107 protein-coding genes, 1 tRNA gene and 1 other RNA gene (1 of these 109 running past the window's edge) are annotated in these 111,685 nt (G+C 68.6%); 71 read left to right on the plus strand and 38 right to left on the minus strand.

Annotated elements, in window-relative coordinates; genetic code table 11:
* Positions 1–77: 77 nt before the first annotated feature.
* The 4 genes from infA to I6I07_RS14035 all read right to left on the minus strand — a co-directional run bounded on the left by infA (position 78) and on the right by I6I07_RS14035 (position 2,342).
* Positions 78–344, minus strand: a complete 267-nt coding sequence (gene infA, locus I6I07_RS14020) for a translation initiation factor IF-1 (RefSeq protein ID WP_006390837.1) — start codon at positions 342–344, stop codon at positions 78–80.
* 614 nt (positions 345–958) lie between these two features.
* Entirely contained in the window at positions 959–1,498 is a 540-nt protein-coding gene (locus tag I6I07_RS14025) for an SRPBCC family protein (RefSeq protein WP_198487095.1), read from the minus strand.
* Positions 1,495–1,857 carry an ArsR/SmtB family transcription factor gene (locus I6I07_RS14030; protein WP_198487096.1) on the minus strand — a complete coding sequence of 121 codons (363 nt, stop codon included), beginning with the start codon at positions 1,855–1,857 and terminating at the stop codon, positions 1,495–1,497. Before I6I07_RS14030 ends, I6I07_RS14025 begins: the two co-directional genes overlap by 4 nt.
* 53 nt (positions 1,858–1,910) lie before the next feature.
* Positions 1,911–2,342, minus strand: coding sequence for a GFA family protein (locus I6I07_RS14035; protein ID WP_198487097.1), 432 nt, complete (start codon positions 2,340–2,342; stop codon positions 1,911–1,913).
* Positions 2,343–2,538: 196 nt separating this feature from the next.
* Here I6I07_RS14035 and phnC point away from each other — a divergent pair, with 196 nt between their 5' ends.
* The 3 genes from phnC (at position 2,539) to phnE (ending at position 5,262) form a co-directional block, all read left to right on the plus strand.
* Complete coding sequence (gene phnC / locus I6I07_RS14040; RefSeq protein ID WP_054476058.1) at positions 2,539–3,381, plus strand: phosphonate ABC transporter ATP-binding protein; 843 nt, start codon at positions 2,539–2,541, stop codon at positions 3,379–3,381.
* A 29-nt stretch (positions 3,382–3,410) separates the two neighbouring features.
* Positions 3,411–4,391 (plus strand): phosphonate ABC transporter substrate-binding protein, encoded by a 981-nt coding sequence (gene phnD, locus I6I07_RS14045; RefSeq protein WP_198487098.1) that lies wholly within the window; start codon positions 3,411–3,413, stop codon positions 4,389–4,391.
* A gap of 76 nt (positions 4,392–4,467) precedes the next feature.
* Complete coding sequence (gene phnE, locus I6I07_RS14050; RefSeq protein WP_198487099.1) at positions 4,468–5,262, plus strand: phosphonate ABC transporter, permease protein PhnE; 795 nt, start codon at positions 4,468–4,470, stop codon at positions 5,260–5,262.
* A 32-nt stretch (positions 5,263–5,294) separates the two neighbouring features.
* Here the strand turns inward: phnE and I6I07_RS14055 are convergent, their stop codons facing one another.
* Genes I6I07_RS14055 through I6I07_RS14065 form a run of 3 tightly spaced genes read right to left on the minus strand, consistent with a single transcriptional unit; the run spans position 5,295 to position 8,643 of the window.
* Positions 5,295–5,786, minus strand: coding sequence for a GAF domain-containing protein (locus I6I07_RS14055; RefSeq protein WP_198487100.1), 492 nt, complete (start codon positions 5,784–5,786; stop codon positions 5,295–5,297).
* Positions 5,783–6,754 carry a Bug family tripartite tricarboxylate transporter substrate binding protein gene (locus tag I6I07_RS14060; RefSeq protein ID WP_198487101.1) on the minus strand — a complete coding sequence of 324 codons (972 nt, stop codon included), beginning with the start codon at positions 6,752–6,754 and terminating at the stop codon, positions 5,783–5,785. Before I6I07_RS14060 ends, I6I07_RS14055 begins: the two co-directional genes overlap by 4 nt.
* 56 nt (positions 6,755–6,810) lie before the next feature.
* On the minus strand, positions 6,811–8,643 hold the full coding sequence (locus I6I07_RS14065; protein ID WP_198487102.1) for a gamma-glutamyltransferase family protein: 1,833 nt from the start codon (positions 8,641–8,643) through the stop codon (positions 6,811–6,813).
* 113 nt (positions 8,644–8,756) lie between these two features.
* On the opposite strand from I6I07_RS14065, the gene I6I07_RS14070 reads away from it, so the two are divergent.
* Positions 8,757–9,716 carry a LysR family transcriptional regulator gene (locus I6I07_RS14070; RefSeq protein ID WP_198487103.1) on the plus strand — a complete coding sequence of 320 codons (960 nt, stop codon included), beginning with the start codon at positions 8,757–8,759 and terminating at the stop codon, positions 9,714–9,716.
* A 24-nt stretch (positions 9,717–9,740) separates the two neighbouring features.
* Here I6I07_RS14070 and phnN read toward each other — a convergent pair whose 3' ends face one another.
* The 4 genes from phnN to phnF all read right to left on the minus strand — a co-directional run bounded on the left by phnN (position 9,741) and on the right by phnF (position 13,079).
* Complete coding sequence (phnN, locus tag I6I07_RS14075) at positions 9,741–10,319, minus strand: phosphonate metabolism protein/1,5-bisphosphokinase (PRPP-forming) PhnN (RefSeq protein WP_198487104.1); 579 nt, start codon at positions 10,317–10,319, stop codon at positions 9,741–9,743.
* Entirely contained in the window at positions 10,316–11,059 is a 744-nt protein-coding gene (locus I6I07_RS14080) for a DUF1045 domain-containing protein (protein ID WP_198487105.1), read from the minus strand. Before I6I07_RS14080 ends, phnN begins: the two co-directional genes overlap by 4 nt.
* A gap of 2 nt (positions 11,060–11,061) precedes the next feature.
* Entirely contained in the window at positions 11,062–12,258 is a 1,197-nt protein-coding gene (locus I6I07_RS14085; protein ID WP_198487106.1) for an alpha-D-ribose 1-methylphosphonate 5-triphosphate diphosphatase, read from the minus strand.
* Between the two features lie 98 nt (positions 12,259–12,356).
* Positions 12,357–13,079, minus strand: a complete 723-nt coding sequence (gene phnF / locus I6I07_RS14090; RefSeq protein WP_198487107.1) for a phosphonate metabolism transcriptional regulator PhnF — start codon at positions 13,077–13,079, stop codon at positions 12,357–12,359.
* 184 nt (positions 13,080–13,263) lie between these two features.
* On the opposite strand from phnF, the gene phnG reads away from it, so the two are divergent.
* From phnG to I6I07_RS14130, 8 genes are all read left to right on the plus strand, one after another.
* Positions 13,264–13,734, plus strand: a complete 471-nt coding sequence (gene phnG, locus I6I07_RS14095) for a phosphonate C-P lyase system protein PhnG (RefSeq protein ID WP_198487108.1) — start codon at positions 13,264–13,266, stop codon at positions 13,732–13,734.
* A 1-nt stretch (position 13,735) separates the two neighbouring features.
* Entirely contained in the window at positions 13,736–14,353 is a 618-nt protein-coding gene (gene phnH / locus I6I07_RS14100; protein ID WP_198487109.1) for a phosphonate C-P lyase system protein PhnH, read from the plus strand.
* Between the two features lies 1 nt (position 14,354).
* The gene (locus I6I07_RS14105) at positions 14,355–15,470 is read left to right on the plus strand and encodes a carbon-phosphorus lyase complex subunit PhnI (RefSeq protein WP_198487110.1); all 1,116 of its coding nucleotides are present in this window, start codon (positions 14,355–14,357) and stop codon (positions 15,468–15,470) included.
* Positions 15,467–16,357, plus strand: a complete 891-nt coding sequence (locus I6I07_RS14110; protein WP_198487111.1) for an alpha-D-ribose 1-methylphosphonate 5-phosphate C-P-lyase PhnJ — start codon at positions 15,467–15,469, stop codon at positions 16,355–16,357. Before I6I07_RS14105 ends, I6I07_RS14110 begins: the two co-directional genes overlap by 4 nt.
* Positions 16,354–17,130: a phosphonate C-P lyase system protein PhnK gene (gene phnK / locus I6I07_RS14115; RefSeq protein WP_006390818.1), complete on the plus strand. Its 777-nt coding sequence runs from the start codon at positions 16,354–16,356 to the stop codon at positions 17,128–17,130. The genes I6I07_RS14110 and phnK overlap by 4 nt, the downstream gene beginning before the upstream one ends.
* Positions 17,131–17,132: 2 nt before the next feature.
* A complete protein-coding gene (phnL, locus tag I6I07_RS14120; protein ID WP_198487112.1) occupies positions 17,133–17,849 on the plus strand; it encodes a phosphonate C-P lyase system protein PhnL in 717 nt (238 codons plus the stop codon).
* A gap of 2 nt (positions 17,850–17,851) precedes the next feature.
* Positions 17,852–19,051, plus strand: coding sequence for an alpha-D-ribose 1-methylphosphonate 5-triphosphate diphosphatase (locus I6I07_RS14125; protein WP_198487113.1), 1,200 nt, complete (start codon positions 17,852–17,854; stop codon positions 19,049–19,051).
* A gap of 125 nt (positions 19,052–19,176) precedes the next feature.
* The gene (locus I6I07_RS14130; protein ID WP_198487114.1) at positions 19,177–19,611 is read left to right on the plus strand and encodes a hypothetical protein; all 435 of its coding nucleotides are present in this window, start codon (positions 19,177–19,179) and stop codon (positions 19,609–19,611) included.
* A gap of 40 nt (positions 19,612–19,651) precedes the next feature.
* On the opposite strand, the gene I6I07_RS14135 is transcribed toward I6I07_RS14130, so the two are convergent.
* On the minus strand, positions 19,652–20,029 hold the full coding sequence (locus I6I07_RS14135; RefSeq protein ID WP_198487115.1) for a hypothetical protein: 378 nt from the start codon (positions 20,027–20,029) through the stop codon (positions 19,652–19,654).
* Positions 20,030–20,208: 179 nt separating this feature from the next.
* Entirely contained in the window at positions 20,209–21,486 is a 1,278-nt protein-coding gene (locus tag I6I07_RS14140; protein ID WP_198487116.1) for a dicarboxylate/amino acid:cation symporter, read from the minus strand.
* A gap of 304 nt (positions 21,487–21,790) precedes the next feature.
* Between I6I07_RS14140 and I6I07_RS14145 the strand changes: the two genes are divergently transcribed.
* Complete coding sequence (locus I6I07_RS14145; RefSeq protein ID WP_198487117.1) at positions 21,791–22,690, plus strand: SMP-30/gluconolactonase/LRE family protein; 900 nt, start codon at positions 21,791–21,793, stop codon at positions 22,688–22,690.
* Positions 22,691–22,708: 18 nt separating this feature from the next.
* Here I6I07_RS14145 and I6I07_RS14150 read toward each other — a convergent pair whose 3' ends face one another.
* Positions 22,709–23,482 (minus strand): IclR family transcriptional regulator, encoded by a 774-nt coding sequence (locus I6I07_RS14150; RefSeq protein ID WP_054488502.1) that lies wholly within the window; start codon positions 23,480–23,482, stop codon positions 22,709–22,711.
* Between the two features lie 230 nt (positions 23,483–23,712).
* On the opposite strand from I6I07_RS14150, the gene I6I07_RS14155 reads away from it, so the two are divergent.
* The 7 genes from I6I07_RS14155 (at position 23,713) to fba (ending at position 32,843) form a co-directional block, all read left to right on the plus strand.
* Positions 23,713–25,035, plus strand: coding sequence for an ArgE/DapE family deacylase (locus I6I07_RS14155; protein WP_180187880.1), 1,323 nt, complete (start codon positions 23,713–23,715; stop codon positions 25,033–25,035).
* A 39-nt stretch (positions 25,036–25,074) separates the two neighbouring features.
* Complete coding sequence (locus I6I07_RS14160; RefSeq protein WP_054428493.1) at positions 25,075–26,679, plus strand: ABC transporter substrate-binding protein; 1,605 nt, start codon at positions 25,075–25,077, stop codon at positions 26,677–26,679.
* On the plus strand, positions 26,676–27,653 hold the full coding sequence (locus I6I07_RS14165) for an ABC transporter permease (protein ID WP_156333405.1): 978 nt from the start codon (positions 26,676–26,678) through the stop codon (positions 27,651–27,653). The genes I6I07_RS14160 and I6I07_RS14165 overlap by 4 nt, the downstream gene beginning before the upstream one ends.
* Positions 27,650–28,489: an ABC transporter permease gene (locus I6I07_RS14170; RefSeq protein WP_054428492.1), complete on the plus strand. Its 840-nt coding sequence runs from the start codon at positions 27,650–27,652 to the stop codon at positions 28,487–28,489. Before I6I07_RS14165 ends, I6I07_RS14170 begins: the two co-directional genes overlap by 4 nt.
* Positions 28,489–30,120 carry an ABC transporter ATP-binding protein gene (locus I6I07_RS14175; RefSeq protein ID WP_198487118.1) on the plus strand — a complete coding sequence of 544 codons (1,632 nt, stop codon included), beginning with the start codon at positions 28,489–28,491 and terminating at the stop codon, positions 30,118–30,120. Before I6I07_RS14170 ends, I6I07_RS14175 begins: the two co-directional genes overlap by 1 nt.
* Positions 30,113–31,552, plus strand: a complete 1,440-nt coding sequence (locus I6I07_RS14180) for an amidase (protein ID WP_198487119.1) — start codon at positions 30,113–30,115, stop codon at positions 31,550–31,552. The genes I6I07_RS14175 and I6I07_RS14180 overlap by 8 nt, the downstream gene beginning before the upstream one ends.
* Positions 31,553–31,778: 226 nt before the next feature.
* On the plus strand, positions 31,779–32,843 hold the full coding sequence (gene fba / locus I6I07_RS14185; protein WP_198487120.1) for a class II fructose-bisphosphate aldolase: 1,065 nt from the start codon (positions 31,779–31,781) through the stop codon (positions 32,841–32,843).
* A gap of 90 nt (positions 32,844–32,933) precedes the next feature.
* Here fba and I6I07_RS14190 read toward each other — a convergent pair whose 3' ends face one another.
* Positions 32,934–33,389 carry a GFA family protein gene (locus tag I6I07_RS14190; protein WP_006390810.1) on the minus strand — a complete coding sequence of 152 codons (456 nt, stop codon included), beginning with the start codon at positions 33,387–33,389 and terminating at the stop codon, positions 32,934–32,936.
* A gap of 173 nt (positions 33,390–33,562) precedes the next feature.
* On the opposite strand from I6I07_RS14190, the gene I6I07_RS14195 reads away from it, so the two are divergent.
* From I6I07_RS14195 to I6I07_RS14220, 6 genes are all read left to right on the plus strand, one after another.
* Positions 33,563–34,444: a phosphoribosylaminoimidazolesuccinocarboxamide synthase gene (locus I6I07_RS14195; protein WP_198487121.1), complete on the plus strand. Its 882-nt coding sequence runs from the start codon at positions 33,563–33,565 to the stop codon at positions 34,442–34,444.
* A 246-nt stretch (positions 34,445–34,690) separates the two neighbouring features.
* Entirely contained in the window at positions 34,691–34,849 is a 159-nt protein-coding gene (locus I6I07_RS14200) for a DUF5993 family protein (protein ID WP_197286495.1), read from the plus strand.
* 10 nt (positions 34,850–34,859) lie between these two features.
* Positions 34,860–35,432, plus strand: coding sequence for a disulfide bond formation protein B (locus I6I07_RS14205; protein ID WP_198487122.1), 573 nt, complete (start codon positions 34,860–34,862; stop codon positions 35,430–35,432).
* 74 nt (positions 35,433–35,506) lie between these two features.
* A complete protein-coding gene (gene purE / locus I6I07_RS14210; protein WP_198487123.1) occupies positions 35,507–36,028 on the plus strand; it encodes a 5-(carboxyamino)imidazole ribonucleotide mutase in 522 nt (173 codons plus the stop codon).
* 5 nt (positions 36,029–36,033) lie between these two features.
* Complete coding sequence (locus I6I07_RS14215) at positions 36,034–37,224, plus strand: 5-(carboxyamino)imidazole ribonucleotide synthase (protein ID WP_198487124.1); 1,191 nt, start codon at positions 36,034–36,036, stop codon at positions 37,222–37,224.
* Positions 37,225–37,228: 4 nt separating this feature from the next.
* Positions 37,229–38,275, plus strand: a complete 1,047-nt coding sequence (locus I6I07_RS14220; RefSeq protein ID WP_198487125.1) for an L-threonylcarbamoyladenylate synthase — start codon at positions 37,229–37,231, stop codon at positions 38,273–38,275.
* Positions 38,276–38,290: 15 nt separating this feature from the next.
* Here the strand turns inward: I6I07_RS14220 and I6I07_RS14225 are convergent, their stop codons facing one another.
* The 4 genes from I6I07_RS14225 to I6I07_RS14240 are packed head-to-tail and all read right to left on the minus strand — an operon-like array spanning position 38,291 to position 41,519.
* A complete protein-coding gene (locus tag I6I07_RS14225) occupies positions 38,291–39,118 on the minus strand; it encodes an IclR family transcriptional regulator domain-containing protein (protein ID WP_198487126.1) in 828 nt (275 codons plus the stop codon).
* Positions 39,118–39,759, minus strand: a complete 642-nt coding sequence (locus I6I07_RS14230; protein WP_198487127.1) for a 3-oxoacid CoA-transferase subunit B — start codon at positions 39,757–39,759, stop codon at positions 39,118–39,120. Before I6I07_RS14230 ends, I6I07_RS14225 begins: the two co-directional genes overlap by 1 nt.
* A 10-nt stretch (positions 39,760–39,769) precedes the next feature.
* On the minus strand, positions 39,770–40,450 hold the full coding sequence (locus I6I07_RS14235; protein ID WP_198487128.1) for a 3-oxoacid CoA-transferase subunit A: 681 nt from the start codon (positions 40,448–40,450) through the stop codon (positions 39,770–39,772).
* Positions 40,451–40,502: 52 nt separating this feature from the next.
* A complete protein-coding gene (locus I6I07_RS14240) occupies positions 40,503–41,519 on the minus strand; it encodes a Bug family tripartite tricarboxylate transporter substrate binding protein (RefSeq protein WP_198487129.1) in 1,017 nt (338 codons plus the stop codon).
* Between the two features lie 354 nt (positions 41,520–41,873).
* Between I6I07_RS14240 and I6I07_RS14245 the strand changes: the two genes are divergently transcribed.
* The 7 genes from I6I07_RS14245 (at position 41,874) to I6I07_RS14275 (ending at position 49,200) form a co-directional block, all read left to right on the plus strand.
* Positions 41,874–42,896, plus strand: coding sequence for an amino acid ABC transporter substrate-binding protein (locus I6I07_RS14245; RefSeq protein WP_198487130.1), 1,023 nt, complete (start codon positions 41,874–41,876; stop codon positions 42,894–42,896).
* 150 nt (positions 42,897–43,046) lie between these two features.
* Positions 43,047–43,907, plus strand: coding sequence for an IclR family transcriptional regulator (locus I6I07_RS14250; protein WP_198487131.1), 861 nt, complete (start codon positions 43,047–43,049; stop codon positions 43,905–43,907).
* Between the two features lie 321 nt (positions 43,908–44,228).
* Positions 44,229–45,137, plus strand: a complete 909-nt coding sequence (locus I6I07_RS14255) for an arginase family protein (RefSeq protein WP_035360848.1) — start codon at positions 44,229–44,231, stop codon at positions 45,135–45,137.
* A 41-nt stretch (positions 45,138–45,178) separates the two neighbouring features.
* Complete coding sequence (locus I6I07_RS14260) at positions 45,179–45,970, plus strand: ABC transporter substrate-binding protein (protein WP_198487132.1); 792 nt, start codon at positions 45,179–45,181, stop codon at positions 45,968–45,970.
* Between the two features lie 44 nt (positions 45,971–46,014).
* The gene (locus I6I07_RS14265; protein WP_198487133.1) at positions 46,015–46,707 is read left to right on the plus strand and encodes an amino acid ABC transporter permease; all 693 of its coding nucleotides are present in this window, start codon (positions 46,015–46,017) and stop codon (positions 46,705–46,707) included.
* A 4-nt stretch (positions 46,708–46,711) separates the two neighbouring features.
* A complete protein-coding gene (locus I6I07_RS14270) occupies positions 46,712–47,464 on the plus strand; it encodes an amino acid ABC transporter ATP-binding protein (RefSeq protein ID WP_082404276.1) in 753 nt (250 codons plus the stop codon).
* Positions 47,465–47,643: 179 nt separating this feature from the next.
* Entirely contained in the window at positions 47,644–49,200 is a 1,557-nt protein-coding gene (locus tag I6I07_RS14275) for an acetolactate synthase large subunit (RefSeq protein WP_198487134.1), read from the plus strand.
* 45 nt (positions 49,201–49,245) lie between these two features.
* Here I6I07_RS14275 and I6I07_RS14280 read toward each other — a convergent pair whose 3' ends face one another.
* From I6I07_RS14280 to I6I07_RS14315, 8 genes are all read right to left on the minus strand, one after another.
* On the minus strand, positions 49,246–49,956 hold the full coding sequence (locus I6I07_RS14280) for an ABC transporter ATP-binding protein (RefSeq protein WP_198487135.1): 711 nt from the start codon (positions 49,954–49,956) through the stop codon (positions 49,246–49,248).
* Positions 49,944–50,732 (minus strand): ABC transporter ATP-binding protein, encoded by a 789-nt coding sequence (locus I6I07_RS14285; RefSeq protein WP_198487136.1) that lies wholly within the window; start codon positions 50,730–50,732, stop codon positions 49,944–49,946. Before I6I07_RS14285 ends, I6I07_RS14280 begins: the two co-directional genes overlap by 13 nt.
* Positions 50,725–51,768 carry a branched-chain amino acid ABC transporter permease gene (locus I6I07_RS14290; RefSeq protein ID WP_198487137.1) on the minus strand — a complete coding sequence of 348 codons (1,044 nt, stop codon included), beginning with the start codon at positions 51,766–51,768 and terminating at the stop codon, positions 50,725–50,727. Before I6I07_RS14290 ends, I6I07_RS14285 begins: the two co-directional genes overlap by 8 nt.
* Positions 51,769–51,770: 2 nt before the next feature.
* Complete coding sequence (locus I6I07_RS14295) at positions 51,771–52,652, minus strand: branched-chain amino acid ABC transporter permease (protein ID WP_054476112.1); 882 nt, start codon at positions 52,650–52,652, stop codon at positions 51,771–51,773.
* A 13-nt stretch (positions 52,653–52,665) separates the two neighbouring features.
* Positions 52,666–53,826: an ABC transporter substrate-binding protein gene (locus tag I6I07_RS14300; RefSeq protein WP_198487138.1), complete on the minus strand. Its 1,161-nt coding sequence runs from the start codon at positions 53,824–53,826 to the stop codon at positions 52,666–52,668.
* Between the two features lie 19 nt (positions 53,827–53,845).
* Entirely contained in the window at positions 53,846–54,691 is an 846-nt protein-coding gene (locus I6I07_RS14305; RefSeq protein ID WP_198487139.1) for an alpha/beta fold hydrolase, read from the minus strand.
* The gene (locus I6I07_RS14310) at positions 54,688–56,247 is read right to left on the minus strand and encodes a benzoate-CoA ligase family protein (RefSeq protein WP_198487140.1); all 1,560 of its coding nucleotides are present in this window, start codon (positions 56,245–56,247) and stop codon (positions 54,688–54,690) included. Before I6I07_RS14310 ends, I6I07_RS14305 begins: the two co-directional genes overlap by 4 nt.
* A gap of 69 nt (positions 56,248–56,316) precedes the next feature.
* Complete coding sequence (locus I6I07_RS14315) at positions 56,317–56,787, minus strand: DUF4863 family protein (RefSeq protein WP_198487141.1); 471 nt, start codon at positions 56,785–56,787, stop codon at positions 56,317–56,319.
* A gap of 177 nt (positions 56,788–56,964) precedes the next feature.
* On the opposite strand from I6I07_RS14315, the gene I6I07_RS14320 reads away from it, so the two are divergent.
* From I6I07_RS14320 to I6I07_RS14350, 7 genes are all read left to right on the plus strand, one after another.
* On the plus strand, positions 56,965–57,873 hold the full coding sequence (locus tag I6I07_RS14320) for a helix-turn-helix transcriptional regulator (protein ID WP_035359379.1): 909 nt from the start codon (positions 56,965–56,967) through the stop codon (positions 57,871–57,873).
* Between the two features lie 244 nt (positions 57,874–58,117).
* Positions 58,118–59,779, plus strand: a complete 1,662-nt coding sequence (gene boxC, locus I6I07_RS14325; RefSeq protein WP_198487142.1) for a 2,3-epoxybenzoyl-CoA dihydrolase — start codon at positions 58,118–58,120, stop codon at positions 59,777–59,779.
* A gap of 120 nt (positions 59,780–59,899) precedes the next feature.
* Complete coding sequence (gene boxB, locus I6I07_RS14330; RefSeq protein ID WP_198487143.1) at positions 59,900–61,327, plus strand: benzoyl-CoA 2,3-epoxidase subunit BoxB; 1,428 nt, start codon at positions 59,900–59,902, stop codon at positions 61,325–61,327.
* A gap of 51 nt (positions 61,328–61,378) precedes the next feature.
* Positions 61,379–62,632, plus strand: a complete 1,254-nt coding sequence (boxA, locus tag I6I07_RS14335; RefSeq protein ID WP_198487144.1) for a benzoyl-CoA 2,3-epoxidase subunit BoxA — start codon at positions 61,379–61,381, stop codon at positions 62,630–62,632.
* 30 nt (positions 62,633–62,662) lie between these two features.
* Positions 62,663–63,103: a MaoC family dehydratase gene (locus tag I6I07_RS14340; protein ID WP_198487145.1), complete on the plus strand. Its 441-nt coding sequence runs from the start codon at positions 62,663–62,665 to the stop codon at positions 63,101–63,103.
* A 255-nt stretch (positions 63,104–63,358) separates the two neighbouring features.
* Complete coding sequence (locus I6I07_RS31700; protein WP_232626083.1) at positions 63,359–65,425, plus strand: hypothetical protein; 2,067 nt, start codon at positions 63,359–63,361, stop codon at positions 65,423–65,425.
* A 105-nt stretch (positions 65,426–65,530) separates the two neighbouring features.
* A complete protein-coding gene (locus I6I07_RS14350; protein ID WP_198487146.1) occupies positions 65,531–67,192 on the plus strand; it encodes a phage tail protein in 1,662 nt (553 codons plus the stop codon).
* Between the two features lie 51 nt (positions 67,193–67,243).
* Here the strand turns inward: I6I07_RS14350 and I6I07_RS14355 are convergent, their stop codons facing one another.
* From I6I07_RS14355 to I6I07_RS14365, 3 genes are all read right to left on the minus strand, one after another.
* The gene (locus I6I07_RS14355; protein WP_198487147.1) at positions 67,244–68,230 is read right to left on the minus strand and encodes a TRAP transporter substrate-binding protein; all 987 of its coding nucleotides are present in this window, start codon (positions 68,228–68,230) and stop codon (positions 67,244–67,246) included.
* 259 nt (positions 68,231–68,489) lie between these two features.
* A complete protein-coding gene (locus I6I07_RS14360; RefSeq protein WP_198487148.1) occupies positions 68,490–69,683 on the minus strand; it encodes an acyl-CoA dehydrogenase in 1,194 nt (397 codons plus the stop codon).
* 130 nt (positions 69,684–69,813) lie between these two features.
* Positions 69,814–71,496 carry a thiamine pyrophosphate-binding protein gene (locus tag I6I07_RS14365; RefSeq protein WP_198487149.1) on the minus strand — a complete coding sequence of 561 codons (1,683 nt, stop codon included), beginning with the start codon at positions 71,494–71,496 and terminating at the stop codon, positions 69,814–69,816.
* A 179-nt stretch (positions 71,497–71,675) separates the two neighbouring features.
* Between I6I07_RS14365 and I6I07_RS14370 the strand changes: the two genes are divergently transcribed.
* The 4 genes from I6I07_RS14370 (at position 71,676) to I6I07_RS14385 (ending at position 74,946) form a co-directional block, all read left to right on the plus strand.
* A complete protein-coding gene (locus I6I07_RS14370) occupies positions 71,676–72,581 on the plus strand; it encodes a LysR substrate-binding domain-containing protein (protein ID WP_061073662.1) in 906 nt (301 codons plus the stop codon).
* A gap of 104 nt (positions 72,582–72,685) precedes the next feature.
* Positions 72,686–73,669, plus strand: a complete 984-nt coding sequence (xerD, locus tag I6I07_RS14375) for a site-specific tyrosine recombinase XerD (protein ID WP_198487150.1) — start codon at positions 72,686–72,688, stop codon at positions 73,667–73,669.
* 66 nt (positions 73,670–73,735) lie between these two features.
* Positions 73,736–74,224, plus strand: a complete 489-nt coding sequence (gene ybaK, locus I6I07_RS14380) for a Cys-tRNA(Pro) deacylase (RefSeq protein WP_198487151.1) — start codon at positions 73,736–73,738, stop codon at positions 74,222–74,224.
* Positions 74,225–74,367: 143 nt separating this feature from the next.
* Positions 74,368–74,946 (plus strand): DJ-1/PfpI family protein, encoded by a 579-nt coding sequence (locus tag I6I07_RS14385; protein WP_198487152.1) that lies wholly within the window; start codon positions 74,368–74,370, stop codon positions 74,944–74,946.
* Between the two features lie 51 nt (positions 74,947–74,997).
* On the opposite strand, the gene adhP is transcribed toward I6I07_RS14385, so the two are convergent.
* Complete coding sequence (adhP, locus tag I6I07_RS14390; protein ID WP_198487153.1) at positions 74,998–76,026, minus strand: alcohol dehydrogenase AdhP; 1,029 nt, start codon at positions 76,024–76,026, stop codon at positions 74,998–75,000.
* Between the two features lie 212 nt (positions 76,027–76,238).
* Between adhP and I6I07_RS14395 the strand changes: the two genes are divergently transcribed.
* Complete coding sequence (locus I6I07_RS14395) at positions 76,239–76,628, plus strand: ribbon-helix-helix domain-containing protein (protein WP_198487154.1); 390 nt, start codon at positions 76,239–76,241, stop codon at positions 76,626–76,628.
* Positions 76,629–76,640: 12 nt separating this feature from the next.
* On the opposite strand, the gene I6I07_RS14400 is transcribed toward I6I07_RS14395, so the two are convergent.
* Positions 76,641–77,528, minus strand: coding sequence for a LysR family transcriptional regulator (locus tag I6I07_RS14400; protein WP_232626084.1), 888 nt, complete (start codon positions 77,526–77,528; stop codon positions 76,641–76,643).
* A gap of 66 nt (positions 77,529–77,594) precedes the next feature.
* Between I6I07_RS14400 and I6I07_RS14405 the strand changes: the two genes are divergently transcribed.
* From I6I07_RS14405 to I6I07_RS14425, 5 genes are read left to right on the plus strand one after another with little or no spacing between them, the layout of a single operon-like run.
* On the plus strand, positions 77,595–78,620 hold the full coding sequence (locus I6I07_RS14405) for an ABC transporter substrate-binding protein (protein WP_232626085.1): 1,026 nt from the start codon (positions 77,595–77,597) through the stop codon (positions 78,618–78,620).
* A gap of 34 nt (positions 78,621–78,654) precedes the next feature.
* Positions 78,655–79,719, plus strand: a complete 1,065-nt coding sequence (locus I6I07_RS14410; RefSeq protein WP_198487155.1) for an ABC transporter ATP-binding protein — start codon at positions 78,655–78,657, stop codon at positions 79,717–79,719.
* Complete coding sequence (locus I6I07_RS14415) at positions 79,719–81,374, plus strand: ABC transporter permease (RefSeq protein ID WP_232626086.1); 1,656 nt, start codon at positions 79,719–79,721, stop codon at positions 81,372–81,374. Before I6I07_RS14410 ends, I6I07_RS14415 begins: the two co-directional genes overlap by 1 nt.
* Positions 81,371–82,597 (plus strand): pyridoxal phosphate-dependent aminotransferase, encoded by a 1,227-nt coding sequence (locus I6I07_RS14420; RefSeq protein WP_198487157.1) that lies wholly within the window; start codon positions 81,371–81,373, stop codon positions 82,595–82,597. Before I6I07_RS14415 ends, I6I07_RS14420 begins: the two co-directional genes overlap by 4 nt.
* Before the next feature lie 47 nt (positions 82,598–82,644).
* Entirely contained in the window at positions 82,645–83,517 is an 873-nt protein-coding gene (locus I6I07_RS14425) for a phosphonopyruvate hydrolase (RefSeq protein ID WP_198487158.1), read from the plus strand.
* A gap of 75 nt (positions 83,518–83,592) precedes the next feature.
* Here the strand turns inward: I6I07_RS14425 and pbpG are convergent, their stop codons facing one another.
* Entirely contained in the window at positions 83,593–84,873 is a 1,281-nt protein-coding gene (gene pbpG, locus I6I07_RS14430; RefSeq protein WP_420094578.1) for a D-alanyl-D-alanine endopeptidase, read from the minus strand.
* Positions 84,874–85,185: 312 nt separating this feature from the next.
* Positions 85,186–85,260: transfer RNA gene (locus I6I07_RS14435), tRNA-Arg, on the minus strand.
* Positions 85,261–85,470: 210 nt separating this feature from the next.
* Between I6I07_RS14435 and I6I07_RS14440 the strand changes: the two genes are divergently transcribed.
* The 9 genes from I6I07_RS14440 to I6I07_RS14480 all read left to right on the plus strand — a co-directional run bounded on the left by I6I07_RS14440 (position 85,471) and on the right by I6I07_RS14480 (position 93,322).
* Complete coding sequence (locus I6I07_RS14440) at positions 85,471–86,235, plus strand: enoyl-CoA hydratase/isomerase family protein (protein WP_198487159.1); 765 nt, start codon at positions 85,471–85,473, stop codon at positions 86,233–86,235.
* Complete coding sequence (locus I6I07_RS14445) at positions 86,232–87,854, plus strand: AMP-binding protein (protein ID WP_198487160.1); 1,623 nt, start codon at positions 86,232–86,234, stop codon at positions 87,852–87,854. The genes I6I07_RS14440 and I6I07_RS14445 overlap by 4 nt, the downstream gene beginning before the upstream one ends.
* Complete coding sequence (locus I6I07_RS14450) at positions 87,851–88,801, plus strand: hydroxymethylglutaryl-CoA lyase (RefSeq protein WP_198487161.1); 951 nt, start codon at positions 87,851–87,853, stop codon at positions 88,799–88,801. Before I6I07_RS14445 ends, I6I07_RS14450 begins: the two co-directional genes overlap by 4 nt.
* Before the next feature lie 87 nt (positions 88,802–88,888).
* The gene (locus I6I07_RS14455) at positions 88,889–89,425 is read left to right on the plus strand and encodes a MarR family winged helix-turn-helix transcriptional regulator (protein WP_116520259.1); all 537 of its coding nucleotides are present in this window, start codon (positions 88,889–88,891) and stop codon (positions 89,423–89,425) included.
* Positions 89,426–89,514: 89 nt separating this feature from the next.
* Positions 89,515–90,249, plus strand: coding sequence for an enoyl-CoA hydratase/isomerase family protein (locus tag I6I07_RS14460; protein ID WP_198487162.1), 735 nt, complete (start codon positions 89,515–89,517; stop codon positions 90,247–90,249).
* Complete coding sequence (locus tag I6I07_RS14465; RefSeq protein WP_198487163.1) at positions 90,246–91,442, plus strand: CaiB/BaiF CoA transferase family protein; 1,197 nt, start codon at positions 90,246–90,248, stop codon at positions 91,440–91,442. Before I6I07_RS14460 ends, I6I07_RS14465 begins: the two co-directional genes overlap by 4 nt.
* Before the next feature lie 77 nt (positions 91,443–91,519).
* Positions 91,520–92,491, plus strand: a complete 972-nt coding sequence (locus I6I07_RS14470) for a Bug family tripartite tricarboxylate transporter substrate binding protein (protein WP_198487164.1) — start codon at positions 91,520–91,522, stop codon at positions 92,489–92,491.
* Between the two features lie 151 nt (positions 92,492–92,642).
* Positions 92,643–92,897 carry a type II toxin-antitoxin system prevent-host-death family antitoxin gene (locus I6I07_RS14475; RefSeq protein WP_198487165.1) on the plus strand — a complete coding sequence of 85 codons (255 nt, stop codon included), beginning with the start codon at positions 92,643–92,645 and terminating at the stop codon, positions 92,895–92,897.
* On the plus strand, positions 92,894–93,322 hold the full coding sequence (locus tag I6I07_RS14480; RefSeq protein ID WP_006390718.1) for a type II toxin-antitoxin system VapC family toxin: 429 nt from the start codon (positions 92,894–92,896) through the stop codon (positions 93,320–93,322). Before I6I07_RS14475 ends, I6I07_RS14480 begins: the two co-directional genes overlap by 4 nt.
* A 107-nt stretch (positions 93,323–93,429) precedes the next feature.
* Here I6I07_RS14480 and I6I07_RS14485 read toward each other — a convergent pair whose 3' ends face one another.
* Positions 93,430–94,383 (minus strand): NAD(P)H-dependent flavin oxidoreductase, encoded by a 954-nt coding sequence (locus I6I07_RS14485; protein WP_198487166.1) that lies wholly within the window; start codon positions 94,381–94,383, stop codon positions 93,430–93,432.
* 220 nt (positions 94,384–94,603) lie between these two features.
* On the opposite strand from I6I07_RS14485, the gene I6I07_RS14490 reads away from it, so the two are divergent.
* The 12 genes from I6I07_RS14490 (at position 94,604) to I6I07_RS14545 (ending at position 110,123) form a co-directional block, all read left to right on the plus strand.
* Entirely contained in the window at positions 94,604–95,815 is a 1,212-nt protein-coding gene (locus tag I6I07_RS14490; protein WP_198487167.1) for an MFS transporter, read from the plus strand.
* Positions 95,816–95,831: 16 nt separating this feature from the next.
* Entirely contained in the window at positions 95,832–95,993 is a 162-nt protein-coding gene (locus I6I07_RS14495; RefSeq protein WP_198487168.1) for a hypothetical protein, read from the plus strand.
* A gap of 84 nt (positions 95,994–96,077) precedes the next feature.
* A complete protein-coding gene (locus I6I07_RS14500; RefSeq protein WP_198487169.1) occupies positions 96,078–98,741 on the plus strand; it encodes a PD-(D/E)XK nuclease family protein in 2,664 nt (887 codons plus the stop codon).
* 3 nt (positions 98,742–98,744) lie between these two features.
* The gene (locus I6I07_RS14505) at positions 98,745–102,302 is read left to right on the plus strand and encodes a UvrD-helicase domain-containing protein (RefSeq protein WP_198487170.1); all 3,558 of its coding nucleotides are present in this window, start codon (positions 98,745–98,747) and stop codon (positions 102,300–102,302) included.
* Positions 102,303–102,542: 240 nt separating this feature from the next.
* An RNA gene (ffs, locus tag I6I07_RS14510) (signal recognition particle sRNA small type) lies at positions 102,543–102,640 on the plus strand.
* Positions 102,641–102,761: 121 nt separating this feature from the next.
* Positions 102,762–105,017 (plus strand): DNA polymerase III subunit gamma/tau, encoded by a 2,256-nt coding sequence (gene dnaX / locus I6I07_RS14515; protein WP_198487171.1) that lies wholly within the window; start codon positions 102,762–102,764, stop codon positions 105,015–105,017.
* A 44-nt stretch (positions 105,018–105,061) separates the two neighbouring features.
* Entirely contained in the window at positions 105,062–105,388 is a 327-nt protein-coding gene (locus I6I07_RS14520; RefSeq protein WP_006390710.1) for a YbaB/EbfC family nucleoid-associated protein, read from the plus strand.
* A 67-nt stretch (positions 105,389–105,455) separates the two neighbouring features.
* Positions 105,456–106,064, plus strand: a complete 609-nt coding sequence (recR, locus tag I6I07_RS14525; RefSeq protein ID WP_006385499.1) for a recombination mediator RecR — start codon at positions 105,456–105,458, stop codon at positions 106,062–106,064.
* A gap of 96 nt (positions 106,065–106,160) precedes the next feature.
* Positions 106,161–107,450, plus strand: coding sequence for a CaiB/BaiF CoA transferase family protein (locus tag I6I07_RS14530; protein ID WP_198487172.1), 1,290 nt, complete (start codon positions 106,161–106,163; stop codon positions 107,448–107,450).
* Entirely contained in the window at positions 107,431–108,471 is a 1,041-nt protein-coding gene (locus I6I07_RS14535; protein WP_035359350.1) for an ABC transporter substrate-binding protein, read from the plus strand. The genes I6I07_RS14530 and I6I07_RS14535 overlap by 20 nt, the downstream gene beginning before the upstream one ends.
* Positions 108,464–109,276 carry an ABC transporter ATP-binding protein gene (locus I6I07_RS14540; RefSeq protein WP_006390707.1) on the plus strand — a complete coding sequence of 271 codons (813 nt, stop codon included), beginning with the start codon at positions 108,464–108,466 and terminating at the stop codon, positions 109,274–109,276. Before I6I07_RS14535 ends, I6I07_RS14540 begins: the two co-directional genes overlap by 8 nt.
* 52 nt (positions 109,277–109,328) lie before the next feature.
* Positions 109,329–110,123 (plus strand): ABC transporter permease, encoded by a 795-nt coding sequence (locus tag I6I07_RS14545; protein ID WP_198487173.1) that lies wholly within the window; start codon positions 109,329–109,331, stop codon positions 110,121–110,123.
* Positions 110,124–110,190: 67 nt separating this feature from the next.
* Here the strand turns inward: I6I07_RS14545 and I6I07_RS14550 are convergent, their stop codons facing one another.
* The 3 genes in view from I6I07_RS14550 to I6I07_RS14560 are tightly spaced (at most 10 nt apart) and all read right to left on the minus strand, a layout consistent with a single transcriptional unit that may run on beyond the window.
* A complete protein-coding gene (locus tag I6I07_RS14550) occupies positions 110,191–110,793 on the minus strand; it encodes a biliverdin-producing heme oxygenase (RefSeq protein ID WP_198487174.1) in 603 nt (200 codons plus the stop codon).
* On the minus strand, positions 110,790–111,452 hold the full coding sequence (locus I6I07_RS14555) for a hypothetical protein (protein WP_198487175.1): 663 nt from the start codon (positions 111,450–111,452) through the stop codon (positions 110,790–110,792). The genes I6I07_RS14550 and I6I07_RS14555 overlap by 4 nt, the downstream gene beginning before the upstream one ends.
* Positions 111,453–111,462: 10 nt before the next feature.
* Positions 111,463–111,685, minus strand: partial view of a response regulator gene (locus tag I6I07_RS14560; RefSeq protein ID WP_198487176.1) — the 3' portion only. 143 nt of this gene lie beyond the right edge of the window; only the last 223 of its 366 coding nucleotides appear in the window; the start codon falls outside the window, past its right edge; the stop codon is at positions 111,463–111,465.

A 111,685-nucleotide genomic window follows, 5' to 3' on the forward strand; every position in this document is an offset into this window, starting at 1 on the left:
TTTAAGGCCATGGGGCAACCCGCGGCAGGGCGCCCGCCGTGGCGACGGCAGGCCGGCGAGGACGCCGGCCCCGCGGCTCAGCGGCGGTACTGCTGGGGACGGCTGGTCGGGGCGGGGCCGCGCTCGTCCTTGTGGCGGAAGTTGATGCGGCCCTTGGTCAGGTCGTACGGCGACATTTCCAGCGTGACGCGGTCACCGGCCAGGATGCGGATGCGGTGCTTGCGGATGCGGCCCGAGGCGTAGGCGCCGACTTCGATGCCGTTGTCCAGCGTGACGCGGTAGCGGCTATCGGGCAGCACTTCGTCAACGATGCCGTCCAGTTCGATGAGTTCTTCTTTAGCCATTCTCTACTCCTTGATCAATACGCGCCGCCATGCCGTCGGCATGGCGCGCCACCCGGGGATGGCGAGCGCGTCGGACTCTGTTAGCCAGGTCCAGCGGTTGAACGTAAAACGTCCGGGCAAGCGCGGGTATGGGCCACGGCATCCCAAGTGGATGTCTGAAATGACGGATACTCGCGCCGCGAGGGCAGTGTGCGCGTGATGCGCAGCTTGGTCGCGGGTCGGCGTTTGTGGCGCGTCGCCGGAAGAAGCGGGTTGGAGTGTCTGCTGCGATACCGGGCGGCGCGGGTCGCGCCACGGGGCAAGGGCAGGTTTCACCCAAGAAAACCGGTTGCAGCGTTGCAGGAATGCCGGGCGTAAGTCCGGCCAGACCCGACACTGCGGGTAGGTACTCAGACTGCCACCGTGGGTTGGCACTCAATGGTGTGAACGAAGCCCGGTTTTTGCGGAAAAATCACGGACTTATGTTACTGCAAAGCGCAATGATTAGCCAGTTTTTATCCGCCCTGACGGCGTGATAGTTGCTATTGAACGACTGTGCGCTGCGCGATCCGGCCGCTGGAAAAGCGGGTGGCGGTCGCCCCGCGCCGCCGGGCGCGGGGCGGGGATGGCGTCCCTCATTGCGCCGGGATGCGCGCCTGATAGTCCGTTTCCCAGCGCAGCAGCGCCGACCAGAATGGGCCCGGCTCGCGGCCTGCCAGCCGGGCCGCGAGCACGCCCAGGTGCGCGTGCCAGCCGCCGGCCACGTCGATCATGTCGACGCGCGAGGCCAGTTTGCGGTGGGTCAGCACCAGCCGGGTGCCGTCGCCTTCCGGCGACAGCTCGAACGTGACTTCCGACGGCTGGCCCTGCGAGCCGCCCCAGGTGAACGCCAGCAGCCTGGGCGGCTCGCAGCGGGTGATGACGCCGTGCGTGGTGACGCCGTTCTCATAGGGCTTGTAGGGCTCGGGCGTGGGCTCGACCACGGACGACAGGTCGGCGTGCACGAAGCGCAGCGTGACGCCGCCGCCTTCGCGCAGCTCCATGTCGCCGGTCGCCAGCCACAGCCCGCGCTTGCCGGATTCGGTCAGGAAGGCCCAGACCCGCTCCACGCTGCCGGGCAGGACGCGGGTGAAGCAAAGGGAGGTAGGGCTGGTGACGACACCGTAATCACTCATGTTGGCTCTCCGGGGGATGCGGTCGGGGGCGCATGGGCGGCCAGCGCGGCTTCGAGCGCGTCCAGCCGGCCCGACCAGAAATGTTCATAGAAGCGCAGCCATTGCATGGCTTCGGCCATCGGGGCCGGGTTCAGGCTGCATACGTGGCTGCGGCCGTTGACGGTCCGCCGCAGCAGGCCGGCCCGTTCCAGCGCCTGCACGTGCTTGGAGGCGCCGGCGAAACTCATGCGCAGGGGCGCGGCCAGTTCACCGATGGTCCGGTCTCCGCCGGCCAGGCGCTGCAGCATGTCGCGGCGCGTGGGATCGGCCAGCGCGCGAAAGACGGCATCGAGGGACGGGGGAAGCAATGATTCAACCATAGGGTTGAATATAGCCGTCCTCCCGATCAAAATTCAACTGCTTGGTTGAATTTTTATGTAACGGCGTGGGGCAGCGCCGTTTCCGCGTCCTCGTAGGCCTCGGGATACTGCGGCAGGGCGTCGGTGATGTCGAACCAGGGCGCCTTGCTGGCGACATGGCAGTGCACGCCCGGCTTGATACCGGGGTCGTCGTCCAGCGCGCCCAGCGGCAGGCCGTAGATGTCGGGCGTCTGGTCGAAGCGGCTGAGCAGCGGCGTGCCGCAGGCTTCGCAGAAGCCGCGGTAGTTGCCCGGCGACGAGCAATACCAGGTGACGTGGTTTTCCCCCTTGGTCCAGGCGAAATCCTTGGCCTGGACGGTGGCTCGGCTGCGGAACGCGGCGCCGTGCGACTTGCGGCACATGGCGCAATGGCAGTTGAGGGCGTCGGTGAGCGGACCGGTGATCTGGTAGGCAACGCGGCCGCAGAGGCAGGAACCGTTGAGCATGATGACCGCCTGTCGGAAGGGGGATGCTTCGAATATACCCGTCGCCCGCGACGATGGCGCGACCTTATATGACGGATGTCTTTCAGTCGGTTGCCATGACCCCTATTTTCAGCCAAATGATTCGATCGTCAGGTCATCGCGCTGTCATGCCGCGAAAACAGAATGCGCGAATGAACCAATCCAAGGGGTTTCAACGATGACATACGCCATCGAAGTACAGGGGCTCAGCAAGTCCTTCCATCCCGGCGCGCGGGCGCTGGACAACGTCGACCTGCGCGTGGCCGACGGCGAGATGGTGGCGCTGCTGGGCGCCTCGGGCTCGGGCAAGTCGACGCTGCTGCGCCATCTGGCGGGCTTCGTGGTCGGCGACGCCGGGCAGGGCAGCGTCACGGTCAATGGCCAACTGATCCAGCGCCATGGCCGCCTGTCGCGCAAGGTGCGCGGCGCGCGCGCCAGCATCGGTTTCGTGTTCCAGCAGTTCAACCTGGTGGGCCGCCTGCCGGTGATCACCAACGTGCTGACCGGCCTGCTGCCGCGGGTGCCGATGTGGCGCAGCCTGACGCGCGTGTTCCTGCGCGATGAAGTCCGCCAGGGCCTCGACGCTCTTGCCCAGGTTGGTATAGACGACTATGCATTTCAGCGTGCCTCGACGCTGTCCGGCGGCCAGCAGCAGCGCGCGGCCATCGCCCGTACGCTGGTGCAGAACGCCCGCGTGATCCTGGCCGACGAGCCGATCGCCTCGCTCGATCCCGAATCCTCGCGCCGCGTGATGGACACGCTGGCGCACATCAACCGCAGCCGCAAGGTGGCCGTGGTGGTGTCGCTGCACCAGGTCGACGTGGCCCTGCGCTACTGCCCTCGGGTGGTGGCATTGCGCCATGGCAAGGTGGTCTACGACGGCCCCTCGGCCGACCTGACGCCGGCCATGCTGCGCGACCTGTACGGCTCGGAACTGAGCGAGCTGCTTCCCGAATACGCGCCGCAAGCCCAGCCCCTGCCGGGCCTGGCGCCGCTTTCCCAACAGGCCTACGCGGCCTGACCTTACCCGTTCCCTACCCGGAGCTTTCCATGCTACGCAGAACCTTTGTTGCCCTGATCGCCGCTGCCGCCTTGTCCACGCAAGTCCATGCGCAAGACGCCAAGACGCTGAACTTCGGCATCATCTCGACGGAATCGTCGACCAACCTGAAGTCGGTCTGGCAGCCCGTCATCGACGACCTGAGCCGCGCCATCGGCGTGCCGGTCAAGCCGTTCTTCGCTTCCGACTACGCCGGCATCATCGAAGGCATGCGCTTCAACAAGGTGCAGATGGCCTGGTACGGCAACAAGGCCGCCATCGAGGCGGTCGACCGCGCCAGCGGCGAAGTGTTCGCCTCGGTGATCGACAAGGACGGCAACCCGGGCTACTGGTCGCTGCTGATCGTCAACAAGGACAGCGACCTCAAGACCCTGGATGACGTGCTCAAGCGCCGCGGCCAGCTGACCTACGGCGCCGGCGATCCCAACTCGACCTCGGGCACCGCGGTGCCGGGCTACTACCTGTGGGCCGCCAACAAGATCGAGCCCAAGACCTTCTTCAAGGCCGTGCGCGTCAGCAACCACGAGACCAACCTGCTGTCGGTCATCAACAAGCAGGTCGACGTGGCCGTCAACAACACCGAGGCGCTGGAGCGCTATCGCCTGAACACCGGCAAGGATGCCAACGACAGCGTGCGCATCCTGTGGAAGTCGCCGCTGATCCCGGCCGATCCGCTGGTCATGCGCACCGACCTGCCGGCCGACATGAAGGCCAAGATCCGAGACTTCTTCGTCAACTACGGCAAGGGCAAGGACGCCGCGCGCGAAATGGCCAACCTGAAGGCGCTGACCTACCAGGGCTTCCGCGCCTCGGACAACCAGCAACTGGTGCCGATCCGCCAGATCGAACTGGCGCGCGAAAAGGCCAAGATCGAAGCCGACTCCACCATCGGCCAGGCCGAGAAGCAGAAGCAGCTGGCCGACCTGGACGCCAAGCTGGCCAGCCTGGGCCAGCCCGCCGCCAAGCAGTAACGATGCCGCGCCGCGCCGGGGCTTGCCCGTCAAGCGCCGGCGCGCGTCCATCCGATTTCTCTACTCCGGAATTCCCATGACCCTGGCCGTGCCTTCTTCCCGTTCCCCCGCCGCCCCGCGCTCGTCGCTGCCGGTCCTGCTCGTATGGGCCTTCGTGCTGGCGCTGCTGGTGATGTCCTGGCGCGGCGCCGACATGCGGCCGCTGGACCTGCTGCGGGACTCGGGCAACATGGCCCAGTTCGCCGCCGATTTCTTCCCGCCCAATTTCCGCGATTGGCGCATGTACCTGGACGAGATGGTGGTGACGGTGCAGATCGCGGTGTGGGGCACGTTCCTGGCGATCGTGGTGGCGGTGCCGCTGGGGTTGCTGTGCTCGTCGAACATGGTGCCGGCCTGGGTCTACCAGCCGATGCGGCGCCTGATGGACGCCTGCCGCGCCATCAATGAAATGGTGTTCGCGATGCTGTTCATCGTGGCGGTGGGCCTGGGGCCCTTCGCCGGCGTGCTGGCGCTGTGGGTGCACACCACCGGGGTGCTGGCCAAGCTGTTCTCCGAGGCGGTCGAGGCCATCGACCCGCGCCCGGTGGAAGGCGTGCGCGCCACCGGCGCCAATGCGCTCGAAGAGATCGTCTATGGCGTGATCCCGCAGGTGCTGCCGCTGTGGATCTCGTATTCGCTGTACCGCTTCGAGTCGAACGTGCGGTCGGCCTCGGTGGTGGGCATCGTCGGCGCCGGCGGCATCGGCACCGTGCTGTGGGAAATCATCCGCAGCTTCCGCTACGCCGAGACCTGCGCGGTGATGATCATCATCGTCGGCTTCGTGGTCGTGATCGACATGACGTCGGCCCGCATCCGCCGCGCATTGATCTGAAGGCCGGGGCGCGCCGCGACGCGCCTCACGGCTCAGCCGGCCGGCGTCAGCGCCAGGAAGGCCGGCAGGGCCAGCAGGCCCGCCAGCCGGGCGGCGGCGATGTCGGCCGGCGCCAGCGCCGCGCGCGGCATCAGGAAGTTGACGGTGCCCAGGCAGGCGCCGTCGAACACCACCGGCACGTTGATCACCGATTGCAGGCCGAGCGCCTGGATGGCGTCGTGGTCGTCGAAGAACTCGCGGATCGCCTCGCCCCCCTCGCCGATGAAGACCTTGCGTTCAAGCAGGACGTGGCGGCCCCAGGCGGTGCCGCGCTTGTCCTTGCTGCCGCCCGGCGGATAGGCCGCGGGGTTCGAGCTGTACAGCCGCACCACCCGCATGCGTTCGGCGTCGTGCCGGTTGATGGTGCACAGCGTGTGCCCCAGTGTGCCGTGGGCGAGCGCGTCGAGCGCGGCGAAGGCGGCCGGGGCCGAGGCCTCGTCATAGGCCTGCGCCAGGCGCTCGACGGTGTCGGGCGGGATGCTCATTCGGCGGTGATTCCCAGTTCCTTGATGAGCTTGCCGTACTTGTCGGCATCGCGCGCCAGCACCTGGCCGAATTGCGCCGGGGTGGTGTCCAGCAGCAGCACGCCCATGTCGCCCATCTTCTTGATGACGTCGGGACGCTTGAGGATCTTGTTGATTTCCTGGTTCAGGCGCGTCGTCAGCTCGGGCGGCATGCCGGCCGGGCCGAAGGCGCCGTACCAGACCGACAGTTCGTAGCCGGGCAGCGTTTCGGCCACGGTGGGCACGTCGGGCAGCAGCGGCGAACGCTGTTCCTCGGTGACGGCCAGCAGCTTGAGCTTGCCGGTCTGCACGTGCGGCAGGGTCTGCGTGCCGGCGCTGAACAGCACCTGGGTGCGGCCGGCCACCGTGTCCAGCACCGCCGGCGCGCCGCCGCGGTAGGGGATGTGCATCATTTTCACGCCGGCGGCCTTCTCGAACAGCGCGGCGCTCAGGTGGTTGGTGGAACCCTGGCCGGCCGAGGCGTAGGCCACCTTGTCGGGGTTAGCCTTCACATAGTCGATGAATTCCTTGACGTTGCCGGCCGGCACCGAGGGATGCACCACCATCGTGTTGGTGACCAGCGCCAGCTCGGCGATGGGGGTGAAGTCCTTGACCCCGTCGAACGGCATGTTGCCGTAGAGCGCCTGGTTCATGGTGTGCGTGCTCATCGAGCCGACCAGCAGCGTGTAGCCGTCGGGCTTGGCGCGCGCCACGAAGGTGCTGCCGATGTTGCCCGAGGCGCCCGAACGGTTCTCGACGATGACGGGCTGGCCGAGCGATTGCGTCAGGCCTTCGGACAGCACGCGCGCCAGGATGTCGGTGGAGCCGCCGGCGGCCCACGGCACGATCAGCGTGATCGGCTTTTCGGGCCAGGCGGCGTGCGCCAGCGCGGGCGCGGCGCAGGCCACGGTCAGGGCGCAGGCGCGCAACAGTCGTCGGATGGTCTTCATGGTGTTTACCCCTTGCGATGAGGCCGGTCTGGTCGCCGGCTGGATGGAAAATCGGTTTATCGGCCGACCGCGTAGCCCTGCATGCCGCGCGGGTTGGCGGCGGCGCGCAGCAGCAGGCCGCCGCCGGCCGCGGGCTCGCGGGTGCAGGCGCTGATGCGGCCTTCCGACCAGTCGGGGCCGACGCGCACGTCGTGGCCGACTTCGCGCAGCGCCTGCCGCGTGGCTTCGGGCAGGCGGCCTTCGACGGTCAGGCGGTTCAGCGTCAGCGCGCGCGGCCAGAACGAGCCCGGGAAATGGTCGATGTGCCAGGACGGCGCGTCGATCGCTTGCTGCAGGTTCAGGCCCATGGCGTGGCGCAGGAAGAAGGACACGGTCCACTGGTCCTGCTGGTCGCCGCCGGGCGTGCCGAAGGCCATGTAGGGCTGGCCGTCGCGCAACGCCAGGCCGGGCGACAGCGTGGTGCCGGGCCGCTTGCCGGGTTGCAGCTGGCCGGGCACGCCGTCGTCCAGCCAGGTCATCTGCAGCCGCGTGGTCAGCGGGAACCCCAAGGCGGGAATCACCGGGCTGGATGACAGCCAGCCGCCGGACGGCGTGGCCGCGACCATGTTGCCGTCGCGGTCGATGACGTCGATCTGGCAGGTGTCGCCGACGAAGATCTCGCGCGCGGCCCACTCGGCCACCGGCGGCAGCGCCGCGAAGGTCGGCTCGCCGACGCCGAAGCGGGTATCGGAAGCGGCCAGCGTGCGGGCGGCGGCCTCCAGGTCGGGCAGGCGCGGCGCGCGGCCCGCCGGGGAGCCAGGTTGCAGCGTGGTGGCGGCGCGCGGGCCGATGCAGGCGGCGCGCGCGCGGGCGTAGTCGTCGCTCAGCAGCGCGGCCAGGGGCACGTCGACGAAATCAGGGTCGCCGTACCAGGCGGCGCGGTCGGCGAAGGCCAGCTTGGCGGCCTCGGCGATGCGATGCACGAATTGCGGCGAGGCCGGGTCCAGCCCGTCCATTTGCAGGTGGCGCAGCAGCGCCAGCTGTTGCAGGTGCACCGGGCCTTGCGACCAGACGCCGCATTTGGCCACGGTGTAGCGGCCATATTGCAGCGTGACCGGATCGTCATAGCGGGCGCGCCAGTCGGCCAGGTCGGCCTTGCGCAGCAGGCCGCGATTGCGCTGGCCGGTGGTGTCGCGCACGGCTTCATGGGTGTAGTAGGCGTCGATCTCGTCGGCGACGAAGCCGCGGTACCAGATGGCCAGCGCGGCGTCGATGCGGCCATTGCGGTCGCTTGCCGCCGCGTGCGCTTCGTCGAGGATGCGGGTGTAGGTGGCGGCGATGGCCGGCGTGCGCAGCAGCGCGCCGGGGGCGGGCACCTTGCCGTCGGGCAGCCAGACGGCGGCCGAACTGGTCCACTCGTCGCGGAACAGCGCCTGCACCGCCAGGATGGCCTGCGAGATGCGCGGCACCAGCGGAAAACCGTTGCGGGCGTAGTCGATGGCCGGGCGCAGCACGTCGGCCAGTTCCCAGGTGCCGTAGTCGCGCAGCATCGTCAGCCAGGCGCCGAAGGCGCCGGGCACGGTGGCGGGCAGCAGCCCGATGCCGGGCACCAGGTCTACGCCCAATCCACGGAAGTAGGCGGGCGTCGCCAGCGCGGGCGCCGGACCCTGGCCGCACAGCGCGCGCATGCGGCCTTCGCGTTCGCTCCACAGCAGGATCGGCACTTCGCCGCCGGGGCCGTTCAGGTGCGGCTCGACGATCTGCAGCGTGAAGCCGCCGGCCACCGCGGCGTCGAAGGCGTTGCCGCCGCGTTCCAGCACGCCCATGGCGACCTGCGAGGCCAGCCAGTGGGTGGACGAGGCGACGCCGAAGGTGCCGCGGATTTCCGGGCGGGTGGTGAAGTCGGACATGGACGGTCGGGACGGCAGGGACAAGGAGATACGCCGCAGTATAGGGTCGGGAAATAACTGATGTGCCCATTGTTGGCATAATTGAATAACCAATCAGTTATGAGAAAAATGCCGTGACCTGGGATGCCGCCCGACTCGCCAACCGCCTGCGCCACCGCCACCTGGTGCTGCTGGCCAACATCGCAAAGCACGGCACGCTGACCCGCGTGGCGGCCGCCACCGGCGTCAGCCAGCCGGCCGCCACCAAGGCGCTGGCCGAACTCGAGGACATCTTCGGCGCGCCGCTGTTCCTGCGCACCGGCCGCGGCATGCAGCCCACGGCGCTGGGCGAGCTGGCGCTGGTGCGCGCCCGCCGCATGCAGGGCGACCTGGACTTGTGGGCGCGCGAGGTCGAGGCGCTGCATGACGGCCGCGCGGCGCATCTGCATGTCGGTGTCGTGCCGTATGTGTCGAGCGCGCTGCTGACCGCCGCCATCGGCCGGCTGCACCAGCGCCACGGCGTGACCTTGACGCTGCACCGCGCCACCACCGACCACCTGGTGCCGATGCTGCGGCGGCAGGAGCTCGATTGCATCATCAGCCGGGCGACCTCGACCGTGGCGCAGGACGACCTGACTCATCGCGTGCTGTACCGCCAGCGGCCGCGGCTGATCGCGCACAGCCGGCTGGCGCAGCGCCTGGCGCGGCGCGCGCCGGACTGGGCGGCGGTGGCGCAGATGGACTGGGTGCTGCCGGCGGTCAACACGCCGACGCGCCAGCTGATCGTCGAGCACTTCATCCGCGCCGGCCTGCGTTCGCCGGCGCCGGTGCTGGAGGCCTATTCCACCGATGTGATCGAGGGCATGCTGAGCGCCAATCCGGCTTTGGTGTCGGTGGTGCCGGAGGACATCGCGCGCGAGCTGTGCCAGCGCGGCAAGCTGGGCATGGTGCCGTGGGATTTCGGCTGGGAATTGCCGCCGATCAACCTGATCCGACGCTGGCGCGAGCAGGCGCTGGCGGCGGAGGAGTGCTTTTCCGACATCCTGCTGGAGCTGTGCGCCGATCTCGGGCCGGATGCGCGGCCGCGTGATTGAGGCGCGCCGCAACGGCGGCGCGCGCTACGCGATCAGGCGGCCGCGGGCGATATCCAGCAATTCGGCGGCGGCGGCTTCCGGCGCGCCGTTGTTGCCGACGCGCAGCAGGCGGCAGCCTTCGGGCACCGGGAAGTCCTGCGCGGCGCGTTGCAGGCGCAGGGCGATCTGTTCGGGCGTCTCGCGGCCGCGCGCCGCCAGCCGCTGCGCCAGTTGCGCGGGGTCGACCGTGATCTCGACCGCGGTCAGCGCCGGATAGCGCCGGTGCGCCTCGGCCAGGTGCGCGCGCGAACCGTTGATGATGACGGCCGCGCCGCAGTCCAGCCAGGTGTCGACCTCGATGCCGATGCCGTAATGCAGGCCGTGGCTGGCCCAGCGCAGCGCGAAACAGCCGAGCGCCGCGCGGCGCGCGAATTCCTCGACGCTCAGGCGCAGCGCGTCCTCGGTGGCGCCGCTGTCGCGCGTGATGTAGCGGTGCGCCACCAGCACCGGCTCGTCGCCGCGCAGGCCGGCGCGCAGCAGCCGCAGCAGGGTGTCCTTGCCACTGCCGGAGGCGCCCATCAGGTAGATCAGGCGCGCGCCGCTGGCGGGAGCGGAAGGGTTCATGCCGCGGCCGGTCCTTCCAGATACGCCGCGCCCGCCGCGTCGGCGTGGCCGCCGTCGAAGTGGTAGTGGCGCGCCGCGATGAAGTCGGCGCCCGCTTGCGGCTGCACATAGACGCTCACGCCGGGCACCGCCATGGGCTGGCCGCGCAGCGGGTCGGCGAAGGCGGCGATGCCGGCCCGCGCCTGTTCCAGCGCGGCGCCGTCGAGCTTGCCGGTCAGGGTGATGTGGAAGGTGAAGGTGTCGAACACATAGGGGTAGCCCCAGCGCGCCAGCATGGCCTGTTGCTCGAGCGACAGCGCATGGGCCTGGCGACGGGCCAGCTCGTCTTCGCTGGGCGCGGCGCGCAGGTCGTCCAGGCCGCGCACGGCAGAGGTGGCCAGGGCGTTGATGCGGGCATGGCCCTCGGCGTCGGAGGCGACGATGCGCCAGGCCAGGAAGCCGCGCAGCGGTTCGCACTCGAGCTGGATGCCGAAGGCGTCATCGGCGCTGGCGAGTTGGCGCGCGGCGGCATCGACGTCGCCCGGCGTGGCGCCGGGGCGCAGCCGGAACGGCGGCTTCAGCGTGGCGTGCAGGCCGTAATGGCGCGGCGCCTCGGTCCAGTCGCGCGCGGCCTCGGGCTGGCCGGGCAGCGGCGGCAGGGCCGCGCCGGTGTCGGCGCAACGGCCCAGCCAGCGGCTGCCGAATTCACGCCAGGGGCCGGTGGGCGCCAGGTACAACGCGTAGCGGTGGGCCAACGGCATGGTCAGGCCGCCATGCGCTGGGTGCGGTCATCGCCGAAGGCGCGGGTGGCGTAGCGCAGCTCGCCGCCGACGATGGCGGCGCAGACGCGCGGCAGGCCGGGCACCTGGTCGTCGACCACGATGGCGTCGGCGATCAGGCCGGGCGCCAGCGCGCCGCGATCCTGCAGGCCGGCGGCGCGGGCCGGGTTCAGCGACACCAGGTTCCAGGCCTGCTCCAGCGGCAGCACGCCGTCGTTCACCAGGCGCAGCGCCGCCGCCAGCGGGGCGGGGTAGTAATAGTCGGAAGTGAGGATGTCGCACAGGCCGGCGCGCACCATCTCGGTGGCGCTGGGGGCGTTGGTGTGGCTGCCGCCGCGCACCACGTTGGGCGCGCCGAAGACCACCGAGTTGCCCAGGTCGCGGGCCACGCCGGCGGCATCGCGCGTCAGGGGGAATTCCGCCACGCTGCAGCCCAGCTGATGGTAGTAGCGGCGGGTGGCGGCGTCGGGGTCGTCGTGCGAGGCGACCTTCAGGCCGGCCGCTTGCGCGCAGGCGGTCAGCTCGCGCATGGCGTCGGCCACCGCATCGGCCGCGCCCATGGCGCGGCGGATGCGCTCCTGGAAGGTGTCCAGGTCGCATTCGGCGCGGTCGGCGTATTGCAGCAGCTTGCGGTCGTTGCCCAGGCGGCGCGCCATGCTGGGCAGGTGGTCGTTGAGGGCGACGAAGCGCACCCGGCCGTCGCGGATCCACTGCTGGGCGGTCTCGACGCCGCCGACGTGGTGGGTCTCGAAACGCAGGTGCACGTAGTGGCGCGCGCCCATGATGTGGCGCATGCGTTCGAGGGCGGCGAACATGCGCTCGGCATAGGCTTCGCCGCGCAGGCCGCCTTCCCACGACAGCGTGACGCCGTGGAATTCGGTGGTGATGCCGTTGGCCAGCAACTGGCGGTCGACGTCGAACAGCGCGCCGTCGTAGGGGAAGGTGACGCTGGGGCGCGGCATGATGGCGCGCTCGAAGGCGTCGCCATGCAGGTCGACGATGCCGGGCAGCACCAGCAGATTGCCGGCGTCGAACCAGGCCGCGCCGCGCGCGGGCGCGCCGCCGGCGTCGTCGATCAGTCCTCCGTGGAATCGCAGGCTGGCGTGTTCGATGCCGCGAGGGGTCAGGATACGTTGGCCTGTGACACCGGCCAGGGGCGAGGGGGCATTTTCTTGGTTCATGATGGGAAAGTTAGCGGCATTGCATTACAACCAGATGTCTAGATGAGTGCAATCACATGGCGGCACCGACCGCTGCCCGCGGCCGCCATGTGCCGGCCTCAACTGTCGTCGGCCACCATGAGCTGGACCAGGTCGCCGACGAAACGGGTGATGCTGTATTGCAACGGCGCGCCGGCCTGGTCGACGTTCAGGGCTTCGACCTGCAGGATCGGGCGGGTCTTGGGCTGGCCGAGGATGCGCGCCACTTCCGGCGACGGCAGCGCGGCGGTGATGCGCGACCATTTGCGGGTGTAGTCGCCGATGTCGTAGTGGGCGTAGACCTTGGACACCGAGCGCAGCGCGTTCATGCGCTCGATGAAGTCGGGGAAGCGCTTTTCATCGAAGTAGTGCTCGGAGGCGCTGATGGGGCGGTTCTCGGCCTTGCCCACCATCTGCACCCGCAGCAGCGGGGCGTTGCGCGCCAGGCCCAGGTGCTTGGCGATGTCGGCCGCGCGCAGCGTCTGGCTGCCCAGCGCCTCGAGGTGGCCCAGCATGCCCTGGCTGCGCAGATTCTCGGAAAAGCGCGTGCGCTTGCCGATGGCGTAGTCGATGGCGTGTTCCTGCACGAAAGTGCCGCGACCCTGCTCGATGCGCACCAGCCCGCTCTGTTCCAGTTCGCCCATGGCGCGCCGGATGGTGTGGCGGTTGACGGAGAACTTGGCGGCCAGCTCCGGTTCGGAGGGCAATTGTTCGCCCGCCATGTACAACTTGTTGCGAATGTCGTCCGCCAGCGACTCGCCGATCTGTCGCCACACGGCGATACCGGAACCTCTTTCGACCATAGGATGTGCTCGTGCTGTCATATCAGCTTCATCAAGAATGGCTGTGATTGTGCACCAAGCGGCGGGCGCGGGATAGGCAATGCGTCCCTGCCGCAACTGTCATCAAAAATTCACGCCAGGCTGTTGAACTTCCATTTGAACGCCATCATAATCCATGCAGTCGTCTAGACGTTTAGAGGAAACAATGGACCATCCACAAACAGCGCAGGGCGAAGTCCACGCGCAGCGGGCCGCCTGGATGCGGGTGTTGGCACTGGCCGATCCGGCCATGCTGGAAGGCGCGTTCGGCGCGCTTGGCGGCGTGCCGTCGCATCAGATGCTGCGCCCGGCGCAGACCGGCATGGCCATGGTGCGGGCCCGCAGCGGCGGCACCGGGGCGCGCTTCAACCTGGGCGAAATGACGGTGACACGCTGCGCCGTCAGCCTGGACAGCGGCGTGGTCGGCATCGCCTACGTGCAGGGCCGGTCGTTGCGCCATGCCGAGCAGGCCGCGGTGGCCGACGCGCTGCTGCAACTGCCCGACTGGCACGACACGGTGCAGGCGCAATTGATCCAGCCGCTGGCGCGCGAACGCGCCGAGCGCATCGAGCGTCAGGCGCGCGTGGCCGCGCAGACCAAGGTCGAATTCTTCACGATGGTGCGAGGCGAGGACTGACATGCATCAAGAACTTCTTGGCGCCGCGGCCGCCAGCCGCAAATTGCTGCCGGGCTTCGCGGATCCGGTGAACGACGCGCAGGCCACCTTCCGCACCGCGCTCGACGCCATGGCGCATCCGGGCCGGGTGTACGAAGTGGCCGCCGCCAGCGGCGTGCCGGCCGGCCTGTCGCCGGCGCTGACCGCGCTGCTGTTGACGCTGGTGGACGTGGACACGCCGCTGTGGCTGCCGCAGGGCCTGGATGCCGGCGTGCTGGATTTCCTGCGTTTCCATTGCGCCTGCCCGATGGTGCCGTCGGCGTCGCTGGCGCGTTTCGCGGCGGTGCCTGCGGGCGGCAACGTGCCCGCGCTGGCGTCGTGTCATCCCGGCGATCCGGCCTATCCGGACCTGTCCACCACGCTGCTGATCGAAGTCGCGTCGCTGGACGCCGGCGCCGAAGTCACGCTGACCGGCCCCGGCATCCAGAGCCGCCAGGCGCTGCGCGCCGCCGGCCTGCCGGACGGCTTCTGGCGCGACTGGCGCCTCAACCATCAACGTTTCCCGCTGGGCGTCGACGTGTTCCTGACGCACGGGCGGCAACTGTGCGCGCTGCCCCGCAGCACGCGCGTGGAGAGCTGACATGTATGTAGCCGTCAAAGGGGGCGAACGCGCCATCCTCAATTCCTACCGCATGCTGGACGACTACCGGCGCGGCGACCGGGCCCTGCCCGAACTGAGCCTGGACCAGATCCGCGAACAGATGCCGCTGGCGGTGTCGCGCGTGATGGCGGAAGGCTCGCTCTACGATCCGCAACTGGCGGCGCTGGCGCTGAAACAGGCCGCCGGCGACGTGATCGAGGCGGTGTTCCTGCTGCGCGCCTATCGCACCACGCTGTCGCGCTATGGCTACACCCAGCCGATCGACACCGGCGAGATGCGCCTGCAGCGCCGCATCTCGTCCACCTTCAAGGACGTGCCGGGCGGCCAGATCCTCGGGCCGACCTATGACTACACCCAGCGCCTGCTCGATTTCTCGCTGGAGGCCGAGCGCGAGGCCGACTCCCTGCCGGCCGGCGGCGAGCCGCTGGACAGCGCCATGCCGCGCGTCACCGACCTGCTGGCGCACGACGACCTGATCGACGCCGAGGCCGTGCCCGAAGGCGATCCCGAGCCGTTCGACCTGACGCGCCAGCCGCTGGACTTCCCCGCCTCGCGCGCCGCCCGCCTGCAGAACCTGGCGCGCGCCGACGAGGGCTTCCTGTTGTCGATGGGCTATTCCACGCAGCGCGGCTACGGCAACACGCACCCGTTCGCCGCCGAGATCCGCTACGGCTTCCTGGAAGTCGAGATGCATATCGAGGAACTGGGTTTCGCCGTCACGGTGGGCGAGATCGAGATCACCGAATGCCAGATGGTGAGCCAGTTCTCCGGCAACGCCGAGGAAGGCCCCAAGTTCACCCGCGGCTATGGCCTGACCTTCGGCTACGGCGAGCGCAAGGCCATGTCGATGGCGCTGGTGGACCGCGCCATGAAGGCGCAGGAACTGGGCGAACGCGCCGATTCGCCGGCCAACGACCACGAGTTCGTGCTGTACCACAGCGACAACGTCGAGGCCTCCGGTTTCGTGCAGCACTTGAAGCTGCCGCACTACGTGGACTTCCAGGCCAACCTGGAACTGCTGCGCCGCATGCGCGCCGAGCGCGCCGCGCCGGCCCCCGAGAACACCCGCCAGCTGGACGAGGCCATTTCCTCATGACGACTTCCCACACCCCCGGCGCCGCGGTCGAACGCGACGACCACTACAACTTCGCCTACCTCGACGAGTCGACCAAGCGCATGCTGCGCCGCGCGCTGCTCAAGGCGGTGGCGATTCCCGGCTACCAGGTGCCTTTCGGCAGCCGCGAGATGCCGTTGCCCTATGGCTGGGGCACGGGCGGCATCCAGGTGACGGCGTCGATCATCGGCCCGGGCGACGTGCTCAAGGTGATCGACCAGGGCTCGGACGACACCACCAACGCCATCAACATCCGCCGCTTCTTCGGCCGCGTGACCGGCGTGGCCACCACCGAATCGACCCGCGACGCCAGCATCGTGCAGACGCGCCACCGCATTCCGGAAACGCCGCTGCGGGCCGACCAGATCATGGTGTTCCAGGTGCCGATCCCCGAGCCGCTGCGCTGGCTCGAGCCGAGCGAGACCGAGACCCGCACCATGCACGCGCTGGCCGAGTACGGCGGCATGCACGTCAAGCTGTACGAGGACATCGCGCAGCACGGCCACATCGCCACCACCTACGACTATCCCGTGATCGTCAACGACCGCTACATGATGCGGCCGTCGCCGATCCCGAAGTTCGACAACCCCAAGCTCGACAACAGCCCGGCGCTGATGCTGTTCGGCGCCGGCCGCGAGAAGCGGGTCTATGCGGTGCCGCCGTACACCCGGGTCAAGAGCCTGGACTTCGAGGACCATCCCTTCACCGTGGAGAAGTGGTCGGAATGCTGCGACCTGTGCGGCTCGCGCGACAGCTTCCTGGACGAGATCATCCTGGACGACGCCGGCACCCGCCGCTTCGTCTGCTCCGATACCGAATACTGCAACAACCGCCAGGCCGAGATGGCCGGGAAAGAGGCCACCGCATGAACGCCCAACCTTTGCTTTCCGTGCGCGACATGACGCGCACCTGGGACGGCGTGCACGGTTGCCGCAACGTCAGTTTCGACCTGTTCCCCGGCGAAGTGCTGTGCGTGGTGGGCGAATCCGGTTCCGGCAAGAGCACGCTGCTGTCGGCCGTGTCGTACCAGACCCAGCCCGACGCCGGCAGTGTCTGGTACGACACCCGCGACCAGGGCTTCACCGACCTGGCCGCGCTGTCCGGCGCGCGCCTGCGGCTGCTGGCCCGCACCGACTGGGGCTTCGTGCGCCAGAACGCCCGCGACGGCCTGCGCATGCAGGTCAGCGCCGGCGCCAACATCGCCGAGCGCCTGATGGCGGTGGGCGACCGCCACTACGGCGAGTTGCGCCAGGCCGCGGGCAGCTGGCTGCAGAAGATGGAGATCGACGTCGGCCGCCTGGATGACGCGCCGGCCTCGTTCTCCGGCGGCATGCAGCAGCGCCTGCAGATCGCCCGCAACCTGGTGACCCATCCGCGCCTGGTGTTCATGGACGAGCCGACCGCGTCGCTGGACGTGTCGGTGCAGGCCCGCCTGCTGGACCTGCTGCGCCAGCTGGTAACCGACCTGGGCCTGGCCGCGATCGTGGTGACCCACGACCTGGCGGTGGCGCGCCTGCTGGCCCACCGCACCCTGGTGATGCGCGGCGGCGAGGTGGTCGAAAGCGGCCTGACCGACCAGATCCTCGACGACCCGCAGCATCCCTACACCCAGTTGCTGGTGTCTTCCATTTTGCAGAGCTGACCATGACTGTCGCGAATCCCATGATCGAGGTGCGGGGCCTCGGAAAGATGTTCACCCTGCACAACCAGGGCGGCATCCGGCTGCCGGTGCTGGAGGCGGTCGACTTCGACGCCGCCGCCGGCGACTGCCTGGTGCTGGCGGGCCCGTCGGGCACCGGCAAGAGCACCCTGTTGCGCTGCCTGTATGGCAACTACCTGGCCACCGAGGGCAGCATCCGCGTGCGCGCCGGCGACGACTGGGTCGAGCTGGTCGGCGCGCCCGAGCAGCGCATCCTGGCGTTGCGGCGCGAAGTCATCGGCTACGTCAGCCAGTTCCTGCGGGTGATCCCGCGCGTGTCGGCGCTGGACGTGGTGGCCGAGCCGCTGCGCATGGCCGGCGTCGAGGCGGACGAAGCGCGCGAGCGCGCCGCCGCCATGCTGCGCCGCCTGAACGTGCCGCCGCGGCTGTGGGGGCTGGCGCCGGCCACCTTCTCGGGCGGCGAGCAGCAGCGCGTCAACATCGCCCGCGGCTTCATCGCGCGCCATCCCATCCTGCTGCTGGACGAACCGACCGCATCGCTGGATCCGGACAACCGCGCCGTGGTGGTGGAACTGATCCGCGAAGCGCGCGCCGCCGGCCGCTGCCTGCTGGGCATTTTCCACGATGAAGAAGTGCGCGACGCGGTGGCGTCGCGGGTCCTGGCCCTGCGCCCCGCGCAGGCCGCCGTCGAATTGGAGTGAACATGACCAGCACTTACCTGACCCACGCCCGCGTCGTGTTGCCCGACCGTGTGCTGGAAGACAGTGCCGTCCTGATCGAGGACGGCGTCATCGCCGCCATCGCGCCCGACGGCGCGGCGGCGGATCAAGAGATCGACCTGCGCGGCCTGACGCTGGTGCCGGGCCTGGTCGACCTGCATTGCGACGCCATCGAGAAGGAAGCCGAGCCGCGCTCGCGTGTGCTGTTTCCGCTGGACTTCGCGGTGGCGCAGGTGGATCGCCGCAACGCCGCCGCCGGCATCACCACGCCGTACCACGCGCTGTCGTTCGCCAACAGCGAATGGGGCGTGCGCAACAACGAGACCGCCGCCCAGGTGGTGCGCGGGGTGCGCGCCTTCCGCCCGCACAGCCTGGTCGACAACCGCGTGCACTGCCGCTACGAAGTCACCGACGCCACCTCGGTGCCGGTGCTGCGGCAGCTGATGGACGAGGGCGCGGTGGACCTGCTGTCGGTGATGGACCACTCGCCGGGCCAGGGCCAGTTCAAGACGCTGGAGTCGTACCTGCAGTACATGATCGGCAACCATGCCATGAGCCGCGAGCAGGCCGAAGAGGCCGCGCACGCCAAGACTCGCGCCAAGGACGGCGCGGTGCAACGGGTCGAGACGCTGTTGGCGCATGCGCGGGAACGCGGCATCCCCACCGCCAGTCATGACGACGATTCGATCCACCGCATCGCCACCATGCGCAACCTGGGCGTGGCGATGAGCGAATTCCCGATCACGCTGGACACTGCCCGCGCCGCCGTCTCCTGCGGCCTGCCCACCATCCTGGGCGCGCCCAACGTGCTGCGCGGCAAGAGCCAGAGCGGCTCGATGCGCGCCATCGACGCGATCCGCGCCGGGGTGGCGAGCTGCCTGTGCTCGGACTACCAGCCTTCGACCCTGATCGCCGCGGCCTTCGCGGTGGCGGCGCAGAGCGACCTGACGCTGCCGCAGGCGCTGGCGCTGGTCACCGCCAATCCGGCCGACGCCTGCGGCCTGTCGGACCGCGGCCGCATCGCGGTGGGCCTGCGCGCCGACCTGGTGGCGGTGGCGCAGGTGGGCGCGCTGCCGCTCATCAGCTACACCTGGTGCGCCGGCCGGCTGGTGTTCTCGACCCACTATCCGTCCGCCCGCGCGCCGGCGCCGGCCGCCGAGGCGCGCGGCTTGGTGGCGGCCTGATCCGGCGCGGACCGCGACAAACCTTGTCGCCGGACAAGCGGCGGACACGCGCATCTGGTTAAATGGGCGATGACGACGTGGCCGCGGCTTGCGCGGCGCGTCTCCCTTATTTTCCGGAGCGCTCGATGGCACGATTCAATTTCACCCAAGACCCCGAAGAACCCGATCTTTGGGCGGCGGAAAACGTGCCCGTGGGCGAAGGCCGCCCGCCGATCCACGTCATGATCCAGACCGACGGCGAAGAGCCGGACGGCGCCGCCTCCAAGGTGGTCAAGGCCATCATCGACAACCTCGACGAGCAGATCCTGGCCGCGGCCGACTTCCTGCTGGACAACTACTCGTACGAGCACTGCAAGAAGCTCGGCATCGAGGACGACCAGCTGCTGCGCGAGGAAACCGCCGAAGCCATGGCCGATAAGGCCGTGCTGCGGGCGCTGTGGCTGTTCGATGAGGATGGCGACGGCTACGAACTGTGGTTCACGCTGCCCTGGGACCCGGTCCACACCTATGACGTCGAATTCGAGGATGGCACCCCGGTGTCGTGCTCGGTCAACGACTGATCTGCCCCGACGCGCGCCGCCCCGGCGGGCGGCCGCGCGTTCAGCGGGCCAGCTCGAAGCGGGTCGCGCGGGCCTCGCCCAGCGAGTCGTCGTAGCGATATCGCAATTTCAGCGGCTTGCCCTTGCGCACGGCGGCCATGTTGGCGCCGTCCAGCGCCACGTCGATCTGGCGGTCGACGAATTCGGTGCAGTCGGTATCGGCGCGCGCGCCTTCGGGGATATCGGCCGCCTTCACATTCAGCCGGAACAACAGATGCGAGACCTCGGTGCCGTCGGTACGGTACTGGCGCATCTGCACGGGCGGGTTGGCGACGGTGCCGGACAGGTCGCAGGAAATGCGGGTCCAGGCGTGGGCGGAGGGCAGGGCGGCCATCAGGGCGGCCGCCGCGAGCGCGTGGCGCGGGCGTAACGATTTCATGGCATGTGCAATGAGCGCCGCCGCCTTGGCGCGGTGCCCTTAAGGGGTGCCGAGGGGCTTCTATGTTGCGCCGGGCGACCGCGCCGGTCAAGGCCGGCCGCCCCATGAAAAAAGGCCCCGCATCATGCGCGGGGCCTTCGCCGGAGGATTCAGAAACGCGTCAGCGCGACGCGCCGCGCTCAGGCGTCGCGGGTCGCCGGCTGGGCGTTGTCGGCCTTGGGCGCCAGGTCCTCTTCGTTGCCTTCCATCTTGGCGATGACGGCGGTGGCCAGGCTGTTGCCGACCACGTTGGTGGCGGTGCGGCCCATGTCGAAGAACTGGTCGATGCCCATGATGAGCAGCAGGCCGGCCTCGGGCAGGTGGAACATCGGCAGCGTCGCGGCCACCACCACCAGCGAAGCGCGCGCCACGCCGGCCATGCCCTTGCTGGTCACCATCAGCACCAGCAGCAGCGTCAGCTGCTGCGAGAAGCTCATCTCGATGTTGTAGGCCTGCGCGATGAACAGCACCGCGAACGACTGGTACATCATCGAGCCGTCCAGGTTGAACGAGTAGCCCAGCGGCAGCACGAAGCCCGAGATGCGCTTGGACACGCCGAAACGCTCCAGCGCCTCGATGGTCTTGGGGTAGGCCGATTCGCTGCTGGCGGTCGAGAAGGCCAGCAGGGTCGGTTCCTTGATCAGGCCGCCCAGGCGGAAGGTCGAACGGCCCAGGAACAGGTAGCCCACGCCGAACAGGATGGCCCACAGCAGCGCCAGGCCCAGGTAGAACTCGCCGATCAGCTTGCCGTAGCTGACCAGCACGCCCAGGCCCTCGGTGGTGATGGCGGCGGCCATGGCGGCGAACACGCCCAGCGGCGCGAAGCGCATCACGTAGTCGGTGACGCGGAACATGATCTTGGCCAGCTCGTCGATCATGTTGTAGATGGTGTTGTGGCCCTTGCCGCGGACGAATGACAACGCCGCGCCGAAGAACAGCGAGAACACCAGGATCTGCAGGATCTCGTTGTTGGCCATGGCTTCGGCGATGCTCTTGGGGAACACGTGCGCGATGAAGGCCTTGAGGGTGAAGTCGCCGGTCTTCAGGCCGGCGGTGGCGGCCGCGTCGGGCAGCGCCAGGTTCAGGTGCGCGCCGGGCTGGAAGATGTTGACTAGCGCCAGGCCCAGCAGCAGCGAGATGGCCGAGGCGGCGATGAACCAGAACATGGCGCGCAGGCCGATGCGGCCGACGGCGCTGGCGTCGCTCATGCTGGCCAGGCCGGACACCAGGGTGGCGAATACCAGGGGCGCGATGATCATCTTGATCATGCGCAGGAAGATGTCGGTGATCAGGCTGAAGTACGAGGCGATTTCCTTGGCCTCTTGCGCGTTCTGCGCATACTTGTTGCAGAAATAACCCACCACGACGCCCAGCACCATGGCGATGCCGATGTAACGCGTCAGCTTCTTAGTATTCATCTTCAAAAACGGAAAACAGGGACCCGATCGGTCGGCCGGATAGGCCTTACCCGCCGGCATGGGGCGGGGCGAAGCGGTCCAATGACGGATATGCCGGAGGGGACCCGGAGCGGCGCGGGTTAACCCTTGGGGCGCGATGTTAACGCCGCGAACCTGACAGTTAGTTGTCAGGTTGGGGACGGGTCATACCTGACTGCCGGCGGCGCCGCGTCATGACAAAATGGGCTGGCCCGATCCGGCCCCGCCGTGCCGGGCACAAAAAAATAGGGCCGCGACGGCCCGCCACCCATGAGGAGACAGAGCTATGCCGAAACGCGAATTGTCCGTGCTGGTGTCGGGGTACACGTTCCTGGAGGGCCTGCGCTGGCACGAGGGGCGCCTGTGGGCGTCCGATTTCTATACGGGCAAGGTGATCGCCGCCGACCTGCAGGGGCGGGCCGAGGTGATCTGCCGGGTGCTGGAGCAGCCCTCGGGCCTGGGCTGGCTGCCCGACGGGCGGCTGCTGATCTCTTCCATGAAAGACCGCAAGCTGCTGCGCCGTGAGGCGGATGGCCGGCTGGTGCCGCACGCGGACCTGTGGGCGCTGACCGGCGGCCCGATCAACGACCTGGTGGTCGACGCCCAGGGCCGCGCCTATGTCGGAAACTTCGGTTTCGACCTGATGGCGGGCCAACCCTTCGCCACCACCACCCTGGTGCGGGTGGACCCGGACGGGGTGGCGCAGGTGGTGGCGGACGGGCTGTGGTTTCCCAACGGCTCGTTCATCAGCCCCGACGGCAAGACCCTGATCGTCAACGAGACCTTCGGCAACCGCATCTCGGAATTCGACATCCTGCCCGACGGCGCCCTGGGACCGCGGCGCGACTGGGCCCACTTCGGCGCCCTGCCGGACTCCGATGACCTGGCGGTGCTGATCGCGGCGTCGGCCATCGGCCCGGACGGCGGCGCGCTGGACGCCGAGGGCGCGCTGTGGGTGGCCGACGCCATCGGCAAGCGCATCGTGCGGATGGCTCGCGGCGGCCGGATCCTGGAACAGATCGATACCGGCGAGCTGGGCATCTTCGCCGCCGCCCTGGGCGGACCGGACGGTAGAACGCTGTTCATGGCGGCGGCGCCCGATTTCATCGAGGCCAACCGCCGCGCCAAGCCGGAAGGGCGGATCCTGGTGACCGAGGTGGATGTGCCGCACGCGGGACGGCCGTAGCGCGCCCCTCCAGTCGCCTCAGGAGCGGTTGGGGCGCCCACTGAGGGCGCGCGCGGCCGATACCGCCAGCGAACTGAAGCGCTGGGAAAAGGACTCCAGCGTCCATTCCGCCAACAGGCCGGAAATGTGGATGGCGGCCAGCGGGCGGCCGCTGTGGTCGACTACGGCGCTGGCCAGCACGATCTCGCCCACCATGCTTTCTTCCATGCAGAGGGCGTACCCCTGTACCCGCGCCTCGCGCACGCGCTCGCGGATCCGCTCGGGATCGGTAATGGTCTTGGGGGTCAGCGGCCGCAGGTCGCTGCGCGCCAGTATGTCATCGACCTCGGCGTCGGTCAGGTGCGACATGACTGCCCGGCCGCCGGAGGACGAGAAGGTGGGCATGCGCCGGCCCACCAAGGTGGCGTAGAAGGTCTGGCGCTTGGTCTGGCGGCGCAGCGCGTAAACGATGGTCAGGTCATCGAACAGGCTCAGGTCGACCCGCTCGCCGCACTCCTGCTGCAGTTGTTCCAGGATGGGCGTGGCGCGCTCCAGCAGCGGATGGCCGCGCAGGAAGTCGAAAGTCCGGTCCAGGATCTTTTTGCCCAGCACGTAGCCGCGCTGGTTGCTACCGCGTTCGAGGTAGCCCAGCGCCACCAGCGTATGCAACATGCGCTGGGTCGAGCTGCGGTCCAGTCCCGACAATTCCGTCAGCTCGTTCAGGCTGAGCGGACCGGGGTGGCTGGAAAAAGCCTCGAGGATGCCAAAGCCTTTCGCCAGGGATTGGTTGAACCGGGTCTCGGTTGTGGCCATGTCGATCTACTCCATTCTCTTTGTTTTGATGGCGTTGCAACGGCGCGTTGTCGTTGGGGCGCCGGATACGCACTGTAGCGGCAACCGCCCGCGACCAGGCTAGGGAAATCACCCATGTTTTCGTATTGCCCGCCGCTTGTACGAACTCTATCATGTCAAATATAGATATCTAAGTATCAAATATTGATACTTATGATGTTTGATATTTCATAGCCAACAAGGGGAGTGCAATGACCGCCGTCGCAGCAGCCAGCCTGAGTCAGGACCAGATCGCCGGAGCCGTGGGCAGGCTTCGCCAGTACATGACCGACACGCTGACGGGATTCGTGCAGTGCCGCAGCCTGCCCGGCGAGGAAATGTCGGCCGCCCGCTTCCTGGAAGACGCGCTGGCGCAGCTGGGGCTGGCGTCCGAGCGCATCGCGTTGCGGACCGAGGAATTGAAGAACCTGCCGCTGTACTCGCCGGCCTGCTGCCCCGACGGCGGCCGCTACAACGTGCTGGCGCGCCATGAGCCGCGCGCCGCGGGCGGACGCGCCGTGCTTTTCAATGGCCACCTGGACGTCGTGCCGACCGGTCCGCATGAACTGTGGGACCCGGCGCCGTTCGACGGCGAATTACGTGACGGCTGGCTGTACGGCCGAGGCGCGGGCGACATGAAGGCCGGCATCATCTGCGCGCTGGCGGCATTCAAGGCCCTGCAGGACCTGGGCGTGCAACCCGCCGGCGCCGTAGGCTTCAACGGCGTGCTTGAAGAGGAGAACACCGGCAACGGCACCCTGGCCACGGTTTCCGCGCTGCAGAGCGCGATCGCCGCAGCCAAGCTCAGCGCCTTCGACGCGGTCGTCATTCCCGAGCCCACGCATGAGCGCATGATGAGCGCCCAGCTCGGCGTGTTCTGGATGTACGTGGACATCGTGGGCCGGCCCGCACATGCCGCCTACATGACCACGGGTGTCAATCCGGTCGAGACTGGCTTGCGGATTGTCGACGCGATGAAACGGCTCGAACACGAATGGAACCTGCCGGAGAATCGGCATCCGGCCTATCGCGAACATGCGCACCCCATCAACTTCAATCTCGGCCAGATCCACGCCGGCGACTGGAATTCGTCGGTGCCCAGCGTGTGCACGCTGGGCATGCGCATCGCCTGCTACCCCGATATGTCGATCGAGACCGCCAAGCAGCGGGTGCTGGCGTGCATCCGCGAGGTCGAGGCCGGACTGGCCGACAGCGACGTGCGCATCGACATCCGCTACGAAGGTTTCCACGCGCCAGGTTGCGAGTACGACCTGGAGGTGCCCGCGATGCAATTGCTGGCCGACGCCCACCGCCGCGTGACTGGTGAACTGCCCCAGCCCACGGCGCTGACCGCGACCACCGATGGCCGCCATTTCCGCCTGATGATGGACGTGCCGGTCACCTGCTACGGCCCCCAGGTGAAAAACGTGCACGGTTTCAACGAATGCGTGTCGGTGGACAGCATGGTGCGCGTCGCCACCTCGCTGGCGCTCTTCATCAACGACTGGTGCGGCGTCGAGCCGCGGCAAGCCTGAACCCATCTGCGTTCCCGCTTCTTTCTACGGATTCCTGCCATGACTTTTTTCTTCGCCCGACGCGTCCTGGCGCGCTGCGCCCTGGCCGCGGCCAGCCTGCTGCCCTTTGCCGCCTCTCCGTCGCATGCCGCCGAAACCCCGCAATATGGCGGGGTGTTGACGGCCATCCTGAGCCCCGAGCCGCCGACCCTGAACGTGGCGGTGCAGCAGGTTGCCAGCACGCAGTTGGTGGCCGGCAAGATCTTCGAGAGCCTGTTGACGTATTCCTTCGACCTCAAGCCCCAGCCCGGCCTGGCGCGGTCGTGGGAGGTGTCGCCGGATCGCCTGACCTACACCTTCCATCTGCAGCCGCAGGTGCAATGGCACGACGGCAAGCCGTTCTCGTCCGATGACGTGGTGTTCACCTACACCAAAGTGCTGGCCAACACGCCGCGCACGCGCACCTTGATGGCCAATGTGCAGGAGATCTCGGCCCCGGACGCCGACACCGTGGTGTTCAAGCTGAAGCAGCCGTACTCGGCCTTCCTGTACGCGTTCGACATCGGCGGCGGGGCGATCCTGCCCAAGCACCTGTACGACGTCGATACGCCGATCGGGCAGAACCCGAACAACAATGCGCCGATCGGCACCGGACCGTTCAAGTTCAAGCGTTGGGAACGCGGGTCGTATATCGAGCTGGTCAAGAACGAACACTACTGGAAGGCGGGGCGTCCCTATCTGGACGGCATCACCTATCGCGTGATTCCCGATTCCGCCTCGCGCCGCGTGGCGCTGGAGCAGGGCACCGTGATGCAGGCCTGGCTGCAGGACATCGAGCCGGTGGACCTGGCGCGGGTGGTCAAGCTGCCCAACATCACCCAGACCCACAAGGGTTATGAATATTGGTCGACCATGCAATGGATCGAGTTGAATGGCGGCCGTGCGCCCTTTTCGGACAAGCGCTTCCGCCAGGCGCTGATGTACGGCATCAATCGCCAGTTCATCGCTGACAAGATCATGTTCGGCACGGGCACGGTCGCCACCGGCCCCATCCACCACAACACGCGGTTCTATGACGCCAACGTCAAGTCCTATCCCTACGATCCGAAGCAGGCCATCGCCCTGCTCGACGAGATGGGCCTGAAGCCGGACGCCAAGGGCGTGCGCGCCACGATCGGCCTGATTCCACTGCCTTACGGCGAGATGCAGCGCCGCGTGGCCGAGTACATCAAGCAGAACCTGGCCAAGATCGGCGTGGCCGTGACGCTGGAGAACACCGACGTCGGCGGCTGGACCAGCCGCGTGGGCAACTGGGATTTCGATATGGGCGCGAACGGCGTGTTCCAGTACGGTGATCCGGCCATCGGCGTGTCCCGCACCTACCTGGGCAGCAACATCAAGAAGGGGCTGATGTTCACCAACACGTCGCAGTACAACAATCCGAAGGTCGATGCGCTGTTCAACGCCGCCGCCACCGCCGCCACCGACGAAGAACGCCAGAAACTCTATAGCGAGGTGCAGCGCATCCTGGTGGACGACGTGCCGGTGCTGTGGCTGGCCGACACCAACTACTCGACCCTGCTGAACAAGCGCGTGCATGACGCCGTGACCACCGCGCTCGGCGTGGTGGACACGCAGAGCGACGCCTGGCTGTCCAAAGAATGAAGAAGATCGCCAAGTTCCTGGCGAACCGGGTGGTCAAGAGCGTCCTGGTTCTGCTGATGATCGCGCTCTTCAACTTCTTCCTGGTGCGGGCCGCGCCAGGCGATCCGGCCGTGATCCTGGCGGGCCAGTCGGGCGCGGTGGACGCCGAGTTCATCGCCAAGCTGCGCCAGGAATTCGGCCTGGACAAGCCGATCCCGGTGCAGCTGGGCCACTATCTGAAGAATGTCGCCACGTTCGACTTGGGGTATTCCTATCGCCAGCAGGCGCCGGTGGCGAGCCTGATCCTGCAGCACCTGCCCGCGACCTTGCTGTTGACCCTGTCGGCTTTCGCCTTCGCGCTGCTGGCGGGCGTCAGCCTGGGCACCCAGGCCGCGCTGCGGGTGGGGAAGTGGGGCGATACCGTCATCACGACCCTGTCGATGCTGGCCTACGCGACGCCGCTGTTCTGGGTCGGGTTGATGCTGGTGCTGCTGTTTTCGGTGAACCTGGAATGGCTGCCCGCGTTCGGCTATGAAAGCGTCGGCGCCAACCTGACCGGCCTGGCCCGCGTGGCCGACGTGGCCAGGCACTTGTTGTTGCCGGCGTTGACCCTGGGCATGTTCTACATGGCCGTCTACGCCCGGCTGACGCGCGCCTCCATCCTGGAAATCAGCCAGCTGGATTTCGTCAAGACGGCTCGCGCCAAGGGCTTGTCCGAGCGCACGGTGATCGTGCGCCACGTGCTGCGCAATGCGCTACTGCCCGTCATCACTTATGCCGGCATCCAGGCCGGGGGACTGATTGGCGGGTCGCTGCTGGTGGAGACCGTGTTCGCCTGGCCCGGCATCGGCCGGCTGGCGTTCGACGCCTTGATCCAGCGTGACTACAGCGTGCTGCTCGGCGTGTTCTTCATGGCCTCCCTGATCGTGGTCGTGGTCAACCTCGTCACCGACATCCTGTACACGGTGGCGGACCCCAGGATCGAACTCAAATGAAAGCCTTCATGCAATCGTTCTGCCGCAACAAGGGCGGTGTCATGGGTCTGATTGTGCTGGCGATGGTCACGCTGGTGGCGATCTCCGCCAGCTGGATCTTCCCGGACAGTCCGTGGGACATCATCAACGGGCCTTTCATGCCGCCGTTGTCCGACGGCGCCTTGCTGGGCACCGACACGCTGGGCCGCGACATCGCCACCGGCATCGCCTATGGCTCGCGCATCACGCTGGTGCTGGCCGCGGTGTCCACGGCGGTCTCCATCCTGGTGGGTATCACGGTCGGCGCGCTGGCCGGTTTCTATGGCGGTCGGGTGGACCAGGCCATCGTCGGTTTCATCGAACTGTTCCAGACCATTCCCAGTTTCTTCCTGGCAGTGGTGCTGGTGGCCATCCTGACACCCAACATGGCCACGGTGATCTTCGCCATCGCGGTGGTCTCGTGGCCGCCGCTGGCGCGCCTGGTGCGGGCGGAGTTCATGAGCCTGAAGAACCGCGAATTCGTGCAGGCGGCGATGCTGTCGGGTCAGTCCAACCTGCGCATCATCCTGACGCAGATCCTGCCCAACAGCCTTTCGCCCGTGATCGTGTCGGGGTCGTTGATGATTGCCAGCTCGATCCTGCTGGAATCGGCCCTGAGCTTTCTGGGCCTGGGCGACCCCAATGCGATGACTTGGGGCTACATCATCGGCGCCTCGCGCAGCGTGCTGCGCGACGCCTGGTGGATGAGCGTGTTCCCGGGCGTGGCGATCCTGTTGACCGTGCTGTCGCTCAACCTGATCGGCGAAGCGCTGAACGACGCGCTCAATCCCAAACTGGCCCGCAGGAGGACGACGTGATGAGCGCGCTGCTTGAAATCCGTGATCTCAGCGTGACGGCCGCCCACGGCGGACCGACGGTGGTGCAGGGCGTGTCCTACACCGTGAACCGCAATGAGATCCTGTGCGTGGTGGGTGAATCGGGATCGGGCAAGTCGGTTACGGCGCACGCCATCATGGGCCTGTTGCCGGCGGACCAGTTGAGCGTCACGCAGGGCCAGATCCTGTACGGCGGGCGCGATCTGGTCGGCCTGTCGGCCACGGACTGGTATGGGCTGCGTGGCCGTTGCTTCGGCATGGTGTTCCAGGAGCCCATGACGGCGCTCAATCCCATCATGCGGGTGGGCCGCCAGGTCGATGAGGTGCTGGAGCGGCATACCAACCTGAACGCTGCCGCCCGCCGACAGCGGGTGCTCGAATTGTTCGGCCAGGTGCTGCTGCCCGATCCGCAAGCCATGTATGACGCCTTTCCGTTCCAGTTGTCCGGCGGCCAGCGCCAGCGTGTCGTGATCGCGATGGCGCTGGCGCTCGAGCCGGACGTGCTTATCGCCGACGAACCGACCACCGCGCTGGACGTCACCACGCAAGCGCAGATCCTGGCGCTCATCAAGGACATCCAGCGCCGCATGGGCATCGGTGTCATCTTCATTACCCACGACTTCGGCGTGGTGGCGGACATCGCCCACCGCATCGTTGTGATGCGCAAGGGCGAAGTGGTGGAATCGGGGGCGGCCGACGACATCCTGAACCGGCCGCAGCATCCCTACACCCGCCAATTGATCGCGGCGGTGCCGCACAAACCCGAAGGCAAGGACGAGGCGGCGCCCGCGCTGCCGCTGATGTCCGTGGCCAACCTGTGCAAGACCTTCGCCACCGGCGGGCGGCGGGTCGACGCGCTGCGCGACATCTCGCTGGACATCCGCCAGGGCGAGACGCTGGGGCTGGTGGGAGAGTCCGGTTCCGGCAAATCGACGCTGGGACGTACGTTGATCGGCCTGATCGCGCCCGACAGCGGCAGCGTGCGGATGGATGGCCGAGAACTGGTCGGTATGGCGCCCCGCGATTTCCGTCCCTACCGGCGCCAGATCCAGATGGTGTTCCAGGACCCGTATGCGTCGCTCAATCCGCGTCACCGCGTCATTGAGGCCGTGGCGCAAGGACCGATCGCGTTCGGCGAGAGCCGCAAGACCGCGTTGCGCGAGGCGCGCGAGCTGCTGGAACTGGTTGGGCTGGGCGGAGACGCCGGCGAGCGCTATCCGCATCAGTTCTCGGGCGGACAGCGCCAGCGGGTCGGCATCGCCCGGGCGCTGGCGCTCAAGCCGCGGCTGTTGGTGGCCGACGAGGCGGTCTCGGCGCTGGATGTGTCGATCCAGGCGCAGGTGCTCGAATTGCTCAAGACCGTCAGCGGCCAGTTCGACCTGTCGGTGCTGTTCATCACGCATGACCTGCGCGTTGCGGCCCAGATTTGCGACCGCATCGCGGTGATGCGCCAGGGCCAGCTGGTGGAACTGGACCGCGCCGCCACGATTTTCTATCACCCCCAACATGAATACACGCGTCGCCTGATTGAATCGGTGCCGGGCAAGGCCTGGAACAAGCCCGACCTGGCGGCGCTGTCGGAGTCTTCAACCAGGAGCAAGCAGTATGCGTGACACCGAGTATCAGGCGCTGGACGGGCTGGCGCTGGCCGATTTGCTGGCGCGGCGCGAGGTCGGCGCGGAGGACCTCATGGCCTGCGCGATCAGGCTGGCGCGCGAACGCGCGCCGGCGCTCAACGCGCTGTGCTATGAGCGCTATGAAGAGTCCCTGGCGGTGGCGCGCGCCTGGCGCCAGGCCGGCACGTTCCGCGCCATTCCCTTTTTGCTGAAGGATTCCGGGCTGGCGCACACGCGCTTTCCGTCCAGCCTGGGTTCGCGCCTGCTGAACGACACCGCCTATCCCCGCAACGCCACACTGGCCGACCGTTTCGAGGCGGCCGGCCTGATTGCCTTCGCGCGCACCACGGTGCCGGAATTCTGCATGGCGCCCACCACCGAGGCGCGGCGCAACGGCGGTCCTACCCGCAACCCCTGGGACTTGACCCGTTCGTCCGGTGGCTCCAGCGGCGGAGCGGCGGCGGCGGTCGCCGCGGGCATCGTCCCGCTGGCCCACGGCAGCGATGGCGGCGGATCGATCCGCATCCCGGCCGCGGCTTGCGGCGTCTATGGCCTGAAAGTGTCGCGCGGACGCGTGCCCATGGGGCCATTTCGCGGCGAGGGCTGGGGCGGCCTGGCGACCGATGGCGTGCTGTCTCGTTCGGTGCGGGACACCGCCGCAGCGCTGGACGCCATCGCGGCGCCCGAGCCGGGCGCTCCCTACGCGGCGCCGGCCGCGCCCGCCTCCTATCTGAAACTGCTGGCCGAGCCGTCGCGCAAGCGGCGCATCGTCGTCTGGCGCAGCGCCTGGCATGGCGTGCCGGTGGCGCCCGAATGCATCGCGGCGGTCGAGCGGGCGGCCGAACTGTGCCGGGCGCTGGGGCACGAGGTGGTCGATGGCGCGCCGCCCGATATTGATTACGAGGCCTTCGTGCTGGCGCATGCCAATGTGCTGGCGGGCAATATCGTGGTGTCGGTGGACACTCGCTTGGGCCTCACCGGCCAGCCGTTGCGCGACGATGATCTGGAGCCGGTGTTGCGCCAGGGCTACGACTACGGCAAGGGGCTGTCCGCGGCGCACTACATCGCCAGCGTCAACCGCTTTCATGCCATCGGCCGCATCCTGGACAGCTATATGGAAGGCTACGACGCCATCCTGTCACCGTCCCTGACCCAGCTGCCGCTGAAACTGGGCGAGCTTTCCACCGCCGGGGGCACATTCCTGGATTTTCGCCGCAAGGTGGCCTCTTACGGCACGTTCGCGGCGGCGTTCAACGCGTCCGGGCAGCCGGCGGCCAGCCTGCCGCTGGTCTGGACCGACGCTGGCCTGCCGGTCGGGGTGCAGGTGGTCGGCCGCTATGGCCGCGAGGATGTCGTGCTGGCGTTGTCGGCTGAACTGGAGGCGGCCCAGCCGTGGGCCGGACGGATCGCCGTCCCCCGGATGGCCTAGGGGCGGTTGGCAAGATGGGGGAGGTCGCTCCGTCCGCCCCCCGTTTCGGGGGGAGGGCGGGAGCCCCCTCTACGGGCGAGGGCTGGCGCGTTCGGCGCCGGTGGCATCGGCTGAAGGGATAGGATACCGGCCGTTTCAAGACCTTTCTTCGAATCCCCCGTAAAATCCCACCATCCCGCTCGGTTTCAACCATCTTTCAATCGACAGTACCTAAGGAGGACCACACATGGCCCTAGTCTCCATGCGCCAGTTGCTCGACCACGCCGCCGAGCACGGCTACGGCATTCCGGCATTCAACGTCAATAACCTGGAACAGGTCCAGGCCATCATGGAAGCCGCGGCGGAGACCGACAGCCCGGTGATCATGCAAGCCTCGGCCGGCGCCCGCAAGTACGCCGGCGAAGGCTTCCTGAAGCACCTGATCCAGGCCGCCGTGGAGTCCTACCCCCATATTCCCGTGGTCATGCACCAGGACCACGGCCAGTCGCCCAAGGTCTGCCAGGGCGCCATCGACCTGGGCTTCTCCAGCGTCATGATGGACGGCTCGCTGAAGGAAGACGGCAAGACCATCGCCGACTACGACTACAACGTCGACGTCACCAGGAAGGTGGTGGACGTGGCCCACAAGCTGGGCGTGACGGTCGAAGGCGAACTGGGCTGCCTGGGCTCGCTCGAAACCATGGAAGGCGACAAGGAAGACGGCCACGGCGCCGACGGCAAGCTGACCATGGACCAGCTGCTGACCGATCCGGAGCAGGCCGCCGACTTCGTGCGCCGCACCCAGCTGGACGCCCTGGCCATCGCCATCGGCACCAGCCACGGCGCCTACAAGTTCACCCGCAAGCCCACCGGCGACATCCTGTCGATCGCCCGCATCAAGGAAATCCACGCCCGCCTGCCCAACACCCACCTGGTGATGCACGGCAGCTCCAGCGTGCCGCAGGAACTGCTGGCCGAGATCCGTGAATTCGGCGGCAACATGAAGGAAACCTACGGCGTGCCGGTCGAGGAAATCCAGGAAGCCATCAAGTACGGCGTGCGCAAGATCAATATCGACACCGATATCCGTCTGGCCATGACCGGCGCCATCCGCCGCTTCTTCGCCGAGAACCCCGAGAAGTTCGACCCGCGCGAATACCTGAAGCCGGCCCGCGCCGCCGCCAAGGCGATCTGTGTGGCTCGCTACACGGAATTCGGCACCGCCGGCAACGCCAGCAAGATCAAGGCGCTGCCCCTGACCGAAATCGCCGCCCAGTACGCCGCCGGCAAGCTGGCCCAGGTGGTGCAGTAAGTTGCCGGCCGCCTCCCTTGCACGGGAGGCGGGCAGCAAAAAGGCGGGCCCTCGCGGGCCCGCCTTTTTTTCGTGCGCGCCGCGCCCGGCTCAGGCGGGCGGGGCGTTCCTGGGGAAGTTCGGCACGCTCTTGTCGACGTGGTGCCAGGACGGCGCCGAGTCGGTCCACAGGCTGACGCGGGTGTGGAAGGCCTCGGGGTCGTCGAGCGAGCCGGCCCGCACCACTTCGTAGGGCATGCCTTCCGAGCCGCCGAACAGCGGCGTGCCACAGTCCGCACAGAAGCTGCGCATGACGGTGTGGCCGGAATCGCCCTGGTAGCGATGCTCGCGCGCCTTGCCGCGCAGCAGGGTGACCGAGCCGGCCGGCAGGATCAGCGCATGGGCCGGCGCGCCGCCGCTGGAATACTGGCAATCGCGGCAATGACAGGTGGCCGCCATGATGGGTTCATCGGTCACCGCGTAGCGCACCGCGCCGCATTGGCAGCCACCGGTCAGGTGGACTTGCGCGTCGGCGTGGGGCGGGCGTTTCTGGGTTGCATCCTGCATACGACTGTGTCTCCTCCAGGTGAAAAGGGGAGCGCCGTGACGCGGTTCGCGGTCGGCGCATATATTGGAACGGGGCCAGACTAACCCGCCGTCCGCAGCCCGGCAAGACAGGGCTATTTGCAGTAACCTATGCGCTTTGCGCGACCCCCATTTTTGCCATAGGCCATTTTTCCGTGACTTCTGCTTTGCATCAATCCAGCATCAAGTCCTTGCCGCTGCTGGGCCGCGGTAAGGTCCGCGACATGTACGCGGTGGGCGACGACAAGTTGCTGATCGTCGCGTCGGACCGCATCTCGGCGTTCGACGTCATCCTCGACGATCCCATCCCCGGCAAGGGGCAGGTGCTGACCGAACTGACCGAGTTCTGGCTGCAGAAGCTGGCCCACATCCTGCCGAACCACTCCACCGGCATCAAGCCGGAAGACGTGGTCGCTGCCGACGAGATCGACCAGGTGCGCGGCCGCGCCGTGGTGGTCAAGCGCCTCAAGCCGATCCTGGTGGAAGCGGTGGCCCGCGGCTACCTGATCGGTTCCGGCTGGAAGGACTACCAGGCCACCGGCGCCGTCTGCGGCATCAAGCTGCCCGCCGGCCTGCAACAGGCCAGCCAGCTGCCCGAGCCGATCTTCACGCCGGCGGCCAAGGCCGAATTCGGCATGCACGACGAAAACGTCGATTTCGCCCACGTGGTCAAGGAAGTCGGCCAGGAAATGGCCGAGCGCATCCGCGACGTCACGCTCAAGCTGTACGCCGAAGCCGCCAAATTCGCCGCCACCAAGGGCATCATCATCGCCGACACCAAGTTCGAGTTCGGCCTGGACGATGACGGCACGCTGTACCTGATGGACGAAGTGCTGACGCCGGATTCCTCGCGCTTCTGGCCGGCCGACGGCTACCGCGTGGGCATCAGCCCGCCTTCGTTCGACAAGCAGTTCGTGCGCGACTGGCTCGAGACCCAGACCTGGGACAAGACCCCGCCCGCCCCGCGCCTGCCGCAGGACGTGCTGGAAAAGACCGCCGCGAAGTACCGCGAAGCGCTGGATCGCCTGATCGCCTGATCCGCGCCCGCCTCGAAAAAGCCGCCCGTCCGCCGGGCGGTTTTTTTTGTCCGCGAGGTGCCGCCGATCAGGGAAATCCCTGCTTTTCGGTAAGAATTATTGCTTATTGTTACGCTATACTCGCCGGCAACCTGCACCCGGAAGCCGGCGCGCCCGCGCGGCTTCCCCTCTGCCAACTTGCCGGACGACGCGGCCCGCAGCCGCCGCCAGGGCGCCATGCCCGCCGGATGTAGAAAGGAGCTGCGCATGATCATGATGTTGCCTTTCCTGACCGGCCTGATCGCCGTGTGGTTCGGCCTGCTGGGCAAGCGCCGACCCTGCGTCGCCTTCTGGCTGATCACCCTGGGGGTGTTCGCCGCGTGGTGCCAGTTCCACATGACCAGTCCGCTGGCGCTGTCGCTCTAGGTCCGCCGCCATGATCTTTTCCCGCAATCCGGCGCGCGGTTCGCGCCTGCTCAACGGCCTGGCCCTGCTGGCCGTGACGGCCATCCTGGTCATGGCCTTCGCCTGGCAATTCGCCTATGACGAAGTGCCGTGCCCGCTGTGCCTGCTGCAACGGGTGGCCTTCATGCTGGCCGGGGTGGGGCTGCTGCTGAACCTGCGGCTGGGGCCGTCGCCCATGCATTACGCCATGACCATCGCCGCCGCGCTGGGCGGCATGGTGGCGTCTGGCCGCCAGATCCTGCTGCACATCGCCCCCGGCGATCCCGGCTACGGCACGCCGCTGCTGGGCATGCACTTCTATACCTGGGCCTTCATCGCCTTCTGCGGCCTGATCGTGTTCTGCGTGATCATGCTGTCGGCCGACCGCAAGTGGGGCGACAACATGCTCAAGCGGCCGGTGCCGGCGCTGGGCATGCTGGTCATGGCCCTGTTCTTCATCACGGTGCTTGCCAACCTGGGCAGCACCACGCTGCAATGCGGTTTCGGGCCCTGCGCGGACAACCCCACGGGCTATCTCTGGCTGGGGTCTGGCGCCACGCCATAGGGGTGCCGCCGGCGCCGGGTAAAATACCGGGTTTCGCGGCCTGGCCGCAGCCTTTCAACGACTCGACACCGGTTATGACAGCCAAGACTTCCGCAGCGGCAGACGCCACCCCCGTGGTGGGCGTGATTATGGGTTCTTCCAGCGATTGGGAGGTCATGAAGCACGCGGTCACCATGCTGGAAGACTTCGGCGTGCCGCACGAGGCGCGCGTGATCTCCGCGCACCGCATGCCGCAGGACATGGCCGAATACGGCGCCGCCGCGTTCGAGCGCGGCCTGCGCGGCATCATCGCCGGCGCCGGCGGCGCGGCCCACCTGCCGGGCATGATGGCGGCCCTGACCGAAGTGCCGGTGTTCGGCGTGCCGGTGCCGTCCAAGTACCTGCGCGGCGAGGATTCGCTGCTGTCCATCGTGCAGATGCCCAAGGGCGTGCCGGTCGCCACCTTCGCCATCGGCGAGGCCGGCGCCGCCAACGCCGCGCTGCACCTGATCGCCACGCTGGCGGGCACCGATGCCGGCCTGCACAAGAAGCTGGTGGCATTCCGCGCGCGCCAGACGCAGGCCGCGCGCGACATGAAGGTTCCGCCCGAGGCTTGATCCCCATGACGCAATCGACTGCTTTCACCATTGCCCCCGGCGGCTGGCTCGGCCTGCTGGGCGGCGGCCAGCTGGGCCGCATGTTCTGCCACGCGGCGCAAAGCCTGGGCTACAAGGTCGCGGTGCTGGACCCGGCCGCCGAATGCCCGGCGGGCATGGTGGCGGACCTGCACATCCAGGCCGCCTATGACGACGAAGACGGCCTCGCGCGCCTGGCGCGGACCTGTCAGGCCGTCACCACCGAATTCGAGAACGTGCCGGCCGACAGCCTGCGCGCGCTGGCGGCGCGCTGCCGCGTCAGCCCGGCCGCCGACGCGGTCGCCATCGTGCAGGACCGCATCGCCGAAAAGGCCTTCATCGCCAGCCAGGGCATCCCGGTCGCGCCGCACGCCGCCATCCGCAGCGAGGCCGATCTGCGTGCCGCGCCGGACGGCCTGTTCCCCGGCATCCTGAAGGTCGCGCGCCTGGGTTACGACGGCAAGGGCCAGGCCCGCATCGACACGCGCGAGGCCGCGCTGGCCGCGTTCGCCGAGTTCGGCGGCGTGGCCTGCGTGCTGGAAGCGCTGATGCCGCTGGACTATGAAATCTCGGTCGTGATCGCACGCGGTTTCGACGGCGCCAGCGTGGTGTTCCCGGTGGCGCGCAACGTGCACCGCGACGGCATCCTGGCCGTGTCGACGGCGGCGCCGGTCAAGCTCGACGCCGCCCACGCCGAACGCCAGGCGCAGGCCACCGCGGCCGCGCAGGGCATCGCGCAGGGCCTGGGCTACCACGGCGTGCTGTGCGTCGAATTCTTCGTGCTCAAGGACGGCGGCCTGATCGTCAACGAGATCGCGCCGCGTCCGCACAACAGCGGCCACTACACCATGGACGCCTGCCTCACCAGCCAGTTCGAGCAGCAGGCGCGCGCCATGGCCGGCCTGCCGCTGGGCGGCACCGACCTGCTGGCGCCGGCCGTGATGCTGAACATCCTGGGCGACATCTGGTATCCGTCGGCCACCGGCGACGCGCAGCGCGAGCCCGACTGGGCCGCCGCGCTGGCGGTGCCCACGGCCAAGCTGCACCTGTATGGCAAGCGCGAGGCGCGCCGTGGCCGCAAGATGGGCCACGTCACCATCGTCGCGCCGACGCTGCAACAGGCCCAGGCCGACGCGGCGCGTGTCGCCGCCGCGCTGGGCATGCAGGCGCCCGAGTAACGCCATGTCCGCTTCGTTCGACTCCGCCAGCGCCGCGGACATCGCCGACGCCGCCCGCCGCCTGCTGGCCGGCGAGCTGGTCGCGTTCCCGACCGAGACCGTCTATGGCCTGGGCGCGGACGCCGAGAACCCGCAGGCCGTGGGCAGGATCTACGCCGCCAAGGGCCGGCCGTCGAACCATCCGGTGATCGTGCACATCGCGCCGCAGGGCGACCTGTCGTACTGGGCGGCCGAGGTGCCGCCCGAGGCGCGCCTGCTGATCGACGCCTTCTGGCCCGGTCCGCTGACGCTGATCCTCAAGCGCGCGCCGCACATCGCCGACACCGTCAGCGGCGGCCAGGACAGCATCGGCATCCGCTGCCCCTCGCATCCGGTGGCGCAGGCGCTGCTGGCGGCGTTCGCGGCCGGCAAGCCGAACGGGCAGGGCGGCGTGGCCGCGCCGTCGGCCAACAAGTTCGGCCAGGTCTCGCCGACCCGCGCCGACCACGTGCGCAGCGAATTCCCCGACGAGGTCGCGGCCGGCATGCCGGTGCTGGAGGGCGGCGCCTCCGAGGTCGGCATCGAATCCACCATCCTGGACCTGTCGCGGCTGGACCGCGGCGCCGGTCCCGTGCTGCTGCGCCCCGGCCACATCAGCGCCGCGCAGATCGAGGCCGTGCTGGGCGTGCAGGTGTTCGCCCCTGACGCGGCCGCGCCGCGCGCCTCGGGCACGCTCAAGGCGCACTATGCGCCGCGCACCGCGCTGGAGCTGGCGTCCGATGCGCGCCTGCAAGCCGCGCTGCAAGGCCGCGGCCTGCCCCCGGGCAAGGTCGTGGTGGTGGCGTACACGCCGCCGCCGGCGGCCGTCGATGCGCGCATCCAGTGGCAACAGGTGCCGGCCGATCCGGCGCGTTACGCCCAGGCGCTGTACGCCTTGCTGCGTGATCTGGACGGCCAGGGCTTCGCGCGCATCATCGTGCAGGCGCCGCCGGCCGATGACGCGTGGCACGCGGTCAACGACCGCATCGGCCGCGCCGCCGCCGCGTTCACGCTCGACACCACCGACCTGTAAGGCGGGGGCGGCCGCTCAGGCCGCCAGGAATTCCCCGATCCTGGCCACCGCCTGGCGCATCGGCGCCAGGAATTCCCCCGTCAATCGTTCCAGCGGCACCCGCGCCGCCTTGACGCTGACGTTGACGGCGCCGCAGGCCTTGCCGCTGGCCGAGCGCACCGGCACCGAGATGGCGCGCACATTCAATTCCAGTTCCTGGTCGACCACCGCGTAGTCCTGCTCGCGGATGCGCGCCAGCTCGGCCCGCAGCCGCGCTTCGGTGGTCAGCGTGAATTCGGTGTAGGGCTGCAGGTCGACGGCGGCGAAGTAGCGCGCCAGCGCCGGCTCGGACAACTGCGCCAGCAGCACCCGGCCGATCGAGGTGCAATAGGCCGGCAGGCGGCTGCCCAGCCCCATCGAGGTGGCCAGCAGCCGGTTCACTTCCGAGCGTGCCAGGTACAGCATCTCGTGCCCTTCCATGATGGCCAGCGCACAGGTCTCGTTGACGCTGGCGCTCAATTCCTCCAGCACCGGCTGCGCCAGCGAGACGAATGGCGTGGACGAGAAGTAGGCGTAGCCCAGCCCCAGGATGCGTGGCGTCAGGATGTATTGGCGGCCATGCTGTTCGGCGATGCCCAGCAGGATCAGCGTATGCAGGCAGCGCTGCACCACCGCGCGCGGCAGGCCGGCGCGGCGCGCCAGCTCGGCCGCGGTCTGCGGATGGCGGCGCGTGCCGAAGGCGCGGATCACGTGCAGGCCGCGCGCCAGCGTCAGCATGTAGTCCGGATCGCCGCGCAACTGATCGGGATGGTCTTCGGGGGCGAGGGGCGCGGCGTAGCCGGGCGGGGGAAGGTTGGGCAGCATCAGCCTGCGCGCAGCGGGGCGCCGGTGCGCGCCTGCAGCGCGGTCAGTGTCATGCCGTCGATCATATCCCGGACCCGCAGGCCGTCGGGCGTGACGTCGATCACGGCCAGGTCGGTGTAGATGCGGTCCACCACGCCGGCGCCGGTCAGCGGGTAGGTGCAGCGCTCGACGATCTTGGGCGTGCCGTCCTTGCTGTTGTGTTCCATCAGAATGTAGACGCTGCGCGCCCCCACCGCCAGGTCCATGGCGCCGCCCACGGCGGGCGCCTCGCCCGGCTTGTTGAGCGACCAGTTGGCTAGGTCGCCGTTGGCCGCGACCTGCATGCCGCCCATGACGCAGATGTCCAGGTGGCCGCCGCGCATCATGGCGAAGGAGTCGGCGTGGTGGAAATAGGCGCCGCCGTCCAGCAGCGTGACCGGCTGCTTGCCGGCGTTGATCAGGTCCAGGTCGATCTGGTCTTCGGCGGGCGGCGGGCCCATGCCGAGGATGCCGTTTTCGCTGTGCAGCACGATCTCGCGGCCGGCCGGCAGTTGCGCGGCCACCAGCACCGGCATGCCGATGCCCAGGTTGACGTAGCTGCCGTCGGGAATGTCCTGCGCCAGGCGCCGGGCCATGGCTTCGCGGGAGAGGGGAGTGGGCATGGGGATTCCTTCAGCTGGAGAACGCGGAGTGGGCCACGCGGGTGACGCGCTGGACGAAGATGCCCGGCGTCACCACGGCCTCGGGCGACAGCTCGCCCAGCGCCACGGCGGCGCGCACCTGGACGATGGTGGTCTTGGCCGCCATGCACATGATGGGGCCGAAGTTGCGGGCGCTCTTGCGGTAGGTGAGGTTGCCCCAGCGGTCCGCGAGGTCGGCCTTGACCAGCGCGAAGTCGCCGCGCAATGGGGTTTCGAACACATGGCCGCGGCCGTCGATGATGCGGGTTTCCTTGCCGGCGGCCAGTTCGGTGCCGTAGGCGGTGGGGGTGAAGAAGCCGCCCAGGCCGGCGCCGGCGGCGCGCAGCCGTTCGGCGATGGTGCCCTGCGGCACGCATTCCAGCTCGATGGCGCCGCGCCGGTACAGGTCGTCGAAGACCCACGAATGGGACGCCTTGGGGAACGAGCAGATCACCTTGCGCACGCGGCCGGCCTTGATCAGCGCGGCCAGGCCGGTCTCGTGGTTGCCGGCGTTGTTGCTGACCACGGTGAGTTCGCGCGCGCCCTGCTCGATCAGGGCGTGCAGCAGTTCGGTGGGCATGCCCGCGCCGCCGAAGCCGCTGACCAGCACGGTGGCGCCGTCGTGGATGTCGGCCACGGCGGCCGCGGGGGTGTCGAGGAACTTGTCGATCATCGTCTTGGTTTCCTGAAGGGGCGCGCCGCCTGGCCGGCGCGCCCGGTGTGGCTCAATCCAGCGTGATGCGGGCCGCTTTGACGATCTCGGCATAGCGCGCCGAATCCTGCCGCATCAGCTCGGCGAACTGGGCGGTGGGACCGCTGGCCGGCAGGAAGCCGGCATCCAGGAATTTCTGGCGCACGTCCGGCTCCCGCACGATCTCGCTGATCTCGCGCGCCATGCGTTCGATGATCGGCTTGGGCGTGTTGGCCGGCGCCATCAGGCCGGCCCACGAGCCGGTGACGAAGCCCGGCATGCCGGCTTCCTCCATGGTGGGTATCGACGGCTCGGTCGGCCAGCGCTGCCGGCCGGTGAAGCCCAGCGCCTTCAGGCGGTTCTGCTTGACGTACTGCATCGGCACCAGGATCGGGTCGAACACCATCGACACCCGCCCGCCCAGCAGGTCGGTCAGGATCGGCGCGCTGCCCTTGTAGGCCACGTGCGTCATGGTGATCTTGTTGCGCAGCGCGAAATCGGCGCCGGTCAGGTGGGCGCTGGAGCCGTTGCCGCTGGAGGCGTAGGTGAGCTTGTCCGGATGCTTGCGGGCGTATTCCACCAGTTCGGCCACGCTGTTGACGGGCAGGTCCTGCGACACGAACAGGAACAGCGGCAGGTCGGCCATCTGCGCCACCGGCGTCAGGTCCTCGAGCTTGTAGGCCAGCTTGTAGAGGTGGAAGTTGATGATGTAGGCGGGCAGGACCGACAGGAAGGTGTAGCCGTCCGGATCGGCCTTGGCGGCCACCGATGCGCCCACGCTGCTGTTGGCGCCCGGGCGGTTCTCGACAATGATGGTCTGCTTCAGGCGCGGGCCGAGCTTTTCCATCACGATGCGCGTGACGATGTCGGTGGAGCCGCCCGGCGTGTAGGGCACGATGATCTTGATCGGCTTGCTGGGCCAGTCGTCCGCGTGGGCGGGGCCGGCCGCCAGGCCGACGGCGGCCACGGCGGTGTAGAGCAGGGTCTTGAGGACGTTGCGGCGATGCCTTGCCGCGGGGTTGCTGGGCTGCGGTTTCCTTGCGAGTGCCATGGATTTGTCTCCTCCATGAGTCGGCCGAATGCCGGCGCGCGCCCCGGGTTTTTGTAGTGGCGCGGCCGGTTTTCCTGAGGGATGGTGATCGCGTTGCCTGTCGGTCAGGACGCGAAAAAAGTATGGCACGCAGGGTTCGGCCAACCGCCGCGCGGACCCGTCAATAAAGTTCGATCACCGGACTTCGTGTGCATTTCGCCAACCGCTTGCTACTCGGGTTTCCACTAGGCCTTTGCGCGTTGTTCACGCCGTGGACATCGCGTAATCTGGCGGCCGGCCCGCAAAGCATGGGCTCGGTTTCAGCCGCAGCGGGCCTACAGGCCGGCGCGGGCATCTAATTCAGGAGAAGCAATAATGAAGCGGTTGATTTCGTTTGCTGCCGGCGCGCTTGCCCTGGCGTGTGCATCCCAGGCTGCCGTGGCCGGTCCCACGCTGGATGCGGTCAAGAAGAAGGGTTACGTGCAGTGCGGCCTGACCGACGGCGTGTCGGGCTTCTCGGCCACCAACAGCAAGGGCGAATGGGAAGGCATGGACGTGGACATCTGCCGCGCCGTCGCCGCCGCCGTGTTCGGCGACCCGACCAAATTCAAGGGCACCGCGCTGTCGACCCAGCAACGCTTCACCGCGCTGCAATCGGGCGAAGTCGACGTGCTGCTGCGCACCGTCACCCTGACGCAGACCCGCGACACCTCGCTGGGCCTGTCGGCCGTGGCCGCCAGCTTCTACGACGGCCAGGGCATCCTGGTGAACAAGAAGCTGGGCGTGAAAAGCGCCAAGGAACTGAACGGCGCCACCGTCTGCGTGCAGCCGGGCACCACCACCGAACTGAACCTGGCTGACTGGTTCCGCGCCAACAACATCGAGTTCAAGCCGGTCGTGATCGACAAGGTCACCGAAGTCGTGCGCGCGTTCGAGTCGGGCCGTTGCGACGCCTTCACCGACGACGCCTCGCAGCTGGCCGCCGTGCGCGCCACGCAGGTCGCCAAGCCGGACGACTACGAGATCCTGCCGGAACGCTTCTCCAAGGAGCCGCTCGGCCCCATGGTGCGCCAGGGCGACGAGAACTGGCTGGGCATCGTCCGCTGGACGCTGTTCGCGCTGCTGGAAGCCGAGGAATACGGCATCACGCAGAAGAACGTGGACGAGATGCTCAAGAGCAACAACCCCAACGTCTTGCGCATCCTGGGCGTGACGCCGGGCGCCGGCAAGAACATGGGCCTGGACGAGAAGTGGGCCTACAACGCCATCAAGGCCGTGGGCAACTACAGCGAAGTGTTCGAGCGCAACGTCGGCAAGGACAGCAAGCTGGGCCTGCAACGCGGCACCAACGCGCTGTGGAGCAAGGGCGGCGCGATGTACCCGTGGCCGATCCGCTGAGCGCGGTGAGGTGACCCCTGACGGCCCGCCTCGCGCGGGCCGTTTCGTTTGCGGGCGGGGCGTGTCCGCCGCACCCATTAGGATCGGCACGCGATATGGGCGAACCGTTATGCGGTACGCTATGCGCTTTCCACCCGACGCTCCCGCGCCATGACGCAGACCCGACCCGAGGATTCCCCCCTGTTCATCGCCGCGCTGGCGCGCGGCGTGTCCGTGCTGCGGGCCTTCAGCGAGGGACGGCCGGCGATGACGCTGCCGGAACTGGCCGAGGCCACCGGCCTGAGCAAGAGTTCGGTGCAGCGCTTCACGCATACGCTGTGGACGCTGGGCTATCTGCGCAAGGATCCGGCCAGCAAGAAATTCTCGCTGGGTCCGTGGTCGCTGGAACTGGGCATGAAGTACGTGCAGACCAGTGCGCTGGTACTGGGCGGCAACCCGTTCCTGCATGCGCTCAACCGCAACTGCCAGGAAACCTGCAGCCTGGCCGAGCCCGACGGGCTGGACATGGTCTACGTGGCGCGCTTCGCCACCCACAAGGAAATGTTCGTCAACATGCCGGTCGGCATGCGGCTGCCGCTGTACTGCACGGCGGCGGGGCGCGCGGTGCTGGCGCGGCTCGATCCGCAGGTGGCCCGCGGACTGCTGGAACGCTGCGAGCGCAAGGCCTACACCGCCGCCACCATCACCGACCTGGACGCGTTGCTGGCCGAACTGGAATTCGCGCGCCGCCATGGCTATGCGTGTTCCAACGGCGAGTTCTATCCGGGCGACATCACCGTCAGCGCGGCGGTGCTGGATGCGGGCGGCACGCCGCAGGGCGCCGTCAACGTCTCGGTGCCGTCGAGCCGCTGGTCGTTCGAGCAGGCGCAGGCCGTGTTCGGGCCGCAGGTGGTGGAGACGGCGCACGCCATCAGCGCCTCGCGCACCTTGGGGCGCTCGCATCCGTTCTACGAACTCGAACCGCCGGGGGGCGCCTTGCGCGCCGCGCCGCTGGACGACGACGAGGCCTGATCGAGGTGGCGTCCCGCCGCGGGCGCGAACCGAGGGGCTGATTGTGGAAGCGCTGATTCAGGGCGTTGGCGATGCGCCAGCCGGGTGCGCCGCCGCGCCAATTCCTTACTATTTTTGTCAGATATTAATTTTCCAATCAGGGGGAACTCCCTAATTGGCGAGGCGTTGGCGCGCGCGTTAATCTATTTTTGACACGATCGTATCGTATAGCGATTTGATCGAATCTAAAATTTCGGTCCGCCACTCGTTTGCGGGCCGTCGCCAAGGAGCCGCGCTGTGCCGTCGTCCGCCGAAGTCCGCTTTCATCCCGTGTCGGGATTCATGGGCCTGCCGCCGGCCCGCGCCGCCGGGACCGGCGCCGCGCGCGCCTGCGTCGTGGGCATCCCGTTCGACTGCGGCACGCATCCGTTCCGGGTCGGTTCGCGCCAGGGGCCGGACGCGATCCGCGAACAGTCGCGGCTGTTGCGGCCGGTGGATATCTTCCGCCGCCATGGCATCGACAACCCGCCCGAGTTCCTGCGCGTCATCGACGTCGGCAACGTGGCCTGCCATCCCGGCGATCCCGACGCCTCGTACCCGCTGATCGAGGCCGGCATCGGCGCCATCCTCGACGCCGGCGCGATCCCGATCTCGATGGGCGGCGACGGCGCCGTGACGCTGCCGCAGCTGCGCGCCGTGGCGCAACGCCATCCGGATTTCGTGGTGCTGCATTTCGATTCGCACACCGACACCTATCCGATCCCCGGCTACAACACCGCCACCACCTTCACCCGCGCCGCCGAAGAGGGCCTGCTGGACGTGCGCCGCAGCTTCCACGTGGGCACCCGAGGCAGTTCGTTCATGCCGGGCGTGCTCGAGTTCGGCCGTGAAGTCGGCTACACCATCATGCCCTTCGACGAGTTCGACGCGGACCAGCGCGGCGCGCTCGACGCCATCAAGCAGCAGATCGGCGAGCGGCCGGTGTACCTGTGCTTCGACATGGACATCTTCGACCCGTCCTGCGCGCCCGGCGTCTGCACGCCGGAGTGGGGCGGCCTGTCGCCCAAGGAAGGGCTGGCCCTGCTGCGCCAGCTGGCCGGGCTCAATTTCGTGGCGTTCGACGTGAACACCGTCTCGCCGCCGCAGGACGTGCAGGGCGCCACGGCGTTCCTGGCCGCCACCGTCATGCAGGAATTCTGCGCGTTGGCGGCGGTGGCGGTACGGCAGTACCCGCAAGGACGCCCGGACTGAACCGGCGCATTGCGGCATCCATTTCATACAAGGGGAATTGCATGAAACTCAAATCCATCCTGCTCGGCCTGGCTTCGGCCGCGCTGCTGGCCCAGGCCGGCGCCAGCGTGGCGCGCACGCTCGACGAGGTGCGCGCCGACAAGACCTTGAACGTGGTCACCACCGCGTCCGCGCCGCCGCACGGTTTCAAGAACCCGCAGTCGAACCGGCTCGAAGGCATCATGGTGGACGTGGCGGCGGCGATCGCCAAGCACCTGGGCGTGAACGACAAGCTGGCCGACGTGCCGTTCTCCGGCCTGATCCCGACGTTGACCTCGGGCCGCGCCGACGTCATGTCGGCGCCGCTGTTCATCACCGAGGAACGGGCCCGCGCCATCGACTTCTCGGCGCCCGTGTACGAATGGGGCGAAGGCATCGTGGTCAGCGACAAGGCCTCGCGCCGCTACGCCAGGTTCGAGGACATGCAGGGCCAGCGGGTCGGCGTGCTGGTGGACTCGGTGCAGTTCAACATGATCAAGGACATGCCCGGCACCAAGGTCTCGACCTACCAGGACTATTCCACGCTGCTGGCCGACGTGCGCGCCGGCCGCGTCGACCTGGGCATCGTCGATCCGCCCAGCATCATCTACCAGATCAAGACCAAGAACATCCCGGGCGTGAAGCTGGACACCGGCTACCAGCCGCAGCGCAAATGGCAGGTGGGCCTGGCGGTGCAGAAGGGCAACACGGCGCTGCTGGAGGCCGTCAACGCCGCGCTGGCCGAGATGAAGCGCAACGGCGAGCTGGCCGCGATCGGGCAGAAGTGGGGCGTGTCCGACCTGCTCAGCAAGTAAGGCCGCCGCCTCGCGGTCACGGAGCACGAGTTAAGGAGCAAGAATTGGATTTCGCTACGTTGCGCATGTACCTGAGTCCCCTGGCCGAGGGCACGCTCTGGACCCTGGCGCTGTTCTTCTGTTCGGCTTTCCTGGCGGTGGCGCTGGGCCTGGTGGTGTGCCTGTGCCGCCTGTCGCGGCGGCCGGCGCTGAGCCGCGCCGCCCGCATCTACATCGACATCATCCGCGGCACGCCGCTGCTGTTGCAGCTGTTCTACATCTACTACGGCCTGCCGGAGCTGGGCGTGGTGATCAACGGCTTCGTGGCCGGCGTGCTGGGACTGACGCTGAACTTCGGCGCCTACCTGGCCGAGCTGTTCCGCAGCGGCATCCAGTCGGTGGACGCGGGGCAATACGAGGCGGCGCGCGCGCTGGGCCTGCGGCGCACGCAGCGGTTGCAGCGCATCGTGCTGCCGCAGGCGTTGCGGACCATCTTCCCCGCGCTCGGCAACTACGCGCTGGTGCTGGTCAAGGAGACCTCGCTGGTGGCGGTGATCAGCGTCTACGAACTGATGCGCGCCGGCGAGATGCTGGCGGGCGCCACGTTCCAGGCGCTGACGGTCTACACCATGGTGGGCGTCATCTATTTCGCGCTGTGCAGCGTGCTGGCCTATCTGTTCCGGCGCTCGGAAAAGCGCCTGACCGTGCCGGGCTACTGGAGCGGCGCCGGCGACAACCATGACATTTCGAAGGCCTGACGCGATGGACGGATTGAACTACGCGGCGCCGATCATCACGATGCGGGGCGTCTCCAAGTGGTATGGCGACTTCAAGGTGCTGGACGGGCTGGACCTGGAAGTGCGCCCCGGTGAAAAGCTGATCCTGTGCGGCCCGTCCGGCTCGGGCAAGTCCACCACCATCCGCCTGCTGAACCGGCTGGAGGAACACCAGCAGGGCACCATCGTGGTCGACGGCATCGAGCTGAACGATGACGTCGGCAACATCGAGCGCATCCGCGCCGAAGTGGGCATGGTGTTCCAGCACTTCAACCTGTTCCCGCACCTGACGGTGCTGGAAAACTGCACGCTGGCGCCGATGCTGGTCAAGGGCGTGGCGCCGGCGGAAGCCGAAAGCCGCGCCATGCAGTACCTGGAACGCGTCAAGATCCCGCAGCACGCCGCCAAGTATCCGGGCCAGTTGTCCGGCGGCCAGAAGCAGCGCGTGGCGATCGCCCGCGCGCTGTGCATGCAGCCGAAGATCATGCTGTTCGACGAGCCGACCTCGGCGCTCGATCCGGAGATGGTCAAGGAAGTGCTGGACACCATGGTGGCGCTGGCGCGCGACGGCATGACCATGGTCTGCGTGACCCACGAGATGGGCTTCGCGCGGGAGGTCGGCGACCGGGTGGTGTTCATGGACCAGGGCGCGATCGTCGAGACCGACACGCCCGACAACTTCTTCCGGGCGCCGCGCTCGGAACGCGCGCAGGCCTTTCTCGGGCAGATCCTGGCGTAGGCGCGGCCCGGCCTGTTGGGGGGCGGGGCCGGAATTCCGGTTGCCGGAACCTGTCGAATGGTTCCATGCCGGCCAGCGCAAATGGCTCTACCGGGTTTGCGCTACGCTACCTATCATGCCAAATCGGGCCGGCGCGCCGCCGCCGGCCCAAGCCTACGTAAAACAACCAGGGAAACACGATGAACGGCGCTGATAGTCTTTGCGATACCCTTCTGGCCAATGATGTGGACGTCTGCTTTGCCAACCCGGGCACGTCCGAGATGCACTTCGTCGCGGCGCTGGATCGCAAACCGAAGATGCGCTGCGTGCTGGGCCTGTTCGAAGGCGTGGTGACCGGCGCGGCCGACGGCTACGCGCGCATGGCCGACAAACCGGCCGCCACGCTGCTGCACCTGGGCCCGGGCCTGGGCAACGGCCTGGCCAACCTGCACAACGCCAAGCGCGCGCGCACGCCGATGGTCAACATCGTCGGCGACCACGCCACCTATCACGTGCAATACGACGCGCCGCTCACCAGCGACGTCGAAGGCGTGGCGCGCCCCATGTCGCACTGGGTCAAGCGCGGCATGTCGGCCGAGTCGATGTCGGCCGACGCCGCCGAGGCCATCACCGTGGCGCGCCGCCATCCGGGCAACATCGCCACCCTGATCCTGCCGGCCAACTCCGCCTGGACCGAACTGCCGGCCGACACCGCGGTGGTGAAGGTGGCCGATGAGGCCGTGCCGCACACCACCATTGAAGCCGTGCGCGCCGCCGCCAAGGCGATCCGTTCCGGCGAAGTCACCACGATGATGCTGGGCAGCACCGCGCTGCGCGAACGCGCGCTCAAGGCCGCCGGCCGCATCGCCCGCGCCACCGGCGTGCGCCTGGTGTCCGAGACCTCCAACCGCCGCGTCGAGCGCGGCGGCGACCGCACGCCGGTGGACCGGCTGCCGTACCCGATCGACCTGGCCGTGGCCAAGCTCAAGGACGTGCGCCACCTGGTGCTGGTCGGCGCCAAGGCGCCGGTGGGCTTTTTCGCCTATCCCGGCAAACCCAGCCTGCTGGCGCCCGAGGATTGCGAGAAGATCGTGCTGGCCACGGTCGAGCAGGACCTGGCGCACGCGCTGGAATGGCTGGCCGACGAACTCGGCATCGCCGCCGACGCGCCGCGCCTGACCGCGCCGGCCCCGGCCTACGAGGTGCCGGCCAGCGGCAAGCTGACCGGCGCCGCCGTCAACATCCTGGTGGCGCATCACCTGCCCGAGAACGCCATCGTCTGCGACGAGTCCATCACCCAGGGCCGCGAATTCCCGATCTACAGCGCCAGCAGCGCGCCGCACGACTGGCTGATGCTGACTGGAGGCGCCATCGGCATCGGCCTGCCGATGGCGGCCGGCGCGGCGGTGGCGTGCCCGGACCGCAAGGTCATCACCCTGCAGGCCGACGGCAGCGGCATGTACACGCTGCAGGCGCTGTGGACGCAGGCGCGCGAGAACCTGGACTGCCTGACGGTGATCCTGGCCAACCGTTCCTACGCCACGCTGCACGGCGAGATGAAGAACGTGGGCGTGGTCGAGCCGGGCCGCAACGCGCGCCGCATGCTCGACCTGGAAGAGCCCTATCTGGACTGGACCCACCTGGCGCGTGGCATGGGCGTGGAGGCGGTCAGCGTCGATACCGTGGAAGGCTTCGCCCGCGCCCTGCAGGACGGGCTGAAGCGCCGTGGACCGTTCCTGATCGAAGCGCTGATCTGATGTCGCCCGCGCCGCGCCGCGCCGGCATGGCCTGGCGCGGCGCTTTCAGACGCCCAGGTAGCGCGTCAGTTGTTCGGGCCGGGCGGCCAGCGCCGCGCTGTCGCCGTCCTGCACGATCAATCCCTTTTCCATCACCAGGCAGCGGTCGGTGTGCGCCAGCACCGCGCGGTAGTTGCGGTCGACGATCAGCGTCGACATGCCGGTGGCGCGGATCTGCCGGATGATCTTCCAGATCTCGGCCACGATCAGCGGCGCCAGGCCCTCGGTGGCTTCGTCCAGGATCAGCAGGTCGGGGTTGGTCATCAGCGCCCGGCCGATCGCCAGCATCTGTTGCTCGCCGCCCGACAATTGCTGGCCGCCATGGCCCAGCCGCTCCGTCAGGCGCGGAAAGGTCTCCAGCACGCGCGCATAGGTCCAGTCGCGCCGCCCCTGTTCGCCGGCGCGCGCCGCCACCAGCAGGTTTTCGCGCACGCTCAGGTTGGGAAAGATGCCGCGGCCTTCGGGCACGTAGGCCACGCCCAGCTGCGCGATCGCGTGCGGGCGGGCGCGGGTGCAGTCGGCGCCGCGCACCGTCACGCGGCCCTGCGCGCTGCGGATCTGCCCGACCAGGCTGCGGATCAGGGTGGTCTTGCCCATGCCGTTGCGGCCCACCAGTCCCACCGATTCGCCCGCCGCGATGCGCAGGCCGACGCCCCGCAGCACGTGGCTGGCGCCGTAGTACACATGCAGGCCGTCGGCCTCGATCAGTGCGCGCATGCGGGCTCTCCGAGGGTGCTATGCGGGTCCAGGTCTTCGCCCAGGTAGGCGGTGCGCACGTCGGCGTTGGCGCGGATCTGCGCCGGGTCGCCGCTGGCGATGCTGCTGCCGTTGACCATCACCGTGATGGTGTCGGCGATGCGGAACACCGCGTCCATGTCGTGCTCCACCAGCAGGATGGCGTGGTTGGCCTTGAGCGTCTGCAGCAGCGCCAGGATGCGGTCGGTTTCTTCCGGGCCCATGCCGGCCAGCGGTTCGTCCAGCAGCAGCACCTGCGGCTCGCCGGCCAGGCACATGGCGATCTCGAGCTGGCGCTTGCGGCCATGCGGCAGCAGGCCGGCCAACTGCGCGGCGTCGGCGGCCAGGCCGGTGCGTTCCAGCGCCTGCGCGGCCAGCCCGGCGCTGGCGGCGCAGGCCGAGGCCGGCCGCCACCAGTGCCAGAAGCGCTGGCGCCGCGCCTGCGCGGCGAGGCGACAGTTCTCGAATACGCTCAGTTCCGGGAACAGGGTCGAGCGCTGGTAGCTGCGGCCCAGGCCGGCGCGGGCGCGTTCGGGCTGGCCCCAGGCGGTGATGTCGCGGCCGCCCAGCGACACCTGGCCGCTGCTGGGCGCGAGTTCGCCGGACAGGATGTTGATCAGCGTCGACTTGCCCGCGCCATTGGTGCCGATCACGGCATGGACTTCGCCGCGCCGCAGCGCCAGCGATACGCCGTTGACGGCGGTCAGGCCGCCAAAGCGCCGGGTGACCGCGTCGGCGGCCAGCAAGGGATCAGGCATGGGGCTCTCCTTGGATCGGCAGGGGCAGGGGCTTGGCGGTGCTGGCCGATGCGGCCGGCGTGGCCGGGGCTTGCCGGGTCCGGCGCCGGCGCCACTGCGCCGGCAGGCCGGCCAGGCCGTCGGGCAGCAGCGCCACCAGCGCGATGATGGCCAGGCCCAGCGGGAGATGCCAATGGCGCGCGTAGTCGCCGAACAGCGCCTGCGACTGGAACAGTTCCTGCAGCAGCACCAGCGTGGCCGTGCCCAGCACCGCGCCGCCCAGGCTGCCCATGCCGCCCAGGATCACCATCAGCAGCACCAGGCCCGATTGTTCCCAGGCCAGCAGCTCGGGCGTGACGAAGCCGTCCTTGAGCGCGAACAGGAAGCCGGCCAGGCCCGCCAGCGCGGCGCCGATGACGTAGGCCGCCAGCTTGTACGGATAGGTCGAATAGCCGGCCGCGCGCATGCGCTGTTCATTGATGCGGATGCCCGCCAGCGCCGCGCCGAACGGCGAGCGCCGCAGCAGCGCCAGGAAGCCCCAGGCCAGCGCCAGGCAGGCCAGCACGAAGAAGTAGTAGGCCTGGCCCTGGTCCAGGTCGAACGGCCGCCAGCCGAAGATCTCGGCCTGCGGCCGGAAATACAGGTAGATGCCGTCGCTGCCGCCGCCCACCTTGGTGTCGTGGAACACGTAGTAGGCCATCTGCGCGAACGCCAGCGTCACCATGATGAAGTACACGCCGCGCGTGCGCAGCGCCAGCGCGCCGGTCAGTGCGGCGTAGGCGGCCGCGGCCAGCAGCGCCGCAGGCAGCAGCCACCACAGGCTGGCCGCCTCCGACTGCGGCGACAGCAGTGCGGCGGCGTAGGCGCCGATGCCGAAGAACGCCGCGTGCCCCAGGCTGACCAGCCCGGCGCCGCCCACCAGCAATTGCAGGCTGAGCGCGAACACCGCGTAGATCATGATCTTCACGGCCAGCCCGGTGTAGTAGTCGCTGCCGCTCCAGGCGAAGGCCGCCAGCGCCAGCAGGGTCGCGACAGGCAGGAGTCGATTCACATTCATGGTCAGCCCTGTTTGAACAGCCCTTCGGGCTTGCACAGAAGAATCGCGGCCATCAGCACGTACACCAGCACGCCGGCGGCGGCGGGGAACAGCACCTGGCCAAAGGTCTCGACCACGCCCACCAGCATCGCCGCCAGGAACGCGCCGCGGATCGAGCCGATGCCGCCGATCACCACCACCACGAAGCAGATGATCAGCACGCCGTTGCCCATGCCGGGATACACCGACGACACCGGCGCGGCGATGCTGCCGGCCAGCGCCGCCAGCGCCACGCCGGCGGCGAACACCAGCCGGTACAGCTTGTTGACGTCGATGCCGAGCGAGCCGGTCATCTCGCGGTTGCTGGCGCCGGCCCGCAACATCATGCCGAGCCGCGTGCGCGCGATGACCCAGTACAGCAGCAGCGCCACCGCGATGCCCACCGCCGAGATGAACAGCCGATACACCGGATAGGTCATTACGTCGCCCAGCGCGATGCTGCCCTGTAGCCAGGACGGCAGCGGCACGCCGTGGACGTCGTTGCCCACCAGGATGCTGCGCAGTTCCTCGAACACCAGGATCAGGCCGTAGGTCATCAGCACCTGCTGCAGGTGGTTGCGGCGATACAGGTAGCTGAAGAACGCCGCTTCCAGCAGGTAGCCGAGCGCGGCGGCGGCCAGCACGCACACCGCCAGCGTGGCGACGAAGCCGCCGCCGAGCCAGCGGTCCACCGCCGGCCCCAGCGCGAACGCCATGTAGGCGCCGATCATGTAGAAGCTGCCGTGCGCCAGGTTGATGATCCCCATGATGCCGAAGATCAGCGTGAGCCCGCTGGCCACCAGGAACAGCAGCAGGCCGTACTGGAAGGCGTTCAGGCTCTGGATGAGCAGGATGCCGACGTCCATGGGGCCGCCTTTCCTAGAGCTTGCAGCCGCGGGCGGGGTCGGCCAGCTTGCGCACGGCCACGTCCACCACCTTGTTTTCCAGGCCGTCGACGCGGCGCAGGTAGATGTCCTGCACCGGGTTGCCGGCCTTGGACAGCGTGAAGGCGCCGCGCGGGCTGTCGACCGTGGCGCCGCGCATGGCCTCGCGGAATTCCGCCTTCTTGCCGAAGTCGCCCTTGACCGCCGCCAGCCCCGACTGCATCAGCTGCGCGGCGTCGTAGCCCTGTACCGCGTAGACGTCCGGCTGCATGCTGTAAGCCTTGCTGTAATCGGCGCGGAAGGCGTTGTCGCGCGGCGTGTTCAGGCCGTCGGCGTAGTGCAGCGTGGTCAGCAGCCCCTGCGCCGACGCGCCCTGCGCCTGCAGCGTGCCGTCGGTGAGAAAGCCCGAGCCGTACAGCGGAATGGTCTTGTCCAGTCCCGCCGCGTGATAGTCCTGCACGAATTTCACCGCGCCGCCGCCGGCGAAGAAGGTGAACACCATGTCGGGCTTGAGCGCGGCGATCTCGGTCAGCAGCGACTGGAATTCGACGTTGGGGAAGGGCAGGCTGAGTTCCTTGACCACCTTGCCGCCGGCCTGCTCGAAGCCTTCCTTGAAGCCGCCGATGGCCTCGTCGCCGGCCGCGTACTTCCAGGTGATGGTGACCGCCGTCTTGTGGCCGCGCGCCTTGGCCACCGGGCCCATGGCATAGGCCGGCTGCCAGTTGGTGAACGAGGTGCGGAAGATGCCGGGGCCGCACAGCGGGCCGGTGATGGCGTTGGCGCCCGCGTTGGTCACGATCAGCGTGGTGTCGGCGTCCTTGGCGGCCTTGGCCAGCGCCATCGCCACGCCCGAGTGCACGGTGCCGATCAGCACGTCGACCTGGTCGCGTTTGATCAGGCGGTTGGCGTTCTCGGCGGCCTTGGACGGGTTGGATTCGTCGTCCACCTTGAAGTATTCGATCTCGCGCCCGCCGAGCTTGCCGCCCTGTTCGGCCACATACAGCTTGAAGCCGTTCTCGATGGCGGTGCCGAGCGCGGCGAAGGTGCCGCTGTAGGGCAGCATGAAGCCGACTTTGAGCTTGTCGGCGGCCAGGGCGCCGCTTGCGGCCAGCATCAGCGCCGCGCCTAGCGCGGCCCGGGTCAGGGCGTGGGTCATGGTGGTGTCTCCGTGCTTGTCATGGGCTGCCGGTGGGGCGGCCGGGTTGGTCCAGCGCGCCGACGAAGCCGGCGATGGCCTGGATAACGGTGGCGGGCTGGTCCTTGTGCGGCGAATGGCGGCAGTCGGGAATCTCCAGCAGTTGCGTCTGCGGCGCGGCGCGCCGGATACCGCGTATCTGTTCGAGCGTGCCGTACTCGTCGTCCACGCCCTGCATCGCCAGGACGGGGCAGCGGATGCGGGGCAGGTGCGCCTCGATGTTCCAGCGGCGGAAGGCCGGGTCCAGCCAGACGTCGTTCCAGCCGCGGAAGGCCGAATCGACGTCATCGTGATGGCGCGCCAGCCGCGCGCGCAGGTCCGTGTCCCGGTAAGCCTGGCGCGCCTGTTCGATGTGCGCCACGGTGCGGTCCTCGACGAAGATGTGTGGCGCGGCCGCCACCACGCCCGCCACCGCGCCGGGATGCAGGGCGGCGTAGAGCAGCGCAATGGAGCCGCCATCGCTGTGGCCGAACAGGACGGGCCGATCGCGGCTGGCGTCGATGCCGAGCGCGGCGAGCAGCGCGGGCAGCGCGTCGGCCGCCTCGCGGTGCATGAAGTCGACCGGGCGCCTTTCACCGGCGGCCAGCGGCGTGGAGCGGCCATAGCCGTAGCGCGAATAGACCAGCCCGCGGCAGCCGGCGGCGGCGCAGGCCTGCCGCGGCCAGTCCTTCCACATCGACACGGACCCCAGCCCTTCGTGCAGGAACACCAGCAGCGGCGCGTCGTGGCGCGCCGCCGCGATCCACTGGTATTCCAGGCGCAGGTCGCGGCCCGCCGCGCGCACGTCGGCCAGGGCAGCGGGCTCGGGAGCGGGCACGGCGCTCATGGCGTGACCTGTTCCAGCTGGCGCAGGCGGAAGCGCTGGATCTTGCCGGTGGCGGTCTTGGGCAGCTCGTCGGTGAAGTCGATCTGGCGCGGATACTTGAAGGGCGCCAGGTGCTGCTTCACATAGCGCTGCAGATCGGCGCCGGTGCTCGCGTCCGGCGCGTAGCCGGGCCGCAGCACCACGTAGGCCTTGGTCTTGACCAGCCCGTCATGGTCCGGCACGCCGATCACGGCGGCTTCCAGCACCGCCTCGTGCTGCACCAGCACGTTCTCGACCTCGACCGGCGACACGTACTGGCCGCTGACCTTGATCATGTCGTCGCTGCGGCCGGCATAGGTGTAGTAGCCGTCGGCATCGCAGATGTACTTGTCGCCGCTCTTGAGCCAGTCGCCCAGGAAGCACTGGCGCGTCTTGTCGCGGTTGTTCCAGTACATCAGCGCGGCGCTGGGACCCTTGATGTAGAGGTCGCCGATGGCGCCGGCGGCCACCGGCGCGCCATTGTCGTCGCGCAATTGCACCTCGTAGCCGGGCACCGGCTTGCCGGTGGTGCCGTAGCGCAGCTGGCCGGCGCGGTTGGAGATGAAGATGTGCAGCATCTCGGTCGAGCCGATGCCGTCCAGGATGTCACAGCCGAAATGGCGCTGGAAGCGTTCGCCGATGTCGCGCGGCAGGGCTTCGCCGGCGGAAGTGCAGACGCGCATCGCCACCTGCTCGCGCGGCGGCAGGTCGGGCGCGGCCAGCATGCTGGCGTACAGCGTCGGCACGCCGTAGAACACGGTCGGGCGGTGCCGCACCAGGCGCTGGAACACGGCCTGCGGCGTGGGCCGCTCGGCCATCAGCACGACGGTGGCGCCGACCGACAACGGAAAGGTCAGGCCGTTGCCCAGCCCGTAGGCGAAGAACAGCTTGGCCGCCGAGAACGCCACGTCGTCCTCGCGGATGCCCAGCACCGGCTTGGCGTACAGCTCGGCGGTGTGCCACAGGTTGCCATGGGTGTGGACCACGCCCTTGGGTTTGCCGGTGGAGCCCGACGAATAGAGCCAGAAGGCGATCTCATCGGACAGCGTGCGCGCGGCCGGCGCCAGCGGCGCGGCGGCCAGCAGCGCGTCGAGGTCGTGCGCACCGGCCGGCGGCGCTGCCGCGGGGCGCGACACCACCAGGTGTTCGATCTCGCCGGGCGCCTGTGCCAGCGCGGTTTGCAGTGTCGGCAGCAGGTTCTCGGAGACGAAGGCGGCCCGCACCCGGCTGTGATCGAGGATGTAGGCGTAGTCGTCCGGCGTCAGCAGGGTGTTCACGGCCACCGGCACCACGCCCGCATGCAGCGCGCCCAGGAACACCACCGGCCAGTCGGCCGTGTCCTGCATCAGCAGCAGGATGCGCTCCTCGCGCCGCAGCCCCAGCTGGCGCAGCGCGCCCGCCATGCGCGCCACGCGCTCGGCCAGGTCGCCGTAGGTGAGCTGGCGGGTGTCGTCGATGTAGGCCAGCTTGGCGGCGCGCGGCGCGTTCAAGGCGGCCAGGTGGCTGGCGAAGTTCAGTTCGGCGGGGCAGGCATTCACGGTTGTCTCCTGGTGTCCTGGCGGGCGGGGCGCGCGGCCGGCGGGACGCAAGCGTCTGGCGGCTTGTCGTTATGGGCGTGTGAAATCGATGGCGCCGCCGGGCAGCAGGTACAGCACCAGCGCGCGTCCCTGCGTCACGGTGGGGCGGTGGGCGCTGCCGGGGCCGTAGACCAGCCAGCCGGCGCCGTGGCCGTCGAAGCGCGCCGCGTCGGTCAGCGGCATGATCATGTCGATCTCGCCGTTGGGATGGGCGTGGTGCGGGCCGGCCAGGTCGTCCATGTCGACCACGTCGACCGAACAGCCGCCCAGGTCCTCGGCCGGCTTGATGACGCGGCCGTAGCGGATGCCGCCGCCTTCGCGGTCGCACATCCAGCCGTCGGCCACGCCCTGCCTACAGGTGGCGAAGATGTCGGCGTACAGCGCGCTGTCGGGGCCGGCCTCCTGGTTCAGGCGCTGCTGCAGGGCGGCGTCCAGCGCCTGGCCGGCCATCAGGCCCGTCACCTGGCGCATCAGGGCGTGGAATCGTTCTGGCGTGCTCACCGGTCTCCTCCTATACACTGTCGGCGCTTCAGCGGCGGATGCAGTCCAGTGCTGTTTTGCCGCACCTGACGCCCTGTTGAAGCTGTTGAAGGAAAAATAGTGCTTCCATTGATATGGGTCAAGCACTATAGTGCATAAATCGGGTGTTATCAGGGTTTTTGCGGAGTCAGCTACACCATGAATCAAGCGCTAGACGCGGCGCCAACCGAACCCAGGCGGGAAGCTTTCCTGGTGGCATTGGGCGAGCGGGTGCGCCGCCTGCGGGCCATCCGCGGCATGACGCGCAAGGGCCTGTCGCAGGTGACCGGCGTGTCCGAGCGGCACCTGGCCAATCTCGAGCACGGCGTGGGCAATGCCTCGATCCTGGTGCTGCTGCAGATCGCCAAGGCCTTCAACTGCGCGCTGGCCGAGCTGGTCGGCGACGTCACCACCGAATCGCCCGACTGGCTGCTGATCCGCGAACTGCTCAGCGGCCGCACCGAGTCCGACCTGCAGCGCGCCCGCGAGGCGCTGACGCAGCTGTTCGGCGTGGGCGCCGGCGCGCAGCGGCCCAACCGCACCCAGCGCGTGGCGCTGATCGGCCTGCGCGGCGCCGGCAAATCGACGTTGGGGCAGATGCTGGCCGATGACCTGGGCTACCCGTTCGTCGAGCTGAACCGCGAGATCGAGCGCGTGGCCGGCTGCAGCATCCTGGAAATCCATAACCTCTACGGCCCCAACGCCTACCGCCGCTACGAGCGGCGGGCGCTGGAAGAGGCCGTGCAGATCTACCCGGAGATGGTGCTGGCCACCCCCGGCGGCCTGGTGTCCGAGCCGGCCACGCTCAACCTGCTGCTGGCGCACTGCTACACGGTCTGGCTGCGCGCCACGCCCGAGGAGCACATGGGCCGGGTGATGGCGCAGGGCGATTTCCGCCCCATGTCCGGCAACAACGAAGCCATGGCCGACCTCAAGCGCATCCTGGCCGGGCGCGAGGCCTTCTACGCCAAGGCCGACCTGACCTGGGTCACCAGCCACCTTGAGGTGCAGGAGAGCTTCGCCGGCTTGCGCACTCAGGTGCGCAAGGCCTGCGGCCTGCCGTTGTAGCGCTCGCGTCTTTCGCCGACGACCGCCAGGGCCGCCCTTCGGGGCGGCCTTTTCCTTGGCGTGGCTTGGGCGCCGGCCTGTCTGCGCTAGAGAGAGCGTCATTGGCGGGCGCCGCGGTGCAACCTCGCGACCTGCACTTTTGTGCATCTTTTGCTTGACGCTGATTTTCGCCTGCACTAATCTGCATAATAATTCATGTCGTGCAATATTTTTCCTGTCAGGTTAGGGCATTAGGAGACAAGCGATGAGCAGCACCGCCAGCAAGGTCGACTTTCGGACCGATCCCACCCAGTACCGTCATTGGCGCCTGTCGTTCGATGGCCCGGTCGCCACGCTGGCGATGGACGTGGCCGAAGACGGCGGCCTGCGTCCCGGCTACAAGCTCAAGCTCAATTCCTACGACCTGGGCGTGGACATCGAGCTGCACGACGCGTTGCAACGCATCCGCTTCGAGCACCCCGAGGTGCGCAGCGTGGTCGTCACCAGCATGAAGGACCGCATCTTCTGTTCGGGCGCCAACATCTTCATGCTGGGCCTGTCCTCGCACGCCTGGAAGGTGAACTTCTGCAAGTTCACCAACGAAACCCGCAACGGCATCGAGGATTCCAGCCGCCACAGCGGCCTGAAGTTCATCGCCGCCCTGAACGGCGCCTGCGCCGGCGGCGGCTACGAGCTGGCCCTGGCCTGCGACGAGATCCTGCTGATCGACGACCGCTCATCCTCGGTCGCGTTGCCCGAAGTACCCCTGCTGGGCGTGCTGCCCGGCACCGGCGGCCTGACCCGCGTCACCGACAAGCGCCGCGTGCGCCACGATCACGCCGACATCTTCTGCACCCTGGTCGAAGGCGTGCGTGGCCAGCGCGCCAAGGACTGGCGCCTGGTCGACGACGTGGTCAAGCCGGCACAGTTCGAGGCCGCGGTGCGCGAGCGCGCGCTGGCGCTGGCCACCGGCAGCCAGCGTCCGGTCGGCGAGACCGGCGTGGCGCTGACGCCGCTGGCGCGCGAGGAAAGCGCCGATGCCTTGTCGTACCGCTACGTCGACGTGCGGCTGGACCGCGACAAGCGCCAGGCCACCTGGACCGTGCGCGCGCCGCAGGGGGCGGTGGAATCGGAACTGGCCGACATTCTGGCCGCGGGGGCGGCCTGGTGGCCGCTGCAGATGGCGCGCGAACTGGACGACGCCATCCTGTCGCTGCGCACCAACGAGCTGGACATCGGCACCTGGATCCTCAAGACCGAAGGCGACGCGCAGGCCGTGCTGGCGGCTGATGCCGCGCTGCAACGCCACGCCGATCACTGGTTCGTGCGCGAAACCGCCGGCCTGCTGCGCCGCACGCTGGCGCGCCTGGACGTCACCTCGCGCAGCCTGTTCGCGCTGGTCGAGCCGGGCTCGTGCTTTGCGGGCACGCTGCTGGAACTGGCGCTGGCCGCCGACCGGGGCTACATGCTCGACAGCGACGGCGAAGAGCACGATGCGGCCCACCTGATCGTGGGCGAGGCCAACTTCGGCGCCTATCCGATGGTCAACGGCCAGAGCCGCCTGCAGCGCCGCTTCCACGAGGAAACGGCGTCGCTGGAAGCGGTGCGGGCCCGCGCCGGCCAGCCGCTGGCAGCGCGCGACGCGCTGGAACTGGGGCTGGTGACCTACGCGCCCGACAGCATCGACTGGGACGACGAAGTGCGCATGATGCTGGAAGAGCGCCGCGCGCTGTCGCCCGACGCGCTCACCGGCCTGGAAGCCAACCTGCGCTTCGGTGGCCGCGAAACCATGGAAACGCGCATCTTCGGCCGCCTGACCGCGTGGCAGAACTGGATCTTCAACCGCCCCAACGCGGCGGGCGAGAAGGGCGCGCTCAAGCTGTACGGCAAGGGCGAACAGGCGACGTTCGATTGGAACCGCGTCTAGCGCGGCCGTCCCGCCGCGCTTGCGGCAAGTACCGAGACACGGCGCCGGCCCCCGCAGCGCGGCCGGCGCCCCAAGACCCGACGCCGCCCCGACGCGGCCTTCCATCCAGGAGCAGAGACAATGTCAGGCATCAACTACAGCGACAAGATCCCCAATAACGTCAACCTGTCCGGCGACCGCACGCTGCAACGCGCGCTGGAACATTGGCAGCCCAACTACCTGCAATGGTGGCAGGACATGGGCCCGGACGGCTCGCACGGCTTCGACGTCTACCTGCGCACCGCCGTCAGCGTCGAGCCCGACGGCTGGGCCCACTTCAACCACGTGCGCATGCCCGATTACCGCTGGGGCATCTTCCTGGCGCCGCAGGACGGCCAGCGCAAGATCCACTTCGGCGAGAACATGGGCCGCGACGTGTGGCAGGACGTGCCGGGCGAACACCGCGCCAACCTGCGCCGCATCATCGTCACGCAGGGCGATACCGAGCCCGCCTCGATCGAGCAGCAGCGCCACCTGGGCCTGACCGCGCCGTCGCAGTACGACCTGCGCAACCTGTTCCAGATCAACGTCGAGGAAGGCCGCCACCTGTGGGCCATGGTCTATCTGCTGCACCGCTACTTCGGCCGCGACGGCCGCGAAGAGGCCGACGCGCTGCTGCAGCGCACCTCCGGCGATTCCGACAACCCGCGCATCCTGGGCGCCTTCAACGAGAAGACGCCGGACTGGCTGGCGTTCTACATGTTCACCTACTTCACCGACCGCGACGGCAAGTTCCAGCTGTGCGCGCTGGCCGAATCCAGCTTCGACCCGCTGGCCCGCACCACCAAGTTCATGCTGACCGAAGAGGCGCACCACATGTTTGTGGGCGAATCCGGCATCTCTCGCGTGATCCAGCGCACCTGCGAAGTGATGAACCAGTTGAAGACCGACGACCCGGCCGCGGTGCGCGCCGCCGGCGTGATCGACCTGCCGACCATCCAGCGCTACCTGAATTTCCACTACAGCGTCACCATCGACCTGTTCGGCGCCGACCAGTCGTCCAACGCCGCCATCTTCTACGGCTCGGGCCTGAAGGGCCGCTACGAAGAGAGCAAGCGCACCGACGACCACCAGCTCAAGAATGACACCTACCGTGTGCTGTCCGTCGACAACGGCCGGCTGCGCGAGATCGAGGTGCCGATGCTGAACGCGCTGAACGAAGTGCTGCGCGACGACTTCATCCGCGACTCGGTGGCCGGCATCGGCCGCTGGAACAAGGTCATCGAGAAGAGCGGCATCGCCTTCCGCCTGCAGGTGCCGCACAAGGCCTTCAACCGCCAGATCGGCACGCTCGCCGGCATCCGCATGTCGCCCGAGGGCGAGATCCTGTCCGAAGCGCAGTGGCAGGCGCATCGCCATCAATGGCTGCCCACGCCCGAGGACCGCGCGTTCGTCGCCTCGCTGATGGGCCGCGTGACCGAGCCGGGCAAGTTCGCCAACTGGATCGCGCCGCCGGTCATGGGCATCAACCGCCAGCCCGTGAACTTCGAGTACGTACGTTTCAACTAAGGCCCTCGCGGCGGCGCCCGGCGCCGCCGCCCGCGCAATCGGATGACCGCGATGAACGCCGCCCTGCCCGTAGAAGTCCTGAAGCAGCACCTGATCGATCCCGAGATCTGCATCCGCTGCAACACCTGCGAAGAAACCTGTCCGATCGACGCGATCACGCACGACAGCAACAACTACGTGGTCGACCCGGATATCTGCAACGGCTGCATGGCTTGCGTGCCGCCGTGCCCGACCGGCTCGATCGACAACTGGCGGCTGGTGGTGCGCGCCGAGGCCTACTCGTTGCAGGACCAGCTGGGCTGGGACGAACTGCCGCGCGAGCAGCCCTTGCCCAACGCCGCGGTGGCCGCGGCGCCGGAAGCGCAGGCGGCCAGCGAAGTGGCGCCAGCCGCCGCCGCTGTCGTGCCACCCGTGACGTCGGTGACGCCCGGCGCCAGCGTGCCGCCGTGGTCCGCCGCGCATCCCTACGTCAACCTCTACACCCACAAGACGCCGGTGACCGCCACCGTCGTCGGCAACTACCGTGTCACCGGCGTCGACACCGACAGTGATATCCACCACATCGTGCTGGACTTCGGCGAGCTGCCGTTCCCGGTGCTGGAGGGCCAGTCCATCGGCATCCTGCCGCCCGGCGCCGACGCCCAGGGCCGGCCGCATCACGCGCGCCAGTACTCGCTGGCCAGCCCGCGCGATGGCGAGCGCGCCGGCTACAACAACCTGTCGCTGACGGTAAAGCGCGTCACCGAGGACCACCAGGGCCAGTCGGCGCACGGCGTGTGTTCCAACTACCTGTGCGACCTGGCCAAGAACGACACCGTGCAGGTGATCGGGCCGTTCGGCCATACCTTCCTGATGCCGAACCACCCGCGCGCCAACCTCATCATGATCTGCACCGGCACCGGTTCTGCGCCGATGCGCGCCATGACCGAGCGCTACCGCCGCCGCATCGAGACCGGCGAGAACGGCCGGCTGCTGCTGTTCTTCGGCGCCCGCACCGAACGCGAACTGCCGTATTTCGGCCCGCTGATGAAACTGCCGCGCGACTTCATCGACATCAACCTGGCGCTGTCGCGCGAGAGCGGCCAGCCCAAGCGCTACGTGCAGGACCTGATCCGTGAACGCGCCGCCGCCGTGCGCGAACTGCTGGCCGATCGCAATACCTGCATCTACGTTTGCGGCCTGAAGGGCATGGAAGTCGGCGTGCTGGACGCCTTGCGCGAGGTGGCAGTGCAAGCGGGACAGGATTGGACTATCCTGCACGATGTGCTGCGCCGCGAGGGGCGGCTGCACTTCGAGACCTATTGAGAGGTCCCACACGCCAGGGGAAGTCCACCAATGAAGTTCGCAGATTTCAAGGACGGCATGCTGATCAAGGCCGGCCCGGTCACCATCACGGAAGCCGAAATCCTCGAGTTCGCCCGCAAGTTCGACCCGCAGTGGTTCCACACCGACGTCCAGCGCGCCGCCGAAGGCCGCTGGGGCGGCCTCATCGCCAGCGGCTGGCACACCTGCGCGCTGGCGATGCGCATGGCGGTGGACGCCGCGCTACACGATTCGGAATCGTTCGGCTCGCCCGGCCTGGGCGAAGTGCGCTGGCGCATGCCGGTGCGTCCCGGCGACCAGCTGCGCCTGGAAGCGCGGGTGCAGGGCGCGCGCACCTCGTCCTCGCGTCCCGACCTGGGCATCATCACCTGGTCCTGGACGGTGATCAACCAGCACGACGAAGGCGTGCTGGAACTGGACGCCACCAGCCTGTTCGACCTGTCGGGGGAATGACCCCCGCCGGGCGCCGGGTGCGTCAGGCGCCGCCGAGTCCGGCCCGTCCGGACTCATGTCGCAGTTGGCTTGTCCGCGAGGCCTCGCGCCCGTAAGATGATTCCGTCGTGGGGCCATTGCGTCCAGCGATTCCGCTAGCCCGCCCGGTGATCCGAGCGGGCTTTTTGCATTGGTCCGCCCACATCCAGGCCCGCCGGCAATCGCCGGCGGGCCTTTTGTCTTGTGGCGCCCACATCGTTTTCATCGAGGCCCCTCATGCAATCCCTGAAACCCATCAACGTCGGCCACGCGCCGAACGACCAGACCGGCGACACCTTGCGCGACGCCATGGCGCTCGTGAACGAGAACTTCGCCAAGACCCGCGTCGGCGTGGAGGCGGTCGAAGTGTCCGCCGCTGCGGCCCAACGCAAGGCCGACGCCGCCGTGCCCGCATCGGAGAAGGGCGCCGCGGGCGGCGTGACGCCGCTGGACGCGGCCGGCAAGGTGCCCGCCGCGCACTTGCCGCCTCCCGCGATTCCGCTGTCGGAGAAATCCGCGCCCGGCGGCGTCGCGCCGCTGGATTCCTCCGGAAAGGTGCCGGCCGGCTACTTGCCGGTCCCCGGGGATTTCGTCGCCAGAACCGAAAAAGGCGCGTCCAACGGCGTGATGAGCCTGGATGCGAGCCGCCGCGCGCCGCCCGCCAACTCACGCTACCCGGATCTTCAATCGCGCCCGGATGGGACGGACTTCAACGAGTTGACCGTCGCCGATGACTACTACATTCGCGCGACGGCGCCGAACGCGCCGCCGGGGTGGACGGGGCAGGGCATGCTGAGGGTGCAGACTTACGCAAACATGACCTTGCAAGAGGTCATTCGCTGGTCGATGGATGCCACGCGCTGGTGGCGCATGCGCGCCGATTCGAGCGGCAACTGGTCGGCCTGGAAAAAGGTGGTTGCCGAAGGCGAGGCCATGCGTCGGGTGCGCCTTGTTAGTGGGACCGCGGTTGATGCCGGCACGTTGACGGCCGACAACACGCTTTACGCCTGGTCGAATAGCAACGTCATGGGCGCCAACTTTCCCAATATCGTGGGGGCCGGCTATCTGTATGTCACCATCATGGCCAGCGACCTGTTGTCGCAAGAGTTGACCATTACCGTGCAGGGCCGCAAGCCCTATGTCTTCCACCGCCTGGGCAACCCCATGGCTGGCGGCATATGGCAGCAGTGGCGCGTCGTGGGGCCCTTCAGCACGGCCACGATCATGCCCAACTTCGACGCAGGCGATATCTACGTCGATGGGGCAGGTTGGTACGAATGGAAGTCCGGTGCCTACCAGCTTCGGGTCATGGCACCTGCCATCCCGGTGGCGTCGGTTTCCTGGTGGCCGTTGCGCACGTCCATTCCTGCGGGCCAGATCCCGGCTGATGGGCAGACCGTCAGCCGTGCCACTTTTCCCGACCTGGCGGCCATGGTGACGGGCGGCAAGGTACCGGTGGTGACGGAAGCGGATTGGCTGGCGGATCCGCTCAAGCGGGGCAGTTATACGTTGGGGGATGGGGCGGCGACCATTCGGGTTCCCGATTTGAATGGTCAATCCCCTGGCTCGCTGGGCGCCGTTTTGCGGCGTGGAGACGGTGCGCTGTCGAGCGGTACCAACGGCCTGATCCAGCGCGATGCGCTGCAGAACATCGCCGGGACTTTCGCCGCCAGAAGCGGGACGTCTACTGGCATTGGCGCCATTGCGGCCGGTACGGGCGCATTCGAGCGCGGGTTCAAGGACTATGGCAGTGGCGTGGGGCATATCGCCTACGCCAGCACCGATGGGCCTGGCGACACGATTTCCTTTTCCGCCGCAAAGGTGGCGCGCACGGCGACCGAGACGCGGCCCACGAACGTCTCCGGCGTCTGGACGATCCAGGCTTTCGGCGCCGTCACCAACCCAGGCAGCGTAGATCTTGCACAACTGGCGAGTGATTTCGCGCTCCAGAATGCGCGGCTTCAAGCGCTTGACGATCAATTGCAGGCCTTGCGCAATCAGACCTTTGGTGTGGGTCAAACCTTCCAGAACGTGACCGCATCCCGCGTATTCGACCTAACCGCGTATACCAATACGACGAGCCGAGCCATCGTGATTTACATCGGATACAACCTCGCGGGGTCGGGCGTCGTGGAAGTCCAACTGCGCGCGCCTGGCGAATCGATCTGGATGCCTGGCGTTGTCGGCGGTTGGGCGACGTCCATTTCCGGCATGACGACGTCTTGCGTCATCCCGCCAGGTGCGTCGTATCGAATGCAGAAGGGCAGCGCCTGCACGATTACCAATGTCTACGAGTACCGATAACCACGGCAGTTCAATGACGCTGAAATTGAATCGTCACGGCTTTTCCCAAGCACACAAGGCGCTTTTTTGTTGTGTGGTGACGCGCCTGCTAACAAGGATCCCTCTATGCAAATTCTCAGCCCAATCAACGTCGGCCACGCACCGAACGACCAGACCGGCGACACGCTGCGCGACGCGATGACGCTCGCGAACGAGAACTTCACCAAGATCCGCGCCGGCGTGGACTCGGTCGAAGTGTCCGCCGCCGCCGCCCAGCGCAAAGCGGACGCGGCACTTCCCGCCGCCGAGAAAGGCGCCGCAGGCGGTGTGACCCCGCTGGACGCGGCGGGCAAAGTGCCGGCTGCGCATCTTCCCCCACCGGCAGTGCCGCTGTCGGAGAAATCCGCCCCTGGCGGCGTGGCCCCGCTGGATGAGCAAGGCCGTGTGCCCGTCGACCACCTGCCGATCCCGGTGCCTGCCGTGCCACTGGCCGAAAAGGGCCAGCCGAACGGCGTCGCCACGCTGACCGCCGATGGCAAGATCACGCCGGTGCAATTGCCTGACCTGATCCCCGCCGCTGAAAAGGCCCGGCCCAATGGCGTCGCGACCCTGGCGGCCGACGGCCGCATCGTCCCCGGCCAATTGCCGGCGCTGATTCCCGCCGCCGACAAGGGCCGCCCGGGCGGCGTGCCCACGCTCGATGCCGACGGCCGCGTCCCCGCCGCGCAACTGCCCGCGGTGCAGGACGCCGTGCCGTTGGCGGAAAAGGGCCTGGCGGGCGGTGTCGCCACCTTGGGCGGCGACGGCAAGGTGCCGGCCGGGCAGTTGCCGGTGATCGACAGCATTCCGCTGGGCTTCGTGTCCTGGTGGCCGAGCCGCGCCGCGATTCCCGCGGGATGGGCGCCGCTGGATGGCCAGACGATCAGTCGGGCCGCTTTCCCGGATATCTGGGCCACCTTGGAGGCGGGGAGATTTCCGTTGGTGGCTGAAGCCACCTGGCAAAGCGATGTGATGACGCGCGCAAGCTACACGGCAGGGGATGGCGCAACCACGCTGCGTCTGCCTGACTTGAACGGCAAGTCGGCCGGCTCGTTGGGCGCGGTGATGCTGCGCGGCGATGGCGCGTTGTCCAGCGGCGTTGCCGGGCAGATTCAACGCGATGCCATGCAGGCAATGATGGGAGAGCAGGCGCTGACCTACGGTGTCATCACAGGCCCCGGCTCGGGTCCCTTTGCCGGAAGTCGGCAGGGAGACCGCGCGCCGCGCACCTCGCCTTCCTACCCGGCAAGTGTCGGGGGCGATACGCTGAGGTTCGACAACTCCGTCAGCGTGCGGACGGCTGTGGAAAATCGCCCCTTGAACGCCACCGGCTGCTGGGTGGTGAAGCTTGCCGGCACGGCGATCAACGCGGGCAAGCTGGATGCTTTGCAATTGGCCTCCGATCTGGCGAGCGTGAACGCGGAGATGCAGGCGCTGCGAGGCCAGTTGGCCAGTGTCCTGGGCATCGGGCAGACGCTGCAGGATGTGACCGCGCAGCGGGCCCTGGCAACGAATTACACGAATCCGACAACGCGTCCCATCGTCGTGTACGGCGCGGGCACATCCGCGCAGGCGGGGGCAAGCATGGCGCTGGTGGTCAATGGAACGGTCGTGTCCACCAGCTCCTATGCGGGTACCGGCGCCGAGTTCGGCGTGTCGAGCATCGTGCCGTCGGGTGCGACCTACTGGATCGTCGCGGCAGGCCTGACCAACGGGAACACGCCGAAGAAGTGGATGGAATACCGCTGATCGGGCTTGCCTCGGCCGGGCCATCGCGCAGGCGCGACGGCCCGCGCGGCATCACGGCCGCCGCATCGCCTTCAGGATATTCACCCCGTCAGTCCCCGCCGCGGCCTCCCATTGCTTCACCGAGTCCGCCGCCGCGCTCTTGAGCGCCTGGCGCACCGGCGTCGGCACGGCGGTGTCGATCGTCACGCCGTTCTTGCGCATGTTGGCGTAGTTCTGCTGCAGCCGGCCTTCGATGCGCTTCCACTGTTCCGCCTCGGTCTGCGCGGCGGCCTGGTCGATGGCCTTGCGCGACTTCGCGTCCAGCGATTGATAGGCCTGCAGGTTCATCGTCGCCACCGAGATCGGCATGGCGTAGTTGATCTCGGCGAAGCGCGGCAGGTGTTCCCACAGCTTGCGGCCGGCGCCGCCGTCGCCCGAGGACAGCACCGCGTTGACCTCGCCCGAGGCGATGCGCGGCATGGCGTCGGCGAACGAGATGTTCTGCGCGCGCGCGCCGGCCTTCTGCATCACGTCCTGCGAGGTCGCGTCATAGGTGCGGATGCTGAGCGCCTTCAACGCGGCGACGCTGTCCACTTTGTCCTTGGACCAGATGCCCGAGGCCGGCCAGGGCGTGGTGTAGAGCAGCTTCTGGCCATGAGCGGCCAGCAGCTTCTCGTAGGCCGGGCGGGCTGATTTGTTCAGGGCGCGGGCCTTGGCCAGCGAGTCGGCCAGGAACGGCAGCGAGGACACCCCGAACAGCGGGTACTTCGAGGCCAGCGCGCCGGCGAAGGCGTCGCCGGCATCGACCTTGCGCGCCTGGACCGCGTCGATCATGTCGCCAGACTTGATGCCGCGCGCGGCATCGAAGCTGGCGTCGATCACCACCTGGCCCGCGCTCTTGCTGCGCACCAGGTCGGCGAAGGTGGACACGCCTTGCCCGGGCATCGAGGTGGCCGGGTATTCGGTGGTCATGGTGAGGGTGGTGGCGGCTAGCGCGCCGTGGCTCGCAAAGGCGATGACGATGCCCGCCCACAGGCGGATGGAAGGACTGCCCAGCATGCGCGACTCCTGGTCGTGACGAAAAATCCGGGGTCGGGCGGGCGGATGCTGCGGGCCGGCACCAGGCCAATGCCGCAAAGCGTACGGCAAGGGCCCGGGCCCGGCTAGTTCCTGATAACCCTAAGGCGCGCTTGAAACGGCCGTCGCGGCAGGCAAAAAAAAACGCCCCTCGAAAGGGGCGCACAGTCTTCGCCACGCCGGCGAACCGCGCGTCGGGAGCAGAGCCGGGCTCCGTCCGCGCGGCGTACTGCAAATCAAATCAATAGAAAGCCTGGATGCCGGTCTGCGCGCGGCCGAGGATCAACGCGTGCACGTCGTGCGTGCCTTCGTAGGTGTTGACCACTTCCAGGTTGACCAGGTGGCGGGCCACGCCGAATTCGTCGGAGATGCCGTTGCCGCCCAGCATGTCGCGGGCCAGGCGGGCGATGTCCAGCGCCTTGCCGCACGAGTTGCGCTTCATGATCGAGGTGATCTCGACGGCGGCGGTGCCTTCGTCCTTCATGCGGCCCAGGCGCAGGCAGCCTTGCAGCGCCAGCGTGATCTCGGTCTGCATGTCGGCCAGCTTCTTCTGGATCAGCTGATTGGCGGCCAGCGGGCGGCCGAACTGCTTGCGGTCCAGGGTGTACTGGCGGGCGGTGTGCCAGCAGGCTTCGGCGGCGCCGATCGCGCCCCAGGCGATGCCGTAGCGGGCCGAGTTCAGGCAGGTGAACGGACCCTTCAGGCCGGACACGCCGGGCATCATCTGGTCGGCGGACACTTCCACTTCGTCCATGACGATTTCACCGGTGATCGAGGCGCGCAGGCCGACCTTGCCGTGGATGGCGGGGGCGGACAGGCCCTTGGTGCCCTTGTCGAGGATGAAACCGCGGATCTTGCCGTCGAACTCGCCGCCGACGCACTTGGCCCACACCACGAACACGTCGGCGATGGGGGAGTTGGTGATCCACATCTTGTTGCCGGTCAGCTTGTAGCCGTCAGCGGTCTTGACGGCGCGCGTTTCCATGCCGCCGGGGTCGGAGCCGTGGTTGGGTTCGGTCAGGCCGAAGCAGCCGATCCACTCGCCGCGGGCCAGCTTGGGCAGGTACTTCTGCTTCTGCGCTTCGCTGCCGAATTCGTTGATGGGCACCATCACCAGCGACGACTGCACGCTCATCATCGAGCGGTAGCCGGAGTCGATGCGCTCGACTTCACGGGCGATCAGGCCATAGCTGACGTAGTTCAGGCCGGCGCCGCCGTATTCGGCGGGGATGGTGGCGCCCAGCAGGCCCAGTTCACCCATTTCCGAGAAGATTTCCGGATCGGTCTTTTCGTTGCGGAAGGCATTCAGCACGCGCGGGGCCAGCTTGTCCTGCGAGTAGGCGTGGGCGGCATCGCGCACCATGCGTTCTTCTTCGGTGAGCTGCTGGTCCAGCAACAGGGGATCTTGCCAATGGAACGAGGGATTCGAGGACATGCTGGGTCTCCGCTATGGATTTCCGTTTTCGGAATCTGGAAAGTTTAAACCTAAAATAATTGGCGCGGCAACCCGGGGTTTACGCGACGCGCGCGGGCGCGTCGCCGTGGGGTTGCCGGCGCCTCGGGTATCAGTGCCGGGCCTTGAGCGCCGCGTCGCGGATCTTGTCGAGCGTGGTCGACGGCGTGATGGTCTGCGGGTCGATGAAGCAGTGCAGGATGGCCGGCTTGCCGCTGGCCAGCGCGCGTTCGAAGGCCGGCCCGAACTGCTCGGTGGTCTCGACGCGTTCGCCGTGGCCGCCGAAGGCGCGGGCGTAGTCGGCGAAGTCGGGGTTCTTCAATTCGGTGGCGGAAATGCGGCCGGGGTAGTGCTTTTCCTGGTGCATGCGGATGGTGCCGTACATGCCGTTGTCGACCAGCACCACGATGATGGGCAGGTCGTACTGCACGGCGGTGGCGAATTCCTGGCCGTGCATCAGGAAGCAGCCGTCGCCGGCGAAGCAGACCACGGTCTTGTCGGGCCAGACGCGCTTGGCGCCCACGGCCGCCGGCAGGCCGTAGCCCATCGAGCCGGAGGTCGGGGCCAGTTGCGTGCCGAAGCGGGTGAAGCGGTGGAAGCGGTGCAGCCAGGTGGCGTAGTTGCCGGCGCCGTTGGTCATGATGGCGTCGGCCGGCAGCGTCTTTTCCAGGTAGGCCATGACCTGGCCCATCTGCAGCGCGCCCGGGGTGGTGACGGCGCTCGGGTCGCTCCATTTCAGGTACGACTCGCGCATGGCCTGCGTGCCGTCGGCCCAGGCCGGCTGCGCGGGGGCCTTCAGGCCGGCCAGCGCTTCGGCGAAGGCGGCGGGCGAGGTGTTGATGGCCAGCGTGGGGCGGTAGACGCGGCCCAGTTCGGCGGCGTCCGGATGCACGTGCACCAGCTTCTGCCTGGGCACCGGAATGTCCAGCAGCGTGTAGGCCTGGCTGGGGTTTTCCGACATTCGGCCGCCGACCAGCAGCACCAGGTCGGCGTCGGCCACGCGCTTGAGCAGGGCGGGGTTGATGCCCAGGCCGACGTCGCCGATGAAACACGGATGGTCGGCCGGGAACAGCATCTGGCGGCGGAACGACACCGCCGTGGGCAGCGCGTGGCGCTGCGCGAAATCGGCGAACTGCTGCACCGCGCGCGCGTCCCAGCGCGTGCCGCCGAGAATGGCGACGGGATTGCTGGCCTTGGCCAGCAGTTGCTCCAGGTCGGCCAGCTGGCCGGCGGTGGGGGCGGAATCGATGATGTCGTAACGCGGCGCGTCGGCCACCTGGGCGGCTTCGACCAGCATGTCTTCGGGCAGCGCGATCACCACCGGGCCGGGACGGCCCGAGGTGGCGATGTGGAAGGCGCGCGAGATCAGTTCGGGAATGCGCTCGACCTGGTCGATCTCGGTGACCCACTTGGCCTGCGTGCCGAAGACGGCGCGGTAGTCCATTTCCTGGAAGGCCTCGCGCTCGCGCATGCCGCGCTCGATCTGGCCGACGAACAGGATCATCGGGGTTGAGTCCTGCTTGGCGATGTGCACGCCGGCCAGCGCGTTGGACGCGCCCGGGCCGCGGGTCACCATGCAGATGCCGGGTTCACCGGTCAGCTTGCCATGGGCGTCGGCCATCATGGCGGCGCCGCCTTCCTGGCGGCAGACGGTGACCTTGATGTCGGCGTCGTGCAGGCCGTCCAGCACCGCCAGATAGCTTTCGCCGGGAACGCAGAAAACGTGTTTGACGCCCTGGGCGACGAGTTGGTCGACCAGGATGTGGCCGCCGAGGCGGGATGCTTGCTGGGACATGGTGGGTGTCAGGATGAGCCGAGATTAAGACATCCGAGCATAATGTTCCTTGATCGCACAATGCAATTGATAAAATTGCACAATCTAGTGACCCGCCGGCACGACCCGGATGTTGCGCCGCGGCAGGCGCGGCGGGTGTTTCCGGCGTTCTTCGGTTCCTTCCTGGCGGTTACCGCTCCATGAGAAACGGCATTCCCAACCTCAGCGCCCTGCAGGCTTTCGAGGCCTCGGCCCGTCTGGGCAGTTTTTCGCGCGCGGCCGAAGAGCTGTCCCTGACCCACAGCGCGGTCTACCGCCAGGTGGCCAGCCTGGAGGCGCGGCTGGGGGTGCAACTGTTCACCCGGGTGCGCCGCCGCATCGTGCTGACCGACCATGGCGCGGAATATGCGGGACGCATCCGCCACCATCTCGACCAGATCGAGAAGGACACTTTCGGCCTGGTCAGCCGCACGGGCATGGGCCGCAGCATCCACATCGCCGTGGTGCCGACGCTGGCCACCACCTGGCTGATCCCGCGGCTGGCGGATTTCCAGCGCGAGCAGCCGGACATCACCGTCAGCCTGTCGGTGCGCACCCTGCCGTTCCAGTTCAAGGACCAGCCGTTCGATGGCGCGCTGTATCACGGCGATACGCTGTGGCCGGGCACCCAGGGCGTGCTGCTGTTTCCGGAGCGCGAGCTGGTGCCGGTCTGCGCGCCCGAACTGGCGGCGCGCGTGACCGAGGCCGGGGCTGGCGCGCTGGCGGGCATGACCCACCTGCACCTGAGTTCGCGCCCCGACGCCTGGCGCCAGTGGTACGGCGCCAACAATTACCTCTATGGCCCCCAGGCCGCGGGCGGGCCGCGCTACGAGCTGTTCACCATGGTGATGGCGGCGGTGCAGGCCGGGCTGGGCGTGGGCCTGATGCCGCGCTTCCTGGCGCAGCCGGCGCTGGACCAGGGCACGCTGGCGATGCCCGTGCCGCAGTCGCTGACGGTCAGCCAGGGTTACTACTTCGGCTATCCGCAGCGCAGCGAGCGCTCCGAGGCGCTGAAGCTGTTCGAGACCTGGCTCAAGTCGGCCGCCGCGGCGGTGGCGGGGCGCTGATGGCCCGGCCCGGCGCGGGGCCGTGGCCGTAGAATGTGGCCCATCCCGCGACCGGCGCCGATCCCGCCGCCGACCCGCCATTCCCTGACGCCTTGCCCCCGCCCATGTCCGACGCCCGCCCGCCGCTTGCCTCCCAGGCCGACATCGACGCCTTCATCGACGCCGTCTGGCTCGAGGACGGCCTGTCGGCCAACACGTTGGCGGCCTACCGGCGCGACCTGACCGGTTTCGCGCGCTGGCTGGAGGACCCCGAGGCCTATGCCCGCGAGATGGCCGACCGCTATGGCGACGCGGCCTCGGCCCACGCGCTGCCGGCCGGCCCCGCCAAGGCGCTGGCCGAGGCCGGCAAGGCCGACATCGAGGCCTGGTTCGCCTTCCGCCACGAAGAGACCCGCGCCACCACCGCCAACCGGCGCCTGGCCGCGCTGCGGCGCTTCTATGCCTGGGCCCTGCGCGAGCATCGCGCGGCGCAGGACCCCTGCCTGACGCTGGTGGCGGCCAAGCAACCGCCGCGCCTGCCCAAGACGCTGTCCGAGCAGCAGGTCGACGCGCTGCTGCGCGCGCCCGACCTGGGTCAGCCGCGCGGCCTGCGCGACCGCGCCATGCTGGAAACGCTGTACGCCACCGGCCTGCGCGTGTCCGAACTGGTCGGGGTGCGGGCGCTGGACGTCAGCCTGAACGAGGGCGTGGTGCGCGTGGTGCTGGGCAAGGGCGGCAAGGACCGCCTGGTGCCGCTGGGGGCGGAAGCGGCGCACTGGATCGACCAGTACATGAAGACCGCGCGGCCCGAGCTGGCCGCCGGCCGCGTCAGCGACGCGCTCTTCATCACCGGCCGGGCCGAGCCCATGTCGCGCCAGGCGTTCTGGCAGCTGGTCAAGAAATACGCGATGCTGGCGGGCGTGCACGCGCCGCTGTCGCCGCACGTGTTGCGCCACGCTTTCGCCACCCATCTGCTCAACCACGGCGCCGACCTGCGCGTGGTGCAGATGCTGCTGGGCCACGCCGACATCTCCACCACGCAGATCTACACCCACGTGGCGCGCGAGCGCCTGAAGGCGTTGCACGCCGCGCATCATCCGCGCGGTTGACGCCGGCGTTTGCGCGCCGCCGTCCGCCTGCCTACACTTTTGCCTTCGCCTTTCCAACGCAATGCCATGAGCAAAGCCCGCCACGTCTCCGAAACGCCCGCCACCCAGTTCCTCAAGCAGCACAAAGTGGCGTACACCGAACACACCTACGAATACATCGATCACGGCGGCGCCGGCGAGGCCGCGCGCCAGCTGGGGCTGGATCCGCACGCGGTGGTCAAGACGCTGGTGATGGAAGACGAATCGGCCAAGCCGCTGATCGTGGTGATGCACGGCGACCGCGAGGTCTCCACCAAGAACCTGGCGCGCCAGGCCGGCCTGAAGAAGGTCGAGCCCTGCAAGCCGGAAGTCGCGCAGCGCCATTCGGGCTACCAGGTCGGCGGCACTTCGCCGTTCGGCACGCGCAAGAAGATGCCGGTGTGGGTCGAGGCCGAGGTGCTGCAATACCCCGTCGTCTACATCAACGGCGGCCGCCGCGGCTACCTGGTGGGCATCGACCCGAACGTGCTGGTGAGCCTGCTGGGCGCCAAGCCGGTGACGGTGGCGCTGGAGTAGGGCGCCGGCCACGGCCTGGCGTGGTATCCCGCTACCACCCCCATCCGCGCGGGTGGGGGCACAATGGATGGCAGAACATCAAGAACCGGCCGCCCGGTCCTCGGGCGCTCCAGCCGGCGATCCCCCATCCCCAGGAGACAATCATGAGCAAGAGACTGTTGATGCTGGTCGGCGACTACGCCGAAGACTACGAAACCATGGTGCCGTTCCAGACGCTGCTGGCGGTGGGGCACACGGTGCACGCGGTTTGCCCGGGCAAGAAGTCCGGCGAGAGCATCGCCACCGCCATCCACGATTTCGAGGGCGCGCAGACCTACAGTGAAAAGCGCGGCCACAACTTCGCGCTGAACTACGATTTCGACCGCGTCGAGGCGGGTTCGTACGACGGCCTGGTGATCCCCGGCGGCCGCGCGCCGGAATACCTGCGCCTGAACGAGAAAGTGCTGGAAATCGTGCGCGCCTTCGACCAGGCCAAGAAGCCGATCGCCGCCGTCTGCCACGGCGCCCAGTTGCTGGCGGCCGCGGGCATCCTGGAAGGCCGCACCTGCTCGGCCTATCCCGCGTGCGCGCCGGAAGTGCGGCTGGCCGGCGGCACCTACGCCGAGATCGGCATCGACCAGGCCTATACCGACGGCCACCTGGTGACGGCGCCGGCCTGGCCGGCGCATCCGGCGTGGCTGGCGCAGTTCCTGGCGGTGCTCGGCACCAAGATCACGCATTGAGTCTCGTGCGCCGCGCGGCGGCCATTCACATGGCCCGGCCCGCGCGGGCGGTCAGGCCGCCATGTCCAGCACGATGCGGCCTTCGATCTGGCCGCGGCGCATGCGGTCGAACACGTTGTTGATGTTCTCCAGCTTCTCGGTGGCCACGGTCGCGTGCACCTTGCCTTCCTCGGCGAACTGCAACGACTCCTGCAGGTCCAGGCGCGAGCCCACGATCGAGCCGCGCACGGTCACGCCGTTGAGCACCATGTCGAAGATCGACAGCGGGAAGTCGCCCGGCGGCAGGCCATTGAGCGCCACCGTGCCGCCACGGCGCACCATGCCCAGCGCCTGCTCGAAGGCCTTGGGCGAGACCGCCGTGATCAGGGCGCCGTGGGCGCCGCCGATTTCCTTCTTCAGGTACGCCGCCGGATCGGTGGTCCTGGCATTCACCACCACCTCGGCGCCCAGGCGCTTGGCGAAGGCCAGCTTGTCGTCGTCGATGTCCACCGCGGCGACGTTCAGGCCCATGGCGCGCGCATATTGCACCGCCATGTGGCCCAGGCCGCCGATGCCCGACACCACGACCCAGTTGCCTGGCCGCGTGTCCGTCATCTTCAGGCCCTTGTAGACCGTGACGCCGGCGCACAGCACCGGGGCGATGTCGACGAAGCCGACGTTCTTGGGCAGCAGGCCCACGTAGTCGGCGGCCGCCAGCGCGTATTCGGCGAAGCCGCCGTTGACCGAGTAGCCGGCGTTCTGCTGCTGCTCGCACAGCGTTTCCCAGCCGCCCAGGCAATGCTCGCAATGGCCACAGGCGGAATACAGCCAGGGGATGCCGACGCGATCGCCTTCCTTGACGTGCGTCACGCCTTCGCCCACGGCCACCACGTGGCCCACGCCTTCGTGGCCGGGGATGAAGGGGGGATTGGGCTTGACCGGCCAGTCGCCCTCGACCGCGTGCAGGTCGGTGTGGCAGACGCCGCAGGCCTCGATCTTCACCAGCAGTTCGCCGGCGCGGGGGCGGGGTACTTCGACTTCTTCGATTTCCAGGGGTTTGCCGAATGCGCGAGCCACGGCGGCCTTCATGGTTTTGTTCATTGCTACCTCCGAAGTCAGATCAGTCTTAGCATGCTCGGATGGGGACGCGTCCGAGACCTTGATTTATATCAACGCTGTCCCGATGCGCAGGCCGAGAGAAACGTGTGGTTGCAGATTGACCAGCCGGTCACCGCCGCTACCGAGCCTTGCCGCCCCGGTGGCTATCGTCGTACAGTGGCCCGCAAGCACCGTGTCCGCCCCAGGGAGCTCCCATGTGTGAAATCTTCATCCGCGCGAGCGAGCAGTCCTACGCGCCCGAAACCCGTTCCCTGCGCCTGCACGGAGTGGCCACCAGCCTGCGCCTGGAGCAATTGTTCTGGCAGGTGCTGGAAGAGATCGCGGCGCGCGACGGCATGCGCGTGACCCAGCTGATCGAGCGGCTGTACGACGAACTGGCGGAGTACCGCGGCGAGGCCGCCAACTTCACCTCGTTCCTGCGCGTGTGCTGCCTGCGCTACCAGTTGCTGCAGGCCGAGGGCCGCATCCCGGCCGATGCCGCGGTGCCGATCCGCTCGCTCAACCCCCAGGCGGTGCTGGAAGGCCTGCCGCCGTCGATGTATGACCCGCAGCCGCTGCGCCCGAAACGGCCGGTGGCGGCCTAGGCCAGGGACACGCTATATGCGTTCGCGCAGGAATCCCTTGAGCCAGCGGCAAAAGACGCTGGCGCTGTGCGCATGCGCGCTATGGGCGTTCACGTAGGCCAGGTAGCTGGCGCCTGAACTGATGCGCTGGTCGTCCACCGGCACCAGCGTGCCGGCGGAGAGCTGATCCGCCACGATCAACCTGGGCGCGATCAGCAGGCCCGAGCCGCCGATGGCCGCCGTGACCGCGAGGAAGAGATGGTCGTAGCTGGCGATGACATTGAGGCGTTCGATCGGGACGCCGGCGCCAAGCGCCCATGTCGCGATCACGTCGGGCCGGGAGCGCGCCGCGATCATCGGCCACCGGTCTTCGCGAGCCATGCGCTGCACGAGCGACGGCGACCCGACACAGACGAGTTCCTCGCGCATCAATTCCCAGCTTTCCGAGCCCGGCATGCTCAGGTCCCGGGTGATGAGCACGTCGAAATCGTCGGAAGGCTCGGGCGATGACAGCGACGTGATCAGATCGATCTGCACTCCATATTCCGCCGTGTAGGCGGCCAGTGAAGGCACGATCACCGTCATTGCAAAGCTCGGCATGGAGGTGCTCACCTTGAGCCGGTCGTGCCGCAATCCCTTTTGCGCCAGCAGCCGCAGCGTGACTTCGATCGTGGACATCGCGTCCTTGACCGCATCGAAAAGCTGCAGCCCGCTTGGCGTGAATTCGATGGTGGCCCCCCTGCGGTGGAACAGCCGCCCTCCTGCGAAGGTCTCCAGTGTCGCGATATGGCGGCTCACCGCGCCTTGGGTCACGCCCAGGGCCGCGGCCGCCCGCGTGAAGTTGCCGTGCTGGCCGACTGCCACGAAGGCGCGCAGGGGCGTCAGGGGCATGTCCACGCCTTTATTGTGAGTAAAACTCATGGTTACAGCTCCCCCTGGAATAGTGTCATGAAATGGTCGTGGATGCGGGATTTAACGAAGACTAGCATGGGTTCCTTCAATAACCGCACACCTCGCGAGGCCATGCAAATGTTTCGTTCCCTACATAAACTATGCCTTTTACTCATTATGACGGGCGCGCCGTTCTTGCCCGCGCAGGCGGGCGAGGTGGTGCTGTATTCGTCCAACAATGTGGAGACCGTGAATCGGGTCGTCGATCAGTTCACCAAAGAAAACCCGGATGTGAAGGTGTCCGTCGTGCGTGCGGGAACCGGTGCGCTGATGCAGCGCATCAAGGCCGAAGCGGCCAATCCGCTGGGGGATATCTTCTGGTCGGGAGGCCTGTCGACCATCGGTGAATTCCAGGAGTATCTGCAGCCCTACGACTCGCCGCAGGCGAGCGCCGTGGCGCCCGCCTATCGCGGCGAAGGGGGGCGCTGGTTGGGCACCAATACGCATGTGACGGTGCTGATGTCCAATCTGCGCCAGGTTCCCGGTGGCCAGCCGCCGCGCGGGTGGGCCGATCTGGCCGATCCGAAATGGAAGGGAAAGATCGTCATTTCGGACCCGGAGCGCGGTAGTGCTTCATTTGTCGCCCTGTATGGCCTGGAAAAGCTGCTGGGCAAGGATGTCCTCGCCGCCGTCGCGCGAAATGCCGTGGTGGTCGGCACCACCTCTGCCGCTTACGAAGGCGTTGCCAAAGGCGAGTTCGCCGTGGCCGTGACGATGGAATACGCCGCCTACGAATACGTGGCCGGCGGGCTGAAGGACATCAAGATCACGTACCCGGTCGAGGGCACCTTCCTCTCGCCCGAAGGGATGGCCCTCATCAAGGGCGGAAAGCACCCGCAGGAGGCTCGCAGGCTCTATGAGTTCCTGGCCTCGGCCAAGACGCAGACGGAAGTCTTCAAGAGTGCCTACCGCCGTCCCCTGCGCGCGGATATCGACGTGAGCAAGCTGGCTGATCTGCCCGCGATGGCCGACATCAAGGTGATCGCGCTTGACGACGCCCGCATGGGCGCGGAGCGGGCCGGGTTCATTGCGCAATGGCGGCAGATCATCAACGCGCGTTGAACGCGCCGGCCGCGCGCCAGAGAGGAAAACCCAGATGCAGGTTTCATTCGAATCCATCGCGCAGAGCTACGGGGCGCAGTTGCTGTTCGACTGTCTCAACCTCGTTATTCCCAGCGGTTCGTTTTTCACGCTGTTGGGGCCGTCGGGCTGCGGCAAGACGACACTGCTGCGCATGCTCGGCGGATTCGTCCGGCCCGATGCCGGGCGCATCCGCTTTGGCGGCGAGGACGTGACGGGCGTGCCGGTGCATCGCCGGGGCGTGGGCATGGTGTTCCAGGACTATGCGCTGTTTCCGGACCGTTCGATCCTCGCCAACGTGACCTACGGTCTTGCCGCGCGGGGCGTGGCAAGAGCGGAGGCCGAAGAACGAGGACGCGCCATGCTTCGCCGTGTCGGCCTGGACGCCTTCGCCGACCGCGCGCCCGCGGCGCTCTCGGGCGGACAGCGCCAGCGGGTGGCCATGGCGCGCGCGCTGGTGATCCAGCCACGCCTGCTGTTGCTGGACGAACCGCTGTCGGCGCTGGACGTGAAGCTGCGGGTGGAACTGCGCGGCATGATCCGCGACTTGCAGAGCGAGGCGGGTATCACTACGGTATTCGTCACGCACGATCAGGAAGAGGCCCTGGCCCTGTCCGATCATATCGCCGTGATGGATCGCGGAAGCATCGTCCAGATCGGGACGCCCCGCGAGATCTACATGCAGCCTCACACGGTCTTCACCGCGGATTTCGTTGGCAGCGCCAACCTTCTCGCCATCGACGGCGAGTTGCCCGCCACGCCGAATGGGCTGCGCCGCCTCGCCACGCCGGCCGGCGTCATCCTGACCGATTGCAAGGCGCCGCTGACCGCCGGCGCGCGGCTGGCGGTGCGCAGCGAGGAATTGCGCTTCGCTGACGCCGGACGGGCGCAGGAGGGCCACCTCCGTGGCGTGATCGAGCACGTGGAGTTCCGGGGCAGCATCACGGGCTACCGGGTCCGCACCGACGCGGGCGTCATCCGCGTCGACGTGCGCACCAGCCAGCCGGACCAGGCGCGTGCCCAGGGCGATGCGGTCGTGCTCGCGCTGCCCTGGAACGCGCGCGTCGTACGGGAAATGTGATGCTGAAAGCACTTCGACGCGATCCCGCCTGGATGACAGCGGCCTGGTTGGCCCTGGGCCTGCTCGGCGTTTTCCTGCTGCTGCCGCTGGTCGGCATGCTTGGCAAGTCCTTCATTGGTGCCGACGGGCACGCAAGCCTGGAGGGGTACACCCGCTTTTTCTCCGAGGCGGCCTATCGGGACGTCTTCCTGAATACGGTGATCCTCGGTATCGCGGTCACGGTTTCGTCGATGCTGGTGGGAGGCGGTCTGGCGGTCGTGGTGGCGCGCTGCCGTTTTCCAATGGCGGGCATGGTCACGGCATTGCCGCTGGTGACGCTCGTGATTCCCGACGTCGTCGTGGCGGCGGCCTGGGTGCTGATCCTGGGACGCCAGGGGCTGGTGAACATGGCATTGGCGCCATGGGGCATCGAGCTGCCGTCGTTGTACTCCTGGTGGGGCATGGTCTTCGTGATGACCCTGAACAACTACGTGTACGCCTTCGTCGCGGTGTTGGTGGGCCTGAAGTCGATGGACCGCAACCTGGAGGAGGCGGCCCAGAGCCTGGGCCGGCCGATCAGCCGCGTGCTGGGCGGGGTCACGCTGCCGCTGATGCTGCCGTCGCTCTTCGCCGGGGCGCTCATCGTGTTCACCCATGTGATCGGCAGCTTTGGCGTGCCCGCCATCCTGGGCGCGCGCACGCCGGTGCTGGCGGTGAAAGCCTACAACGAGTTCGTGAGCGAAATGGGCGGCAATCCGCAGATGCAGACGACGATGGCGTCGATCCTGGTCTTCCTGGGCGCGGGTCTGCTGCTGGTGCAAAAGTTCATCGTCGAGAAGCGGCGCTTCGAGATGGAGGCCAGCCGCAGCCCCGTCGCATTGGAGATCAGGGGCTGGCGGGCGACGCTGGCGAGCGTGGCGGTGCTGGGCGTGGTGGCGCTGTCCCTCATGCCCGCCGTGGTGGTGGTGGTGACCGCGTTCACGCCCTCCGTGGGGCCGGTGCTGCATTACGGCAGTTTCACGCTGGCGCATTTGCGGCATGCGCTGTTCCGTGCCCCCGAGCCCTTGTACAACTCGCTGTTCCTGGCTTCCATCGCCACGGTGGCGGGCGCGGTCTTCTCGGTCGCGGCGGCGTACCTGATCGTCAAGCGGCGATCAGCGCTGACGCACGCGCTCGATGTGCTGGTGATGTTGCCGTTGACCATCGCCGGCACCGTGCTGGGCATTGCGCTGATCAACACGTTCAACCACGGCTGGTTGGTGTTGACGGGTAGCTGGGTGATCATGGCATTGGCCTATTTCGTGCGCCGGATGCCGACCAGCGTGCGAGCGGCGGCGGGGCCCTTGCACAACCTTCGAGACTCCATCGAAGAGGCGTCCATGAGCCTGGGGGTGGGGCCATTGCGCAGCTTCGTGCGGGTGGTCCTGCCTGTGATCGGCCCGTCGGTGGTGGCCGCGGCCGTGCTGATGTGGGTCACCACGCTGTCGGAGTTGTCGGCCACGGTGGTGCTGTATTTCGGCGGGATGAACACCATGCCCATCGAGATCTTCCAGCAGATCGACAGCGGCCGCCTGGCGCTTGCCTGCGCCTATAGCCTCGTGTTGCTGCTGGCCATCTTCATTCCCCTGGCGCTCGCGCGCTGGATTTTCAAATTGAAAGTAGGAACCCTCGAATGACTTCATCTTCGCAACTTCCGCAGCTATCCCTGGCCGATCGTGTGCTGAGCGCCAAGCCGTCGGCCACCAAAGAGATGACACGGCTGGCGAACCAGCTCAAGCTGGAAGGCAGGAGTGTCATTGCGTTGAGCCAGGGCGAGCCGGACTTCCCCACGCCCGACCATGTGCGTGACGCCGCCAGGCAGGCCATCGATCGCAACGAATCGCGCTACACCGAGGTGGCCGGAACCCTGGCGCTGCGCCAGGCCGTGGCGCGCAAGTTCGAGCGCGACAACGGACTGCGCTTCAGCCCGGAGCAGATACAGGTCGGATGTGGCGCCAAGCAGATTCTCTACAACGCGCTGCAGGCGACCGTCAATCCGGGCGACGAGGTGGTCGTGCCCACGCCCGCCTGGGTCTCCTACCCTGAAATGGTGCAACTGGCTGGCGGCACGCCCGTGATCGTGCGCTGCCATGCCGACGCCGGCTTCAAGATCACGCCGGCACAGTTGGAAGCCGCGATCACGCCGCGCACCAAATGGCTGATGTTGAACTCGCCGTCGAATCCGAGCGGCGCGGTCTATTCGCATGACGAACTGGCGGCGCTGGGAGAGGTGCTGCTGCGCCATCCCCAGGTCTGGGTGATGGCGGACGACATCTACGAAAAGATCCGCTACGAGGACGCGGAATTCGCCACGCCGGCCGCCGTCACGCCCGCGCTGGCGTCGCGGACGCTGACCATCAACGGCGTGTCCAAGGCCTACGCCATGACCGGGTGGCGCGTGGGTTTCGGCGGCGGGCCAGTCGAACTGATCAAGGCCATGAACCTGGTCCAGTCGCAGTCCACGTCGCACACCAGTTCGATCAGCCAGGCGGCATCGGTCGCGGCGCTCGATGGTCCGATGGACTTTCTGCCGACGTTCGTGGAAGCGTTCCGCCGCCGCCGCAACCTCGTCGTGGGACGGCTCAATGCGATCGAGGGCCTTGCCTGCGACCTGCCGCCGGGGGCGTTCTACGCCTTTCCCAGTTGCCAGGGGCTGCTCGGCCGCCGCGACGCGGCGGGCCAGCCGATCGCCACGGACGCCGATCTTGCGCTGTATCTGTTGCGCGAGGCGGGTGTCGCCATCGTCCCGGGATCGGCCTTCGAGCTGCCGGGCCACTTCCGCGTTTCCTACGCAGCCTCCGACGCGGAGCTCGACGAAGCCATGGCGCGGATTGCCGCGGCATGCGCCCGGTTGTGCTGACGCACCCGTCGAGCCGCGTTGCTTCCAATCTTCCTGAGGAACATTCCATGACCAAGAACCAAACGCTTCGCGCCGCGCTGGACAGCGGCAATCTGTTTACCGCCATGGCCGCCCACAATCCCCTCGTGGCCAGGCTGGCCGAACAGGCCGGCTTTGGCGGCATCTGGGGCAGCGGCTTCGAGCTGTCGGCCAGCTACGCGGTGCCGGATGCCAACATCCTGTCCATGGGTACCCACCTGGAAATGATGCGCGCCATCGCCGCCAGCGTGTCCATTCCCTTGATCGCGGACATCGATACCGGCTTCGGCAATGCGGTGAACGTGAGCTATGTCGTGCCGCAATACGAGGCCGCGGGCGCGTCGGCCATCGTGATGGAGGACAAGACATTCCCCAAGGACACCAGCCTGCGCGCCGATGGCCGCCAGGAGTTGGTGCGGATCGAGGAATTCCAAGGCAAGGTCGCCGCGGCGGTGGCCGCGCGCCGGGACAAGGATTTCGTCGTGATTGCGCGCGTGGAGGCGTTGATCGCGGGCCTGGGCCAGGAGGAAGCGACGCGCCGCGCGCTGGCCTACGAGGAAGCCGGCGCCGATGCCATCCTGATTCACTCGAAGCAGAAAACGCCAGAAGAGATCCTGGCGTTCGTGCAGGAATGGCCCGGCCAGGTGCCGCTGGTGCTGGTGCCCACGGCCTACCCGCAGCTCACCGAGGTCGATATCGCCGCATTGGGCAAGGTGGGGGTCGTCATTTATGGCAACCATGCCATTCGCGCCGCCGTAGGGGCCGTGCGCAAGGTGTTCGCGCAGATCCGGGCGGATGGCGGTATCGGCAACGTGGATGCGACCTTGCCCACCGTCAAGGAGATCATCGCGCTGCAGGGGGATGAACACATGCGCGCCATCGAGGCTCGCTACCTGAAGTAGGCGTTGTCGTCGACACAGGCATCATGCACCGCGGCGGCCCTTGGGCCGCCGCGGTCGTCATGTAGTCGGGGCGTGTCAGCCGCCCGGCTGGGCCGAGGCCATGGCCACTTCGCTTTGCACGATGCGGCGGATGCGCACGGCATCGCCGATGCGCGACAGCTTGCCCTGCGAGTCCAGCAGCACGATCGCCAGGTCGCGGCCATTGATGCGCGCCAGCATCACCAGGCATTCGCCGGCTTCGTTGATGTAGCCGGTCTTGGACACCTTGATGTCCCAGTCGGGCTTGCGCACCAGCAGGTTGGTGTTGCGGAACGTCTGCGTGCGGTTGTTGATCTCGACGTCGTACTCCGTGTCGGTGGAGTAGCGGTGGATCAGCGGACGCTGCGACGCGGCGCGCAGCAGGCGGGCCAGGTCGTGCGGCGACGACACGTTGTTGCTGGACAGGCCAGTGGGTTCGATGAAGTGCGTGCTGGTCATGCCCAGCGACTGCGCCTTGGCGTTCATGGCGGCCACGAAAGCCGGCAGGCCGCCCGGATAGTGGCGGCCCAGCGCGTTGGCGGCGCGATTCTCGGACGACATCAGCGCCAGGTGCAGCATGTCGCCGCGCGACAGCTTGGTGCCCACGCGCAGGCGCGAGGTGGTGTGCTTGAGGCCGTCGATGTCTTCATCGGTGATCTCCAGCATCTCGTCCATCGGCTGGTTGGCGTCCACCACCACGACCGCGGTCATCAGCTTGGAAATCGAGGCGATGGGGCGCACCACGTTTTCGTTCTTGGCGAAGATCACGGTGGAGGTGGCCAGGTCCTGCACGTAGGCGGTGCTGGAGCGCAGCGCGGCGGCTTCGGCGCGCACCGACACCGCGGGCGGCGGCATGGCGGCTGCCGCGGCGGCGGCGGCCGTGCGCTGCGCGCGCGACGGCTTGTTCGGCTTGCCGTTCTTGCCGGCCGCGCCCTTCTTGGACGAACTCTGCTGGGCGACGGCTTGCTTGCCGCCCTTGGGCGGGGCTTTCTTGCCCGCGGCCTGCTTGGGCGCGCCCTTGGCCGCGGCCTGTTTGCCGGCGGCGCCCTTGGGCGGGGTCTTGGCGGCGGCCGACTTCGGCGCGGCCTGCTTGCCAGCGGCGGCCTTGGGGGCGGCTTTGCCCGCGGCCTGCTTGGGGGAGGCGGCCTTGCCGGCGCCCGCTTTGGCGGGGGCGGGGGCCTTCTTGGCTTGTTGCGCCTTGCAAGCCGCCGACTTGGCGTTGGTCTTGCAGGGATCGGTATTTTTCGCGGCGAGCGCGGCTGAGGGCAGGAGCGCGCACATCGCCAGCGCCGCCGGCGCTATCGCGTTCGCAATTGCACGTTTCCAGGTAAATGCCATGGTTTGAGCAGGCTTGTCAGTCTGTGAAGAATTATTTCCCCGGCCGGGCTTGCTGCGGTTCGGGAAAAGTCCAGATGAATTAGGGGCTTACGCGTCGAATTTAAACAGTAATTTCAAGTTCGGCGCAAGGCGATTCGCTATCATCGCCTAAAAAAATATCAGGGACGTATTGACGGGTAGCTTATTCGTCGCCCGCGGCGTGTCGAGACGCTACCGGCGGGCGGCGCGTGAGCGTAGCCCGGATTAACCCTCATCCGGCTGAATGCGCGGGGATTTCGTGGGAAGCGACCTGCGGAACCGCGGTCGGGAACGTGGCCTCGCCGGGTGGAATCGAACCACCAATTGACCCTTAGGAGGGGCCGGTTATATCCATTTAACTACGGCGAGACGGGCGGGATGGCTTCGCACCGGAATCGCGCCGGGCTCGCGGGGAGCCTAGTGCCTTGATATTCCAGGGAAAGACCAGGGGCGCAAGTGTAACACCATTGGGTGTCGCCGAAATTTAGTGGATTAAATCAACTATATGCCCTATATTTCCCGGCATGGCCGGACGCCGCGAGCGGCCCGGCCTCATACCTAGAACATCCAGGAGCAGGCATGACCCCGACTTTTCACACGATCCTGCTGGACGTGCAGGACCGTGTCGCCACGGTGACGCTGAACCGGCCCGACAGCCGCAACGCGCTCAATTCCCTCATGTGCGCCGAGCTGGTGCAGGCCATGCAGCACCTGGCGGACGATCCGGACGCGCACGTGGTGCTGATCGCCGCGGCGGGCGCGGCTTTCTGCGCCGGCGCCGACCTGAAGGAGCGCAAGACCATGTCGAACGCCGAGATGACGGCGCGCCGGGTGCAGGGCTTCGCCGCCTATGCCGCCATCGAGCGCATGCCGCAGCCGGTGATCGCGGTGGTGCAGGGGGCGGCGTTCGGCTCGGGTTGCGAGATCGCCGCGGCCAGCGACTTCGTGCTGGCCTCGTCCGCGGCGACGTTCTGCTATCCCGAAGTGGGGTGGGGCACCGTCGGCGCCACGCAGCGGCTGCCGCGCGTGGCCGGCGCGCGCAAGGCCAAGGAACTGCTGTTCACCGGCCGCCGCTTCGACGCGGCCGAAGCGCGCGAGATCGGCCTGGTCAACCAGGTGTACACGCCCGAGGCGCTGGCGGGCGAAGCCGCGCAGATGGCCGCGGCGATCGCGCGCGCCGCGCCGCTGACGGTCAGGCTGACCAAGCGCAGCATCGACCAGGGGCTGGCGACGACGCGCGAAGGCGCGATGGCGATCGAGCTGCTGGCGATCGAGGAAAACCTGCGCGGCACCGACTGGAAGCAGGCCATCGCCGGCTTCGGCGCGGCGGGAGACAAGGCATGATCGGCCCGACGACCCTGGCGCAGGCGCTGGCGCGCCAGGTGGCAGAACGCGGCGCCGCCGAGGCCTTCGTCGCGCCCGGCGAACGCCACACCTGGGCCGCGCTGCAGGACGGCGCGCGCCGCATCGCCCGCGGCCTGCATGCGGCCGGCGTGCGCCGCGGCGACCATGTCGGCGTGCTGCTGGGCAATGGCGGCACCTGGGTGCAGGTGTTCTATGCCTGCGCCTTGCTCGGCGCCGTGACGGTGCCGGTCAACACGCGCTTCAAGACCGACGAGCTGGCGTTCTGCCTGAAGCAGGCCGACGTCAAGGTGCTGCTGACGGCGGATACCTTCCTGGGCATCGACTTCCTCGACCTGCTGGCGCAGGTGGAGCCGGCGCTGGACCAGGCCCTGCCGGGCGCGGCGTTGCCGCTGCTGCGGCAGGTGGTGGTGCTGGGCGAGCGCTGCCCGCGCGGCGCGCGCCCCTGGGCCGATTTCCTGCGGGCCGGCGAGGCCGTGGACGAAGAGGCGCTGCAGGCCCGCCTGCGCGCGGTGGCGCCGGACGATGTGCTGCTGATCCAGTACACCTCGGGCACGACGTCGTTTCCCAAGGGCGTGATGCTGACGCACGCCAACATGCTGACCAACGCCTGGGCCGCGGCGCAACGCATCGGCGTGCGGCCGGACGACCGCTATTTCAGCATCCGTCCGTATTTCCACGTGGCCGGCACGACGCTGTCGATCCTGGTGAGCCTGATGAGCGGCTGCTGCCTGCTGACGCTGCCCAAGTTCGACGTGGCCGACGCCTTGCGCATGCTCGACGAGGAGCGCTGCACGCTGACGTCCGGCAACGACACCATCTTCCTCATGCTGATGGGCCATCCCGATTTCGACCGCGCGCGCATCCATTTGCGCGGCGGCTGGGCGGCGGCCGGCCCGCAGGTGATGCAGAAGATCCGCGACGTAATGGGCGTGCCGGGCATCTGCAATGCCTACGGCCAGTCCGAAGCCTCGCCCAACATCACGCTGTCGGCGCATGACGATCCCTTCGAGTTGCGCGCCATGGGCTGGGCCCTGCCGCATCCGGGCATGCAGGTGCGGGTGGTGGACCCGGGCACGGGCGAGGCGGTGCCGGCGGGCATGCCGGGCGAGATCCAGGCGCGCGGCTGGAGCGTGATGAAGGGCTACTACAACATGCCGGAAGCCACCGCCCGCGCGCTCGGCGCCGATGGCTGGCTCAGCACCGGCGACCTCGGCGAAATGGACGCTGAAGGCCGGTTGCGGATGGTGGGCCGCCTCAAGGACATGTTCCGGGTGGGCGGCGAGAACGTCGCGCCCGCGGAAGTGGAAGAGACCCTGCATGGCCACCCCGCCGTGCGCATGGCGCAGGTGGTGGGCGTGCCGGACGCGCGCCTGGGTGAAGTGCCGGCGGCCTTCGTGCTGCTCAAGGATGGCCAGGACTGCACGCCGGACGAGCTGACGGCGTGGTGCAAGGCGCGCTGCGCCAACTTCAAGGTGCCGCGCTATGTCGAGATCGTCGACAGCTTCGAGCACATCGGCATGACGGGCAGCTCCAAGGTGCAGAAGAACAAGCTGCGCGCCCATGCGCTGGCGCTGTTCGGACTGGAGAAGCCGGCATGAGCGCGCGCGACGTGGTGCTGTGCGAATGCTTCGCGCGCGACGGCCTGCAGCATGAGCCCGACTTCATCGACACCGCGACCAAGGTCGATCTGGTCGATCGCTTCGCGGCGCTGGGCTTTGAACGGGTCGAGGCGACCTCGTATTCCAATCCCAAGGTCGTGCCGCAATTCGCGGACGCCAGCGTGTTGCTGGCGGCGCTGCCGCGCCGCGCGGGCGTCTGGTACAAGGCCACCTGCGCCAACGCGCGCGCGGTGGAGCGGGCGCTGGTCGACCTGGACGCCGGCATCGGCGCCAACGAGATCAGCCTGCTGGTCTCGGCCAGCGAATCGCATTCGACGCGCAACCTGAAGCGCGAGCGCGCCGCCCAATGGGACAACATCGCCGAGATGGCGCGGCTGGCGGACGGCCGCTTCCGCCTGATCGGCACGATCTCGGTGGCGTTCGGCTGCCCCTTCGAAGGCGCGGTCGAGGCGGACTCGGTCATGGCGGACGTGCGGCGCTTCGCCGCGCTCGGCGTGGGCATCGTGACGCTGGGCGACACCACCGGCATGGCCACGCCGGCCTCGGTGCGCGACCTGTACGGCCGCATGGCGCGCGAGGTGCCCGAGGTGACGCCGGTGGCGCATTTCCACGACACCCGCGGCACCGGCCTGGTGAATTACGTGGCGGCGCTGGAGGCGGGCGTGACGCACTTCGATTGCGCCTTCGGCGGCGTCGGCGGCCATCCGGCCAAGGTGCGCTACGGCGGCGGCCATACCGGCAACGTGGCGACGGAAGACCTGGTCAACCTGTTCGAGTCGATGGGTGTGCGCACCGGCCTGGACCTGGCGGCGATGGACGCGCTGTCGCGGCATTGCGAGGCGGTGCTGGGACGCACGCTGCACAGCCGCGTGGCGCAAAGCGGCCTGAACCCGCTGCTCGGCGTCGCGCGGGAGGCCGCCGCATGATGACCGCCCGCCGTGTTTGTATATCATGCGGGCAGCGGCGCGCGACCCGCGCGCGCGCCGGTTTCCCCCGCATCTGAAGAGTCCCTCATGGCCACCCGAACCGCATCCAAGTCCGCCACCGCCGCACGCCCCGAACCCCGGGCGTTGAAGGAACTGTTCTCGTACCGCCTGAACCGGTTGGCCTATGTGTCCAGCCGCATCGCCGCCGGCCTGAACGAAAGCCGCTACGGCGTCGGGCCGCGCGAATGGCGCATCATCGCGCTGCTGGGCGCGGCGCCGGACATGTCATTGAACGCCGTCGCGCGCGAGGCCAACATCGACAAGAGCCAGGCCAGCCGCACCGTGTCGGAACTGATCGAGCGCGGCCTGATCCAGCGCAACGCCGACAGCCAGGACGGCCGCGGCGTCAGCCTGGACCTGACGCGCACCGGCCGCGCCCTGTACGACGAGATCTTCCCGGCCGCGGTCGAGCGCAACGAGGACATGCTGTCGGTGCTGTCGGACGCCGAGCGCGAGGCCATGGAGCGCATGCTGGACAAGCTGACGGCGCATGCGCTGGAGATGCTGAACGAATGCAAGGCGGAGGTGCCGGCGCGTCGCGGCCGCGGCGTGCAGCCGCGCTGAACGCGCGGGGCGCGCTCGCGCCTTTTTTTACCCTTATTGTTGATTTAATCAATCACTTTGATTGTCGCCATTGGCAGAGGATATCCGTGATGTCGGAACTGATCATCGAAGACCTGGGCGCGGTGCGGCTGCTGCGCCTGAACCGTCCGGAAAAGCACAACGCGTTGAACACCGCGCTGACCACGGCGCTGCTGGACGCGTTGCGCCAGGCTGACCGCGACGACGCGGTGCGCGCGGTGGTGCTGACGGGCAATGGCAAGTCGTTCTGCGCCGGCGCCGACACCGGCGAGTTCTCGGCCCTGACGCCGGAACAGCCGGACGCGGTGCTGCGCCGCGCCGACCTGACGACCGATCTGCACCTGGCGTTCTCGCGCATGGTCAAGCCGGTGATCGGCGCGGTCCACGGCAACGCGCTCGGCGGCGGCGCCGGCCTGGCGCTGGCCTGCGACCTGACGGTGATGGCCGAGGACGTGCGCTTCGGCTATCCGGAGCTGCGCCACGGCATCGTGGCCGCGGTGGTCATGGCCAACCTGGTGCGCCAGGTCGGCCGCAAGCATGCCTTCGAGCTGGTGGCGATGGCCGAACCGATCGATGGCGCGCGCGCGTTGCAGCTGGGCATCGCCAACCGCGTCGCGCCCGCCGCGCAGGTGCTGGACCAGGCGCTGGCGATGGCGCAGCGCCTGGCCGGCTGGGAACCCGCCGCCATGGGGCTGACCAAGCGCGCGTTCCACCGCGCGGCCGACCTCGGGTTGGCCGAGGCGCTGGGCGTGGGCCGCGACGCCAACGTCATCATGCGCGGCTTTCGCCAGGGAGCGGCGCGATGAGGCCGCTCGAAGGCGTCACCATCCTGGACCTGTCGCGCGTGCTGGCGTGCCCGTTCGCCTCGATGATCCTGGCCGAGCTGGGCGCCGAGGTCATCAAGGTCGAGCAACCCGGCGGCGGCGACGAGACGCGCGGCTTCGAGCCCAAGGTGCAGGGCGAGGGCGGCACCGAGTCGGCCTACTACCTGGCCTTCAACCGCAGCAAGCAGTCGGTCACGGTGAACTTCCGCCATCCCGAGGGGCAGGCGCTGATCCGGCGTCTGGCGCAGACGTGCGACGTGGTGGTCGAGAACTTCCCGGTCGGCACGCTCGCCAAATACGGCCTGGATCGCGAGCGCATCGCGCCGGACAACCCCGGTCTGATCTATTTCTCGTGCACCGGGTTCGGCATGACCGGGCCGTACGCGCCACGCAAGGGCTATGACACCGTGTTCCAGGCCATGGGCGGGATCATGAGCCTGACCGGCGAGCGGGGCGGCGGTCCGGTCAAGCCGGGCTTGCCGGTGAGCGACCTGACCTCGGGCCTGTGGGCCGCCATCGGCATCCTGTCGGCGCTGGTGGGACGGGCGCGCTCTGGGCAGGGCTGCCATATCGATTTCTCCATGCTGGACGGCCAGGTGGGCCTGCTGTCGCTGGCGGCCGCGCGCTATTTCGCGCTGGGCGAAGTGCCGCCGCGGCTGGGAACCGAACATCCCGGCCGCGTGCCGTCGGCCGCCTTCGAATGCGGCGACGGGCGCTGGGTGCAGATCACGGGCAGCGACCAGCACTGGAAGCCGCTGTGCGAGGCGCTCGAGTTGCCGCAGTGGGCCGACGACCCGGAACTGGCGCGTAACGCCGTGCGCGTGGCGCGCCGCGACGAGGTCATGGCCGGCCTGTCGGCCGCCGCCGCGCGGCTGACGCGCGACGAACTGTGCCGCCGCTGCGATGCGCGCGGCGTGCCGGCCGGCCCGATCCTGGACGTCGAGGAAATCCTGCACAACGAACACGTGCTGGCGCGCGGCATGGTGGCCAGCTACGAGCATCCGTCCATCGGCCGTTTCGGCGCGGTGCCGGTGCCGTTCAAGTTCGACGGCTTTGACGATCCGCGGCTGGAGCGCCCGCCCCTGCTGGGCGAGCACACCGATAGCGTGCTCGCCGGCCGGCTGGGCCTGACGCCGGCGCAGATCGAGGCTTTACGCGGGCAGGGCGCGATCTAGCCGCCGGGGCGAGACGCCCCGCGGCATCCCTCGCACAACATCACACACATAAAACACAATATCCCAGGAGACAAACCATGAAGATTCTGAAGCGCCTGCTGTGCGGCGCGGCGGTGGCGGGCGCGCTGTGCGCGTCGGCCGTCGCCGCCGATCCCTATCCCTCTCAGCCGATCACGCTGGTCAACCCGTACGCGGCCGGCGGTCCCGCCGACGTGCTGGGCCGGGCCCTGGCGCGCGAACTGGAAAAGCAGCTGGGCAAGACCATCATCGTCGAGAACAAGGCCGGCGGCGGCGCGGCCATCGGCGCCAACTTCGTGGCGCGCGCCAAGCCGGACGGCTACACGCTGCTGCTGGGCACGTCGGCCGCCCACGTGGTGACGCCGCTGATGCAGCAGACGCCGTACGACGGCATCAAGGACTTCGCCTTCGTCTCGATCGTCGCCAACCAGCCCAACATGCTGGTGGTGCGGCCCACGCTCAAGGCCGACAACGTCGAGCAATTGATCGCGATGGCGCGCAAGGAGCCGGGCCGCATCAACTACGCCTCGGCCGGGCCGGGCAGCTCGCCGCACCTGGGCGCCGAACTGTTCCGCGAACGCGCCGGCGTGGACATCGTCCACATCCCCTACAGCGGCGCGGCGCCCGCCATCAATGACCTGGTCGGCGGGCAGGTGGACATGGCGGTGCTGAACCTGGCCGCCAGCCTGCAGTTCATCCGCAGCGGCCGGCTCAAGGCGCTGGCCTACGCCAACGACCATCGCTCGCCGTTGCTGCCCGACGTGCCGACGCTGGCCGAATCCGGCGTGAAGGGCGCGGAGTCGGCCTCCTGGTACAGCCTGGCCGCGCCCAAGGGCACGCCGCCGGAAATCCTGCAGCGCCTGAACGACGCGGTCGCCAAGGTCAACGCCAATCCCGAATACAGCAAGCTGATGCAGGCGCAGGGCGTGGACCTGTGGAACATGACGCCGCAGGAAGCCACGGCCTTCGTGGAGAAGGACCAGGCCGCCATGCGCAAGCTGGTGCAGGCGGCGGGGTTGATGAAGAAATAGGACGGTTCCGGTGGCTGGAATGACGGTTTGCCGCCCTGATCGGATCCTGATGAGCGCGAAAATCTCCCGGTGGCCTCGGCTACCGGGGTTGTTTTAACGCTTTCAAGGTAGTAACGTTACTACGTTATTTGCAAGGATCAGGGGATGCGCCATGTCTATCACCACACTGTCCAGCCGGGAACTCAATCAGGACGTGACCCGCGCCAAGAAGGCGGCCTTGCATGGCCCGGTGTTCATCACGGACCGGGGCAAGCCATCCCATGTCCTGCTCGGCATCGAAGAATACTGGCGCCTGGTCGGCCAAAAGCGGAATCTCGTCAGCGCATTGTCGATGCCGGGCCTCGCCGACATCGAACTCGATGCCCCCCGTTCACGCGAGCTGCCCCGTCCCGCGGACGTCGAGTGATGTTCCTGCTGGATACCAATGTGCTCTCCGAGCTGCGCAAGGCGGGCGAAGGCAAGGCGGACAAAAACGTGATCGCCTGGCTCTCGAACGAGGATGCGGTGAATTTTTACGTTTCGGCGATCACGCTCATGGAGATCGAGATTGGCATCCTGCGCATGGAGCGGCGGGATGCCAGCCAGGGAACCCGCCTGCGGGCCTGGATGCGCGATCGCGTCTTGCCGGAGTTCTCCAACCGGACGCTGCCACTCGATACCGCGGTGTCTTTGCGGTGCGCCAGATTGCATGTGCCGAATCTGCGGCCAGAGCGGGACGCCTTCATTGCGGCGACAGCGCTGGTGCATGGGATGACGCTCGTTACGCGAAACGTGTCTGATTTTTCCGCTTGCGGCGTGACCCTCGTCAATCCGTGGGATGCCCAGGCATAAGCAACGGCGGCATTGCCCAGCAGCAGCATCTCTGGCCTGGCCTGGCCAGGCCGGGAGACCGGGCTGGGTCGATAAGTCGCTGGCACGGGCGTCGGTCCGCGTCCCGCTCAACCCGCCAGCAGCGCCACCCGCCTGAGCGCGTCGCGCGTTTCCGCCACCAGTTGCTCGACCACCGCGCCGGCCGGTTGCAGGCTGTCGATCAATCCCGCGCTCTGGCCGGCCTCGACCTTGCCGCCCTGCACGTCGCCGTCGAAGGCGGCCTGCTTCAGGGAACTGCCGGCGAACATCGTTTCCAGCATGGCCTGGTCGCCGTCGCGTTCGGCCGCGAGATAGTCGCGGGCAAACGCATTGCGCAACATGCGCACCGGCGAACGGCCGCGGCCCACCAGCGTGGTGTCGGCCACGCCGGCCGCCAGCACCGCGTTCTTGTAGGCATCGCACACGCCGGCCTCGGGCGTCAGCAGGAAACGCGTCCCCAGCTGCGCGCCCGCGGCGCCCAGGCACAGCGCGGCGGCGATGCCGGCGCCATCGGCGATGCCGCCGGCCGCCACCACCGGCACCGATACGCGCCGCACCACCGAACGCACCAGCACCTGCAGGCAAAGTTCATCGGGGCCGGGGTGGCCGCCCGCTTCCAGGCCGACGGCGATCACCGCGTCCACGCCGGCCGCTTCGGCCTTGGCGGCGTGTTCGGGGCTGGCGATGACCTGCAGCCACTTGACGCCGGCCTCGCGCGCGCGGCCGATGTGCTTCTGCGGTCCGCCCTGCGACGCGATGATGACCGGCACGCCTTCGGCCAGGGCGATGTCCATGTGTTCCTGCGCGCGCTTGTTGTACAGCGGGATGTTGACGGCGTAGGGCGCGTCGGTGCCGGCGCGGACCTCGCGGATGGCCGCCAGCAGCGCCTCGGGGTACATCGGGCCGGCGGCGATCACGCCGAGCCCGCCGGCGCGCGACACCGCCAGCGCCAGCGCCGCGTTCGACGAGGCCCAGCTCATGCCGCCCTGGATGATCGGATAACGCGTGCCCAGCAGGCGGGTCAACGGGGTTTGCAGAGTCATGGCGAATCAGGATGGGGAAAATCCCATTCTGGAATATATGGTTGATAAAATCAACTATATTCTGAGTGTCGGTCCGGCGAGCGCATCGCGCACGCCATGCGCGATGCGCCGACGCGGGTATTCCCGGTCGCGCCAGGTTATTTGTTTATGATGTGCGCGTCGGGCCCAAGGCCCGGCCGTCCCGAGGAGGGGGCGTCTTTCTCCATCAATAAGAAAAATCATGTCGAGCACTACCTCGAGCACTACCGATACGCTTTCCGTGCGCACCATCGTCCTGGGTACCCTGGTGGTGCTGCTGGCCATGGGCGTGCGCGCCACCTTTGGCCTGTTCATGCAGCCGATGGGCCTGGCCCACGGCTGGAGCCGCGAAGTGTTTTCCATGGCCTTCGCATTGCAGAACCTGGTCTGGGGCGTGGCCTGCATCTTCATGGGCATCCTGGCCGACCGTTATGGGTCCGGCCGCACCATCGCGCTGGGCGCGGTGCTGTACATGCTGGGCATGATCGGCACCCGCTTCGCGACCGACGAAACCACGCTCTACCTGAGCGCCGGCCTGCTGGTCGGCCTGGGCCAGGCCGGCACCACGTTCCCGGTGATCCTGCCGGTGGTGGCGCGCGCCGTGCCGGCGGCCTACCGCAGCACGGCCATGGGCATCGCCAGCGCCGGCGGCTCGCTCGGCCAGTTCGCCGTGGTGCCGACCGGGCAGGCGCTGATCACCGGCCTGGACTGGCCGGGCGCGCTGTGGGTGCTGTCGCTGTTCGTCGCTTGCGCGGCGCCGCTGGCCTATTTCCTGCGCGGCCGTCCGCCGGCCCACGGCGGGCCGCAGCAGTCGCTGGCGGCGGCGGTGCGACAGGCGGTGCGGCATCCGTCGTTCCACTTCCTGTTCTGGAGCTATTTCGTCTGCGGCTTCCACACGGCCTTCATCACGCTGCACCTGCCGGCCTATGTCACCGACGGCGGCCTGACGCCGGGGCAGGGCGCCACCGCGATCGCGCTGATCGGGCTGTTCAACGTGCTGGGATCGTTCTACGCCGGCAAGCTCGGCGGCCAGTACAGCAAGAAGCGGCTGCTCGCGGTGGTCTACGGCATGCGCGCCTTCGGCATCCTGCTGCTGCTGTGGCTGCCGCTGTCGCCGTGGGTGCTGTATGCGTTCGCGGCCTGGATGGGGCTGTTCTGGCTGGGCACGGTGCCGCTGACTCAGGGGCTGATCGGCCAGATCTATGGCCTGCGTTATGCCGCGACCCTGTCCGGCATCGTTTTCCTGGGCCACCAGGTCGGCAGTTTCATCGGCGTGTGGCTGGGCGGTTATGCCTATGCCAAGACCGGCAACTACGACCTGGTCTGGTGGCTGGGCGTGGCGCTGGCGGTGGCCGCCGCGCTGCTGTGCCTGCCGGTGCGCGAGCAGCCGCTGGCGCAGCCGGCGACCGCGTGAGGCGCGGATGCCCATCATGACCGACGCGCCTTCCGCACCGTCCGCCCGCCGCCATCGCGGCTGGCGCCTGGCGGGCTGGGCCGCGTCGGCGCTGGTGCTGGGCCTGGCCTTCTGGGGCTACACCCAGCCCGAGATGCAGATCCATTGGGAAAACCTGGCGTCGATGTGCGGTTTCTAGCCGCGCGGGCGGGGCGGGGGCGCGGTATCCTACGGCGGTAATCTTTTCCACCCCGCGTTTCCATCCCGCGTTTTGACGCCGCCCATGCAGGACGACCCGCTTTCCTACCCCGACCTGAGCCTGACCGCCATCGGCGGCATGCCCGCCGCCGACATGCTGGTGCTGACGGTCAACAACCGCCTGTCGCGCCGGCTCACGCTCGAGCTGGCGGGGTTGTTGCGCCAGGAGCGTCAGGTCAGCGAGCTGCCGCGCATCCTGCCCTTGTCCGCCTGGCTGGCCGAATCCGCCAATGAGCTGGCGTTCGAGACCGATGACGACGTGCCGGCCTACCGGCTCGACGGCTTCGCCACCCAGTTGGTCTGGACCGAGGCCATCCGCGCCGAAGAGGCCGAGCGCGTGCTGCTGGACGCCAGCCAGGCCGCGCGCCTGTCGATGGATGCGGACCAGCTCATGGACGAGTGGTCGTTGCGCGTGCCGTCCGGCGCCGACACCGACGAATACCGCGGCTTCGCGCGCTGGCGCGAACGCTATCGCCAGGCCCTGGCCGCGATCGACGCCGAAGACGCCAACCAGGGCTATGCCCGCGTGTTGCGGGCGCTCGAGGATGGCCGCCTGGCCGTGCCGGGCCATCTGGTGCTGGCCGGCTTCACTGACATGTCGCCGCGCTTCAGGCGCCTGTTGCAGGCGTTCGAGGAACAGGGCTGCCTGATCGCGCAATGGCGCGACACGCAGCGCGCGCCCGCCGAGCCGCGCCGCTACGAGGCGCCGGAGCAGGGCGCCGAGTGGCGCGCGGCGGCCGAGTGGGCCGCCAGTCAGCTGAAGCGTCATCCCGCCGGCCGCTACGCCATCGTCTCGCCCCAGCTCGAAGCCGAATCGCCGTTCGCGCGGCGCATCCTCAGCCAGGCGCTGGCGGGCCACGACGGCGCGCCGGCGTTCGCCTTCAACGTCGCGGTTGGCCGTCCGCTGGATGAATGGCCGATGGCGCGCGCCGCGCTGGCGTGGCTGCGCGCGCTGGCCGAATGCGCGGCCGGCAAGGGCTGTGGCGTCGAGGTGCTGGGCGCCGCGCTGCTGGCGGGCCACTGCGCGGGCGACGTCAGCGAACGCGCCCGCCTGGCCGCCCTCGATGCGCGCTGGCGCCGTCGCGGCCAGATCCACGTGTCCGCCGCGGAATGGCGCAAGCAGCTGTCGCAGCTGCCGCCGCTGGCGCAGGCCTGGGACCAGGCCATGGAGATCTGGACGCGGGGCGGCGCGCGCGCGACCAGCGATGTCTGGATGCTGCGCATGAAGGCGGCGCTGACGGCGCTCGGCTTTCCCGGCGAGGGCGTGCTGGACAGCGTCGGTTACCAGGTGCTGGGCGCGTTCGGCGAGGCGCTGGGCGGCTTCTCGGCGCTGGCGCCGGCCGCGGGCAAGCTGGGCGGCGTGGCGGCGGTCAACCTGCTCCAGAGCGTGGCGCGTTCGGCCGCCTTCCAGCCGCAGCGCGACCCGCTGGCGCGGCTCGACGTGCTGGGCCTGCTGGAAGCCGAAGGCGGCTTCTGGGATGGCGTCTGGATGCTGGGGCTGACCGATGACGTGCTGCCGGCCTCGCCCAAGCCGAACCCGCTGCTGCCGCTGGCGGTGTTGCGCCAGGCCAAGGCGCCGCGCGCCACGCCCGAGCGCGAACGCGAATGGGCCGAGGGGATCTACGCGGCGCTGTGCCGCTGCGCCCCGCAGGTCATCGTCAGCCACGCGCACATGGACGGCGAACGCGAGTTGCGGCCGTCGCCGCTGATCGCCGCCGCCGCCCTGACCGATTGGCGGCCTGCGCCCGCGCCGGCCGTGGCCGCCTTGCCGCAGGAAACGCTGGATGACGCGCAGGGCCCGCCCCTGGCGTCGGACGACCGTGGCGGCGGCGGGTTGGACGTATTGGACACGCAGGCGCGCAATCCCCTGTGGGCGTTCGTGCGCCACCGGCTGGGCGGGCGCGAGCTCGCGGCATACGCCGACGCGGCCACGGTGAACGTGCGCGGCCAGTTCCTGCACAAGGCATTGGAACTGGTGTGGGGCATGTTGCCCGACCAGGAGGCCTTGCACGACACGCTGGCCGCCGGCCGCCTGCCGGCCTTGCTGGAGCAGGCGGTGGCGCAGGCCGCCGAGGAAGAGCTGCAACAGTACGCACCGGCGCTGAAGGCACTGGAATGCGCCCGCGCGCTGGCGGTGCTGGCCTCGTGGCTCGACATGGAAGCCCAGCGGCTGCCGTTCGCGGTGGCGCAGGTCGAGAAGAACCACGAATGGCGCCATGGCGCACTGCACCTGAAGCTGCGGCTGGACCGCATCGACACGCTGGCCGACGGCCGCAACGTCATCGTCGACTACAAGACCGGCGTGGCCGCGGCCAAGCCCGAGCCCGACTGGTCGCGCAGCCGTCCGGTGAACGTGCAGCTGCCGTTCTACGCCTCGGTGCTGGCCGATGCCGCCGGCGGCGAAGTGGCCGGCCTGGTGCTGGCCCAGATCCATGCGCGCCAGGTGGCGGCGCAGGGCCTGGCCGACGAAGACCTGGGCATGGAGGGGGTGACGCTGGCCGCCGAGAGCAAGTACTTCGACGGCCTGTCCTGGCCCGAGATCCGCCAGCGCTGGCGCGCCGCGATCGAGTCGCTGGCCGATGAATACGTGGCAGGCCATGCCGCCAATGTCGCCTACCGCCGCGACGACCTGAAATACTGCGACGCGCTGCCCTTCCTGCGCTTGCACCTGGATGACGAGGACGCCTGAGCCATGGCCGATGTAGAACGCCAGCCCCAGGACCATGCCGCGCGCGCGGCGGCGCTGGACCCCGCACGCTCTTTCCTGGTGCAGGCGCCCGCCGGCTCCGGCAAGACGGAACTGCTGACCGACCGCATCCTGGCGCTGCTGGCCACCGTCAACCGGCCCGAGGAAATCGTCGCCATCACCTTCACGCGCAAGGCCGCCTCGGAGATGCATGCGCGCGTGCTGAGCAAGTTGCGCCGCGGCCTGGACGCGCCGCCCGAGGCCGCGCACGAGCGCCGCGGCTGGGAACTGGCGCGCGCCGCGCTGGCGCGCAACGCCGAACAGGAATGGCACCTGCTGGAACACCCGGCGCGGCTGGCGATCCGCACCATCGACTCGTTCTGCGCCGGCCTGGTTCGCAGCATGCCGTGGCTGTCCGAGCTGGGCGGCATGCCCGAGATCACCGACGACGCTCGCGCCCACTACGAAGCGGCGGCGCGCGCCACGCTCGACCTGGCGGACGACTACGATGCCGTCCGCATCCTGCTGCAGCACATGGACGTGGACGTGCAGGCGGCCAAGGACGCCATCGCCGACATGCTCGGCCAACGCGATCAGTGGTTGCCGTTGCTGCGCCATGGCTCCGACCGCGAAGCGCTGGAGCAAACCCTGGCCGAGGCCATCGGCGAGGACCTGGACGCGCTGTGCGAGGCCATGCCCTACGGCTGGGCCGATGCGCTGTCCGGCCCGGCGCGGCTGGCCGCGGCCCAGTTGCAGGACGGCGGCGAGGACGACCGGCTGGCCGCCTTGCTCGACTGGACCGAGGAACTGCCGGCCGATGCCGAGGTGCTGGACCAGTGGCGCGCCGTCGCGCACCTGCTGCTGACCGGCACGGGCTCGTTGCGCAAGACCGTCACCAAGACCCTGGGTTTTCCGGCCAAGTGCGCGCACAAGGAACCGTTCGTCGCCTGGCTCGAAAGCGCCGATGCCGATGCGGCCTGGGTGCGGCGCCTGGCGGCGGTGCGCGACATTCCGGCGCCGCGCTTGAGCGACGCGCAATGGGAAGTGCTGGGCGCCCAGCTGATGACGCTGGCGCTGGCCGTGGCGCAGTTGCGGCTGCGTTTCGCCGACACCGGCGAGGTCGATTTCATCGAGGTCTCGCAACGCGCCGCCTCGGCGTTGGGCAGCGCCGACGATCCGGGCGAGTTGCTGCTCAAGCTCGACGCCTCCATCCGCCATCTGCTGATCGATGAATTCCAGGACACCAGCCAGACGCAGCTGGACCTGTTGCGCACGCTGACCTCCGGCTGGCAGGAGGGCGATGGCCGCAGCCTGTTCCTGGTGGGCGATCCGATGCAGTCGATCTACCGGTTCCGCAAGGCGGAAGTGGGGCTGTTCCTCGAAGTCGCGGAAAAGGGCGTGGGCGAGCTGCAGCCGGGGTTCCTCAACCTGACCGACAATTTCCGCTCGCAGGCCGGCATCGTCGACTGGGTCAACCAGTCGTTCGCGCAACTGCTGCCCAAGCGCAGCGACGCCGCGGCGGGCGCCATCAAGTACAGCCCCTCCACCGCCTTCCACGGCGCCTTGCCGGATCCGGCCGTGCGCTTCCATCCCGCCTGGTCGCGCGCCGGCGCCGCGCCCGCCGAGGAGCAGGCCGAGGACATCGCCGTCGACCTGGTACGGCAGGCGCTGGCCGAACACGCGGGCAGCAAGCACCCGGTCGCGATCCTGGTTCGGGCCCGCAGCCACCTGGGCAACCTGACGCGCCGGCTGGCGCAGGAAGGCATCCGCTGCCGCGCGGTCGATCTGGTGCCGCTGGCGCTGCGGCCGGTGGTGGCGGACCTGGTGCAACTGGTGCGGGCGCTGTCGCATCCGGGCGACCGGCTGGCGTGGCTGTCGGTGCTGCGCGCGCCGTTCTGCGGCCTGACGCTGGAATCGCTGCAGCGCCTGTTCGGCGCCGACCATGTGACGCCGGTGCCGGTGCTGCTGGAGCGCCTGTTGCGCCCGGCGTCGGCGAAGGCCATGGCGGCGCCCTTGGCCACCGCGCCGGCCGCCCGCCAGGGATCGCTGTTCGACGACAGCGAGAACCCGGCGCAAGGGGCCTTGTTCGACGATGCGGCGCCTGAAGCATCGCGCGTTGATCCGGTCTTGACGCCGGTCGCGGCGGGCGAGGGCGAACCCTCGTTCGGCGGCGCGGACGCCCCGCGTTCGGCCGAGGCCCTGCTGCGTCCCGATGAATACGCGCGCCTGCGGCAGGTGGCGGCGATATTGCTGGACACGCGCAACGCGTCGGGCGCGATGCCGTTCGCGGCCTGGGTCGAGTCGCTGTGGCGCCGCCTGGGCGGCCCCGCGCTCTACAGCGGCCCGTCGGTCGCCAACGACGCCGAAAGCCTGTTCCAGCTGGTCGAGCGCCTGGCGCCGCACGGCGCCATCGACGTCGCCACGCTGGACACCGGCATCGCCCGCCTGTTCGCGGCGCCGGATGCCGCCGACGAAGAGGCCGCGGTCGAGATCATGACCATGCACAAGTCCAAGGGCCTGCAGTTCGAGACCGTGATCCTGTACGGCCTGCATCGCGCGCCGCGCGGCGACCAGCCGCCGCTGGTGCGCTTCGAGCAAAGCGGCGGCCGCGTGCTGTTCGGCCCGGTCAAACCGCGCGCCGAGACCGAGGCCGACCCCGTGTCGCGCTACCTCGGCGCGCGCGAGGCCCGTCGCGCGTCCTACGAAATCGACCGCCTGCTGTACGTCGCCGCCACCCGCGCCCGCAAGCGCCTGCACCTGGTCGGCCACGTCAACGTCGACGAGGCCAGCGGCCAGCCCAAGACGCCATCTTCCGCCAGCCTGCTGGGCCGCCTCTGGCCCTGCCTGGCCACCCCCACGCCGCCGGCCCTCGACGGCGACGCCGCCGAACCCGTGGCCGACGCGCCTGAATGGCAAGGCGAACCGCTGCGCCGTCTGCACCGCGACGGCCTGGCGCAATTGGCGCGGCAGGCCGACGTGTCCATCAGCCCCGGCTTCGCCGCCGCCGCGCGCGGCGCCTGGGGCGACAGCGCCGAGCATCCCGCCTGGCAACTCGAATCCGGCTACGACGCCGCCATCGGCACCCTGGCCCACGCCTGGCTGGCCCGCATCGGCCAGGACGGCGTCGCCACCTGGCCGGCCGACGCCCTGGCCCAACGCCTGCCCGCCATGCGTCGCCAACTGACCCGCGCGGGCATCCCCGCCAGCCAGGCCGACGCCGCCGCCGAAGCCGTCCTGGACACCCTCCAGTCCACCCTGGCCGACGAACGCGGCCTCTGGCTCCTGTCCCAATCCGGCGCCCGCCGCGAATGGCCCCTCATCGACGCCGCCGGCAAAGTCTCCGTCATCGACCTGGCCCTCAGCACCGAAGACGGCTGGCTCATCGTCGATTACAAAACAGGCCGCCCCCAACCCCACGAATCCCCCGCCGCCTTCGCCCAACGCATGCGCCAACGCCACGGCGACCAACTCCTGCGCTACTGCGCCCAGGTAACCGCCCTGGACGGCCGCAAAGCCCGCGCCGCCCTATATTTCCCCCGAGCCCAAGCCTGGATAGACCTATAAAAAAAGAGGCAAAACAAAAAAGACAAAGCAAGAAAAAAGGCAAAGCAAGAAAAAAGGCAAAGCAAGAAAAAAGGCAAAGCAAGGCAAAGCGAAGCGAGCCAACAAGACAAGCAAAGCAATGTCTTCCTCCCTCCCCCTAGGGGGGAGGGCCGGGGAGGGGGCCCACATACAGCCCCCCGGGGCCCGCCAACCAAGAGGCTAGCCGAGCGAGCAACGCGAAGCTCTGCTAGAATCTTGGTTGGCGGGCCCCTTCGCATGGTTCGACGGTGAACCTGGTCAGGTCGGGAACGAAGCAGCCATAGTCGTTTAGGGTCAGTGCCGGAGTAAGGCTCGCCAACCGGTTTTCGCAAAGGGGACGGGGTTGTTTTCCAAGGGGATTTCCCCGGAAGATGATTCCGTCCCTTTTGCATTTCATGCCGGCAATCGCATCGGCTCTTGCAAAGGCTCTACAATCCCGCCATGACTTATCTGGTACTGGCCCGCAAGTGGCGGCCGCGATCGTTCGATACCCTCGTGGGACAGGATCACGTGGTGCGCGCGCTGACGCATGCGCTCGACACCCAGCGCCTGCATCACGCCTGGCTGTTCACCGGCACGCGCGGCGTCGGCAAGACCACGCTGTCGCGCATCCTGGCCAAATCGCTCAACTGCGAAACCGGCATCACCTCCAAGCCCTGCGGCGTCTGTCGCGCCTGCACCGAGATCGATGCCGGCCGGTTCGTCGACTACCTCGAACTGGACGCGGCCTCGAACCGCGGCGTCGAGGAAATGACCCAGCTGCTGGAGCAGGCCGTCTACGCGCCAGGCGCCGGCCGCTTCAAGGTCTACATGATCGACGAAGTGCACATGCTCACGGGGCACGCGTTCAACGCGATGCTCAAAACGCTGGAAGAGCCGCCGCCGCACGTCAAATTCATCCTCGCCACCACCGACCCGCAGAAGATCCCGGTCACGGTGCTGTCGCGCTGCCTGCAATTCAATCTGAAGCAGATGCCGGCCGACTCCATCGTGGGCCACCTGCAGGCGGTGCTGGGCGAAGAGCAGGTCGGCTTCGAAGTGCCGGCCCTGCGCCTGATCGGCCAGGCCGCGTCGGGCTCGATGCGCGACGCGCTGTCGCTGACCGACCAGGCCATCGCCTACAGCGCCGGCAACCTGACCGAGGACGCCGTGCGCGGCATGCTCGGCACCATCGACCAGCGCCACCTGGTGCGCCTGCTGGACGCCTTGTCCACCGGCGACGCCAAGGGCGTGCTGGCGGTGGCCGATGAACTCGCCACGCGCGGCCTGTCGTACGCCGGCGCGCTGGCCGACCTGGCCGTGCTGCTGTCGCGCGTCGCCATCGAGCAGCGCGTGTCCGGCGTGATGCCGGCCGAGGATCCGCTGGCGGCCGACATCGCCCGCCTGGCGCAATCATTGCATCCCGACGCGGTGCAGCTGTTCTATTCGGTGGCGGTGCACAGCCGCGGCGAACTGACGCTGGCGCCCGACGAGTACGCCGGCTTCATCATGGCCTGCCTGCGCATGCTGGCGCTGAACGGTGACGCCGGTCCGCAGACCGCCATCGAGGCGCCCGCCGCGCCGGCCCGCCAGACGGCCGAGCCCGTCGCGGCCGCCGCGCAGCCGCCGCAAGCGGCGCCGGCCGCCGCCGCGCCGGTGGCGCAACCGGCAGCCCCCGCGCCGTCCGCGCCCGTGAGCGTGCCGCAAGCGAACGTCGCGCCGGCTCCGGCCGCCGCGCCCGCTGCTGTCGCGCCCGCGCCGGTGGCCGCGCCGCCCGTCGCCGCCCCTGTTGCCTCGCCCGTCGCCGCGTCCACCCAGCCGGCCGCTGCCAGCGTGCCGCCTTGGGAAGAGGCTCCCGCCGCCGCCGGTTCCGCCCAGGCCGCCGTCGACGCCGCTGCCCAGCCGGCGTCCGCCATGAATACCGCCGCGCCGAGCGCGCCGGCCACGGCATCGCCCGTTGCCGCGCCCGCCGTCGCGGCTGCGCCCGCGGCGCATGCTTCCGCCACGGACGCCCCCGCTGCCCCGGCGCCCGCCAAGTCGGCCCCGCTGGCCGTGACGCCCGCGGCTGCCGCGGTCGCGCCGGCCGCGGATGACAACGGTCCGCCGTCCTGGGTCGACGAGGAAATCCCGTTCGAGGCCGAAGGCGGCTTCGTGCCCGATGGTGGTTTCGCCCCCGACGGCGGTTTCACGTCGGACCCCGACGACGATTTCGAAACGCTGGCCAGCGCGCCTTCGTCCGCGCCCGCGCCGTCGGCGGCGCCCGCCCGGCGCGAAGGCCCGGCCCCGGCCCGCAAGCGCCAGTCGCGTGCCCGCCTGAACGACATGACCTCCGCCGCCTGGCCCGAGCTGGCCGCGCGCCTGCCGGTCACCGGCCTGGCCGCCGAGCTGGCGCGCCAGAGCGAATGGGCCGGCGTGCAGGGCGATGCCATCATCCTGCGCGTGGCGGTCAAGACGCTGGCCGAAAGCGAAAGCCGCGTGCGCCTGCAGACGGTGCTGTGCGAACACTTCGGCCAGGGCATCCGGCTGGACGTGGACGTCGGCGCGGTTGGTGAAGCCACGGCCCACGCCGTGGCCCAGGCCGAGCGCGCGGCGCGCCAGCAGGCCGCCGAGGACGCGGTCGCCGTCGATCCCTTCGTGCAGGCGCTGGTCTCCGACTTCGGCGCCCATGTCGTGGCGGGGTCGATCCGCCACGTCGAACCTCCTTCCGCCGCCGCGTAACGCGCCGGCAATCCCTACATTCCCTCGTTCAAGGAAGCTCCATCATGATGAAAGGACAATTGGCCGGTCTGATGCGCCAGGCGCAGCAGATGCAGGAAAACATGAAGAAGGCGCAGGACGCACTGGCCGAGATCCAGGTCGAAGGCGCCTCCGGCGGCGGCCTGGTCAAGGTCACCATGAGCTGCCGCCACGACGTCAAGCGCGTCGAGATCGATCCGTCGCTGCTGGCCGACGACAAGGACATGCTGGAAGACCTGGTCGCCGCCGCCTTCAACGACGCGCTGCGCAAGGCCGAAGCCACCTCGCAGGAAAAGATGGCGTCCGTCACCGCCGGCATGCCGCTGCCCCCGGGCATGAAGCTGCCGTTCTGATCGAACGTTCCGGCCGCCGCCGCCCCGGGCGGCGCGGCCTTTGCTGTCCGCACGTTTGCGTTGTGTCATGGATCCTCTACTGCCTGAACCCGAACCGCTGGTCTCGCTGATCGAGGCGCTGCGGCGCCTGCCCGGCGTGGGTGTGCGTTCCGCGCGGCGCATGGCCTATCACCTGTTGCAGCACGACCCCCAGGGCGCCGACATGCTCGGCCGCGCGCTGGCCGGGGCGGTGCGCGACCTGCGCCACTGCTCGCGTTGCAACAGCTTCGCCGAAGAGGACGTGTGCGCCACCTGCGCCAATCCCAAGCGCGATCCTTCCCTGCTGTGCATCGTCGAGACGCCGGCCGACCAGAACATGATCGAGTCCAGCCACGGCTATCGCGGGCTGTACTACGTGCTGATGGGACGGGTGGCGCCGCTCGAGGGCATCGGCCCGCGCGAGCTGGATTTCGACCGCGTCATCCGCCGCGCCACCGACGGCGTGGTGCAGGAGGTCATCCTGGCCACCAACTTCACCGCCGAAGGCGAGACCACCGCGCATTTCCTGGGCGAGGCCCTGGGCGAACGCGGCCTGCGGGTCACGCGCCTGGCGCGCGGCGTGCCGGCCGGCAGCGAGCTGGAATACGTCGACGCCGGCACCATCGCCTGGGCGCTGATGGAGCGCAAGACCACCTGATACGCATCCACAATAGTCCGCCGGCAATGTACCGGCGGGCATTGGAAGAACTGCCCGCGCGCGCGGCGCGGCATCCACAAGAGGAAGACAACCGCCATGTCAGCCCTGACCGGCCTGAAGGTCCTGGAACTCGGCACGCTCATCGCCGGCCCGTTCGCCGCCCGCATCTTTGGTGAATTCGGCGCCGACGTCATCAAGGTGGAAACGCCGCACGGCCCCGACGGGACCGGCGGCGGCGACCCCATCCGCAGCTGGCGCCACCTGCACGAAGGCAATTCGCTGTGGTGGACGGTGCAGGCCCGCAACAAGCAATCCATCGCCCTCAACCTCAAGCACCCCGAAGCCCGCGAGATCGCCCGCAAGCTGGCGCTGGACGCCGACGTGGTGGTCGAGAACTACCGCCCCGGCGTGCTGGAAAAATGGGGGCTGGGCTTCGAGCAGCTGCGCGCCATCAACCCCGCGCTGATCATGGTGCGCCTGTCCGGCTACGGCCAGACCGGCCCGATGAAGGACCAGCCGGGTTTCGGCGCGATCGGTGAATCGATGGGCGGCCTGCGCTACGTGTCGGGCCATCCCGACCGGCCGCCGCTGCGGGTCGGCATCTCGATCGGCGATTCGATCGCCGCGCTGCACGGCGTGATCGGCGCCATGATGGCGCTGCGCCACCGCGACGCCACCGGCGGCCGCTGGAACGGCCGGCAGGGCGAGGCGTGCAGGGCGGGGCAGGGCCAGATGGTCGACGTCGCCCTGTACGAGGCGGTGTTCAACATGATGGAAAGCCTGGTGCCCGAATACGACGTGGCCGGCGTGGTGCGCGAGCGCACCGGCGGCGCGCTGCCCGGCATCGTGCCGTCCAACACCTATACGACGCGCGATGGCCAGAACATCGTCATCGCCGGCAATGGCGACGCGATCTTCCACCGCCTGATGCTGGCCATCGGCCGCGACGACCTGGCCTCGGACCCGGACCTGGTGCGCAACGATGGCCGCGCCCGCCGGGTCGCCGAGATCGACGGCGCCATCCAGCAGTGGTGCGACGGCCGCGGCATCGACGAGGCGCTCAACACCCTGAAGGCGGCCGACGTGCCGGTTGGCAAGATCTACAGCGTGGCCGACATGTTCACCGACCCGCAGTTCCTGGCGCGCCGCATGATCGAGCAGCACCAGTTCGCCGACGGCAGCCCGGTCAAGCTGCCGGCGGTGGTTCCCAAACTCTCGGAAACCCCGGGCGGCACCCGCTGGATCGGTCCGTCATTAGGGGAACATACCGAGGAAGTCCTGAAATCGCTGGGGTATGATTCAGCGGCTATCGACAAGCTGGCGCAGACCGGCGCTATCGGTATCCCCGCACCCAAGGAGACAACACATGTCAGTCACACGTCGTGATCTGCTCAAGATGGCCGGCGCCGCCGGCGTCATGGGCATGGCCCCCGCCATCGTGCGCGCCCAGAAGCTGGAAAAGACCAAGGTCCAGATCGCCGTGGGCGGCAAGCCCCTGATCTACTACCTGCCGCTGTCCATCGCCGAGGCCCGCGGTTATTTCAAGGACGAGGGCCTGGACGTCTCCATCGCCGACTTCGCCGGTGGTTCCAAGGCCCTGCAGGCCGTGGTGGGCGGCAGCGCCGACGTGGTCTCGGGCGCTTTCGAGCACACGCTGGCCATGCAATCGAAGGGCCAGGCCTACCGCGCCTTCGTGCTGCAGGGCCGCGCGCCGATGATCGGCGTGGGCGTGTCCAAGAAGAACCTGCCCAACTACAAGGGCCCCGCCGACCTCAAGGGCAAGAAGATCGGCGTGACCGCGCCGGGCTCGTCCACCAACATGGTGGTCAGCTTCTTCCTGGCCAAGCACGGCCTGAAGGCTTCCGACGTTTCCATCATCGGCGTGGGCGCCGGCGCCGGCGCGGTGACCGCGTTGCGCAGCGGCCAGATCGACGCCATCTCCAACACCGACCCCGTGGTGTCGATGCTGGAAATGCCGGGCGACATCCAGATCATCGTCGACACCCGTACGCTCAAGGACACCCAGGACATCTTCGGCGGCAACATGCCGGCCGGCTGCCTGTACGCGCCGCAGGCGTTCGTCGACGCCAACCCCAACACCGTGCAGGCGCTGACCAACGCCATGGTGCGCGCCGACAAGTGGATCCAGAAGGCCGGCCCGGACGAGATCGCCAAGGTCGTGCCCGAGACCTACCTGCTGGGCGACCCGGCCGTGTACAAGGCCGCCATCGGCAAGAGCCTGGAAGGCCTGTCGCCCGACGGCATGATCCCCGAGGACGGCGCCGCCACCGCGCTCAAGGCCCTGGCCGCCTACCAGGCGGATTTCGACGGCGCCAAGATCGACCCGTCCAAGGTCTGGACCAACGACTTCGCCCGCCGCGCCAACGAGAAGTATCCCAATGGCTGACGCCGCGCTATCGCTGGAAAACATCAGCTGCACCTTTGTCTCCCGCGACGACCGCTCGCAGCGCTACACCGCCGTCAGCGACACCAGCCTGGCCATCGCGCCGGGCGAGTTCGTGTCGGTGGTGGGCCCGACGGGCTGCGGCAAGTCCACCCTGCTCAACGTCAGCGCCGGCCTGCTGTCGCCGTCGTCGGGCCAGGTGAAAGTGTTCGGCCAGCCGCTGTCGGGCATCAATGCGCGCGCCGGCTACATGTTCCAGGGCGAGGCGCTCTTGCCCTGGCGCAGCGCGCTCGACAACGTGGTGGCCGGGCTCGATTTCGCCGGCGTGCCGCGCGCCGAAGCGCTCGAGCGCGGCCGCGACTGGATGCGCCGCGTCGGCCTGGGCGGCTTCGAAAGCCGCTATCCGCACCAGATGTCGGGCGGCATGCGCAAGCGCGCCATGCTGGCGCAGACGCTGATCCGCGACCCCGACATCATCCTGATGGACGAGCCGTTCTCGGCGCTCGACATCCAGACGCGCCAGCTGATGGAAAACGAGGTGCTGGACCTGTGGATGGCCAAGCGCAAGGCGGTGTTGTTCATCACCCATGACCTGGACGAAGCCATCGCCATGAGCGACCGCGTGGTGGTGCTGTCGGCCGGGCCGGGCACGCATCCCATCGGCGAGTTCGTCATCGACCTGCCGCGTCCGCGCGACGTGGCCGAAGTGCGCAACAACCTGCGTTTCGTCGAATTGCACGCGGCCATCTGGGCGGTGTTGCGCGAGGAAGTGCTCAAGGGCTATGCCCAACAACAGAAGCGGGCCTGAGGCCCATGCCTGATCCCGGCCGCGCCCGCTTCCCCACGTACAGGCCCTGACCATGTCCAAGTCGTTCAAACCGGGTTCCGCCAGCCTGCGCTTCTGGCAGTTGCTGCTGCTCGTCGTCATCCTGGGCGTGTGGCACTTCGCCTCGCGCGATTCCAAGGTGGCGTTCTTCTTTGGCGAACCCCTCAAGGTGTGGGGCCGCATCTGGGCCTGGTTCGTCACCAACGCCGACATCTACACCCACCTGTGGGTCACGCTGACCGAAACGGTGCTGGCCTTCTTCATCGGCACCATCGCCGGGCTGGGTTTCGGCCTGTGGCTGGGGCTGTCGCCGCGCGCCAGCGCGATTCTCGACCCCTACATCAAGGCGGCCAACTCGATGCCGCGCGTGATCCTGGCGCCGATCTTCGGCATGTGGTTCGGGCTCGGCATCTGGTCCAAGGTGGCGCTGGCGGTGACGCTGGTGTTCTTCATCGTCTTCTTCAACGTCTACCAGGGCGTGCGCGAGGTCAGCCCGACGCTGCTCGACAACGCCCGCATGCTGGGCGCGCGCCGGCGCCAGCTGCTGCGCCACGTCTACCTGCCGTCGGCCACCAGCTGGGTGTTCTCCAGCCTGCACACCTCGGTGGGCCTGGCCTTCGTCGGCGCGGTGGTGGGCGAATACCTGGGTTCGGCCAGCGGCGTCGGCTACCTGATCCTGCAGGCCGAGGGCACCTTCGACGTCAACACCGTGTTCGCCGGCATCGTGGTGCTGACCGCATTCGCGCTGGTGCTCGACTACATCGTCGGGATCGGCGAGAAGCGCCTGATGAAGTGGCAGCCCAAGTCGGGCGAGACCGAGAAGCTCTAGCCGGCGCGGGCCGCCGGGCGCATCGCCCGGCCCGCGCGCGTCACCGCCTGCCTGGCGCCGCTGAAGGCTAGGCCTTGCCGCCCTGCGGGGCCGGCGCGTCCGGGTGGATCAGGGCGCCGTGCGCCCGCAGCCAGACGGTGAGGCTGTCGAACGCATCGCGCGCGCCTTGCAGCGCCTGCGCTTCCTGGCCCCGGGCCGCGCTGTCCAGATGCAGCAGGAAACCCTTCCACAGCGTGCCCGTGTCCTCGCCATACCCTCGCAGATAAGCAAGCGGCAGGGGCGGCGCGACGTCTTCCAGGCGCTTGGCCAGGAAACGCCCGCCCAGTTGCGATCCCTCGACCACATAGGCCACGCCCAGCGCGTAGGCGTCGGCGGCCTGTGGCGCGGGCGCATCGGGGCATTCGGGCACGGGGGCGGCGTCACCCGCGGTGCGCAGGTCGGCGCGGATCAGGGCGCTCTTGCCGGCGCGGGCCGCGGCCTGCAAGCCGGCCGGCCAGTCCAGTTGCCACAGCCGCCGTTCGACCGGCTCCAGCCATCCCAGCAAGGCGCGCAGATAGGCCAGGTAGCGGGCCGGGCTGACGTCGCCATCGGCCAGCGCCAGTCCCTGGTCCAGGGTGTCGTGGCGTTCGCGGGTGCCGTCGCGCAGCACCTGGTGTACGGGAGAAATCATGCGGAATCCTTGGTGGCCGTGGCGGGCAGGTGCAGCGACCAGCATTGCGGCTGTCGTTCGAGGCGCCAGCCCGAGGCCAGTGCCAGGTTCTCGATGTCGCGCGGATCGAACAGCGCCGGCGCGACCGGGGCATGGGCCGGCGCGGGCAGGCGCGCGTGCCACACGGCGGGATCGGAGGCGTCCAGCGTCAGTTCGGTGTCCTCGGGCAGCCACGGCAGCAGGCACAGGACCCAGGCCATCACCAGGTAGCGCGCGGCAAAGGCCGGCAGGTCGACCGGCGCCGGTTCGTCGGGCCAGTGGACGCGTCGCTTGGACCACATCAGTTGCGAGAACAGCAGCTTGCGGCATTCCTTGAGCAGGGTCGCCGCCGGCAGCGAAGCGCCATTGTCGACGAGCCATTGATCGAGTCCGCGCAGGACCTCGACGCTGTCTTCCAGCATCAGTTGCAGGTCGCCGGCCAGGCGCTGCGTACGCTGCTGCAGGGCGTCGGCGGCGGCGCCCTCGGGCGCCTGCCGCAGCATGGCCGTGGCCAGCGTGGCGTTGGACAGCGGCGCGAGGGCCTCGTGGCGCAGCACCGGAAAGACCTGCGCCAGGACCTGGAAGCGCACGCCTTGCGCGGCCAGCGCCTGGGCGTGCGGGGAGGAATCGGCGGCGTGCATCGCGACCGCCTCAGCCCGCCTGCCGCAGCACGGTCAGCAGTGCGTCGGGGTCGGCGGGTTTTTCGATCCAGCCGTCGAACAGGCTGGCGGCGTCTTCGTGGCGCTCGTGGCGCGCCAGGCCGCTCAGGGCGTAGATGCGCGACGCGGCGTTGCGCCGGCGCAGTTGCCGCGCCAGTTCGTAGCCGTCCATGTCGGGCAGCAGGATGTCCACCAGCACCGCCTGCGGGTCGAAG

Source organism: Achromobacter deleyi (assembly GCF_016127315.1).
In the GTDB taxonomy this organism is placed as follows: Bacteria; Pseudomonadota; Gammaproteobacteria; order Burkholderiales; family Burkholderiaceae_B; genus Achromobacter; species Achromobacter insuavis_A.

Bases quoted from the DNA above. Each gene is read 5' to 3' on its own strand.
- I6I07_RS14475 (WP_198487165.1), top strand. From the start codon at position 92,643: ATGTCTATCACCACACTGTCCAGCCGGGAACTCAATCAGGACGTGACC.
- I6I07_RS14485 (WP_198487166.1), bottom strand. From the start codon at position 94,383: ATGACTCTGCAAACCCCGTTGACCCGCCTGCTGGGCACGCGTTATCCG.
- I6I07_RS14440 (WP_198487159.1), top strand. From the start codon at position 85,471: ATGACCCCGACTTTTCACACGATCCTGCTGGACGTGCAGGACCGTGTC.
- I6I07_RS14180 (WP_198487119.1), top strand. From the start codon at position 30,113: ATGCGTGACACCGAGTATCAGGCGCTGGACGGGCTGGCGCTGGCCGAT.
- I6I07_RS14500 (WP_198487169.1), top strand. From the start codon at position 96,078: ATGCAGGACGACCCGCTTTCCTACCCCGACCTGAGCCTGACCGCCATC.
- dnaX (WP_198487171.1), top strand. From the start codon at position 102,762: ATGACTTATCTGGTACTGGCCCGCAAGTGGCGGCCGCGATCGTTCGAT.
- I6I07_RS31700 (WP_232626083.1), top strand. From the start codon at position 63,359: ATGCAATCCCTGAAACCCATCAACGTCGGCCACGCGCCGAACGACCAG.
- I6I07_RS14190 (WP_006390810.1), bottom strand. From the start codon at position 33,389: ATGCAGGATGCAACCCAGAAACGCCCGCCCCACGCCGACGCGCAAGTC.
- I6I07_RS14160 (WP_054428493.1), top strand. From the start codon at position 25,075: ATGACTTTTTTCTTCGCCCGACGCGTCCTGGCGCGCTGCGCCCTGGCC.
- I6I07_RS14340 (WP_198487145.1), top strand. From the start codon at position 62,663: ATGAAGTTCGCAGATTTCAAGGACGGCATGCTGATCAAGGCCGGCCCG.
- phnK (WP_006390818.1), top strand. From the start codon at position 16,354: ATGAACGCCCAACCTTTGCTTTCCGTGCGCGACATGACGCGCACCTGG.
- I6I07_RS14275 (WP_198487134.1), top strand. From the start codon at position 47,644: ATGAACGGCGCTGATAGTCTTTGCGATACCCTTCTGGCCAATGATGTG.
- I6I07_RS14125 (WP_198487113.1), top strand. From the start codon at position 17,852: ATGACCAGCACTTACCTGACCCACGCCCGCGTCGTGTTGCCCGACCGT.
- I6I07_RS14405 (WP_232626085.1), top strand. From the start codon at position 77,595: ATGGGTTCCTTCAATAACCGCACACCTCGCGAGGCCATGCAAATGTTT.
- I6I07_RS14470 (WP_198487164.1), top strand. From the start codon at position 91,520: ATGAAGATTCTGAAGCGCCTGCTGTGCGGCGCGGCGGTGGCGGGCGCG.
- I6I07_RS14145 (WP_198487117.1), top strand. From the start codon at position 21,791: ATGCCGAAACGCGAATTGTCCGTGCTGGTGTCGGGGTACACGTTCCTG.
- I6I07_RS14445 (WP_198487160.1), top strand. From the start codon at position 86,232: ATGATCGGCCCGACGACCCTGGCGCAGGCGCTGGCGCGCCAGGTGGCA.
- I6I07_RS14400 (WP_232626084.1), bottom strand. From the start codon at position 77,528: ATGAGTTTTACTCACAATAAAGGCGTGGACATGCCCCTGACGCCCCTG.
- I6I07_RS14350 (WP_198487146.1), top strand. From the start codon at position 65,531: ATGCAAATTCTCAGCCCAATCAACGTCGGCCACGCACCGAACGACCAG.
- I6I07_RS14450 (WP_198487161.1), top strand. From the start codon at position 87,851: ATGAGCGCGCGCGACGTGGTGCTGTGCGAATGCTTCGCGCGCGACGGC.
- I6I07_RS14545 (WP_198487173.1), top strand. From the start codon at position 109,329: ATGTCCAAGTCGTTCAAACCGGGTTCCGCCAGCCTGCGCTTCTGGCAG.
- I6I07_RS14220 (WP_198487125.1), top strand. From the start codon at position 37,229: ATGTCCGCTTCGTTCGACTCCGCCAGCGCCGCGGACATCGCCGACGCC.
- I6I07_RS14085 (WP_198487106.1), bottom strand. From the start codon at position 12,258: ATGAACCAAGAAAATGCCCCCTCGCCCCTGGCCGGTGTCACAGGCCAA.
- I6I07_RS14360 (WP_198487148.1), bottom strand. From the start codon at position 69,683: ATGTCCTCGAATCCCTCGTTCCATTGGCAAGATCCCCTGTTGCTGGAC.
- xerD (WP_198487150.1), top strand. From the start codon at position 72,686: ATGTCCGACGCCCGCCCGCCGCTTGCCTCCCAGGCCGACATCGACGCC.
- phnN (WP_198487104.1), bottom strand. From the start codon at position 10,319: ATGAACCCTTCCGCTCCCGCCAGCGGCGCGCGCCTGATCTACCTGATG.
- phnF (WP_198487107.1), bottom strand. From the start codon at position 13,079: ATGGTCGAAAGAGGTTCCGGTATCGCCGTGTGGCGACAGATCGGCGAG.
- I6I07_RS14055 (WP_198487100.1), bottom strand. From the start codon at position 5,786: ATGAGCATCCCGCCCGACACCGTCGAGCGCCTGGCGCAGGCCTATGAC.
- I6I07_RS14165 (WP_156333405.1), top strand. From the start codon at position 26,676: ATGAAGAAGATCGCCAAGTTCCTGGCGAACCGGGTGGTCAAGAGCGTC.
- I6I07_RS14060 (WP_198487101.1), bottom strand. From the start codon at position 6,754: ATGAAGACCATCCGACGACTGTTGCGCGCCTGCGCCCTGACCGTGGCC.
- ybaK (WP_198487151.1), top strand. From the start codon at position 73,736: ATGAGCAAAGCCCGCCACGTCTCCGAAACGCCCGCCACCCAGTTCCTC.
- I6I07_RS14130 (WP_198487114.1), top strand. From the start codon at position 19,177: ATGGCACGATTCAATTTCACCCAAGACCCCGAAGAACCCGATCTTTGG.
- I6I07_RS14425 (WP_198487158.1), top strand. From the start codon at position 82,645: ATGACCAAGAACCAAACGCTTCGCGCCGCGCTGGACAGCGGCAATCTG.
- I6I07_RS14155 (WP_180187880.1), top strand. From the start codon at position 23,713: ATGACCGCCGTCGCAGCAGCCAGCCTGAGTCAGGACCAGATCGCCGGA.
- I6I07_RS14370 (WP_061073662.1), top strand. From the start codon at position 71,676: ATGAGAAACGGCATTCCCAACCTCAGCGCCCTGCAGGCTTTCGAGGCC.
- I6I07_RS14105 (WP_198487110.1), top strand. From the start codon at position 14,355: ATGTATGTAGCCGTCAAAGGGGGCGAACGCGCCATCCTCAATTCCTAC.
- I6I07_RS14530 (WP_198487172.1), top strand. From the start codon at position 106,161: ATGTCAGCCCTGACCGGCCTGAAGGTCCTGGAACTCGGCACGCTCATC.
- purE (WP_198487123.1), top strand. From the start codon at position 35,507: ATGACAGCCAAGACTTCCGCAGCGGCAGACGCCACCCCCGTGGTGGGC.
- I6I07_RS14035 (WP_198487097.1), bottom strand. From the start codon at position 2,342: ATGCTCAACGGTTCCTGCCTCTGCGGCCGCGTTGCCTACCAGATCACC.
- I6I07_RS14455 (WP_116520259.1), top strand. From the start codon at position 88,889: ATGGCCACCCGAACCGCATCCAAGTCCGCCACCGCCGCACGCCCCGAA.
- I6I07_RS14460 (WP_198487162.1), top strand. From the start codon at position 89,515: ATGTCGGAACTGATCATCGAAGACCTGGGCGCGGTGCGGCTGCTGCGC.
- I6I07_RS14305 (WP_198487139.1), bottom strand. From the start codon at position 54,691: ATGAGCGCCGTGCCCGCTCCCGAGCCCGCTGCCCTGGCCGACGTGCGC.
- I6I07_RS14030 (WP_198487096.1), bottom strand. From the start codon at position 1,857: ATGGTTGAATCATTGCTTCCCCCGTCCCTCGATGCCGTCTTTCGCGCG.
- I6I07_RS14540 (WP_006390707.1), top strand. From the start codon at position 108,464: ATGGCTGACGCCGCGCTATCGCTGGAAAACATCAGCTGCACCTTTGTC.
- I6I07_RS14290 (WP_198487137.1), bottom strand. From the start codon at position 51,768: ATGAATGTGAATCGACTCCTGCCTGTCGCGACCCTGCTGGCGCTGGCG.
- recR (WP_006385499.1), top strand. From the start codon at position 105,456: ATGGATCCTCTACTGCCTGAACCCGAACCGCTGGTCTCGCTGATCGAG.
- I6I07_RS14250 (WP_198487131.1), top strand. From the start codon at position 43,047: ATGACGCAGACCCGACCCGAGGATTCCCCCCTGTTCATCGCCGCGCTG.
- I6I07_RS14300 (WP_198487138.1), bottom strand. From the start codon at position 53,826: ATGACCCACGCCCTGACCCGGGCCGCGCTAGGCGCGGCGCTGATGCTG.
- boxB (WP_198487143.1), top strand. From the start codon at position 59,900: ATGTCAGGCATCAACTACAGCGACAAGATCCCCAATAACGTCAACCTG.
- I6I07_RS14505 (WP_198487170.1), top strand. From the start codon at position 98,745: ATGGCCGATGTAGAACGCCAGCCCCAGGACCATGCCGCGCGCGCGGCG.
- I6I07_RS14285 (WP_198487136.1), bottom strand. From the start codon at position 50,732: ATGCCTGATCCCTTGCTGGCCGCCGACGCGGTCACCCGGCGCTTTGGC.
- I6I07_RS14395 (WP_198487154.1), top strand. From the start codon at position 76,239: ATGTGTGAAATCTTCATCCGCGCGAGCGAGCAGTCCTACGCGCCCGAA.
- I6I07_RS14280 (WP_198487135.1), bottom strand. From the start codon at position 49,956: ATGCGCGCACTGATCGAGGCCGACGGCCTGCATGTGTACTACGGCGCC.
- phnL (WP_198487112.1), top strand. From the start codon at position 17,133: ATGACTGTCGCGAATCCCATGATCGAGGTGCGGGGCCTCGGAAAGATG.
- I6I07_RS14520 (WP_006390710.1), top strand. From the start codon at position 105,062: ATGATGAAAGGACAATTGGCCGGTCTGATGCGCCAGGCGCAGCAGATG.
- pbpG (WP_420094578.1), bottom strand. From the start codon at position 84,873: ATGGCATTTACCTGGAAACGTGCAATTGCGAACGCGATAGCGCCGGCG.
- boxA (WP_198487144.1), top strand. From the start codon at position 61,379: ATGAACGCCGCCCTGCCCGTAGAAGTCCTGAAGCAGCACCTGATCGAT.
- I6I07_RS14260 (WP_198487132.1), top strand. From the start codon at position 45,179: ATGAAACTCAAATCCATCCTGCTCGGCCTGGCTTCGGCCGCGCTGCTG.
- I6I07_RS14170 (WP_054428492.1), top strand. From the start codon at position 27,650: ATGAAAGCCTTCATGCAATCGTTCTGCCGCAACAAGGGCGGTGTCATG.
- I6I07_RS14140 (WP_198487116.1), bottom strand. From the start codon at position 21,486: ATGAATACTAAGAAGCTGACGCGTTACATCGGCATCGCCATGGTGCTG.
- I6I07_RS14235 (WP_198487128.1), bottom strand. From the start codon at position 40,450: ATGATCGACAAGTTCCTCGACACCCCCGCGGCCGCCGTGGCCGACATC.
- infA (WP_006390837.1), bottom strand. From the start codon at position 344: ATGGCTAAAGAAGAACTCATCGAACTGGACGGCATCGTTGACGAAGTG.
- I6I07_RS14240 (WP_198487129.1), bottom strand. From the start codon at position 41,519: ATGGCACTCGCAAGGAAACCGCAGCCCAGCAACCCCGCGGCAAGGCAT.
- I6I07_RS14465 (WP_198487163.1), top strand. From the start codon at position 90,246: ATGAGGCCGCTCGAAGGCGTCACCATCCTGGACCTGTCGCGCGTGCTG.
- I6I07_RS14490 (WP_198487167.1), top strand. From the start codon at position 94,604: ATGTCGAGCACTACCTCGAGCACTACCGATACGCTTTCCGTGCGCACC.
- fba (WP_198487120.1), top strand. From the start codon at position 31,779: ATGGCCCTAGTCTCCATGCGCCAGTTGCTCGACCACGCCGCCGAGCAC.
- I6I07_RS14355 (WP_198487147.1), bottom strand. From the start codon at position 68,230: ATGCTGGGCAGTCCTTCCATCCGCCTGTGGGCGGGCATCGTCATCGCC.
- phnC (WP_054476058.1), top strand. From the start codon at position 2,539: ATGACATACGCCATCGAAGTACAGGGGCTCAGCAAGTCCTTCCATCCC.
- I6I07_RS14410 (WP_198487155.1), top strand. From the start codon at position 78,655: ATGCAGGTTTCATTCGAATCCATCGCGCAGAGCTACGGGGCGCAGTTG.
- I6I07_RS14065 (WP_198487102.1), bottom strand. From the start codon at position 8,643: ATGTCCGACTTCACCACCCGCCCGGAAATCCGCGGCACCTTCGGCGTC.
- I6I07_RS14495 (WP_198487168.1), top strand. From the start codon at position 95,832: ATGACCGACGCGCCTTCCGCACCGTCCGCCCGCCGCCATCGCGGCTGG.
- I6I07_RS14080 (WP_198487105.1), bottom strand. From the start codon at position 11,059: ATGCCGTTGGCCCACCGCTACGCGTTGTACCTGGCGCCCACCGGCCCC.
- I6I07_RS14215 (WP_198487124.1), top strand. From the start codon at position 36,034: ATGACGCAATCGACTGCTTTCACCATTGCCCCCGGCGGCTGGCTCGGC.
- phnG (WP_198487108.1), top strand. From the start codon at position 13,264: ATGGACCATCCACAAACAGCGCAGGGCGAAGTCCACGCGCAGCGGGCC.
- I6I07_RS14255 (WP_035360848.1), top strand. From the start codon at position 44,229: ATGGGCCTGCCGCCGGCCCGCGCCGCCGGGACCGGCGCCGCGCGCGCC.
- I6I07_RS14025 (WP_198487095.1), bottom strand. From the start codon at position 1,498: ATGAGTGATTACGGTGTCGTCACCAGCCCTACCTCCCTTTGCTTCACC.
- I6I07_RS14150 (WP_054488502.1), bottom strand. From the start codon at position 23,482: ATGGCCACAACCGAGACCCGGTTCAACCAATCCCTGGCGAAAGGCTTT.
- I6I07_RS14295 (WP_054476112.1), bottom strand. From the start codon at position 52,652: ATGGACGTCGGCATCCTGCTCATCCAGAGCCTGAACGCCTTCCAGTAC.
- boxC (WP_198487142.1), top strand. From the start codon at position 58,118: ATGAGCAGCACCGCCAGCAAGGTCGACTTTCGGACCGATCCCACCCAG.
- I6I07_RS14270 (WP_082404276.1), top strand. From the start codon at position 46,712: ATGGACGGATTGAACTACGCGGCGCCGATCATCACGATGCGGGGCGTC.
- I6I07_RS14550 (WP_198487174.1), bottom strand. From the start codon at position 110,793: ATGATTTCTCCCGTACACCAGGTGCTGCGCGACGGCACCCGCGAACGC.
- I6I07_RS14175 (WP_198487118.1), top strand. From the start codon at position 28,489: ATGAGCGCGCTGCTTGAAATCCGTGATCTCAGCGTGACGGCCGCCCAC.
- phnE (WP_198487099.1), top strand. From the start codon at position 4,468: ATGACCCTGGCCGTGCCTTCTTCCCGTTCCCCCGCCGCCCCGCGCTCG.
- I6I07_RS14135 (WP_198487115.1), bottom strand. From the start codon at position 20,029: ATGAAATCGTTACGCCCGCGCCACGCGCTCGCGGCGGCCGCCCTGATG.
- I6I07_RS14320 (WP_035359379.1), top strand. From the start codon at position 56,965: ATGAATCAAGCGCTAGACGCGGCGCCAACCGAACCCAGGCGGGAAGCT.
- I6I07_RS14230 (WP_198487127.1), bottom strand. From the start codon at position 39,759: ATGCCCACTCCCCTCTCCCGCGAAGCCATGGCCCGGCGCCTGGCGCAG.
- I6I07_RS14385 (WP_198487152.1), top strand. From the start codon at position 74,368: ATGAGCAAGAGACTGTTGATGCTGGTCGGCGACTACGCCGAAGACTAC.
- adhP (WP_198487153.1), bottom strand. From the start codon at position 76,026: ATGAACAAAACCATGAAGGCCGCCGTGGCTCGCGCATTCGGCAAACCC.
- I6I07_RS14365 (WP_198487149.1), bottom strand. From the start codon at position 71,496: ATGTCCCAGCAAGCATCCCGCCTCGGCGGCCACATCCTGGTCGACCAA.
- I6I07_RS14200 (WP_197286495.1), top strand. From the start codon at position 34,691: ATGATCATGATGTTGCCTTTCCTGACCGGCCTGATCGCCGTGTGGTTC.
- I6I07_RS14555 (WP_198487175.1), bottom strand. From the start codon at position 111,452: ATGCACGCCGCCGATTCCTCCCCGCACGCCCAGGCGCTGGCCGCGCAA.
- I6I07_RS14415 (WP_232626086.1), top strand. From the start codon at position 79,719: ATGCTGAAAGCACTTCGACGCGATCCCGCCTGGATGACAGCGGCCTGG.
- I6I07_RS14245 (WP_198487130.1), top strand. From the start codon at position 41,874: ATGAAGCGGTTGATTTCGTTTGCTGCCGGCGCGCTTGCCCTGGCGTGT.
- I6I07_RS14225 (WP_198487126.1), bottom strand. From the start codon at position 39,118: ATGCTGCCCAACCTTCCCCCGCCCGGCTACGCCGCGCCCCTCGCCCCC.
- phnH (WP_198487109.1), top strand. From the start codon at position 13,736: ATGCATCAAGAACTTCTTGGCGCCGCGGCCGCCAGCCGCAAATTGCTG.
- phnD (WP_198487098.1), top strand. From the start codon at position 3,411: ATGCTACGCAGAACCTTTGTTGCCCTGATCGCCGCTGCCGCCTTGTCC.
- I6I07_RS14420 (WP_198487157.1), top strand. From the start codon at position 81,371: ATGACTTCATCTTCGCAACTTCCGCAGCTATCCCTGGCCGATCGTGTG.
- I6I07_RS14205 (WP_198487122.1), top strand. From the start codon at position 34,860: ATGATCTTTTCCCGCAATCCGGCGCGCGGTTCGCGCCTGCTCAACGGC.
- I6I07_RS14535 (WP_035359350.1), top strand. From the start codon at position 107,431: ATGTCAGTCACACGTCGTGATCTGCTCAAGATGGCCGGCGCCGCCGGC.
- I6I07_RS14110 (WP_198487111.1), top strand. From the start codon at position 15,467: ATGACGACTTCCCACACCCCCGGCGCCGCGGTCGAACGCGACGACCAC.